The organism is Corynebacterium sp. 239_CJEI, from assembly GCF_001055995.1.
In the GTDB taxonomy this organism is placed as follows: domain Bacteria; phylum Actinomycetota; class Actinomycetes; order Mycobacteriales; family Mycobacteriaceae; genus Corynebacterium; species Corynebacterium jeikeium_D.
Map to the genome: position 1 here is coordinate 57672 of NZ_JVOW01000031.1, position 90025 is coordinate 147696.

At 59.5% G+C, this 90025-nt stretch carries 78 protein-coding genes and 1 tRNA gene (1 of these 79 running past the window's edge); 41 read left to right on the forward strand and 38 right to left on the reverse strand.

Annotated elements, in window-relative coordinates:
- Positions 1-1441: the 3' end of an arabinosyltransferase domain-containing protein gene (locus ADB08_RS08760; protein ID WP_049172482.1), read on the forward strand. 1958 nt of this gene lie to the left of the window's left edge; the window shows 1441 of its 3399 coding nt (coding positions 1959-3399); the start codon falls outside the window, past its left edge; the stop codon is at positions 1439-1441.
- Between the two features lie 40 nt (positions 1442-1481).
- A complete protein-coding gene (locus ADB08_RS08765) occupies positions 1482-2510 on the forward strand; it encodes a TIGR00730 family Rossman fold protein (protein ID WP_049172484.1) in 1029 nt (342 codons plus the stop codon).
- An 18-nt stretch (positions 2511-2528) separates the two neighbouring features.
- On the opposite strand, the gene ADB08_RS08770 is transcribed toward ADB08_RS08765, so the two are convergent.
- Positions 2529-3494 carry a glycoside hydrolase family 25 protein gene (locus ADB08_RS08770; RefSeq protein ID WP_049172485.1) on the reverse strand — a complete coding sequence of 322 codons (966 nt, stop codon included), beginning with the start codon at positions 3492-3494 and terminating at the stop codon, positions 2529-2531.
- A 106-nt stretch (positions 3495-3600) separates the two neighbouring features.
- Here ADB08_RS08770 and ADB08_RS08775 point away from each other — a divergent pair, with 106 nt between their 5' ends.
- From ADB08_RS08775 to ADB08_RS08785, 3 genes are all read left to right on the forward strand, one after another.
- Positions 3601-5634 carry a M13 family metallopeptidase gene (locus ADB08_RS08775; RefSeq protein WP_049172487.1) on the forward strand — a complete coding sequence of 678 codons (2034 nt, stop codon included), beginning with the start codon at positions 3601-3603 and terminating at the stop codon, positions 5632-5634.
- Positions 5635-5893: 259 nt separating this feature from the next.
- Positions 5894-6895, forward strand: coding sequence for a sugar-binding transcriptional regulator (locus ADB08_RS08780; RefSeq protein WP_049172610.1), 1002 nt, complete (start codon positions 5894-5896; stop codon positions 6893-6895).
- Positions 6896-7038: 143 nt separating this feature from the next.
- Positions 7039-8136 (forward strand): YihY/virulence factor BrkB family protein, encoded by a 1098-nt coding sequence (locus ADB08_RS08785; protein WP_049172490.1) that lies wholly within the window; start codon positions 7039-7041, stop codon positions 8134-8136.
- On the opposite strand, the gene ADB08_RS08790 is transcribed toward ADB08_RS08785, so the two are convergent.
- Positions 8131-9348: a NupC/NupG family nucleoside CNT transporter gene (locus ADB08_RS08790; RefSeq protein WP_048732023.1), complete on the reverse strand. Its 1218-nt coding sequence runs from the start codon at positions 9346-9348 to the stop codon at positions 8131-8133. The genes ADB08_RS08785 and ADB08_RS08790 overlap by 6 nt on opposite strands.
- A 45-nt stretch (positions 9349-9393) precedes the next feature.
- The gene (locus ADB08_RS08795) at positions 9394-9813 is read right to left on the reverse strand and encodes a cytidine deaminase (RefSeq protein ID WP_048732021.1); all 420 of its coding nucleotides are present in this window, start codon (positions 9811-9813) and stop codon (positions 9394-9396) included.
- Positions 9814-9982: 169 nt separating this feature from the next.
- Between ADB08_RS08795 and ADB08_RS08800 the strand changes: the two genes are divergently transcribed.
- The 4 genes from ADB08_RS08800 to ADB08_RS08815 all read left to right on the forward strand — a co-directional run bounded on the left by ADB08_RS08800 (position 9983) and on the right by ADB08_RS08815 (position 14895).
- On the forward strand, positions 9983-11269 hold the full coding sequence (locus ADB08_RS08800) for a thymidine phosphorylase (RefSeq protein WP_049172492.1): 1287 nt from the start codon (positions 9983-9985) through the stop codon (positions 11267-11269).
- A gap of 74 nt (positions 11270-11343) precedes the next feature.
- Positions 11344-11994, forward strand: coding sequence for a deoxyribose-phosphate aldolase (deoC, locus tag ADB08_RS08805; protein WP_049172494.1), 651 nt, complete (start codon positions 11344-11346; stop codon positions 11992-11994).
- 10 nt (positions 11995-12004) lie between these two features.
- The gene (locus tag ADB08_RS08810; protein ID WP_049172496.1) at positions 12005-13768 is read left to right on the forward strand and encodes a phospho-sugar mutase; all 1764 of its coding nucleotides are present in this window, start codon (positions 12005-12007) and stop codon (positions 13766-13768) included.
- A 446-nt stretch (positions 13769-14214) separates the two neighbouring features.
- Positions 14215-14895, forward strand: a complete 681-nt coding sequence (locus tag ADB08_RS08815) for a hypothetical protein (RefSeq protein ID WP_049172498.1) — start codon at positions 14215-14217, stop codon at positions 14893-14895.
- Between the two features lie 44 nt (positions 14896-14939).
- Here ADB08_RS08815 and ADB08_RS08820 read toward each other — a convergent pair whose 3' ends face one another.
- From ADB08_RS08820 to ADB08_RS08835, 4 genes are read right to left on the reverse strand one after another with little or no spacing between them, the layout of a single operon-like run.
- Positions 14940-15626 (reverse strand): heme oxygenase (biliverdin-producing), encoded by a 687-nt coding sequence (locus tag ADB08_RS08820; protein WP_049172500.1) that lies wholly within the window; start codon positions 15624-15626, stop codon positions 14940-14942.
- On the reverse strand, positions 15619-16443 hold the full coding sequence (locus ADB08_RS08825; protein ID WP_049172502.1) for a heme ABC transporter ATP-binding protein: 825 nt from the start codon (positions 16441-16443) through the stop codon (positions 15619-15621). Before ADB08_RS08825 ends, ADB08_RS08820 begins: the two co-directional genes overlap by 8 nt.
- Entirely contained in the window at positions 16443-17522 is a 1080-nt protein-coding gene (locus tag ADB08_RS08830) for a FecCD family ABC transporter permease (RefSeq protein WP_049172506.1), read from the reverse strand. The genes ADB08_RS08825 and ADB08_RS08830 overlap by 1 nt, the downstream gene beginning before the upstream one ends.
- 11 nt (positions 17523-17533) lie before the next feature.
- Positions 17534-18607 (reverse strand): heme/hemin ABC transporter substrate-binding protein, encoded by a 1074-nt coding sequence (locus ADB08_RS08835; RefSeq protein WP_049172507.1) that lies wholly within the window; start codon positions 18605-18607, stop codon positions 17534-17536.
- Positions 18608-18810: 203 nt separating this feature from the next.
- On the opposite strand from ADB08_RS08835, the gene ADB08_RS08840 reads away from it, so the two are divergent.
- From ADB08_RS08840 to ADB08_RS08850, 3 genes are all read left to right on the forward strand, one after another.
- Complete coding sequence (locus ADB08_RS08840) at positions 18811-19359, forward strand: neocarzinostatin apoprotein domain-containing protein (protein ID WP_049172509.1); 549 nt, start codon at positions 18811-18813, stop codon at positions 19357-19359.
- Between the two features lie 45 nt (positions 19360-19404).
- Entirely contained in the window at positions 19405-20589 is a 1185-nt protein-coding gene (locus tag ADB08_RS08845; protein ID WP_049172511.1) for an isocitrate/isopropylmalate dehydrogenase family protein, read from the forward strand.
- Positions 20590-20708: 119 nt separating this feature from the next.
- Entirely contained in the window at positions 20709-21056 is a 348-nt protein-coding gene (locus ADB08_RS08850) for a hypothetical protein (RefSeq protein ID WP_176719133.1), read from the forward strand.
- Between the two features lie 49 nt (positions 21057-21105).
- On the opposite strand, the gene ADB08_RS08855 is transcribed toward ADB08_RS08850, so the two are convergent.
- The gene (locus ADB08_RS08855) at positions 21106-21987 is read right to left on the reverse strand and encodes a VOC family protein (protein ID WP_049172516.1); all 882 of its coding nucleotides are present in this window, start codon (positions 21985-21987) and stop codon (positions 21106-21108) included.
- 3 nt (positions 21988-21990) lie between these two features.
- Complete coding sequence (locus ADB08_RS08860; RefSeq protein WP_005510922.1) at positions 21991-22284, reverse strand: RNA-binding S4 domain-containing protein; 294 nt, start codon at positions 22282-22284, stop codon at positions 21991-21993.
- Between the two features lie 163 nt (positions 22285-22447).
- Here ADB08_RS08860 and ADB08_RS08865 point away from each other — a divergent pair, with 163 nt between their 5' ends.
- Both ADB08_RS08865 and ADB08_RS08870 read left to right on the forward strand, forming a co-directional pair.
- Complete coding sequence (locus ADB08_RS08865; RefSeq protein WP_049172518.1) at positions 22448-22975, forward strand: HPP family protein; 528 nt, start codon at positions 22448-22450, stop codon at positions 22973-22975.
- 58 nt (positions 22976-23033) lie between these two features.
- Positions 23034-23729, forward strand: a complete 696-nt coding sequence (locus tag ADB08_RS08870) for a NeuD/PglB/VioB family sugar acetyltransferase (RefSeq protein WP_049172520.1) — start codon at positions 23034-23036, stop codon at positions 23727-23729.
- On the opposite strand, the gene ADB08_RS08875 is transcribed toward ADB08_RS08870, so the two are convergent.
- From ADB08_RS08875 to ADB08_RS08900, 6 genes are read right to left on the reverse strand one after another with little or no spacing between them, the layout of a single operon-like run.
- Entirely contained in the window at positions 23713-24363 is a 651-nt protein-coding gene (locus tag ADB08_RS08875; RefSeq protein WP_049172523.1) for a sugar transferase, read from the reverse strand. The genes ADB08_RS08870 and ADB08_RS08875 overlap by 17 nt on opposite strands.
- A gap of 10 nt (positions 24364-24373) precedes the next feature.
- Complete coding sequence (locus ADB08_RS08880) at positions 24374-25936, reverse strand: O-antigen ligase family protein (protein ID WP_049172525.1); 1563 nt, start codon at positions 25934-25936, stop codon at positions 24374-24376.
- Entirely contained in the window at positions 25933-27111 is a 1179-nt protein-coding gene (locus ADB08_RS08885) for a DegT/DnrJ/EryC1/StrS family aminotransferase (RefSeq protein ID WP_049172526.1), read from the reverse strand. The genes ADB08_RS08880 and ADB08_RS08885 overlap by 4 nt, the downstream gene beginning before the upstream one ends.
- The gene (locus ADB08_RS08890) at positions 27111-28301 is read right to left on the reverse strand and encodes a glycosyltransferase family 4 protein (RefSeq protein WP_049172528.1); all 1191 of its coding nucleotides are present in this window, start codon (positions 28299-28301) and stop codon (positions 27111-27113) included. Before ADB08_RS08890 ends, ADB08_RS08885 begins: the two co-directional genes overlap by 1 nt.
- A gap of 3 nt (positions 28302-28304) precedes the next feature.
- On the reverse strand, positions 28305-29549 hold the full coding sequence (locus tag ADB08_RS08895; RefSeq protein ID WP_049172530.1) for a lipopolysaccharide biosynthesis protein: 1245 nt from the start codon (positions 29547-29549) through the stop codon (positions 28305-28307).
- 9 nt (positions 29550-29558) lie between these two features.
- Positions 29559-31445, reverse strand: a complete 1887-nt coding sequence (locus ADB08_RS08900; RefSeq protein ID WP_049172533.1) for a polysaccharide biosynthesis protein — start codon at positions 31443-31445, stop codon at positions 29559-29561.
- A 366-nt stretch (positions 31446-31811) separates the two neighbouring features.
- Here ADB08_RS08900 and ADB08_RS11605 point away from each other — a divergent pair, with 366 nt between their 5' ends.
- Both ADB08_RS11605 and ADB08_RS08905 read left to right on the forward strand, forming a co-directional pair.
- A complete protein-coding gene (locus ADB08_RS11605; protein WP_161798520.1) occupies positions 31812-31964 on the forward strand; it encodes a hypothetical protein in 153 nt (50 codons plus the stop codon).
- Between the two features lie 132 nt (positions 31965-32096).
- A complete protein-coding gene (locus ADB08_RS08905; RefSeq protein WP_065421668.1) occupies positions 32097-34664 on the forward strand; it encodes a multicopper oxidase domain-containing protein in 2568 nt (855 codons plus the stop codon).
- An 8-nt stretch (positions 34665-34672) separates the two neighbouring features.
- Here the strand turns inward: ADB08_RS08905 and ADB08_RS08910 are convergent, their stop codons facing one another.
- Positions 34673-36214 carry a glutamate synthase subunit beta gene (locus ADB08_RS08910; protein WP_049172536.1) on the reverse strand — a complete coding sequence of 514 codons (1542 nt, stop codon included), beginning with the start codon at positions 36212-36214 and terminating at the stop codon, positions 34673-34675.
- The gene (gene gltB, locus ADB08_RS08915) at positions 36207-40829 is read right to left on the reverse strand and encodes a glutamate synthase large subunit (protein ID WP_049172612.1); all 4623 of its coding nucleotides are present in this window, start codon (positions 40827-40829) and stop codon (positions 36207-36209) included. Before gltB ends, ADB08_RS08910 begins: the two co-directional genes overlap by 8 nt.
- A 326-nt stretch (positions 40830-41155) precedes the next feature.
- Between gltB and ADB08_RS08920 the strand changes: the two genes are divergently transcribed.
- Positions 41156-42001: an HNH endonuclease family protein gene (locus ADB08_RS08920; protein WP_049172614.1), complete on the forward strand. Its 846-nt coding sequence runs from the start codon at positions 41156-41158 to the stop codon at positions 41999-42001.
- A gap of 539 nt (positions 42002-42540) precedes the next feature.
- Positions 42541-44238, forward strand: coding sequence for an AMP-binding protein (locus ADB08_RS08925; RefSeq protein WP_016421788.1), 1698 nt, complete (start codon positions 42541-42543; stop codon positions 44236-44238).
- A gap of 82 nt (positions 44239-44320) precedes the next feature.
- Here the strand turns inward: ADB08_RS08925 and ADB08_RS08930 are convergent, their stop codons facing one another.
- The gene (locus ADB08_RS08930; RefSeq protein WP_016421787.1) at positions 44321-45052 is read right to left on the reverse strand and encodes an SDR family oxidoreductase; all 732 of its coding nucleotides are present in this window, start codon (positions 45050-45052) and stop codon (positions 44321-44323) included.
- Between the two features lie 24 nt (positions 45053-45076).
- Complete coding sequence (locus tag ADB08_RS08935; protein ID WP_049172538.1) at positions 45077-45838, reverse strand: SDR family oxidoreductase; 762 nt, start codon at positions 45836-45838, stop codon at positions 45077-45079.
- Between the two features lie 183 nt (positions 45839-46021).
- Between ADB08_RS08935 and ADB08_RS08940 the strand changes: the two genes are divergently transcribed.
- Positions 46022-48082 (forward strand): FAD-dependent oxidoreductase, encoded by a 2061-nt coding sequence (locus ADB08_RS08940; protein ID WP_049172540.1) that lies wholly within the window; start codon positions 46022-46024, stop codon positions 48080-48082.
- 11 nt (positions 48083-48093) lie between these two features.
- Here ADB08_RS08940 and ADB08_RS08945 read toward each other — a convergent pair whose 3' ends face one another.
- From ADB08_RS08945 to ADB08_RS08960, 4 genes are all read right to left on the reverse strand, one after another.
- Positions 48094-48756: a nitroreductase family protein gene (locus tag ADB08_RS08945; protein WP_049172542.1), complete on the reverse strand. Its 663-nt coding sequence runs from the start codon at positions 48754-48756 to the stop codon at positions 48094-48096.
- Positions 48757-48759: 3 nt separating this feature from the next.
- On the reverse strand, positions 48760-49260 hold the full coding sequence (locus tag ADB08_RS08950) for a methylated-DNA--[protein]-cysteine S-methyltransferase (protein ID WP_049172545.1): 501 nt from the start codon (positions 49258-49260) through the stop codon (positions 48760-48762).
- A 12-nt stretch (positions 49261-49272) separates the two neighbouring features.
- Positions 49273-50220: an alpha/beta fold hydrolase gene (locus tag ADB08_RS08955; protein WP_049172547.1), complete on the reverse strand. Its 948-nt coding sequence runs from the start codon at positions 50218-50220 to the stop codon at positions 49273-49275.
- A 109-nt stretch (positions 50221-50329) separates the two neighbouring features.
- The gene (locus tag ADB08_RS08960) at positions 50330-51223 is read right to left on the reverse strand and encodes a cation diffusion facilitator family transporter (protein WP_049172548.1); all 894 of its coding nucleotides are present in this window, start codon (positions 51221-51223) and stop codon (positions 50330-50332) included.
- Between the two features lie 43 nt (positions 51224-51266).
- Here ADB08_RS08960 and ADB08_RS08965 point away from each other — a divergent pair, with 43 nt between their 5' ends.
- Positions 51267-53684, forward strand: a complete 2418-nt coding sequence (locus ADB08_RS08965) for an ATP-dependent RNA helicase (RefSeq protein ID WP_049172549.1) — start codon at positions 51267-51269, stop codon at positions 53682-53684.
- A gap of 12 nt (positions 53685-53696) precedes the next feature.
- On the opposite strand, the gene ADB08_RS08970 is transcribed toward ADB08_RS08965, so the two are convergent.
- The gene (locus tag ADB08_RS08970; RefSeq protein ID WP_239660052.1) at positions 53697-54863 is read right to left on the reverse strand and encodes a glycosyltransferase 87 family protein; all 1167 of its coding nucleotides are present in this window, start codon (positions 54861-54863) and stop codon (positions 53697-53699) included.
- A gap of 84 nt (positions 54864-54947) precedes the next feature.
- On the opposite strand from ADB08_RS08970, the gene ADB08_RS08975 reads away from it, so the two are divergent.
- Positions 54948-55670 (forward strand): YggS family pyridoxal phosphate-dependent enzyme, encoded by a 723-nt coding sequence (locus ADB08_RS08975; RefSeq protein WP_049172553.1) that lies wholly within the window; start codon positions 54948-54950, stop codon positions 55668-55670.
- Positions 55671-55700: 30 nt separating this feature from the next.
- A complete protein-coding gene (locus ADB08_RS08980) occupies positions 55701-56087 on the forward strand; it encodes a Rieske (2Fe-2S) protein (RefSeq protein ID WP_049172555.1) in 387 nt (128 codons plus the stop codon).
- A gap of 14 nt (positions 56088-56101) precedes the next feature.
- Here the strand turns inward: ADB08_RS08980 and ADB08_RS08985 are convergent, their stop codons facing one another.
- A complete protein-coding gene (locus ADB08_RS08985) occupies positions 56102-57316 on the reverse strand; it encodes a Fic family protein (RefSeq protein WP_065421669.1) in 1215 nt (404 codons plus the stop codon).
- A 200-nt stretch (positions 57317-57516) separates the two neighbouring features.
- Positions 57517-58725, reverse strand: a complete 1209-nt coding sequence (locus ADB08_RS08990; protein ID WP_049172559.1) for an MFS transporter — start codon at positions 58723-58725, stop codon at positions 57517-57519.
- Positions 58726-58831: 106 nt separating this feature from the next.
- On the opposite strand from ADB08_RS08990, the gene ADB08_RS08995 reads away from it, so the two are divergent.
- Positions 58832-60049, forward strand: coding sequence for a saccharopine dehydrogenase family protein (locus ADB08_RS08995; protein ID WP_049172560.1), 1218 nt, complete (start codon positions 58832-58834; stop codon positions 60047-60049).
- Positions 60046-60897 (forward strand): SDR family NAD(P)-dependent oxidoreductase, encoded by an 852-nt coding sequence (locus ADB08_RS09000; RefSeq protein WP_049172563.1) that lies wholly within the window; start codon positions 60046-60048, stop codon positions 60895-60897. The genes ADB08_RS08995 and ADB08_RS09000 overlap by 4 nt, the downstream gene beginning before the upstream one ends.
- Before the next feature lies 1 nt (position 60898).
- On the opposite strand, the gene ADB08_RS09005 is transcribed toward ADB08_RS09000, so the two are convergent.
- From ADB08_RS09005 to ADB08_RS09015, 3 genes are all read right to left on the reverse strand, one after another.
- On the reverse strand, positions 60899-61234 hold the full coding sequence (locus ADB08_RS09005) for a YciI family protein (protein ID WP_049172565.1): 336 nt from the start codon (positions 61232-61234) through the stop codon (positions 60899-60901).
- Between the two features lie 108 nt (positions 61235-61342).
- Positions 61343-61747, reverse strand: a complete 405-nt coding sequence (locus ADB08_RS09010) for a hypothetical protein (RefSeq protein WP_049172567.1) — start codon at positions 61745-61747, stop codon at positions 61343-61345.
- A 79-nt stretch (positions 61748-61826) separates the two neighbouring features.
- Complete coding sequence (locus ADB08_RS09015; protein WP_049172569.1) at positions 61827-63155, reverse strand: PepSY-associated TM helix domain-containing protein; 1329 nt, start codon at positions 63153-63155, stop codon at positions 61827-61829.
- A 145-nt stretch (positions 63156-63300) separates the two neighbouring features.
- On the opposite strand from ADB08_RS09015, the gene ADB08_RS09020 reads away from it, so the two are divergent.
- A complete protein-coding gene (locus tag ADB08_RS09020) occupies positions 63301-64338 on the forward strand; it encodes an aldo/keto reductase (protein ID WP_049172571.1) in 1038 nt (345 codons plus the stop codon).
- On the opposite strand, the gene ADB08_RS09025 is transcribed toward ADB08_RS09020, so the two are convergent.
- A complete protein-coding gene (locus ADB08_RS09025; protein ID WP_049172573.1) occupies positions 64322-65320 on the reverse strand; it encodes an LLM class oxidoreductase in 999 nt (332 codons plus the stop codon). The genes ADB08_RS09020 and ADB08_RS09025 overlap by 17 nt on opposite strands.
- Positions 65321-65374: 54 nt before the next feature.
- Here ADB08_RS09025 and ADB08_RS09030 point away from each other — a divergent pair, with 54 nt between their 5' ends.
- The gene (locus tag ADB08_RS09030) at positions 65375-66292 is read left to right on the forward strand and encodes an FAD-dependent oxidoreductase (RefSeq protein WP_049172575.1); all 918 of its coding nucleotides are present in this window, start codon (positions 65375-65377) and stop codon (positions 66290-66292) included.
- Here ADB08_RS09030 and ADB08_RS09035 read toward each other — a convergent pair.
- The gene (locus ADB08_RS09035; protein WP_049172577.1) at positions 66249-66770 is read right to left on the reverse strand and encodes a GNAT family N-acetyltransferase; all 522 of its coding nucleotides are present in this window, start codon (positions 66768-66770) and stop codon (positions 66249-66251) included. The genes ADB08_RS09030 and ADB08_RS09035 overlap by 44 nt on opposite strands.
- A gap of 296 nt (positions 66771-67066) precedes the next feature.
- Here ADB08_RS09035 and ADB08_RS09040 point away from each other — a divergent pair, with 296 nt between their 5' ends.
- Positions 67067-68296, forward strand: coding sequence for an HNH endonuclease signature motif containing protein (locus ADB08_RS09040; RefSeq protein ID WP_049172579.1), 1230 nt, complete (start codon positions 67067-67069; stop codon positions 68294-68296).
- Here ADB08_RS09040 and ADB08_RS09045 read toward each other — a convergent pair.
- On the reverse strand, positions 68293-68619 hold the full coding sequence (locus ADB08_RS09045; RefSeq protein ID WP_005511827.1) for a transglycosylase family protein: 327 nt from the start codon (positions 68617-68619) through the stop codon (positions 68293-68295). The genes ADB08_RS09040 and ADB08_RS09045 overlap by 4 nt on opposite strands.
- A 93-nt stretch (positions 68620-68712) precedes the next feature.
- On the opposite strand from ADB08_RS09045, the gene ADB08_RS09050 reads away from it, so the two are divergent.
- On the forward strand, positions 68713-69726 hold the full coding sequence (locus tag ADB08_RS09050; RefSeq protein ID WP_049172581.1) for an App1 family protein: 1014 nt from the start codon (positions 68713-68715) through the stop codon (positions 69724-69726).
- Positions 69723-70415 carry an AAA family ATPase gene (locus tag ADB08_RS09055; protein WP_049172583.1) on the forward strand — a complete coding sequence of 231 codons (693 nt, stop codon included), beginning with the start codon at positions 69723-69725 and terminating at the stop codon, positions 70413-70415. The genes ADB08_RS09050 and ADB08_RS09055 overlap by 4 nt, the downstream gene beginning before the upstream one ends.
- Here ADB08_RS09055 and ADB08_RS09060 read toward each other — a convergent pair.
- A complete protein-coding gene (locus tag ADB08_RS09060) occupies positions 70399-71781 on the reverse strand; it encodes a DHA2 family efflux MFS transporter permease subunit (protein ID WP_049172585.1) in 1383 nt (460 codons plus the stop codon). The genes ADB08_RS09055 and ADB08_RS09060 overlap by 17 nt on opposite strands.
- Before the next feature lie 59 nt (positions 71782-71840).
- On the opposite strand from ADB08_RS09060, the gene ADB08_RS09065 reads away from it, so the two are divergent.
- Positions 71841-72257, forward strand: coding sequence for an iron chaperone (locus ADB08_RS09065; RefSeq protein ID WP_049172586.1), 417 nt, complete (start codon positions 71841-71843; stop codon positions 72255-72257).
- 24 nt (positions 72258-72281) lie between these two features.
- On the opposite strand, the gene ADB08_RS09070 is transcribed toward ADB08_RS09065, so the two are convergent.
- Complete coding sequence (locus ADB08_RS09070) at positions 72282-73655, reverse strand: PLP-dependent aminotransferase family protein (protein WP_048731913.1); 1374 nt, start codon at positions 73653-73655, stop codon at positions 72282-72284.
- Here ADB08_RS09070 and ADB08_RS09075 point away from each other — a divergent pair.
- Together ADB08_RS09075 and ADB08_RS11845 are read left to right on the forward strand one after the other, a co-directional pair.
- Positions 73654-74916 carry an aminotransferase class I/II-fold pyridoxal phosphate-dependent enzyme gene (locus ADB08_RS09075; RefSeq protein ID WP_065421670.1) on the forward strand — a complete coding sequence of 421 codons (1263 nt, stop codon included), beginning with the start codon at positions 73654-73656 and terminating at the stop codon, positions 74914-74916. The genes ADB08_RS09070 and ADB08_RS09075 overlap by 2 nt on opposite strands.
- Positions 74917-75040: 124 nt before the next feature.
- A complete protein-coding gene (locus ADB08_RS11845) occupies positions 75041-75163 on the forward strand; it encodes a hypothetical protein (protein WP_255351592.1) in 123 nt (40 codons plus the stop codon).
- Positions 75164-75201: 38 nt separating this feature from the next.
- Here ADB08_RS11845 and ADB08_RS09085 read toward each other — a convergent pair whose 3' ends face one another.
- The gene (locus tag ADB08_RS09085) at positions 75202-76017 is read right to left on the reverse strand and encodes a hypothetical protein (RefSeq protein WP_049172588.1); all 816 of its coding nucleotides are present in this window, start codon (positions 76015-76017) and stop codon (positions 75202-75204) included.
- Between the two features lie 634 nt (positions 76018-76651).
- Positions 76652-76735 (reverse strand) — tRNA-Leu (locus ADB08_RS09090).
- A gap of 267 nt (positions 76736-77002) precedes the next feature.
- Here ADB08_RS09090 and ADB08_RS09095 point away from each other — a divergent pair.
- From ADB08_RS09095 to pknB, 7 genes are all read left to right on the forward strand, one after another.
- A complete protein-coding gene (locus ADB08_RS09095) occupies positions 77003-77902 on the forward strand; it encodes a DUF3662 and FHA domain-containing protein (protein ID WP_049172590.1) in 900 nt (299 codons plus the stop codon).
- 149 nt (positions 77903-78051) lie between these two features.
- The gene (locus ADB08_RS09100) at positions 78052-78513 is read left to right on the forward strand and encodes an FHA domain-containing protein FhaB/FipA (RefSeq protein WP_016421758.1); all 462 of its coding nucleotides are present in this window, start codon (positions 78052-78054) and stop codon (positions 78511-78513) included.
- Positions 78510-79844 carry a PP2C family protein-serine/threonine phosphatase gene (locus ADB08_RS09105; RefSeq protein ID WP_016421757.1) on the forward strand — a complete coding sequence of 445 codons (1335 nt, stop codon included), beginning with the start codon at positions 78510-78512 and terminating at the stop codon, positions 79842-79844. The genes ADB08_RS09100 and ADB08_RS09105 overlap by 4 nt, the downstream gene beginning before the upstream one ends.
- On the forward strand, positions 79841-81202 hold the full coding sequence (locus ADB08_RS09110) for an FtsW/RodA/SpoVE family cell cycle protein (protein WP_016421756.1): 1362 nt from the start codon (positions 79841-79843) through the stop codon (positions 81200-81202). Before ADB08_RS09105 ends, ADB08_RS09110 begins: the two co-directional genes overlap by 4 nt.
- The gene (locus tag ADB08_RS09115) at positions 81203-82639 is read left to right on the forward strand and encodes a penicillin-binding transpeptidase domain-containing protein (protein WP_049172592.1); all 1437 of its coding nucleotides are present in this window, start codon (positions 81203-81205) and stop codon (positions 82637-82639) included. It begins immediately after the preceding gene.
- 2 nt (positions 82640-82641) lie between these two features.
- Complete coding sequence (locus tag ADB08_RS09120; protein WP_049172594.1) at positions 82642-84126, forward strand: serine/threonine-protein kinase; 1485 nt, start codon at positions 82642-82644, stop codon at positions 84124-84126.
- A 53-nt stretch (positions 84127-84179) separates the two neighbouring features.
- Positions 84180-86243, forward strand: a complete 2064-nt coding sequence (gene pknB / locus ADB08_RS09125) for a Stk1 family PASTA domain-containing Ser/Thr kinase (RefSeq protein ID WP_049172595.1) — start codon at positions 84180-84182, stop codon at positions 86241-86243.
- A 3-nt stretch (positions 86244-86246) separates the two neighbouring features.
- Here pknB and ADB08_RS09130 read toward each other — a convergent pair whose 3' ends face one another.
- The gene (locus ADB08_RS09130; protein WP_048731900.1) at positions 86247-86918 is read right to left on the reverse strand and encodes an aminodeoxychorismate/anthranilate synthase component II; all 672 of its coding nucleotides are present in this window, start codon (positions 86916-86918) and stop codon (positions 86247-86249) included.
- Positions 86919-87053: 135 nt separating this feature from the next.
- On the opposite strand from ADB08_RS09130, the gene crgA reads away from it, so the two are divergent.
- The gene (crgA, locus tag ADB08_RS09135; RefSeq protein WP_005511903.1) at positions 87054-87323 is read left to right on the forward strand and encodes a cell division protein CrgA; all 270 of its coding nucleotides are present in this window, start codon (positions 87054-87056) and stop codon (positions 87321-87323) included.
- Positions 87324-88021: 698 nt separating this feature from the next.
- Here the strand turns inward: crgA and ADB08_RS09140 are convergent.
- Complete coding sequence (locus tag ADB08_RS09140; RefSeq protein WP_369707163.1) at positions 88022-88558, reverse strand: peptidylprolyl isomerase; 537 nt, start codon at positions 88556-88558, stop codon at positions 88022-88024.
- A 304-nt stretch (positions 88559-88862) separates the two neighbouring features.
- Between ADB08_RS09140 and ADB08_RS09145 the strand changes: the two genes are divergently transcribed.
- On the forward strand, positions 88863-89756 hold the full coding sequence (locus ADB08_RS09145) for a hypothetical protein (protein ID WP_049172598.1): 894 nt from the start codon (positions 88863-88865) through the stop codon (positions 89754-89756).
- The last annotated feature ends 269 nt before the right edge of the window (positions 89757-90025 follow it).

Here is a 90025-nt window from a genome sequence, read left to right on the forward strand (position 1 = left end):
GTCGTCCTACGGTGTGCCGTGGTTCGACAAGACCATTCAGTTGCGCGGCCACCAGCTGGGTTCAGCAGTATTGGCTCTGGCCTTGCTACTGCTGCTGGCTGGTGCAGTAATGAACTTCGTCCAGGAGTTCCGTACCAAGCCGAAGTCGCAGGAAAAGTCGGCACGCGTGCGCCGCATCAATGCAGTTGCATCGTCCCCGATTGCGGTGACGACACTGCTGGTGACGATGTTCATGGTGGCTTCACTGGGCAAGGGCGCAGTATCGCAGTACCCGGCCTACTCGGTCGCCGCGGGCAATATCCGCTCCTTGACTGGTCAGACATGTAATCTGGCGAGCGATGTGCTGATGGAAACCGATCCGAACGATGGCTTCCTGAATACCGTCGATGGCAAGCCGCTCGCGGAATCACTGCGCGGTGGCGGCAAGAGCCGTGGCTTCGACCCGAACGGCGTCCCATCAAACATGAAGGCCGAAGCTGTGGACACCAGCCAGAGCCAGGCAAGTACTGCCGACACTGATGATCAGTCTTCTGATCCGGAAGCCACAGTTGAGGGCGGTTCCGCGTCGGGCACCGACGGCGGTAAGCGCGCCGACAAGGGTGTCAACGGCTCGCAGGTCGAGCTGCCATTTGGCTTGAATCCGGATAAGGTGCCGGTGCTTGGCTCCTACTCCGAGGACATTCAGCGTCCGGCAAGCCTGGAAACTTCCTGGTTCCAGCTGCCTGAGATTGACGAGGACCACCCGCTACTCGTCGTATCGGCGGCCGGCCGTATCTTCCACCACGACATCAACGGTGTTGCTCAGCCGGGTCGCAAGCTGGTGGCACAGTATGGTCGCAAGGGCGGCGATGAGGACGGCTTCGAGGTCCTCTCCGAGTCGGAGCCGATTGATATCGGCCCTGCTCCGACCTGGCGTAACCTGCGCTTCCTGACCGAGGAGATCCCAGAGGGAGCCACCGCTGTGCGACTGGTCGCGGAGGACAATGACGTCTCCGAGGATCAGTGGCTGGCGCTGACCCCGCCTCGCCTGGCCGAACTGCAGTCGATGACCGATGTCATCTCACCGGAAACTGCGACTATCCCGGACTGGCCGGTTGCCTTCCAGTTCCCGTGCCAGCGTCCGTTCGACCACTACGCCGGTGTCGCGGAACTTCCGGAGTACCGCATCACTCCGGACCGTGGTCTGAAGGTCGTCGGCGCAGATGTCTGGCAGTCGGTCGATGGCGGTGGTCCGCTCGGATTCTCCGACGCTGTGAATGAGGCTACGTCCGTACCGACTTACCTCAAGAACGACTGGCGCCGCGACTGGGGTTCCGTCGAGAAGCTCTCGCCGCGTCCGAATAAGGACAAGGTCAAGCCGGATGTCGCCGAAATTGAGTATGAAGATATCACTCGCTCGGGTCTATACTCGCCCGGGAAGATGATTGTGAAGGATCCCTAGGCGAAAGAACCTCGGCGCTTCCTTCACCTAAGGAGCCCGAGTGACTGCACAAACCCGTTCCATCGTTGTCGCCGCAATGGTTGTGACTGACCCGGTGGGGCGGGTTTTGTGCGTTCGTAAGCGGGGTACGGATACGTTCATGCTGCCCGGCGGCAAGTTCGAGCCGGGTGAGTCCGTCGATAACCCGGAGGTCACCGCCGCGCGCGAGGTCTCCGAGGAGCTCGGCGTGGACATCGAGCTATCGCTGTTGCGTCCGTGGAATATCGCCCGCGCAGCCGCCGCCAACGAGGCGGGCTTCGAGGTCGTCGGCCACCATGTGCGCTATGTCGGAGAGTTCACCGACGAGTTGGCAAACGTTCAGCCCCATGCCGAGATTGAAGAGGTCCGCTGGCTCGACCCCTGGCTGCCGACCGGGAAAATCGCCCCTATGCTGGCCGAGACCACTCTGCCGAAGCTCCGCGAAGAGCTGCCGCAGCTTGCCGCTGGCCGTGAACAGCCACAGCGCGCACTGTCGTCACTAACTGTTTTCTGCGGCTCCGGCTTCGGCAACGATCCCGCCTGGCGCGTCACCGCCGAACGCCTCGGCCGGACACTCGCGAAAAATCGGGTGGAGCTCGTCTACGGTGGCGCGGCGATTGGCCTTATGGGCACGGTTGCTAACGCAGCGCTTGACGACGGCGGCAGTGTCACCGGTGTCATCCCCGAGGTCCTGGTCAAGAAGGAAATTGCCCATCCGCGGCTGACTCACCTGGAAACTGTTGCGACTATGGCCGATCGAAAGTCGCGCATGTATGAGCTCGGCGATGCTTTTGTTGCACTCCCCGGCGGTGCGGGCACACTGGAAGAGTTCTTCGAGGTGTGGACCCAGCAGCACCTGGGGATTCATGCCAAGCCAGTGGCGTTGCTGGGACCTTCGGGCTTCTGGGAGCCCCTGTTGGCGCTCCTGCGCAATGTTGTGGATGCGGGCTTTGTGCGGCCGGAGCTTCTCGATGCGCTTATCGTCGTCGACGACGTCGACAAGCTCCTGCCTGCGTTGATTGCGTGGCGTGCGGGGCGGACGAAGTTTTAGCCTACCCCCGGCACACGGCTAGTGAGCAGCAGCCAGCTGCTGCAGCTCAGCTTCGGTGCCGTTGAAGACGTCCTCGTCCACGATGGTCGGGATGCCATCGATGCGGCCGGTGGAGGAACGCTGCCAGAAGGCCATGCTCTCCCAACCGCCCGGCAGCGAGGTCGGAGCGCTGTCTTCGTAAGCGGCGAGCCACAGCGGGTAGTCGGTGAAGTCGGTCGAGTTACCCATCGGGTTCTGCCAGAACCAACGGTAGGTGTAAATCATCGGGGTTTCGCCAGTCTTTTCCTCAACGCGCTCGAGGAAGTCCTTGGTCCACTTTTGCAGCTGGGTTGGGTTGAGGCCATTGTCCAGCTCGATGTCCAGCACAGGCGGCAGTGTCTTGTCTGTGGAGATTTGTTCATCGCGCTGCTGCAGTGCTTCTACGTACTGGTCAGCCTGCGCGGTTGCGGAACGATCCGGGTGTGCCTTGTGGTAGCTGCCCACGTACAGGCCGGCCTTCGCAGCCGCGATGGAGTCCTCGAGGAAGTACTTCTGGTCACCTTCGACACCGTCGGTGGCCTTAATGAAAGCGAACTTCTGGCCGCTAGCTGCGACCTCGTCCCATTTCAGCGCGACACCACCTGGGCGCTGCCACTTGGAGACGTCCACACCGGTCGGCCCCATGTGGAAGCCGGTGCGCGCCGAGTTCGACGATGCACTGGTAGCCGAACCAGTTGAGGAACCGTTGGCACCAGAGCCCTGCGACTCCTGAACATCCGACGCAAGCGGCGCATCGGTGATGCTCGGTGATTCGGTCAAAAAGTCGAGCGACCCCTTGGAATCAGCAGCGGACGGGTTGGAGTGTGCAGATGCGTCCTGGGGTTGCGCGTCAGCCGGTGCAATAACACCCAAGGTCAGCGGCGCAACGGCCACGATACTTGCCAAAGTGGCGCGGCCCGGGCGTCGCTTCAGCACCGCGGTCGCGGAAAGTGGAAGAAATTTCATGGTTTGCACCTTACCCCCTAAACCACTTCCGCCCCATTCGTAAGCCTAAACTTATCCCACCCCTCCTGTCACAGCTTCAATCCGCCCTTGCCCCTAGACTGGCGGCATGACAAATAGCACTAACACTGAGACCCAGTCCCCAACGTCCCCATTCTCATCGACTCCCCGCCCACAGGATGACCTCTACTTGGCCACCAACGGTGAGTGGATTAGCAATCACGTCATCCCGGCTGACCGCCCCATCGATGGCGCCTTTTACAAGCTGAGGGATGAGGCGGAGGAAAACGTCCGCGAGCTCATCACCACTGCCGCCGATGCAGATCCGAATTCCCGCATCGCTCGCTTGTACAACTCTTTCATGGACGAAGCCGCTATTAATGACGCCGGCGCTGCTCCGCTCGCGCAGGATTTAGAAATGATTGCCTCCGCCGAGAACGCGCATGAGCTGGCGTTGGCACTCGGCCGCCTCGACCGCCTCGGTGTCGGTGGTGCGCTCGGGTACTGGGTAGAGAAGGATTCCGGCTCGGACCTGGATACTCTCTATCTGTTGCAGTCGGGCCTCGGCCTCCCGGATGAGGCTTACTACCGCGAGCCTGGTCACGCCGACACTCTCGCTGCCTATGAGCAGCATGTTGCCGCTATGTTGAAGCTCCTCTCCTCGCATGACGACGGCACGGGAGACCTCTCCACTGCACTTGCTGCATTCGAGTTGGTGGACCCGGCCGCTGCGGCGGCGCGCATCGTGGCTTTTGAAAAGCGCATTGCCGCTGGTCACTGGAATGTGGTCGATACTCGCGACGCACTGAAGACCTATAACAAGACGGCTATTGCTGACCTCCCCACCGGCTTCCCGGTCGCGGAATGGCTCGCGGCCACCGGTGTCAATGAAACCAACCAGACTGCCATCGACACCATCGTGGTGATGATGCCGTCGTACTTCGAGCACTTGAGCAAGCTGTGGCAGGACACTGACCTGGCAGATTTGCGCCTGTGGGCGCTGTGGCGCGTTCTCCACCAGCGTGCTGCCTACCTGTCGGATGACTTCTCTGCGGAGAGCTTTAACTTCTACGGCCGCACCTTGCAGGGTTCGACCGAGCAGCGTGCACGCTGGAAGCGTGGTGTTGCCTTTGCCGACGGGGCGGTTGGACATGACGTCGGCAAGCTGTATGTGGAAAAGCACTTCCCGCCGGAGTACAAGGAGCAGGTCCTGGAACTGGTGGACTACCTGCTGGCGGCGTACCGGGAGCGCATTTCGGAGCTGCCGTGGATGACGAAGGCGACGCAAGAGCGGGCTTTGGAGAAGCTGTCGCTGTTTAAGGCCAAGATTGGTTACCCGGAGCGCTGGCGTGACTACTCGGCGATGGAACTCGGGGATTCGCTAATGGAAAATGTTCGTGCTGCCAGCGCTTTTGCGCATGATTATGAGGTGGCGAAGCTGGGTACTCCGGCCAATCGCGATGAGTGGCATGGCACTCCACAGACGGTCAATGCCTTCTACAATCCGGTGGTCAATGACATCACGTTCCCGGCTGCGATTTTGCAGTCGCCGTTCTTCTCACCGGACGCTTCCCCGGCGGAGAACTTCGGTGGTATCGGTGCCGTTATTGGTCACGAGATTGGGCATGGTTTTGATGACCAGGGCTCGCAGTATGACGGGCACGGCAACCTCCACCAGTGGTGGACCGATGAGGATCGCGCAGCTTTTGAGAACCTGACCGCCGCACTGGTGGATCAGTACGAGGGACTGGTGCCGCAGGCTCTGCGCGAGCAGGCCGAGGAGGGCGCTGACCTGCCCGGTGTCAACGGTCGCTTCACCCTGGGCGAGAACATCGGCGACTTGGGCGGGCTCGGCATTGCCGTCGTCGCTTTCCGCCGTTTCCTCGCTGCCCGCGGTGAAGAACTTGGACTGGAGGACACCCCAGAGACCTACCGTGGCCTGTTCAAGCAGTGGGCGCTGGTCTGGCGTTCTAAGATTCGCCCGGAGTTCGCGCGTCAGCTGCTTGCGATTGACCCGCACTCACCAGCGGAGTTCCGCTGCAACGTCATTGCCAGCAACATCGATGAGTTCCATGAGGCCTTCGGCACTTCAGCGGGCGACGGCATGTGGCGTGAGCCGAATGAGCGCGTGAATATCTGGTAATTCTGCGAGAACCCAATCTGCGCTGCCTTATCCTCCGATGCTTTCCGGGCTCTCCGATGCCTTCCGCAGCCTCCGGGGACAGCAAACGCCTCACCGTTTACTACAAATGCAAAAGCTGACTTTTTGTTTTTGCAAACGTAGAACTAAAATCACAGGTGAGGCGCACGCTTTCCCGATGACCAAGTCGGGCAGGGTCCCAATCAAGCGAGGTTCCTGTTACAAGTGCGCTTACTAAGTGCTCTTGCTGGAGGAGGCCGCTGTGGACACCCGCGACATCCAAGCACTCACCGCCGTCAAGCTCTATTACGGCGAGGGGCTCACACAGTCTCAGGTTGCAACCGAACTCGGGGTTTCCCGCCCAACGGTCTCTAAACTGCTCAACCTTGGCCGTGAGCGCGGTTACGTGCGCATTGAAATCCACGACCCGCGCGAGGAAGCCTCAGAGACCGCGACGCAGATGCGGGATCGCTACCAGCTCAACGATGTGCGCCTGGCGCAACCGGCACGCGCTGGCAACGCGGTCTTGCTCCGCGAGTTGGGGCGTGTGGGCGCCGAGCTTCTCGACGAGCTGGTGGTCGACGGTACCCTTCTCGGTGTTTCGTGGGGTAAGACCATGTACTCCGTATCCACGCAACTGAAGTCCAAGGATGTCTCGGGCGTGGAAATTGTGCAGCTCAAGGGCGGAATGAGTCATTCCGATAAGTCGACGAATGACATCCGCACTATTGGCGGGTTCTGCCACGCTTTCCATGCCTATGCCCGCACATTGCCGCTGCCGGTGATTTTCGATTCGGTCGAGACCAAGCGCATCGTGGAACAGGATCGGTTCATCGCCAGCGTATTGGCGCTTGGCCGGACGGTGGACATTGCCGTTTTCACTGTCGGCGCAGTCGACCATGATTCACTGGCCTTGAACTTGGGGCAGCTGTCGGCAACCGAAAAGGACTTACTCGTGGAGCGCGCAGTGGGCGATGCCTGCTCACGCTTCTACCGCCCGGACGGTGGCATTGCGCTGCCAGAGGTCGATGCCCGCACGGTAGGTATCAGCCTCTCTGACCTGCGCCGGATCCCCACTCGGGTACTTGTGGCCGGTGGCGCACACAAGGCCGAGGCTATCGATGTGGCCCTTCGAACAAAGTTGGCCACTCACTTGGTCATTGACGATGCCACCGCCGAGCGCCTACTTTCGCTCGACTCATCGGACTCACCGGGCTCGCCAGACTCACCCACTAGCTCCACCCCTCCCTCTGCCACGGATTAGCTGTCTCGGGACGCATCAGTACAAAGAACTGACACCCGGGCCCGAGAAGCGTCTCTGCCCTCTTCGACCGATAGACTTAAGCGAGCGCAGATGTCCGCATATATGTTGCAGCCGCTGTCCGGTCGGAGAGGACGATTCTTTAGGTGTCACCAGCACAGCAGATCAAGCACACACTCCAGGCCTACGAGTCGGCGGACGCATCTTTTGCTCAGTCCGCGAAGAAGTTGCCACCCGTGGGGTGGAAAGGAGCGCTCTACGCTCTCAAGCGTGCGGGTATCGAGTTTTTCTTGGAGCTCGGTTTCGACGCCGCCGCGAAGTTGACTTACTACACGGTGCTAACCTTCGCACCCGCACTGCTTGCGATTTACTCAATTGCCACGCTGATGTTGTCCGGTTACACCGATGACCTCAACCGACTGACCGAGGATTTCATCCGCAGCTACATTCCAGCTGAGTATGCCGAACCGATTCGCAATGTCATCTCAACGATTATCGGCTCCGCCACGGGCGGTCTCGTCGCACTGACTATCGGTATTGTCTTTGCGCTGATTTCGTCGTCGGCCTACACGCGCGCATTTTCGCGCACGGGTAACTCCATCTATGGCGTATCCGAAGGCCGCACGCTTATTCGCTACCACCTGCTCATGGTCGCCATTACGCTATTGCTGCTCATTGGCACGGTGGTACTGCTCATTGCGATTGTTGTCAATGACCAGCTAGTTATCACCATCGTCGAACCGGTTGCCCGCCCGTTGGGTATTGAATCGACCACGCGACAGGTCATTGACTTCTGCATCTCCGTCTGGAGTTGGCTGCGCTGGCCGGTCATTATCGTCATGTCGATGATTCTGATTGGCTCGCTGTACTACTTCACACCGAATGTGCGCATGCGCAAATTCCGCTGGCTCAGTACCGGTTCGGCACTGGCAATTATCAGCTCGCTGGGTATTGGCAAGGCATTGCAGCTTTACCTGTTCAACTTTGCGGCTTCAAACCCCTACGGCGCCATGGGTGCCGTCATTGCTCTCATGACTGCACTTTGGGGCATTAATGTCGTCGTGGTCTTCGGCTTCAAGCTGGATGCCGAGGTTGAGAGGATGCGCCAACTGCGCGCCGGCCTGCCCGCAGAGCGATACATCCAGCTTCCACCCCGAGCTACCGCGGCCGCCGAGGGCGAGCAGAAAATCCATCAGAATCTAGAAAAGCAGGCGGCCGAATTCCGAACTGAGGAAGAGCTATAGCGCAATCACACCCACAATTGCAGCGTTGAGCAGGTTGGTGCACAGACCCGCAATCAGCGCCAGCGGACCGTTCTTGGCAATCTCACCGCGACGCTCCGGCGATAGCGCACCGAAGGAACCGATCTGAATTGCAATGGAAGACAGGTTGGCGAAGCCAGCCAGGGCGAAGGTCGCCAACATGATGGACTTCGGATCCAGCGAGTCGACGTGCTCCGAGAACGAGGTGTAGCCGACGAACTCGTTCAGAATCGTCTTCTCACCAATGAAGCTACCGACCAGCCCTGCGTTCTCCCACGGCACACCAATCAACCAGGCAATCGGCGCGAAGATTAGGCCGAACAGCCCCTCCAGTGACCAGTTTTCCTGACCGAACCAGCCGCCGATGCCGCCAATCATGGCCGACAGCATCGCAATCACAGCGATGAACGCAATCAACAGACATGCCACAACCACAGCGATACGACCGCCGGCCAACGCACCCGATCCTAGCGCGTCAATGACGTTCTTCGACTCAGTGTCGCGGACATCCTTCACCGACGCATCCAGATCGGATTCCTCCGTCTCCGGCCAGAAAGTCTTCGCAATCAGCAGCGAGCCCGGCGCGTTCATTACCGATGCCGCCAGCAGGTACTCCAACGGCGCACCGAGCAGGGAGTAACCGATCAAGGTCGATCCGGCCACCGACGCAAAACCGCCCGACATACATGCGAACAGCTCCGACTTGGTCAGTTTCGGAATATACGGCTTAACGACGAGCGGAGCCTCCGACTGCCCGAGGAAAATCACCGTGGAAGCGAAGACGGACTCCACCTTCGAGGTTCCCATAATGAACTTCAGTGCGGACCCGACATATTCAACGAAGTACTGCACTACCCGCAGGTAGTAGAGGGCGCCGAGGACCGCGCCCAGGAAGATGATCACTGGCAGCACGTTGAGCACGAAGACGAAGTTTTTACCCGTGCCGTCGAAAAGATTACCGAAGACAAACGAGGTGCCCTCATTTGTAAAGTCGATCATCTTCTCAATGGCACCGGCCACGCTCTTCAACGCCTGGAAGCCGGGTTCCCACTTCAGCACTACCAGCGCGAACACCGCTTGCAGCAGCAGGCCAACGCCGAGTGTGCGCCAGTTAATGGCTTTCCTGTTCTTTGAGATAGCAATGGCAAATCCGATGACGAGGATGATGCCCAGTAAGCCTTGCAGTCTATCCATGACTAAGGTCTTCTTTCTTGATAAAAGAGGCTGCGGTGATGATGCCTACAGGTCCTCGGGACCAAAGGCGTAAGGGAGAATTTTTTCGAAGTCGATGCTGGCCGGAGCGCCTAAACCACCATTTTCCGGGCGCTCGGATTCCACAATGACACGCTTGCACCCAAATTCGTGCAGGACCTGCCGACAGGCACCACAGGGGTGGCACGGTGCCGCCTTTCGCCCGACAATGGCACAGGCCGCAATCTTATGGTTGCCGCCGTGCTCCGCGACCATGCGGAACACGGCTGTACGCTCTGCGCAGTTGGTCAACCCATAGGACGCATTTTCCACGTTGCAGCCTGTGACCACCGTGCCGTCGTCAAGCAGAAGTGCGGCACCGACCGGAAAACCTGAATAGGGGACGTACGAGTTTTCCGTGGCTGCGTAGGCCTTAGCCAGTAGTTCTTCGTCTGAAATGTAGGACATTGTGCTCTCCCTCCCCGAGCCTGTTCGAGGTGTTTATGCAAACATACTTATGTGGGTACAAATGGAAAGTTGCCTATTGACATTTGTTCTAGTGCTGATGATAATCGGAATCAGCAGAGTTCACAAGACCAATATCGCTAAGCACGATCGCCTATAAAAGGAGCGAACAATGGCTGAAAAGTTCGATGTAGTTGACGTCATCAAGGTAAAGCGTGATGGCGGTGAGCTCAGTCCGGAAGAGATTTCCTGGGTCATTGATGCCTACACTCGCGGTGTCGTGGGCGATGAACAGATGGCGGCGCTGAACATGGCCATCTTCATCCGCGGCATGAACCGTCGCGAGATTGTGGATTGGACTCAGGCGATGATTGACTCGGGCGAGACCATGAGCTTCGCATCGCTGAGCAAGCCCACCACGGACAAGCACTCCACCGGTGGTGTCGGCGACAAGATCACACTGCCGCTGGGCCCACTGGTGTCCTCCTACGGCGTGGCCGTCCCGCAGCTGTCTGGCCGTGGCCTCGGCCACACCGGCGGCACCCTGGACAAGCTGGAATCCATTCCGGGCTGGCAGGCTGATGTTCCGAATGACCGCTTGATGCAGGTCCTGGAGGATTCCGGCGCGGTCGTCGCAGCAGCCGGTGCGGGCCTGGCACCTGCGGATAAGAAGATTTACGCGCTGCGTGACATCACCTCGACGGTGGACTGCATTCCGCTGATTGCCTCGTCGATCATGTCCAAGAAGATTGCGGAGGGCACCTCCAGCTTGGTGCTGGATGTCAAGGTCGGCTCGGGCGCCTTCATGAAGGATCTGAATCAGGCCCGCGAACTGGCCCGCACCATGGTTGACCTGGGCAACGACGCGGGCGTGAACACCCGCGCGCTGCTGACGGACATGTCCACGCCGCTGGGCCTGACCATCGGCAACGCCCTCGAGGTCCGCGAATCGGTGGAGGTTCTCGCCGGCGGCGGCCCCGCAGACGTCGTGGAGCTGACCTGTGAACTGGCCCGAAACATGCTGGAGCTGGCCGGCGTGCACGATGCCGACGTGGAGCAGGCTCTGAAGGACGGCCGCGCAATGGATTCGTGGAAGAAGATGATCCGCGCTCAGGGCGGCGATCCGGATGCCGCGTTGCCGGTGGCACCTCACACGCACGATGTGGTTGCGCAGGCCGACGGTTACCTGACCAAGCTGGATGCACTCGCTCTCGGCGTTGGTTCCTGGCGCTTGGGCGCGGGACGTGCGCGTAAGGATGATCCGGTGCAGGCCACTGCCGGTATTGAGATTTTCGCCAAGCCGGGAGACAAGGTGGTCAAGGGCCAGAAGCTGCTCACGCTGCACACTGAAACTCCGGATAAGTTCGAGCGCGCTCTCGAGTCCATCGAGCCGGGCATTGAAATCGGCGACACCGCGCCGACAGCCGAGCGCGAGATTATCCTCGATCGCGTGTCCTAGCCCGCCACCTCCCTACTTTTAAGCACCTACTTTTAAGCTCTCTCCCAAATTTCCGAAAGGACTTGATTTCTCCCATGACTTCCCGCGCTGATGTTGCCAAGATGATTGACCACACCCTACTCAAGCCAGAAGCCACCTCTGACCAGGTCAAGGCTCTTATCGCCGAGGCCGCCAAGCTCGGCACCTACTCCATCTGCATCTCCCCTTCGCAGCTCCCAGTCGAGGTGCCAGAGGGCCTGCACATCGCCACTGTCGTCGGTTTCCCCTCCGGCGCGGTAAAGGCCGAGGTCAAGGCTGCTGAAGCCGCTCGCGCTGTGGCCGATGGCGCTGAAGAAGTCGACATGGTCATCAACATCGCCTTCGCCAAGGAACACCGCTTCGACGACCTCGAGGCCGAAATCAAGACTGTTCGCGACGCCATTCCGGGCAAGATCTTGAAGGTCATCATCGAGTCGGCCGCTCTGACCGATGAGGAAATCATCGCAGCCTGCAAGGCCTCCGAGTCCGCAGGCGCAGACTTCGTCAAGACCTCCACAGGCTTCCACCCGGCCGGCGGCGCTTCCGCTCACGCCGTGAAGCTCATGCGCGAAACCGTGGGCGACCGCCTGGGCGTCAAGGCTTCTGGCGGTATCCGCGATGCCGCTGCCGCTGAGGAAATGATCGCCGCTGGCGCCTCTCGCCTGGGTCTTTCCTCCTCCGCCGCTGTCCTCGACGGTCTGAAGTAGGCGAACCCCGATGCTCTCCGAACAGCTACAAGCCACCATCACCGATTGGATCGCCCACGATCCGGACGAGGCCACCGCCGCCGAGCTCTCTTCGCTTTACGACGAAGCCAAGGCCGCCAACCCCGATGCGATTGCCGAGCTGGAAAGCCGTTTCGCCGGGCCACTCGAATTCGGCACTGCAGGTCTTCGCGGTGTCGTTGCAGCTGGTCAGTCCCGCATGAACCGTGCCACGGTCATCCGTGCCACCGCTGGCCTGGTTGCGCATCTGAAGAACATTGTGGGCGACGACTTCACCGTGGTCATTGGTTGCGATGCCCGCCACGGCTCCGCCGATTTTCACCGCGATGCCGCTGCGGTTGTCGCCGCAGCCGGTGGCAAGGCCCTGGCTCTGCCACAGCAGCTGCCCACACCGGTGACCGCCTTTGCCGTGCGCCACCTCAATGCCGATGCCGGCATCATGGTCACGGCCAGCCACAATCCACCGAAGGACAACGGCTACAAGGTTTACCTCGGTGGCCGCGCGGTGGAGTCGGATTCCCGCCGAGGCGTCCAAATCATCGCGCCCCATGACAAGCAAATTGCGGACGCCATCGCCGCTGCTCCACCGGCTGATGAGGTCCCGCGTGACTTCGATGCCGTCGAGCAGGTTGGTCCTGAACTGCTGGATGCTTATGTGAAACGGGCGGCAGCGCTCGCAACGACGTCGTCAAGCGAAGAGAAGCAAGCAGCGAAGATTGTCCTCACCCCTATGCATGGCGTCGGTGGCGAGACCATCGTGCGCACACTGAACGCGGCAGGTTTCTCGAATGTCCGCGTGGTCGAGAAGCAGTTCGCGCCGGATCCGGAGTTCCCGACGGTATCGTTCCCGAACCCGGAGGAAGCCGGGGCGCTGGATCTTGCGTTTGAGCTCGCGCGTGCCGAAGACGCGGATGTCATCATCGCGGCTGACCCGGATGCGGACCGCTGCTCAGTGGCTATTCCGGATAGCGGCGTCGACGGCGGCTGGCGACAGCTCTCCGGCGACGACATCGGTGCGTTTCTGGGTGAAGTCATCGCTGCGGATGCCGAGGCCCGTGGGATTGCGACCGTGACCAATGATGAGGGCGCAGAGTTCCCAGCCACAATGGCTAACTCGATTGTGTCCTCACGCCTGCTGAGCAAGATTGCTGCAGGTCACGGACTGAATTATCGCGCTACACTGACCGGCTTTAAGTGGATTGCTGGTGTGGACGGGCTCGTCTTCGGCTACGAGGAGGCCATTGGCTACTGCACTGACCCGGCAGTCGTTCGAGACAAGGACGGCGTATCTGCGGCGGTGCGTGTCGCCGACGCGGTGGCGCGACTGAAGGGCCAGGGTCTTGGCATCCAGGACCTTCTGGATGATGTCGCCCGTGCCCATGGTCTCTACAAGACCGCACCGTTGACCTTCCGTGTCGAGGACCGCTCGCTGATCACCAAGGGCATGGACACTCTGCGCGCCAACCCGCCTGCACAACTGGCTGGTTCGAAGGTCACGCAGGTCACGGACATGAATGATGGCCTAGACATGGTCGACGCCAAGGCCGAGAGCTATCACATCCCGCCTACCGACGGCATTCTCATCCTCACCGAGGCCAACGACCGCGTCATTGCCCGGCCTTCCGGCACGGAACCGAAGCTGAAGTGCTACCTGGAAGTCGTGCTGCCGGTCGCTTCGGCCGCGATTCCGCACGTGGCCGCGGCCGAGCGGCTCGACCAGATTAAGGCCGAGCTCAAGGAAATCCTGGGGATGTAGCGACTAAACAGCTAACCAATAGGCAGCTACCAGCTACACCTCGCAACAAACTGGGGTGCGCATGAACGAAACGGCCGAAAAATGGCCGTGGGGTTTCACGCGCGCCCCAGTTTCACATATGCAGCCCGGAGTCTTGGACCGGCTCATGAGTTACTGACTAGGTTTATGACAAAAACAAGCAGAAATTAGTGCCGAAACTGACATAAACTTAGGCAGTTTCTCGATGGTCACAACCTCATTTGAAGCTCACCACCTCATTTCGGGTCTAGCTAAACCCGTCCTTGCCGCATTTTGCGCAAGACATGCGTCTCCTAACATGCTTTACAGTTTTCCCAGTAATACAATAAAAGCCGTTAACCGTGTCCCCAGGGGATGGAACACCATTCGCTACGCGGGTTGGGCTCATCACAGGGGGAACACTTCCTCCTCGTGATTGGTCGTCCAGCATGTCGCATAACGAGTCCCCCAGCTCAGACCCCAACTACAATTCGAATCCTTCCACCGGTTCTTTCGGCCCCGTGTACCCGAACCAGGCACCTCAACCACAACCACAGCCGCAGCAGCAACCCCAGTTCGCTGCGCAGCCGGCACCAGCGTACGCTTACGCAGCCCCAACAGCGTATCCGCAGCAGAACTCAGGTACTTCCGGCGCAATGATTGCGCTCATTTCAGTGCTGGTCGTGGTGCTGCTGAGTCTGGTTGGCGCAGTTGCTTATGTCAGCCTCGGCAAAGATGACTCGGTGGCTGCTGCCGATACACAGCCAGCTGCCACCACGCAGGTCGCTGCCGATGCTTCGAGCCAGCCCAACCCACCGGTCACACAGACTGAGACCGTGGTTGTTCAAGATTCGAGTGGCTCATCCGGTAATTCGGGCTCGTCTCGCTCATCGGGCCTGGCTGGCGGCAACCTCTCCAGCGCATGGAAGGGCACGTCCTCAACGAGCGATCCGTTCGTTCGAAATGTACACAGCGCCTACGTCCGCTATCGCAATTCCACTGGTGCGGAATCCGGCACCATCACGGCCTACAGCCCAACGACTGGCCTGACCTACAACATGTGGTGCCGTCCTGCTGGCAGCAACATCAAGTGCACGGGCGGCCGTAACGCAGTGGTGTACATCGGCTAACGCATACCGCCCACCGCCACGGTCACAGCACTCCAGTCCGCGACCTACGCCACTGCGTCGTCTAGGCCGCCAGCTAGGTCGTGGAAAATGGCCCGGTTGAGACGAAATGCCTTTTTCGCCTCGTCAACCACGGCATCTTTGTCGGCATCCGAAATGCCCAGCTCAGACAGACTCTGTCGGTAGCCGTCGCGGTAGGGCTTAATTTTTCCGATCGCGGAGAAGTCATAGAATCGGGTTCCCTCCGCACCGATGCCGTAGTGCTTGGCCAGCATGGACGCAATCACCTGGCCACCAGAAAGATCGCCCAGGTAGCGAACGTAATGGTGTGCCAATGCGGCGTTGGCGTTGCCGTTGCTTTCGATTTCACGAAGCTCGGCCACGTAGTTCTTTGTCGCCTCCACTGGCGAGATCTTTTCCCGCCAGTCAGGCCCCACCAAATGTTCAAGGTCGGCCTCCAGAGCCTCCAGGCGCTCCAGCTGCGCATCGTAGACCGCGCTGACCTGCGGCGACTCCGCAGTGGACCGCACTGCCTGCTCCAACGCTTCGTAAACAAAGTAGAGCTGACCAGTTAGATCGATGGCCGCCTGCGCGTCCAGTTCACCCGCCAGCAGTCTCGACATGAAGTCGGAGTTTTCCGCTTCACTGTGGACACCCGCAGTCTCCACTTTGAGTCGCTCTGCCAAGGGCTGAGCAGCCTGCTTGTCACCTTCTTTAATCGTGTTTTCAACCATGGTTTTCTTCTTTCTCTGTGAGGTTCGGAGACTGGGGTGAGAGATTGTGGCTCGCGCGCTGAGGCACCAGCACGGGGTTGCCCGCGGAGTCCTGAAGCACTTCCACACCGATGCCGTAGACTTCGCTGACGGTCTGTGCATCCAGGGTTTCCGCAGGCGGTCCTTGCTTTACGACGCGCCCCTGCGCCACCACCACAACGTGATCGGCATACGCCGCTGCGGCGGACAAATCGTGCAGGACCACGACCACGGCTTTGCCCGCCGCCGCGCGGGCGCGCATCATTCCCATGATTTTTTCGGCATGGTGGAGGTCCAGGGCTGCAGTCGGTTCGTCGAGAAGCACGACAGGAGTGTCCTGGTAGAACACGCGCGCGCTGTGGACGCGGGCGCGCTCGCCGCCGGAGAGGGTCGGGACTTCCCGGTCAAGGAGGTGCGCGACGTCGCATTCAGTGATGACTTCCGCGAGCAGCTCTTCGTTCGGGCAGCCCCAGGGGTTGCGTCCGAAGTCGATGACTTCACGGCTGGTGAATGGCACGGACAGTTCTTGGCTCTGCACCAGGACGGCGCGGTAGCGGGCCAGGTCGGCGATGGAGAGCTCGGTAATGGAGTGCTCGCCGATCCGGACGTCGCCGCCACTGAGCTCATGGTCGCCGGAAAGCGCTGCAAGGAGTGTCGACTTTCCGGCACCATTCGGGCCGACCAGCGCGGTGACTTTTCCGGGCTCGGCGACCACGGAAATATCGTTGAGGATGCGGTGACCGTCCAGGGTGATGCTGACATTTTCGGCAGAAATACCCAGGCCAGAGTGAATTTCCATTAGTGCACCGCCCTCTTCGAACGCAGGAGCAGCCAGAAGAACAGTGGGCCACCGACAATCGAGGTGAGCATTCCCAGCGGCAGGTCCGCACCGGTGATCATGGTGCGGGCCGCGAGGTCGGCCAGCGTTGTGGCCAGCGCGCCGCCGAGGATGCATGCGGGAATCAGCGTGCGATGCGCTGGTCCCAGCAGCAGTCGTGCAGCGTGCGGCACGACCAGGCCGATGAAGACGATGATGCCGGAAAATGCCACTCCAGCCGCCACGACCAGGGACGTGCCAAAAATGATGGCGCGACGCAGCGTGACGACGTTAATACCCAGGTGGCGGGCTTGCGCTTCACCAAGACTCAGAATGTCCAGCTTGCGGTAGCTGACCCACATGGCAATCACGGCCGGAACTGTCACCAACGTAATAATGACAACCTGCGTCCAGGTGGCACTGGCAAACGAGCCCATCTGCCAGAACACAATGCGGTCGCGGGCAGCCGTGGAGGCTACGAATGTCAGGAGCGAAACCAGACCACCACAGATGGAGTTCACAGCCACACCGACCAGAATGATTCGAGCGATATCGCGGCCACCGTGCGCATTGGCGGCCACAATAGCCGTGGCTACCGCGCCACCAATAAAAGCTGAGACCGCAATGGCCCAGCTGCTGGCGAAGACACTCAACACTCCGCCGAGCACTCCGGAAAGCCCGGCGGCGGTGCCCAAAACTGTGGCGGTGGCAGCGCCGACCGCGGCGCCGGAGGAAACGCCGATGAGGCCGGGTTCGGCAAGCGGGTTGCCGAACACCGCTTGCAGCGCCACACCTGCGAGGGCGAGCCCCGCGCCAACGAGGCAGGCCAGCGCGATGCGCGGCAGTCGCACTTGCCACAGCACGGTGTCGATGGGCTCTGGCGCGTCACCGAGACCGCCATTGAACACTAGCCTCACCATTGAGCTCAGTGATTCGCCGATGGTAGCGCCGAACTGCCCCACGGAGGCCGACCAACCTATTGCCAGCACCAGCGCTAGGGCGAGTCCAATGAAAACGGCCACCTGTCTGAACGGACTAGTTTTGTTCGCGGTTGTCTGCATTGCTCAGCCAGTCACTTTCCCGCAGTCTTGTCAGCGCCATCACCAGCACCGCCACCGTAGAGAGCATCCGCAATGGCGCGAATCGCACGCGGCGACTGCGAGTCAAAGGACAGCAGCTGCGAATCGGGCACGTCCACAACGGACTCATTCTGGCCCGCCGGGGTCTGTGCGATGCCCGGGATTTCCTTCAAGCCTTCAATCCCGCCGACGGACTCCAGGCCACCAGACATAACCAGGATGGTGTCTGGAGCCGCAGCAATCAGGGACTCCGGAGTAATAGGCGTGAACGCACCCTCAATACCCACGCCCTCACCGGCATCGACACCGCCGAGACGAGTGATCAGAGAACGCCCACCAGAATCCGGTCCCGCAATCATGGCCACACCGGTTCCGCGCACATACAGGATCATCATCTTGCGGCCATCGGCCTTGGCCTGCGCGTACTCGGTCGCAGCCGCCAGCTCCTTGTCCAGGTGCTCCTTCACCGGGCGAACTTGGTCAGCCAGGCCGACTGCGCCCGCAACCTCGTCGATAAGCGTGTTGATGGTCTCGGGAGTGCGCTCGTCCGACACATGGACGACAGTGATTCCCGCCTTTTCAAACGTGTCGAAGACACGGCTGGGGCCGATCGAGCCATCGGTAATGATGAGCTCCGGCTTCAGCTTCATCACCGACTCAGCATTGACTGCATGTCCGCCAATGGTGAGGTTCGGCAAATCCTTTACCGCCGGGAAATCGGAGGTGGAGTCGCGCCCCACCAGACGGTCTCCGAGACCAAGCGCGTAGACCGCACGACTGAGTGCTCCCGCCCGGTCAAGCGTGAGAATACGCTGGTAGTCCTTGTCCGCCGCCGGTTTCGGGTCTTTCAGCAGCACTTCGGGGTTTTCCGAAGGCAGGTTCGCATGCGCGGCACCGTGAGCGGAAATGTTGTCGGCGCGCGGAACCGTCGTCACGCCAGCGCTTGACGACGATGCCCCCTCCCTCGCGGCATCATCGGAACCACAGGCGACTAGTCCTGCGACTAGGACAACACTCAGCAGTGTTCCGGCAAGACTGCGAACGCGACAGGCAGGCACGGTGAACATATTCCCCCTCTGTGAGCTGACGCTGCACGGAGATAGACGACAAAAAGAATGACTAAATAACGACTAACACTAGTAACAAAGAGCTTAAAAAGGACTTTGCTCTACTCACCCAAAGAATCTTAGGCTATCTTTTAGTTCTAGGTTAGCCTACCCTTAAATAAAGATAGTAATCTCTACAGTTTTTCGGAAGGACGTTACCTCCTATGACTACTCGTACACTCCAGCGTCGCGCGGCTTTCCTGGCTGTTCCGGCCGTCGCCGCACTTCCACTTCTCGCCGCCTGTGGCACAGATGACGCGGACGATGCCGCACAGGATGCTACCAACGCCTCGGAAACCACCAGCTCGGCTGCAGATCAAGAAACCGACGCCAGCGCCGGCGAAGTAACCATGGAGGCCGAGCCGGTCAACGACCTCTCCGAGGGCGATGTCATCTCCGTCGACCTGTCTGGTCTCGACCCCGACTACGGCTACTACGCCGCACTCTGCGCCGCCGAGAAGGCTCCAGGCAACCCCGTCCCGGACTGCACCGGTGACCGCAGTGCCGGCACCCAGTCGCAGCAGTGGATTACCAAGAAGTCCGGCGGCACCACCACCATCGCCGACGACAACACCGCACACTTCGAGCTCAGCGTTGTGCCCACCGGCGAGGCCGTGGACTGCACCCAGCAGGACTGCGTGCTGAAGCTCTTCGGTGACCACAGCGAGGGCTTCGAGGACATCACCGAGATCCCGGTTACTTTCGCTAAGTAGGCCAAACCACACACGCGCAGGCGTCGCAGTCCTAGGCTAAGAGCCATGGAAACCGACCAGCCTGCGACTGCTTTAGAAGCGGCACCGCGCCGCATCACACTCCTGCCCGGCGACGGCATCGGCCCTGAAATCACCGATGCCTGCCGAGGACTCATCGCCGATGTCTTCCCGCACTGGGAGCTGACAGAGGCACAAATTGGCTGGTCCCAGTGGTGCGCGCACGGCAATCCCGTCCCGCAGGAAACTTGGGAAACACTCGGACGCAGCGACGCCGCTCTGCTCGCGGCGATTACCTCCAAGCCCGCTCGCGAGGCTGAGGAAGAACTAGCACCGCATCTGCGCGATACCGGCCTGACCTACCGCTCCCCTGTTCTCCAGCTGCGCCAGCGCCTCGACCTCTTCGCCAACATCCGCCCGGTCACCCTGCCCGGCGCGGCTGCCGACTTCACCATCGTCCGCGAAAACACCGAGGGTCTCTACAGTCACGACTATCTCCTCCCGCCTTACGACACCCCGACCGACTCCCCGCACCACCACCTGTGGGCAGAGGTGGCGGGGGACTCGACGGTGGCTCGCGCCGTCGATAAGCGTGGCGACGTTGCGATTTCTTTGCGCGTGACGACGTCCTTTGCGTGGCACCGCCTTGCGCGACAGGCGGCCAAGTTGGCTCTCGCGCGCCAGGCGGCAAACCCCGATTCGGAGGCCACGCCGACGGTGACGGTGGCGGACAAGCCGAATATCCTGCGGGACTCTGCGCGTGTGATTCGCGGGGCAGTTGAAGAAGTGGCGGAGGAGTATTCGCAGGTCGCATTCGATTTTGCCAATGCGGATGCCGTGGCAATGCAGCTGGTGACCGACCCGGCGCGCTTTGATGTCATCATCGCGGAAAACCTCATCGGCGACATTCTCAGTGACATCGGTGCCGGTTTGATTGGCGGGCTGGGGCTGGCGGCATCGGCGAATGTTGGCGACGACTTTGCGGTTTTCGAGCCGGTGCACGGTTCGGCACCGGACATTGCCGGGCGCGGCATCGCCAACCCGGCTGCGTTTTTGCTCTCTGCGGCAATGTGCGCGGAGCACCTTGGGCATCCGACCTCGGAACTTGCGCCCGCAGCCAAGCTGCGCGAGGCCGTCTACGCCGCCAAGTGCACCGCGCCGACGCCAGACCTCGGCGGCACCGCGACTACCAGCGAGTTTGTGACTGCAGTGCGGGCGGAGCTGGGGTTGTAGGCATTGACTCGATTACGAAGCGCAATTAAAGTGGTTGCTATCAATCCCAGCCGTTGACCCTCCGCCGATAAGGAGAGCGCCGATGACTGGGATTACTCATAGGGGGAGGGCCAAGAAATATGAGTAGAAACAGATATAGTGCTGCGCGAGCTGTGCCTTTACGCGAGATCACTACAGCAGTGCTTGTTGATGGTGGCTTTTACCGCAAACGTGCGGCAACACTGTTTGGTCATAAGACCGCAGAGGATCGCGCTGATGAACTGGTCAAGTACTGCCATCGCCATATACGTGAATCGCGCGCTGGACTGTACCGAATCTTTTACTACGACTGCCCACCGTCACAGCGGGTTGTTTATCACCCATTGCTCCAGCAGCAAGTCAACCTTGGTAAAAGTGAACTTTTTACCTGGACCAATGACTTCTTCGCTGCATTGGCTAAAAAACGAAGACGATCCTTTACACGTTAACTACACCGGAAAACAGGACCCTGAGGACGACGAAGAAGAGCTCTAGCTCCTACTGGAACTGGCTGAGGTCAATGCCTTCCAGTGGGTCCGACTCGCGGATATCTTCTTCCGGTGGCAGCGGCACCTCGCAGAGCACAACTGCCGCACCACATGGATCCTGCACAGTCGCCAGCGGACCGAACTCGGTAGCCTGCGGGGCAACGAGCACGGAACCGCCCAGTTCCTCAGCCTTGGCGACAGCGGTGTCGATGTTCTCCACGCCAAGGTAGGCCAGCCAGCCAACGAAGCTCTTATCTGCCGCATCGGTCTGTGCAGCAACCGAGCTGGCTACCAAGCCAGCGAACGGCGCCCCGTCTTCCATCGCAACTGCGAAAGTGCCGTGCTCATTCTTGTTGCGCACTGCGATTTCCCAGCCAAAGAAGTTGTGGTAGAAGTCCGCGACCTGCTCAAAGGTCTCCTCCGGGCCTGCGACCAGCTCGAACCACACCGGGGTGCCGGGCTCGCCCGCTGCGATAAAGGCCTGCTCACCCGGCTGTTCCAGCAGCCCAATGAGGCCACCGGCGGGGTCGGAAACGACGGCCATCGTGGATCCGTCGACAAGCGGGGTCGGTTCCTGGAAGACCTCAGCGCCGAGCTCGCGCGCCTTCTCGACGGCACCAGCGGCGGAGCCGACATGGAAATTCACGCGCCACTGATTGACGAAGGCATCCTCAGCGTCCTTATCGGCCTCAAGCAGCACCGACACCGGCATTCCGGACAGCATGGCAACGCGGCGACCAGCGGATGCCTCGCGGGCATCCTCATGGATTGGCGCGGTATTGCGATAAGCCCACCCGAGAACGCCGCGGTAGAAGCGCTCGGTCTTACGCGGTGCGGCGGAAAGCAGATCTACGCGCAGGGGCATGCCAAATTCGGCGGGAAATGCGGGCATGAGTTACAAGTTCCTCCACTTTTCAGGATCAAAGTCATCGTCGGCGGTGGCCTCATCAAAGTAGTCATCATCGACTTCATCGGCGGTGGCCACGCGTGCCGACATACCGGCAACAGAGACGACGTCCCCTGGACGCAGCACCTTGCCACGGCGGGTGTCGACCTCACCGTTCACGCTGACCTGGCCCTCGGCAATGAGTTCCTTGGCCAGACCGCCCGTTTCCACCAGGTTTGCCAACTTCAGGAATTGCCCGAGACGGATGGACTCATCCCGGATTGCGACATCGATAGGCTCCATGCCCTTAAGTGTGTCATATCCGGTGAAAATGGTCGGGGTTGGTTCGGGTCTGGTTCGGCTTTGGAGGCTTGGGAGACCTGGGAGCCACCCCATTTAAACTTCTATTTCAATAAAAACCTCGAACCGCGACGCAGATGAGGCAGCACACCCTAACATCGTTCTCATGTCTAATTCACGGTCTCCGAAGTGGCCCCGGATCGCCAGCGAAGCGCCAACTCGCCCTCCGCTACGCCATGTTATCGCCGCCTCGGTAGCCGTGAGCCTGCCGCTGATGACCCTGGCACTCATCTCAACTTCTGTCTCTGACCTGCTATTTCTGCCTCCTATTGGCGCTGCCATGGCGCTTATTGTCGGTGCGCCCAACTTGCCTCTGGCTCAGCCACGAAATGTCGTGGTCGGACACCTCATCGGCTGCACGACTGGCATCGCAATTCTGCACATGTTGGGTTCGACCATCATTGCTGCAGCGGTTGCCGCCGGCGTCGCCTTCGCGCTCATGCTTCTTGCTCGCGCGGCGCACTCCCCTGCCACCGCTACCGCTATGGTCACTGTGCTGATGCCACACGGTCATGGGCTTGCCAACGATTTCCGCTTCATAGGCTTCATTTTCGCTTCGTCGATCATGATCGTGGTGCTTGGCATCCTCGCAAATCGACTGCGCGGCCTTCGGTATCCCACCTACTGGTGGTAGGTGAATTCGGGGTCACGCACTCCGGCTAAATACGGCTATCAGTGGGATAATGACACTCATGCCAAAGCAGTGGATTAACAACACGACGACCGAAAAGATTGTCATCGTCGGCGCTGGTGGTTTTGGCCGAAACGTGGTCAGCTTCATCAAGGACATCAACGACTACGCAGCAGCCAACGGCCTACCACCGCAGTGGGAAATCCTAGGCATTATTGATGATGGCACCCCAGATATGACCTTTTTCCACAAAATGGGCGTGCAACTCTTGGGCAAAACCGAAATCCTCGCGGACTTGCCCGAGGGGGTCTACTACACAGTCGCAATCGGCAGCGGCGCAGCTCGACGTTCGATTGCGCAACGCGCAGATACCGAAGGGCTCGTGCCTGCGACTCTGGTCCACCCAGACACCAGCATCGGCGCGCTGGTCACGCTCGGCGAGGGCACCGTCATCTGCCCCGGAGCGCGCCTGACCTGCAATATTGAGGTAGGCAAGCACGCCCAAATCAATATGAATGTCACGATTGGCCACGATGCGGTGCTGCGGGACTACTGCACAATCTTCCCGCTCAATGCCGTGTCGGGCTTTGTCACGCTTGGCGAAGCCTGCACCCTAGGCGCCAACTCCGTAATCAACCCCGGCCTCACCGTTGGCGAGGGAGCGTACATCGGATCCGGAGCCGCAGTTACTAGCGATGTCGATGACTACACCGTTGTCGCCGGTGTTCCTGCAAGTGTGATTAAGAACCTGCGCTAGCCGAGACGTCCTTCTCCGACGAACCGGTGAACTCGGTCATAGTCACTTGCCCCTCTTCCGAGATCCCTTCACGCTTGAGCACCACCAAGATCGTGTCAAGCAGAATCTTTGCATCGAGCAGTAGCGACCAATTATCCACGTACTGCACGTCGTACTCGAAACGTTCTTCCCAGGTGATGCCATTGCGGCCCGAGACCTGGGCAAGCCCCGTAATCCCCGGTGGCACCTCATGGCGGCGTGCTTGGCGCGGCGAATAGCGCTCTAGGTACTTCATGCGCAGCGGACGTGGGCCAACGAGGCTCATGTCTCCACGCAGGACGTTAAAGAGCTCCGGGAGCTCGTCCAAGCTTGTCGAACGCAGGAATTTTCCCACCTCGGTGAGGCGGGACGCATCGTCGACAAGCCCCTTTGCCGGATTGACGTGGTGCATCGTCCGAAACTTGAGGATATTAAACGGCTCACCATCCTGGCCCGGGCGTTCCTGGCGGAATAGGACTGGCTTCCCCATGGAAAGTCGCACTGCCAGCGCCGTAGCGCCCATAACTGGCGACAGCACAATCAGACCTGCTGCAGATGCCGCGATGTCGACGCCACGCTTAATTACGCGTTGCGCGCGGATGCTCGGTGAATCCATTGGTCATCTCCTACTTTTCGTTGAACATTTCGCGCAGAATATTTTCGGCACGCGCATCGACTTCCGCATTAGAACGGTTCCTGACCAGCCAACCAACCGCACCCACTGCACCGGCCGCGGCAAACGACGCTGCCGCAACGCGCAGCTTCCTGTTGTCATTCTTGTTGTCAGGCGCACTTTGCTTGACGACGGCCACCGCTGGCTCCAGCTCCGGCACAACCGGCTCCGCGGTATCGGTGACCATGACTGGTTCGGGCTCGACTGCGGGTTCTGGTTGCGGCTGCTCATCCAGCTCTGGTTCTGCCGATGCTGCGGTCTTGCGCCGTAGGCTCAGCATTGTAAATGCTGCTGCAAAGCCAAATAGCCATAGCGAACGGGAATCGTAGTAGTAGCCGGAAAAAACCTGTGCCACAAGAACCGCTAACGCCACAGCTGCGGTCAGACCAGCTTGAAGAAACTTGAATAGGTGGCGACAGGCGATTGCCAGCACAACCAGCACAATCACAAACAGGCCGATACCAATGACACCCGCTTCAGATCCGACTGTGTAGAAGATATTGTGCGGATGCTCCAGTGGACGTGAAGACCTCGGTGTCGACAGCACAACGAAGCTATGCAGGCCTCCACCAAAGATGCGGTGTTCACTCATGATTCGGAAAGCTTCATCATGGAGATAACCGCGTCCGGAATCATGTTCTTTTTCGAAGGTCAATTGGATAAAGCGCGTCTTAAAGTATTCTTCAATCTCGGTACCTGCGATGAACCGCGAGTATCCATACGCGACCGCTGCGGCGACTGCGACGTAAAAAACAGTCGCCCACTTCCAACCCCAGTGAAAAAACACAGCTATTGCGGTAAAGAGGACTACCACGGTGGTAGCAACCAGTACACCGCGGCTTCCCGACGCAACGAGACCGTAAGCAAATGGTGCAGCAAACAAGAGAACTGCCCACATGAACTTACGCCACAGCATGAAAAACACAGCTGCCGCGATGCCGTACAGCATGAAACGGGCAAAGACATTCGGTCCACCGCCGAACGCCGTCATGCGCCCGACATATTTCGGACCAGTAATGCCACCGTAGAGAAAAATAAGCGAGCAAATGGCTACTGCTAACCACAGCCATACCAGTGCCTGAGGATGCAAATAGAACAGTATTGCTGACATCGTGGCGATGAGCCCAAGCGTTATCAACGCAGTAACGACAGGAGCAACTTCGGCAGCTTCGGGGGCCCACAGTCCGGACAGCATCATCCAGAACAACCAGGCATAGAAAGCCACTAATGCCCACACGGCCATCGGCCACTGCTTTACATTGCCAGCGCCTTTCATCGCATTCAGCCAACTCTGGCGCTGCGCTTCTGGGGTGCCGATGGCTGTAAGGATTGCAACGATTACCAAAATCGGCAATGCAAGAGAGAGATTAGGAAGCGCCGAAGAGACGTCCTTCATCGTCGTGTCGCCAACGTAGAGGACACCAGCAAACATTCCCGCGGCCACCACAATAAACAGCGACTGCAGTATTGGTTTTCGCTGTTTTACAGTTTCTCCTGCTACCTCTGTAGAAGTCATCCCAGCACTTCCTTCAAAACACCTATCACCCGCGCGACGTCATCATCATCCAGCGCCGGACCACTAGGAAGAGTAATGCCACGGGAGAAAAGATTCTCAGCGGTGCCGTTGATGCTGGCTCGTGCGTCCTCGTATACCGGCTGCAGGTGCATCGGCTTCCACAGGTGACGAGCCTCAATGCTGGCCTCACCAAGTGCTGCAATCACGCTGTCCGGGGTCAGCACGCCCTTATCGACGGCCTCCTGCGGCAGCACAATTGAGGTCAGCCAGCAGTTCTCGGTGAAACGCTCGTCGGAGTCAGAGAGCAAGCGGGTACCTTTACCAGGGGCATCGTCGTCAAGCGAGGCGAGCAGATCGATGTACGCATCGCGAATCTGGCGGCGGCGAGCAATCATGCCGTCCAGACGCGAGTGCTGCGCCCGCCCCAGTGCGGCAAGGAGATTGGAAAGTCGGTAGTTGTAGCCGATTTCGGTGTGTTCGTACCAAGCGACGGGCTGACGCGCCTGGGTGGACAGGTAGCGCGCGCGAGCGATGAGATCGGCATCATCGGACAGCAGCATGCCACCGCCGGAGGTGGTCATGATTTTGTTGCCGTTGAAAGACAGCGCGGCGGCACGGCCGAAACTGCCGGCCGGCTGACCATCGACACTGGCACCGAGCGCCTCGGCGGCGTCCTCGATGAGCGCGATGCCGAGTTCTTCCAGGCGTGGCGCGAAGGCCGGGTAATCGGCGCAGCGGCCAAAGAGGTCCACAATCATCACGGCGGGAACGCTCTTGCCCTCGGTGAGCAGCTCATCGACGGTGCGGAGCAGCAGCTCAGGGTCGATGTTTCCGTCCTCTGCCGCATCGACAAACACCGGCGTAGCGCCAACGTAAGCGATGGCGTTGGTCGTGGCCGCGAAGGTCATGGTGGAAACCGGAATGTAGTCACCTTCACCGATCCCCAGCGCGAGCAGCGCCAAGTGCAGGCCAGCGGTGCCGGAAGACAGCGCGAGCGCGTGCTCAACACCGCAGCGCTTGGCAATCTCCGCTTCAAACGCGTCTACCTCGGGTCCCAACGGAGCCACCCAACCAGAGTGGAGTGCGCGAACGACAGCCTGTTCTTCTGCTTCGGTGACTGTCGCGAGCGAAAGAAAGATCCGCTCATTGGGCTTGTTAGCGTCAGCGTTAGTCATTACTTCTGCACCTTTCGGACGCGGTTGAGTACCTCGATGAGCTGGGAGTACAGGCTGTCACGAGCAAAACGCTTCTCACCCAGTTCGCGGTTTCGCTGTCCCGCTGCGCGCATCTCATCGCGGTCGGAGATGATCTCAGCGAATCGCTTGGCCGCAGTCGGAATATCGCGCGAGAGACGCCAGCCGGCATCGTGCTCGGTTGCGGCTTCCTCCAGCCAGCCACCGTGGTTGAACACCACCGGACGCGATGCGGCCATGGCATCGAAGACCTTGTTCAGGGAATTGCCCTCCAGGCAGGGGTCATCACGCAGCGGCGATAGCGCGATATCGGCGGCAGACACGTACTTGGCGACATCTTCCTTCGGCTGACGGCCGAGGAACATCGCATCGGCATCGAGGCCAGCGTTCTCAGCGCGCTGGTACAACGCATCCGAGTCGCTTCCCTGCCCCAGCAGGACAAAGCGCACATTCTCCACGCCATCACGACGCAGCTGCGCCGCCAAATCCACAAGCCACTCCAGCTGGTAGGACATGCCAAAACCACCAGCGTAGACCGCCACCACGTCATCGCCCCAGCCCTGCTCCTTACGGAAAGCTGCACGCTGCTCGACCGGGACATCAAAACGCTCAAAGTCCGACGCATTCGGAATGACAGTCACGCACTTCTTCGGAGCTACCTCTTTGACGCCATCGGCCATCGACGGCGACAGCGCCACGACCTCGCTCGATGCCGCATAAAATGCCTTCTCCAGTTGCTTGGCCAGGAAAATCGCCACCGGATTATTGAGGTAGCCCAACTTGATTGGCACCTCTGGCCACAGGTCACGGATCTCCGCCACCAACGGCGCACGCTGGGTAAACTTCGCCACAATTCCCGGAACCGCCACAGTCAGCGGAGTCGAGGACGCGTAAATCACGTCGGCAGGCACACGGGCAGCAACCGCGGAGGCGCGCACCAGGAAGTTGAAGAAACTGACGATGCGCTCGCGCTTCGACATTTCATTGCGGTACGGAATCGCTAAACGACGCACGTGGATGCCATCGACCGTTTTATCCATGGCCTCATCGCGACCACAGATCATTGTCACCTCGTGGCCTGCAGCGGCCATTCGGCGGGCAAACTCGTAGGGTCGGGAACCACCCGGCTCACCGGGGAGAACAAAGTGCTGGTGGATATAAGTGATTCGCATTGTTTAGCTTTCCTCGATTACGTCGACGGGAAGTTCTTCGTTGGTGGTTGATGGATTTTTCGGGCCTCTGCTCGGCTGCATCAACGCCACTGCGGCAACAACGGCTGCTGCAAAGTAGACAACTGCGCTGGTCCACGCGAGACCGAGGGCGTCTCCGAGAAGAATGCCAATCGGGTAACAAATGACAGCGATAACGGCGGAAATGAGCTCCACTCGGCCAATTCGACGGGGATTGTCGCTGCCGAGAATTTCACCGCACAGGTGTCGGTAGCAGCCGAGCACCACGGCCGCGATAGTCAGTGGCAGCACCAACTCCCGAGCAGGCTCAAACTCATGGCCGAATACCGGCACGATGAGGAAGTAGAGTGCCATACCACCGAGCGCACCAAGCGCGCCGTACGCTGCAGTGACTATGCCAAGGTGTCGGAGCACACGAGACGGGGTGAGTTCGCGCCCCCTCTGGTCGCTGGTGCGCTGATCGGCGACTGACTGCGCGATCCAATACAGCGGTTCCGTCGCCGTCGCCACGACTACGAAAAGACCTAACGACGCCGGCGAGGCCAGCGCCGGCAGTAAAACGCGCCCCAAGCGTGTCGTCGTCAGCGGCCCCAGCCCCGATGCGATGAATGGGGCATTTGTTCGAGCCGTCTCTACCACTCCGCCAACACGAGAATCGGTGTGTTTGCGTGACTTCGCTAGCGACCAGATTGCCAGTGGCAGTGCCGGGAAGATATAGGCCGCAGCCCACCAGCGCCAGTCTTCGACTCCGGCGACATATAGTGCAGCGCTAATCAGCAGTACTGAGCCCTGGAAGCCGACGAATACTGCGACGAAGAAGGACACTCGATGGCGGCTGATAGCCATCGCACGAACCATGGAAAATGACACGGTAACCAAGGCGACGACGCCGGCCATTGCCGTCCACGGTCCGTAGACGACTCCTGCGATGGCGCAGGCAATCAGAGCGACCACGGTCATGGCGTAACCACTCGGAATGAGACCGTGGTCGTAATCATCGCGGCGCAGCAAAAGCCGATCGGCCCCAAAGCCGACGAATGGCGCCACAATATAGGCGAACTGCAAAACGGTAGCGACCTCGCCTCGACCGGCGGGCCCCAGCACTCGCGCGGAAAGAATACTGACCACAAAGGCGACGACTGCGGCGAGCGCTGAAGCTGCCGAAATCGTCGCAACTGTTCGAACTCTTTGCGCCAGCTGCCCGGAGTTAGAGGAGCTGGTAGTTGTCACGGTGGGGAGTCATCCTAACTTTTTTGCTTTCGCACTAACGGTTGCAAGTGATTGTGCACCGGTGGGATGCGCCTCAATACTGCTTTGCGCCCCACCGTGCTCTGCAAGCCAACGACGTGCAGCATCGTGATTATGTGTGCACGGGAGAATCCGCGAATTCAGCCGTTCCGGCTCAACACGTACCTCAGTGATTAGCGGATGACGATCACCGATCTTGGGAACCTCGCGGTCATCAACCAAATCCTCGGAGATCTTCTCACCGTCACGAAGACCCGTGTAGACAATCTCTACGTCTGCGTCATGGAGCCTGATCAGGTTCTCCGCCAGCTCAGCAATCTTGACCGGCTTACCCATCTCCAGCACCAGAGTCTCACCGGATTCTGCAATAACGGTAGCCTGCAGCACCAGCTGCGATGCCTCCGGAATGGTCATGAAGTAGCGCTGAACGTCAGGATGCGTCACCGTCACCGGGCCGCCCTCTTCAATCTGACGCTGGAAAGTCGTAATGACCGAGCCGCGCGAGCCAAACACGTTACCGAAGCGGACAGATGCCCAGACACCTTCGTGAGTTTTCCCCATGTGCGCAGTCAGACGTTCCGCAGCGCGCTTGGATTCACCCAGAATCGAGGCCGGGTTCGCAGCCTTGTCCGTGGAAATATTAATAACGGTTGAAACGTTGGCCGCAGCCGCTGCATCCAGGACGTTCTGAGTTCCGATGACATTGGTTTGCACTGCTTCTGCGGGATAGCTCTCCAGCAGCGGCAGGTGCTTGAGAGCTGCAGCATGGTAGACAACATCGGGCTTGCGCTCGGTGAAGATCTGCGTCAGCATTTCCGCGTCACGGATATCAGCCAGGACGGTATCGGAGCCGTCGAGAAGCGCCGAACCCGTCAGCGACAGCTGCGTGGCATGCAAGCCGCCCTCATCGCGATCCAGCATGATCAGTTCTGCCGGCTCAAAGCGGTGAACCTGTCGGCAGATTTCGGAACCGATAGAACCTCCAGCGCCGGTGACCAGCACCTTCTTACCGCGGATTATGGAAGCGACCTTGGATTCATCCAGGTGCAGAGGCTGACGGCCAATGAGGTCGGCGATGTTAATTTCGCGCACCTGCGAGGTAGCGACAGCACCACGGTGGCGCGAGTACTCTTCCACCGGCGGCAGAATGAGCAGGCGCAGGGACGATTCCTCACAAATGTGGTTGAGGACGTTGATGCACTCAGTGGACAGTGGCTCATCAGTAGCAATGATGACCGACTGCGCCGAAGTGCGCGATGCGAGCTCACCCAGCTGATCAATTCCACGAATCACGCGGAGACCATGGATACGAGAAATATGGCTCTCGCTGCTTTCTTTGGGATCGACGATTCCAACCAGGTGGAAGCGGTTCTCACGGGAGATACCGGAATCCGTAAGACTGTTAATAAAGAACTTGGCGCGACGGCCTGCACCGAGAACAATCAAGCGATCATCCGTCTGACGGGAGCCAAAGTTGTTGGTAATCCAGCGAGCGAGAGTGCGGGTATAGATACTTGCCAAAGTTGCGACACAGCCACCGGCGAACGGAACGTACCACGCAATTTCCGGGAAGGTCTTCAGGATTTGAGCCAAGCCAGTGGCTGCGGTAGCACCGCCCATGCTGATGCTCAGCAGAACAATATCTTCAGTTCGACTGCCGGGCCATACGCGTTGTGGGTTGGTGTACTCCCCGAGCAGCAGGCCGAGCAGGACGATGACGGCCACGGCGACAGCGACAACCAAAAAATTAGTGCCTGATATTTCAGAGAAAGATACCAATTCACCGCGGACGATTCCGTTAGCGGCGGACAGCGCAATCAGCCAGGCGAGTACGTCAAATACGCACCAGGCGAGCTGCTTCCAGTCTCGGATAAACATTCTTATGCCTTTTACTGCTGGTTAAATTTTCTTACGCACAATGCGTTCCACAGGCTTGGCATACTATGCGATATGAACTACATTTACAGCCCCCTACTACAAAGGGCTACCCCATCGTTCGGGTAGCCAAAAAGCCACCTTTACCACTCATCATTCTCCCTGGTAAAACAACGTTTCACCAACTGTTTACTGAAGCTTCAATCTGTTTACATTCATCTAACTAGCTGTACAAACTAGCTTCTAACGTAACCACTTCCTGACGATTGCAATTAATGCACAATCACCTCTTTATTGAGATGTTTATTCGAGGAAGTATTTGCGTGAATACTCAAACAATCGTTTTTGACAAAAGGGTTACACTTCCCCGTGAGCACATCATCAATGCGTCGGGCACGCGCTTTCATCACCCGGAAGCCCTTCCTTGCTGCCCTGATGCTGATTCAAAACCGGATGGGTCAGACACAGAAGACCACACAGTTCTGGCAGGCCCACAAAAACGGCGAAGACCCGACCAAATAAAAGCACTCTTACATGCGCCCATATTAAATGCGCACCCAGTATGCGTATTATTGATATATGTCGTCGCACGCCACACCAGAACCCCAATCCCCCACAACCAAACCGCCTACTAAGCCTGGCAAGAAGCGCCGCATGTCCTGGCATCGCAAGGCCGGTATGCCAGTGCGCTGGTGGTTCGCCTCCATCATTGTGGCAGCACTCATTCACCCTTTCGTCACCGATGGCCGTTGGCTGTTGGTGCATCTCTTTACCCTCGGCGCCGTCACCAACTCCATCCTCATCTGGGGCCGCCACTTCACCGAAAAGCTACTGAAAATCGACGTGCCCGTTGGCAATCGGAAGATTCAGTTGGCAAATATTTACCTGCTCAACGTAGGTATTGTCGCAACGGTCGTCGGCAAGCTCGGTGACTGGTGGCCAGTGACCACCGTCGGCGCGGCGGTCATCGGCGTCGCCGTCGCATGGCATGCGATTTCCCTCGGACGCGACCTGGTAGCGAAGCGCGATCGGCCATTCGCCATCTCCGTTGCGCACTACGTCGCGTCGGCATGCCTACTGCCCATCGGCGCTGCACTCGGCGCCATCCTCGCATCTCCGAAGGGCAAAGCGCTTCACGACGACCTCCTATTGGCACACGAAGCCGTCAACCTCATTGGCTTCCTCGGGCTCGCGGCCTGCGGCACGCTCATCACCATGTTCCCAGCGCTGTGGCGAACCCAGATGTCGCCGCATTCCCGCCCGAAGCTGGCACTAGCAGTACAGCTCATAGGTATCGCAGTTACCGCGATCGGTGCACTGACCAGCTTCAACTGGATCGCCTCGGTCGGCCTTGGCATTATCACTATCGGCTGGGTCATAGCCGCCATCCCGTGGGCACACAACGTCATGACTGTCGCTAAAGACCCGCGCGACCGTCTCAGCTACCCGGCGCTGTCTGTCGCGGCCGCCATCGTATGGCTAATCGGCACACTCGCAGTCGCCACAGTCAAGGCGCTTGACGACGGCTTCGTAATCTCAACCCTCACGCTGCCGCTGGTAATCGGTTTCGGCGCTCAGTTGCTTATCGGCATGATGAGCCAACTCCTGCCCGCAACCATCGGCGGAGGTGCTGGTCCAGTCTCAGCAGGTATGAAGGAACTTGACCGTGCGGGCGCATTCCGCTGGTCGACCATCAATATTGGTCTGGCACTGTGGCTGATGCCGCTGCCTTCCTGGACCAAAGTGGCGGTCTCCGCAATGGTCTCCCTTGCCTTGGTGTCTTATCTGCCACTTGTCGGCCGTGCCGCGAAGGCTCAGATTGGTGCGTTAAGAGAGAGTCAGAAGGCACGGGCCAACAAGGAAGCAACGCGGAACCCGGTCGAACTGCACGCAACTGCACGTCGACTCGGTGCTCAAACTACCGCTGCTCTGGCTGTATTGGGCCTGGTAGTAACCGTCGGCGTTGCGCTGAGCGGTGGCGGTGGCGGTACGGGAAGCATTGAAACCACCAGCGATGTTGCGCCCACCGGAGAAACCGTCGAGGTGACGGTTACTGCCAACGATATGACCTATACCCCGAACGTTATAGAGGCGAACCCCGGCGACCGACTGGTCATCACCATGGTCAACGCTGATTCCCAGGTCCACGATCTGCGCTTGGCCACCGGCGAGGACACCGGACGTGTCGCCCCTGGCAACTCCGCCACCATTGAAGTGCCGGTTGTTCCCGGTGACATTGACGGCTGGTGCACCATTGCTGGTCACCGCCAGATGGGCATGACGCTCACGGTCAATGCAGGTGGCTCGAATCATTCACACCGCACCGGGAACAGCGGCCACTCCGACCACGCAACGCCAGGCGCACTCGGGAATGTCGGCGAACAGCCCGGTCCGGACTCCCCCACCATCAATCCAATGTTGACGCCCGCCGAGGACACCACAGTCCACCACGTCACCCTGCGAGCCAGCGAGTTCACCGGCTACGCTGCCCCTGGCGTCGAGCAGCAGCATTGGGTATTCAACGGCAAACCGCTGGGGCCAACTCTGCGCGGCAAGGTGGGCGACGAGTTCGTCGTCACGCTCATTAACGATGGCACGATGAGTCACTCCATCGACTTCCACGCGGGCATCGTTGCACCGGATGAGCCTATGCGCGACATTGCCCCTGGTGAACAGCTTGAGTACCGCTTCCGTGCCGACCGCGCGGGCATCTGGATGTACCACTGCGCAACCATGCCCATGTCCATGCACATCGCTGCCGGTATGCACGGTGCCGTCATCATCGACCCACCGAATCTCACTGATGTTGACCACGAGGTTCTTCTGGTGCAGTCGGAAAGCTACTGGGGCGAGGACGGCCCCGACGCCGACAAGACCATGGCCGAGGACCCCGATATCTACAAGTTCAACGGCTACCCCGACCAGTATCTCACCCACCCAATTCGCATTCGCGCAGGTGAGACGGTACGTTTCTGGGTACTTGCCGCCGGCCCCAACAAGGGCACGAGCTTCCATATCGTCGGCACGCAGTTCCATCGCGTGTACAAGGAGGGCGCGCTTTTGCTTGACGACGGCGTGGGCGGTGCCCAAGCCCTTGACCTCGGTGCCGCGCAGGGTGGTTATGTTGAGGCCGAATTCCCGGAGCCAGGCACGTACCGCTTTGTCGACCACCAGATGGTGCATGCCGAAATGGGGGCACGCGGCAACATAGTGGTGAACTAAACCAGGGCTTACAACTTAATTGGAGCATCCTCCGGCTCGACAGCGCGCGGCAGATTGGACTCGCCCATCAAGTACTGGTCCACAGCCTCGGCGCAGGCGCGGCCTTCGGCGATAGCCCACACAATCAAACTGGCCCCGCGGCCATTGTCACCGGCCACGAACACCGGACCGTCGAAGTTCTGCTCGATGTCGCTGCGCACGGCGAGGTAGTCGTCGTCACGCATCATCACACCGCGATCGTTGAACTGAATCCCCAGCTCATGGGGCAGACCGCCGCGCTCCGGACCGGAGAAGCCCAGCGCGATGAGAACTAGGTCGGCATCGAGTTCGAAATCCGTGTCCTCCATGGGCACGCGCTTGCCATCGATGACCTCGACCTCGTTGGCGGACAGGCCGGTCACGTGACCGTCCTCGCCGTGGAAGGAGACGGTGTTGACGTTGAAGACGCGCTTGCCCAGGGTCTCGCCGGTGACGCGAGCGTTAAGGCCGAGCGCCTCGGTAACCTCTGGCGGTTCGGAACCGGTGATGGTGTACTCACCTTCTTCGTGAGCAGTCGCCACGCGCCAGACCAGCGGGTACATCGGCCACGGAGTCGACGCCGCACGGGACTTCGGTGCACGGGGGCGAATATCGAACTGCGTGACGGACGCCGCTCCCTGGCGCAGCGCGGTACCGAAGCAGTCAATGCCGGTGTCACCGCCGCCAATGACAACGACCTTCTTGCCCTTCGCATCAATCGGCGGGGTGTCGAGCTCGCCTGCGGCAACGCGGTTGGCACCCGGCAGGTACTCCATAGCCTGGTGAATACCCTCCAAATCACGGCCATCGACAGGCAGGTCGCGGGCCAGTGACGCGCCGGTAGCTAGGACCACTGCATCGAATTCGGCCAGGTCAGCAGCCGTCGGTGAGATGTTGGTGCGGAACTCAGTGCCCTCGATTTCCATCTGCTCGAGACGACGGTCGAGGAAACGCTGCTCCATCTTGTAGTCCGGCACGCCGTAGCGCATCAGACCACCAATCTTGTCGTCGCGCTCGAAGACCGTGACATCATGCCCGGCGCGAGTCAGCTGCTGTGCTGCAGCAAGGCCCGCCGGCCCGGAGCCGATGACAGCGATGTGTTGGCCGGTGTCGAAAGTCGGCACAATCGGCTGCACCCAGCCCTCATCGAAGCCGCGTTCAACGATGGCCAGCTCGATGTTCTTAATGGTCACGGCATCATCATTGATGCCGAGCACACAACCGCCCTCACACGGTGCCGGGCACAGGCGGCCCGTCCACTCCGGGAAGTTGTTGGTGGCGTGCAAGCGCTCGAAAGCCTCGTGCCAGCGGTTCTGACGAACCAGGTCATTCCACTCCGGAATGATGTTGCCCAGCGGGCAGGCCGAGTGACAAAACGGCACACCACAGTCCATACAGCGGGTCGCCTGCTGTTGCACCTGCTCGTTGCTAGCCTCCTCATAGACCTCTTTCCAGTCCATCAGACGCAGCGGAACCGGGCGATGAGCAGGCTCTTCGCGCTGGAATTTCATGAACCCCTTCGGATCAGCCATTGGTTACTGCCTCCATGATTGCTTCGTTGATGTCAGCGTCGTTGTCCTTTGCCTTCGCGACTACGTCGAGAATTCGGGCGTAATCACGCGGCATGATTTTGATGAACTGTGCAGCCGGGAACCGAGTCTTAGAACCCGTGAGCTTGCGGTGCTTCGACAGCGTGGCCTCCAACCAGCTGATGTCCTCATCATCGAGCGGCACAATATCGACCAGCTCGGTGTTGATGTTCGCCCGCGTCGCCTCGTTATCCAGCAGGTAAGCGATACCGCCACTCATACCGGCGCCGAAGTTGTGACCGACCGGGCCCGCCACTACGACGCGGCCACCGGTCATGTACTCGCAACCGTGGTTACCGATGCCCTCGACCACGGCCGTAGCACCGGAGTTACGCACGCAGAAGCGCTCACCGACAGTGCCGCGGACGAAGATCTCACCGCTGGTGGCACCAAAACCAATGACATTGCCGGCAATGGTGTCGGTAGCCACATCCGCGGTCGGCGGGGCCGAACGTGAAGGTCGAACCACAATCTTGCCACCGCACAGGCCCTTGCCGACGAAGTCGTTGGCATCGCCCTCCAGCTTGATGGTCACACCGGCCGGCAGGAACGCACCCAGCGAGTTACCGGCGGAACCGAGCAGGTTGACGACGATGGAGTCGTCGGCAAGCCCCTGCTTACCTGCGACTTTGGTGACTTCATACCCCAGGCGCGTGCCCACGGAACGGTTCACATTGCTGATGGCGTGGTGCAGCGATACCGGTGTCGGCGCCAGCCCATTCGCGCGCGCCGTACGCAGCGCGGGCTGCGCTTCGTCGATGAGGCGCTCATCCAACGCGCCCTCAAGGCCGTGGTCCTGCGCCTTCGTGCAGTAGGAATCCTGGTCCGCAAAGAAGGGGCTTTCGGCAACGTGCAGGATTCGCTCCAGGTCAAGCTTTGCGACGCGCGGAAGGTTGTCGAGATCCTTGCGCGGACGCAGGCACTCGGCATGTCCGACCGCTTCATCGATGGTGCGGAAACCCAGCTCAGCGAGGTATTCACGGACCTGCTGGGCGATGAAGGTGAAGAAGTTGACCACGTGCTCGGCACGGCCGGTGAACTTGCTCCGCAACTTCGGATTCTGGGTGGCAATACCAACTGGACAGGTGTCCAGGTGGCAGACGCGCATCATGACGCAGCCCTCAACCACCAGCGGAGCGGTAGCAAAACCAAACTCCTCAGCACCCAGCAACATCGCGACCACGACATCACGACCGGTCTTGAGCTGGCCATCGCACTGCACGCGGATGCGGTCGCGCAGCCCGTTGAGCATCAGGGTCTGCTGGGTTTCAGCGAGCCCCAGCTCCCACGGACCGCCGGCGTGCTTGAGGCTGGTCAGTGGCGAGGCACCAGTGCCGCCATCGTGGCCGGAGATCAGCACGACGTCGGCATGCGCCTTCGAGACACCAGCGGCGACGGTACCCACGCCCTGCTCGGAGACGAGCTTGACGTGAATGCGGGCGCGCGGATTGGCGTTCTTGAGGTCGTAGATGAGCTGTGCCAGATCCTCGATTGAGTAGATGTCGTGGTGCGGTGGCGGCGAGATTAGCCCCACGCCCGGGGTGGTGATGCGGACTTCCGCGATCCACGGGTAGACCTTGTTCGGTGGCAACTGGCCACCCTCGCCGGGCTTTGCACCCTGGGCCATCTTGATCTGGATGTCGGTGCAGTTGGACAGGTAGTGGCTGGTCACACCGAAGCGGCCCGATGCGACCTGCTTGATGGCAGAGCGTTTCCAGTCGCCGTTGGCCTCCATTTCGAAACGGTCTGGGTCCTCGCCACCCTCGCCGGAGTTGGACATGGCGCCCAGGCGATTCATAGCGATGGCCAGCGTCTCATGTGCCTCCGCAGAGATGGAGCCATAGCTCATTGCGCCGGTGGAGAAACGCTTGACGATGCTCGAGACCGGTTCGACCTCATCAATGTCGATTGGCTCGCGGTCCGAGGCGAACTCGAGCATGCCGCGCAGAGTTGCCAGCTGCTTGGTCTGCTCATCAACCTTGTTGGTGTAGTCGCGGAAGACCGCGTACTGACCAGTGCGGGTCGCATGCTGCAGCGTGTAGATTGTCTCTGGGTTGAATAGGTGGTACTCGCCTTCGCGACGCCACTTGTACTCGCCGCCGAGATCCAGCTCACGGTGTGCCTGCTCTTCCGGACGCGGCAGGAATGCGCTGCGGTGACGGGCGGCAACATCTTCTGCGACCTCGTCGAGACCAATACCTTCCAGCGGAGAAACAGCGCCGGTGAAGTACTCGTCCAGGAACTCCTGCGACAGACCGACGGTGTCGGCCAGCTGAGCGCCACGGTAGGACTGCAGTGAGGCGATACCCATCTTGGACATGACCTTCAGCACGCCCTTGGAGGCAGCCTTGCAGTAGTTCGAGCAGGCCTGATCCAACGTCAGAGCTCCGAGCTGGTCCTTCATGCGCAGCTCATCGATGGTTTCGAAAGTCATGTATGGGTTAATGGCATCGGCACCAAAGCCCAGCAGCATGGCCATGTGGTGCACCTCGCGGGCGTCGCCAGCCTCAATGATGAGGCTGGCGCGCGTGCGAGTGCGCTCCTCCACCAGGTGGTGGTGAACCGCGGAGGTCAGCAGCAGCGACGGGATAGGGGCAAAGCGCTCGTTGGACTCACGGTCAGACAGCACAATCAGTCGGGCACCACGGTCGATGGCCTCAGAGACCTCACGGCGGACACGACGGATAGCGTTGCGCAGGCCGCGGCCACCGCGGGCGACCGGGTACAGACCGGAGATGACCTCGGCACGGAACTCGGAATACTCCTCGTTCTTGCCCGCCTGGCACAGGGTGACAAAGTCGTGGTTGTCCAGGATTGGATGCTCAAGCCGGATGCGACGGGCGGCATCGGCGGTGGGCTCCAGGATGTTGGTCTCTGCCCCCAGCAACGTATTCATGCTGGTGATGGACTTTTCGCGCAGCGAGTCCAACGGCGGGTTGGTCACCTGCGCGAACCGCTGCGAGAAGAAGTCGAACAGCATGCGAGGGCGGTTGGACAGTGCCGCAATCGGCGTGTCTGAGCCCATCGAACCCAGGCCCTCCGCGCCGGTGAGTGCCATCGGGCGGATGATGAGGTCAACGTCTTCTTCGGTGATGCCGAAGACGCGCTGTCGTAACACCGCGCGGGCATGCGGCATGTACTGGTAGCGCTCTCGTGGCAGGTCGGTGATGTCGACCAGGCCCTCTTTGATCCATTCCTCGTATGGACCGGTGGCGGCCAGCGTGGACTTAATCTCCTTGTCCTCAATAATGCGACCGGCCTTCATGTCCACCAGGAACATGCGCCCCGGCTGCACGCGCGTGCGCTGCACAATCTGCTCCGGCGGGATATCCAGGACACCAGCTTCGGAGGCCATCACCACCAGGCCCTCGTCGGTCACCCAGATGCGCCCCGGGCGCAGACCATTGCGATCCAGGGTGGCACCGATGACCTGGCCGTCGGTAAAGCAGATGGCAGCGGGGCCGTCCCACGGCTCCATCAGGCAGGCGTGGTACTCGTAGAACGCGCGAACCTGCGGGCTGAGGTTGTCATCGTGCTCCCAGGCCTGCGGAACCATCATCATGACCGCATGCGGGAGACTACGACCACCGAGATGCAGTAACTCCAGGGCCTCGTCGAAACGCGCAGTGTCAGAACCGTTGGGGTCGCACACCGGCAGCGCGCGGTCGATGTTGCCCAGCTTGCCAGAGCGAATCAGCGACTCGCGGGCGCGCATCCAATTTTCGTTGCCGCGCACGGTGTTGATTTCGCCATTGTGAGCGACGTAGCGGTACGGGTGTGCCAGCGGCCAGGACGGGAAAGTGTTCGTGGAAAAGCGCGAGTGCACGATGGCGAGCGCGGAAGTGACTTCCTTCTGCTGCAGGTCAAGGTAGAAATCCTTCAGCTGCGGAGTAGTCAGCATGCCCTTGTAGACGATCGTGCGGCTGGACAGCGACGGGAAATACACGGTGTCGCCACCAGAGCCCTCACCGGCACCCTGTTCACCCAGCTCTCGCTCGCAGCGCTTACGCAGGAAGAACATCTTGCGGTCGAGATCGATATCGCTGAGCTGGCGCCCCTCGTAGTTCTTCGCGGTAACGAAGAGCTGACGCAGCACCGGCATAGCCTGGCGAGCCATCTGGCCAAGCCCGTCAGCGTTAATCGGCACATCACGCCATGCCAAGATCTCGATGCCCTCTTCGGCGCAGATATCTTCAATAGCCCGGATGGCATCGAGGGTGGCCATGCGCGACTGCGGCAGGAATGCAATACCGGTGGCATAGGTGCCAGCCGGCGGCAAAATAACGCCTTCCTTGCTCAGCTCAGCACGGTAGTAGGCATCCGGAACCTGAATGAGAATGCCGGCACCGTCGCCGGTGGTCTTCTCAGCGCCGGCGGCACCGCGGTGGTCGAGGTTGACCAGTGCCTGAATGCCCTTTTCCACAATGTCATGGGTCTGGCGACCGTAAATGTCGGCAACAAAGGCCACGCCACACGCATCATGTTCGTTCGACGGGTGGTAGAGACCTTCCCTCTGAGGACCACGAGGCAATGTGGTCGCTGCTTCGGTCAGAGTCATGGCTGTCTTAGCTGTCATGGCTGTTTTCCCCTTGTAGGTGCAATGTGCCAATTGGGGGACACGGGTTATCTATATTTCCAACTGTTTTAACAATGCACTTTCATCTAGGCGTATTGCAATACGTATTTAGGGAACTAGCTATATTTACCCACCCCCGAAGGAGCTAGAACACCCTTCCCGTTCGACTAAAACCGGGCTTTTACTACCCGCTTTAACGCCATAACCCCCTAATCGAGCTACCACCCCCGCTAACTACGCACAATTGTTCGATTCTTTAGCAAACCTCCCTCCATACCCAATCCGCCCCCACCGCTATGGTTAGCTCCATGCTCGCCAACCGTCGTTTCCGCTCGCCACTGCAGGGCCTCGCCCTCCTTATCGGCGCAGCGACAATCCTCAGCGGCTGCACGGCCCCCACAGCCCCCACCCCAGAGAGCCAGTCATACAGCCCGGCACCGGCACCCGCATTTACGCCCGAGCCAGAGGAACCCGCGCCCGAGATTCCCGAAGCGCCCCACACCCCCGCCGCCCCGGACACCCCAGCGCCCGGCACATCGCCTATCGACGGCATCCGTAGCGCCCTCAACCAGCTGGAGGTAAAAGGGCGCGCACCGAAAACCGGCTATGCGCGCGATGAGTTCGGGCAACGTTGGAGCGACGACGTCTCTGCCGAGTTTGGGCACAACGGATGTGACACGCGAAACGATATTTTGAATCGTGACCTTATTAATAAGGAGTACAAACCAAATAGCCACGATTGCGTCGTGCTTTCAGGGCAATTACTGGATCCCTATACCGGCACGATGATTGAGTTCCAGCGTGGCCGCGATACCTCTTCTGCCGTTCAAATCGACCATGTCGTAGCCTTAAGCGACGCCTGGCAAAAGGGGGCACAGCAACTCCCGCCCGAGGTTCGGCAGGACTTTGCCAATGACCCCCTCAACCTCTTGGCCGTCGATGGCCCCGCCAATCAACAGAAGCGGGATAGCGATGCCGCATCCTGGGTACCCGCCAATAAGCCATTTCGCTGCCAGTATGTCGCTCGCCAGGTGGCAGTAAAACAGAAATACCACCTGTGGCTCACACAGGCGGAGTACGATGCCATCGACCGTTGGCTCTCTACCTGCACACCAGAGGATGAGCCCGCACTTGCCGCCCTAACCCTGAATTAGGGCAACTTCCTCCGGCGCTCACCGATGCCACACACCGAGGCTCAAGCCGGCGAATATGTCACCTATTTAGCTACGTGTTCGCAACCTCCGCCCCTCCTAGTCGCGAACATTTCTATTTTTCTGAAGATTCCTAGCCCCCTAATTTCTGGGGGCGACCGCCATTCAGCTACTGCCCGCCCCGTCAAACAAACCAACCGAAAACCCCTGGGTTCATAGAGTTATATACGTCAATATCAGAATTGAATTCGTTACCGTAGTGTTATCATTTCGTTATATTCACTGCTTCCTGTCGGTTTATAACTGTTTGATAACACTGTATCCTCGAGCCCGTACGCGAAAAGGTACCCGTCGTAAAGCATTGCGCACGCCGACTGCGTATTTTTTACTTTTCTTCGTGGAAACTACTTTTTGACGCGGCACAGGTTTGTTAAAGTCTGGTTGTTACAAAATCGCACTACCGTGACTGATGGTGTCAGTGTGACTAAAGAGTCGCTTGGCGCTATTAATCGCTTGTCCATCATCTTGGAGGATTCTCACCCATGGCAGCTGAAATGAAGGCTCCGGAAGTACCACTTGGGCTCCAAATCAAGGCTTTTGCCCAGTCGATTCCACCACTCCTGCGTACTGGTGCCCTGTACATGACTCCGAAGACGGCGCCGAAGATTCTCGATTACCTGCGTCGCCTGAAGTTCTCCGTCGCCAGCCTGATTTCCATGAGTGCGCTGCGCTACCCGGATCGCCTCGCCCTTGTCGACGATGACGGTGAACTCACCTATTCTCAGCTGCTTGACAACTCTCACGCCCTGGCTCGCGCCTTGATGGACCGTGGCATGACCCAGAAGTCCAGCTTCGGCGTTATCGCACGCAACGGCCGCGGCATCATCCTGCCGATGGCCATCAAGGGATTCATCGGCTCCGAAATTATGCTGATGAACATCGGCTCCGGCCCGACTCAGATTCGCGGTGTCGTTGACCAGAATAAGGCCAAGTTCCTGTTCGTCGATGACGAGTTCCTGGGCAACCTGCCAGAAGACCTCGACGATGTCACCGTCGTTATTACCTCCGTGACCAAGCCGGAGACCCGCAAGAACGCGGGCAAGAACTTCGTGTTCATGGAAGACCTCATTGAAGAAGGTCGTACATCGAACGCCAAGCTAGATCCGAAGCCGGAGCAGGGACGCATCATCATCATGTCCTCCGGCACCACCGGCATCCCGAAGGGTGTCCTGCGCAATGAGCCCAAGACACCGGCAACCGTGGGTGCAATCGCCGATCGTATTCCGTGGCGCCGCAACATGGTCATTCACCAGTCCGCATCCATGTTCCACGCCTGGGGCTGGGCAAATGTGCTGATTGGCATGGCTACCGGCTCCACCATTGTCACCATGCGTGTCTTCGACCCGAAGAAGGCTGTTGACCAGTGTGAACAGTACGGCTGTAACGGCATGATTTCCGCGGCCTTCTTCCTGCGCCAGATCAAGGATGTTCTGGATGAGGAGCCGAACCGCAAGATTGGCCCGTTCCGCTTCATTGTCTCCTCTGGTAACGCCATCCCGGGCTGGCTCGTCTCCGCGCTGACTCACCGCTTCGGTCCGGTTATCTGTAACTTCTACGGCTCCACCGAGGCCGGCCTGTGCTCCATCGCATCCGGCGCGGACCTCGCAGCCCGCCCGGACTCCGCAGGTCGCCCGGCAATTGGCGCCAAGGTTCGCATCCTGGGTGACGACGGCAAGGAAGTCGAGCCGGGTGAGGTTGGCATGATCCACACCGCTCAGGAGCTCTCCTTCATCGGTTACCTGAACAAGAAGGACAAGTTCACCACCGTCGATGGCCTGTTCCAGATTGGTGACCTCGGCCGTATCGACCAGGACGGCTACCTGTACATCTGTGGTCGCTCCGACGACATGGTGATCAAGGGCGGCGAGAACGTCTTCCCACGCGAGGTCGAAGAAATTCTGGGCCCGGTGCCGGGCATCGCCGATGTCTTCTGCCACGGCAGCAACGAAAACGACGAGATTTTCGCTGACCTGTTCCTCTACGTTGTCCGCGAGGACAATGAGGCCGGCAAGAACCTCACCGAGGACATGCTGCGCGAGTACGTCCGCGAAACTCTGGCCGAGCACTCCACTCCGGACCGCGTCTTCTTCGTCGACTCCCTGCCGCGCAACGCCATCGGCAAGGTTGTCCCGCGCGAGGTCAAGGCGATGCACGAGCGCCTGAATCTGGACGCTCAGTAAGAAGCCTGCACACGAAAGTGTGCCCACCGGCTATCCGCCTGGTGGGCACACTTTTTGCTTGTCTCAGCTACCTTTTGCGCGGCTATCCGCGCGGGCGCACCTGGATTTCATCCACGTTGGCATCCGCTCCGGTATCAACGGCCAGACGTACTGCGGCTGCGATCGATTCAGGCCGCATGAACTTCGTGCCGTCGTAACGCCAATCAGCATCATCGCGGTGCCAATTCGACTGCAGCTGAACCTGCATATCGGTATCGACGCGCCCGGGGTGCACGGAGCTGACTCGAACCGCGCCACGCTCTTCCTCGCGCAGCGCATCGGTGAAGGCCCGCAGCGCGAACTTCGACGCTGCATACGGTGAAGTACCAGCTGAAGCGCGGAATCCCGAGCCCGAGTTGATGGTTACCAGCGTGCCCTCCGCCTTGCGCAGCGCTGGCAGCAGCTGGCGTGTCAGGTCGGCGACGGCGACGACGTTGATGTCCATAATTCGCGACCAGTCCGCACGCGAAACCTCCGCCACGTCCCCATCGACGTACACGCCCGCCGAGTGCACGAGCACATCCAGCCCGCGCCCACCGAGCGCCTCCAACAGCTTTGCCACTTCCGCGTTTACGGCGTCGGTATCACCCAGATCAGCAACGAATACGCTTGCCGACGGCAACTGCGACGCCACCTTCTCGGCAGACTCAGCACTGGTAGCGCCCACAATGACATGGTGGTCACGGGAGAGATCCTTGGCGACCGCCAGGCCAATACCACGGCTTGCACCCGTGACCAGGGCAATCTTGGTGTCAGCGGCAATATCGATGCTCATGTACGGCTCCTCTATGTAGTCGGTTTACTTCTTCGGCTTCGCGCCGCCCACCTGGTCGATGGGGGTCACCTGCAGGAAGTCAATGTTGACGCGCTTCGGACGGGTGGCCGCGAACACAATGATGTCGGCAACATCATCGGCGGTCAGCGACTCAACGCCATCGTAGACCGCTGCGGCCTTGGTCTCGTCGCCGTCGAAACGCACGAGTGAGAAGTCGGTGTGGACGCGCCCCGGATCGATTTCGGTGACGCGCACGCCATCGGCAGCAACCTCTTGACGCAGGACTTCCACCAGCGCGCGCTCAGCGTGCTTGGCTGCGTTGTAACCGGCGCCGCCGGTGTAGACCTGACGGCCGGCAATTGAGCCGACGGTGAGCACAATGCCGCTGGTGGACTTCAATGCGGGCAGCAGCGCGCGGGTGACGCGCAGGGTGCCCAGCACGTTGACCTCGTACATCCAGCGCCACTTTTCCTCGACAGCGCCTTCAACCGATTCCATGCCCCAGGCGCCACCGGCGTTGTTAACCAGCACGTCGACGCGCGGTTCGGTCTTAGCCAGCGCCGCCACATCGGCGTCAGAGGTCACGTCAACCTTGTAGACCGTCGCTTCACCACCGGCAGCGCGAATCTCCTCCGCGACAGCCTCAAGCTTGTCCTCGCGGCGGGCTCCCAGCACGACGCGGAAACCTTCAGCTGCGAACTGCTTGGCAGTGGCTGCACCAATACCGGAAGAAGCACCGGTAACTACAGCTACTTTCTTGCCATTAGTTGAAGTTTCAGAGGTCATGGGGGCTTAACTCCTTGCTACATGCGTCTACTGATATTCCCGACTGTAGTCATACGACACCCTCCTGCGCCGAAGACTGCGCGTGCTTTACACCTGATGTTCCACGTGAAACGTATATAAAACTGTGCAGGAATTTTCCCGATTCACCTCATACGCAGCTGCTAAAACCGCGATACTGGTTGCATGTCTGACCAGCCTCACTTCCCACATCTTCTCTCCCCTCTCGACGTCGGTCCTCTAACTCTGCGCAATCGCATCATCATGGGCTCAATGCACTCCGGCCTGGAAGATCGCACCCGTGATATCCCCAAGCTGGCTGCCTACCTGGGTCGACGCGCCGAAGGTGGCGTGGGACTCATCGTCACCGGCGGTTATGCTCCCAACATCGAAGGTTGGCTGACTCCGGCCGGTTCGATGATGGCGTCGAAGCGCATGGCGGACAATCACCGCCGCGTTACTGACCTCGTGCACTCCCACGGCAGCCACATCGTGCTGCAGGTACTGCACGCCGGTCGTTACAGCTACAGCCCGCTGGCTCGCTCCGCCAATACCGGTCAGTCGCCGATTAGCCCGTTTAAGGCTCACCGCCTCACCGGCTTTGATGTCTCACGCACTATCGGCGCTTATGTCCGCGCCGCGAAGCTCGCAAAGCGCGCCGGTTACGACGGCATCGAGGTTATGGGTTCCGAGGGTTACCTGCTCAACCAGTTCCTGGCCGAGCGCACCAACCACCGCTCGGACAACTGGGGTGGCAGCGCCGAGGCTCGCATGCGCCTGCCCATCGAAATTGTCCGCCGCATTCGCGCCGAGGTGGGCGAGGACTTCCTACTGCAGTACCGCATTTCGCTGCTTGACCTGGTGGAAGACGGCCAGACCTGGTCCGAGACCACTGAACTCGCGCAGCGTCTGGTCGAGGCTGGCGTCGATGTCTTCAACACCGGTATCGGCTGGCACGAAGCACGCGTCCCCACCATCGTCACGTCCGTGCCGCGCGCCGCATTCACGGATCTGACGGGTCGTCTCCGTTCGCTTGTCGACGTCCCGGTGGCAGCCTCCAACCGAATCAACCGCCCCGAGGTTGCGGAGAAGATCCTCGCTGACGGCGATGCGGACCTGATTTCCATGGCCCGCCCACTGCTGGCTGACCCGGACTTCGCCATCAAGGCGGGCGATGGTCGAGCTGACCAGATCAACACCTGTATCGCCTGTAACCAGGCCTGCTTGGACCACACCTTCGCGGCCAAGCGCTCCACCTGTTTGGTCAACCCGAAGGCTGCTTACGAAACCGAGTTGGTATCCGTGCCGGTTGCGAAGGACAAGGCCAAGCGCATCGCCGTCATCGGCGCTGGTGTGGCTGGACTCGCTTTCGCGGAAGCCGCAGCTCAGCGCGGTCACCACCCAGAGATTTTCGAGGCCGCCGACCAGATTGGTGGCCAGTTCAACCTCGCCGCAAAGATTCCGGGCAAGGAGGACTACGGCGAGACGCTGAAGTACTTCTCCCGCCGTCTGGAGGTACTCGAAGTTCCGGTTCACCTAAACACGCGTGCCGACGTCGACGAGCTCAAGGCCAAGTTCGACCACGTGATTGTGGCCACGGGTGTTACCCCGCGTATCCCGGGCATTGACGGTATCGACCACGAGAAGGTCATTCGTTACGACGAACTGCTCTCGGGTGCGAAGCAGGCCGGTAACAAGGTGGCCGTCATCGGTGCTGGTGGTATCGGTGTGGACGTGTGTGAGTACCTCACGCGCAAGCCGAACCAGACCATCGAGGCCTGGAAGGACGCCTGGGGCGTCGGTGACCCTGCGGAGTTCCGCGCGGGTCTGACCAAGCCGGGCACGGTCTCTGGCGCGGCTGAGGAGTTTGAGGTCGAGCGCGAGGTGCACCTGCTGCAGCGCAAGACCTCCCGCATCGGTAAGGGCCTGGGCAAGACCACTGGTTGGGTTCACCGTGCGGAGATCAAGAAGGCCGGTGTCAAGCAGTACACCGGCGTCACCTACAACCGTATCGATGACGAGGGCCTGCACATCACCATCGATGAAAAGCAACAGGTCATCGCGGTTGACAACGTGATTGTCTGTACTGGTCAGATATCCAATCTGGACTGCCTGGGCGGCAAGGATCGCGAGAGCGTCACCGGCGATAACTCCAATGTCACCATCATCGGCGGCGCGGACGTGGCCACTGAGCTGGACGCAAAGCGTGCCATCCGCCAGGCCGTTGAGGTAGCGCTCGCGCTGTAGGGCTAGGGCTGCTACGCCTCGTAGCGGTCGGTGTAGGCGCGCTGCTCGAACTCGAAACGGCCCGGGTGAGCCGGGAACTCACCCGGGACACCGATGGCCAGCAACAGCGCTACCGCCACATCGGTGTCACCGGCACCGATAGCTTCCTTGACCTTCTGCTCACTAAAGCCCGTCATCGGGGAGCTAGCCCAACCAAAGGCGCTGGCAGTGACCATAGCGAAAGAAGCGGCAATCATGGCGTCGCGGATTGCGAACTCGCGGGAGAGACCCTTTTCCTCGCGGACCTTATGGAAGGAGGTCATCGAGGCTTCCCGCTCGGCAGCGGCAACTTCGTCCCACAGGCCAGTCGCCTTGTTGGCCTCAACCAGGCGTGGAATACCGCGCTTCCAGCCGGTCGGCTCACCAATGAAGGCGAGCAGCAGCGGCGCATTGGCAACCTGCTTCTGACCACCGGCAGCTTCCACTACCTGCTGGCGCACCTCAGGGTCCTCGATGCGCACGATAGCCCGAGACTGAATGTTAAAGGCGCTGGGAGCTTCCAGAGATAGCTCCAGGAGGCGGCGCACGTCAGCGTCGTCAAGCGGTTCGTCAGCGTAGACGCGCGTGGCACGGCGGTTGCGGATGATGTTCTCAAATTCGGTGGCGAACTGGTCGCGCGGAGAATGCGAAGTCATGCATTAAAGAATAACTGTTTGCCAACCTTCGAGTTCGAGCAGCCAGCGCTTCATTTCGCGGCCGCCGGCATAGGATCCGAAAGACCCCGCTCCCCCACTGGCGGGCACCACGCGGTGACAGGGAATCAGAATGCCCAGCGGATTGGTGGCACAGGCCGAGCCAGCAGCTCTGGCGGCACGGGGTGATCCGGCCATTTCAGCGAGCTCACCGTAGGTCACAACCTGGCCATACGGCACGTCGCGCAGTGCGGTCAGCGCACGGGCGCGGAAAGAATCCTGGGTGAATATGTCGCAGTCCAGCGGCAGCGCAAACTCGCGGCGCTGCCCGGCAAAGTACTCGCGGAACTGCTGCGCTGCCTGTTCCGCCACCGCTTGCGCTTCGGGGTCGGCGGCGCTGGGGTCGTCGTCAAGCACGGGGCCTAAGAGATTGACTTCGACGACCCCGCGAGCGGAGGTGGCGATTCCAAGCACGCCGAAAGGCGTTTCTACCTGGGAAATCGCCATAAAACCTCCTACTTAGCCCTTGTTGGCCTGGAACCAGGCCAACAGCTCGTCCCACTCCTTCTCGTGACCGGAGCGGAAGTAACCACCGTAGCCCACGCCCTTGCCGCCAGCCGGCTGAGCCTGGCGCTTTTCAATCTTTTCAGCAGAGCTCATCACATTGGTGATCAGGTCTGCCGAGGACTCCTCAGTCCAGTAATCATCCGGAACGCGGATGGACAGGAACGGCTGCGGAGCCTTGGAGAAGCGGTTAGCGAAGTCGAACTCGGAGTCGTCGAAGAAGTAGCCTTCCTTGCGAGCCCAACGAGCCCACTGACGCATGACACCGTTCGGCGGCTCAACAGCTAGACGCCACGCCGACGCCGGAATGTGGCCAGTGATGAAACCGCTGATCGGGCCGAGAATATTGAAGATGAAGAATGCGCGGACCTTTCCCGCCACGGACGGCACCTTGGAAATACGCATACCGCGGCAGTTGACCAACGCCGCTGCGTCATAGGTGCCCTCGGAGCCGGCGTAGACGATGCCGTGACCGCCAACCGCGTGGCCGACAGCGAAGTGCGGCACGTCCGGGTAGGTCTCCTTGGCCCACTCGATCACACCCGGAATATCCTTGGTGATCCAGTCCGACATCCGGATGTCTTCATTGTTCTGGTCAGTCTTCAGAGCGGACTGGTCAATTCCGCGGTAGTCATAGGTGATAACGCCGTAGCCCTTTTCTGCCACGGTCTCAGCGAAACGGTGGTAGAAACCCTGCGGCACACCGGTACCGGAGTGAACGGTGATGATGCCGTTGGGAATGTTCTCTGGGTTCTCCTTCGGGCGGAACATGGTTCCGCGCAGCAGGACGCGGTCATTTGCCGGAATAATGATGTCCTGCCGAGGGCACGGCTCCGGCAACTTCGGGCTCTTCGCGGAAAAACGGCTATCCCCAGTGGAAGTGGTTGAGGCTTCGGAGGTCATTTATGCAGTTCCTTCGAGTGGACTTAAACAGTGCATGATTTTGTATACACAATCTTAAAGTGTAAGGCTCATCACTTTCAGCGCTTTCGTGGAATTTGCCTCACTCGCGCTACAACTGCACATCCCCATAGGCGCGTTCGTCCTCAATTGGCTCCAGATGCGAGGAGATATGCACACCGGGAAAACGCTCCCGCAGCTCATCTTCCATCGCGGTAAGCACATCGTGACCGCGCTCCACGCTCCACGCGCCCGGCACCAGCACATGGAACTCAATGAACTTCTGATGCCCCGACTCGCGAGTGCGGATTTCGTGGACGTCAATGCCACGACTCCGGTCACGGTGCGAGGCCAAAATCTCATCCACCGCCACGCGGTCGTCGCCCTCCATGGCCTTGTCCATCAGGCCGTTACCGGAATCGCGCAGCAGCTTGTAGCCGGTGACCAGGATGTTTACGGCCACGGCCAGCGCGATAATCGGGTCAAGCCACCACAGGCCGGTAGCCCACACCAGCGCCACACCCGCCAGAACGCCGGCGGAGGTCCACACGTCGGTCATAAGATGCTTGCCGTCGGCGGTCAGAGCCAGGGAGTTGTGTTGGCGCCCGGCCTTAAGCAGAATCAGCGCCACCGCACCATTGATCACCGAGGCAATTACGGTCACGACGAGGCCCAGGCCAATCTGCTCAATCGGCTGCGGGTTCACCAACCGCTCGATGGAGACATAAATAATGGCCGCCGCCGCCACGAAGATCATGGCACCTTCCAGCCCGGCCGAGAAGTACTCTGCCTTGGAATGGCCGAACTCATGGTCGCGGTCCGCGGGCCGCGCGATAACCTTGAGCACAATAATTGCGAAAACTGCCGCAACCAGATTGACAATCGACTCCGTCGCGTCGGAAAGCAGGCCCACCGATCCGGTCAGAGTGTAGCCCCAAAACTTCAGCGCGATGGTGACGACCGCCGCCCCCACTGAAAGCCAACCAAAACGAGATAAGTCCTGCATATGCGGGCACTTTACCCGCCTGTCCGGAGTTACTACCAGTTCTATGAGCACCGATTTCCAGTTCAATTTGCAGAACATTTCTGCAGGCCTGCCGTTCGCGTCGCAGCTCGCCTCGCTTGCCGACGCCGTGCGCGACCACGACGTAGTAGTCCAAGCCCCACCGGGCACCGGCAAGACCACTTTGGTTCCGCCGGCAGTAGCCAACACCCTGGGCGGCCGCATTGTGGTCACGGCTCCCCGGCGTGTGGCGGTGCGCTCGGCAGCGCGGCGGTTGGCACAGCTGTCGGGCACGAAGCTCGGTGGGGAAGTTGGTTACTCGGTGCGTGGCGACACAAAAGTTTCCCGCGCCACCCGCGTGGAGTTTGTCACTCCCGGTGTGCTGCTGCGTCGACTGCTGCGCGACGGCGACGTGGATGCCAGCGCGGTGCTCATCGACGAGGTGCACGAGCGCGGCTTGGATACCGATTTAGTGCTGGCGATGGTGCGCGACTTGCGGGATATCCGCGATGACCTGCGCCTTGTCGCTATGTCGGCAACGGTGGACGCGCCGAAGTTCGCGACCCTGCTCGGTGGCTCTGCCCCGGCTCCCATCGTGGCTGCGGAGGCGGCAATCCACCCGTTGGACATCCGCTACGCGCCCTTTCCGCAGCGGCTGGATGCACGCGGTGTGACCGACGACTTCCTACAGCACGTTGCTGCACAGGCCAGCACAATCGCGGAAGAAGCCGCCGGTAATGTGCTGGTTTTCCTCCCCGGCGTCCGCGAGGTGGAACGCTGCGCGGGTTATATCGCGGATTCCTCGGAGGTGGCGGTGCTGACGCTGCACGGCCAGCAGAGCTCCGAGGAGCAGGACCGCGTGTTTCGTCGGCAAGCGGATGGTAGACGCGTAATTGTGTCCACCGCGATTGCGGAATCATCCGTGACTGTGCCGGGCGTGCGCGCCGTTGTCGACGCCTGCCTCGCGCGCGGACCGCGACTCGACATTGCGCGTGGCTTCTCCGGCCTGGTCACCAGCTCGTGTGCGCAGTCCTCCGCGAACCAGCGCGCTGGCCGAGCGGGACGTGAGGGCCCGGGCATCGTGGTGCGTTGTGTCTCCCAGTCGGAGTTCGCGTCCCTCCCAGCCTGGCCCGCGCCGGAAATCGAGGTCGCCGACCTGACACAGGCACTCCTCGACGCCGCCGCGTGGGGCACGCCTGGGATGCAGGGACTGAAGCTTCTCGACGCCCCACCACCCCACCACGCGGAGGTCGCAAACCGCATTCTGGCTGGCCTGGGCGCTGTTGATGAGGCCGGTGACATCACGGAACTCGGCCGCACCCTGGCTACCCTGCCGGTGCATCCGCGCATGGGACGCGCGCTGCTGACCGCCACGGCCATGATGCCGCAGCACGCGGACGCGGTCGCACGCGCGGTGGAGAAACTCACCGACGCCCGCGGCTTGGCCAAGCAGGTGCGCCGCATTGAGCTGGATACTGAGGCCCCCGCCAACCTGCTGCCCTCGGACATCCCCGCGCTGGTCACGGCCCTGGCCTGGCCGGATTTCATCGGGCGACGCCGCAGTGCGAACTCCGACGAATACCTCTTTACCGGCGGCACCGCTGCGGAACTCACCCGTGGTTCTGACCTGCGCGGCCACGAATGGATCGCGGCCGCCGACATCTCGCGGCTCTCCCATGGGCGCGCGCTGATTCGCGACGGCGAGGCGATTGACCTGGAAATCGCCATGCTCGCCGCCGGCCACCTCGCCCGCACGGAGACCACGGCGCGCGTCGAACAGGGCCGTGTTCGCGCCCGCGAGCGCGACCTGCTCGGCGCCATCGAACTGTCATCCCGCCAGGTCTCCCCGACGCCCGAGCAGTGCATTGCCGCCAACTCCGCCTGGCTTGCCGACGCGCTTACCGACGCCTCCCCCAGCCTCGACCGCGACACCGAGCAGCTCCGCCGCCGCATGGCCTTTCTCCACGCTCATCGCGGTGCCCCATGGCCGGATGTCTCCCCCGCAGGGCTCGCGGCTCAGGCCGAGCTCCTTTTTGCCGGCGAGCTGGACCGTCCGACCCCACCCAAGCTAGATGCCGAGCACCTCCGCCGCCTGCTGCCCTGGCCGGAGGCCTCGGACTTCGACCGGCTGGTGCCCGAACGCCTGGAGGTCCCCTCCGGTTCGAAGATTCGCCTGGAGTACCCGGAGGACCCCACGGACCCTGAGGCGCAGATTGTCCTGGCCGTGAAGTTGCAGGAGTGCTTCGGCCTGGCGGAGACCCCGCAGGTATTGGAAAAGCCGGTGACAATGCATTTGCTGTCACCGGCTCAGCGACCACTCGCGGTCACTCAGGACTTGGAAAGTTTCTGGAATGGCGCCTACGCACAGGTTCGCTCCGAGATGCGGGGCCGTTACCCCAAGCACCCGTGGCCGGAGAACCCGTGGGAGGAGCAGGCTACTGCGAGAACGAAGCGTCGTCGTTAAGCAAGCCCGTCGTTAAGCAGCTGCCTGCGCCCGCACGCGACTGGGCTTGCGCCAGAGGTAGATTGCGTAGCCCAGGCAGGTGAAGAAGAGCACGCCGCCCATGATTCCCTGCATGTTGCCGTAGAACCACTGCCCCACATTGGCAGCGTGGCCGAAGTCATTGCCCACGAACACCTTGTACGGTGCCCACCAGTTGGCAATCATGAACAGGACACCGACAATAATGTGTCCAATCTCGCGGACGAAGAGCACCAGCGGCACGAAGACCATGACGATCGACCAGTGGTGACTGACCGCATATGGCCCGGCGAAGCTGACCGCCAGCGCAGCGAAACCAAGGGCTGCGACATCATAACCATTGCGGTGGTAGATCCACGCCACGAAGGCGGCGGCGATGGCACCGATGAGGAAGAAACCGTAGATGCCAATATCGAGCGCGGTACCCTCCACCCCGGCGCGGGCGAGCAGACCACTGAACGCCTGGTTGGCCTCATAGGTCGGGGCGCCACCGCGGTTGCCGGCGAAGAACTCATCGGTCCAGAAGTAGATGGACTCCTTAAAGCGCACGGCGAAACCAATAGCGACGGTCACCAGGAACCAGCAGAAGCTCTTGGCCACGGCCGCAAAGTCACGGCGCATGAGGAACACCAGCGCATATGCCGCGGGAGTGATCTTAATTCCCGCCGCGATACCCACGCCCAGTCCACGCAGTTTCTTGGGCAAAAAGCCCAGCACATCGGAGACCACCAGCAGCGCGAGGAAGACGTTGATCTGCCCGAAGAGTACGTTGGCGCGCAGCGGGTCGAGCAGCATCACAACACCGAGCACGCAGGTAGCCATCAGCTTCGGACGCTCAGAACCGAGACGAGTGAAGACCATCCACAGCATCGCCCACACCGCTGCCAGCGTGGCGAATGTCCAGATGATCTGCAGGGTCACCGGTCCTGCCCAGGTCAGCGGGTAAAACAGCAGCGCCGCAAACGGTGGGTAGATGAAGCGGAAACCCGATCTGGTGGGAAACTCTGGTGAGTAGAGATCCTGGTCTCGTCGTAGTGCCCAGCCGGCGTCTTGGAAGACCTCGAGGTCCATCATGTAGGCAGTTGCCGCAAGATAGATGAAGTCGATGACAACGACCAGCGACACCAGCCCAAATACAATTGCCAAGATCCGTCTCTGCATGACGGAAAGCGTCGAGAGTCTGTCCATGAGCATGATTCGACACTACCGCACAGTTCTTCCTACTCAGGCCTTAGAGTGGGAGGTATGTTCGTGGAAAACTATCGCAAGGTTCGCTCCGAGATTGACGACGCTTGCCGACGAGCCGGGCGCCAGCCCTCCGAGGTCCGCCTGCTGCCCGTCAGCAAGACTGTGCCTGTCGACGCCCTGGTGGAATCCTGGCCGGAGCTCGCAGCAGCCGGCTGCGCTGGCCTAGCGGAAAACCGCGTCCAAGAAGCGGTGGCCAAGGCAGAGGCATTCCGGGAGGCCTTCGGCGACAAGGCACCACATATGGCCATCATTGGTCCGCTGCAGACGAATAAGGCTGGCCACTTGGTCAGTTGTGCCGATGAGTTTCAGGCTCTGGACCGCCCGAAGGTGGCCGGAGCACTGCAGCGTCGCTTGGCTGATTCCGAGCGCACGCTCGATGTGCTGATTCAGGTCAACGCCTCCCGCGAGCCGCAGAAGTCGGGTCTGGCACCGAGCCACGCGGCTGAGTTTGTCCGCATGTTTGGGCCCGATGGCGAATACCCGAACCTGCGCCTGCGCGGGTTTATGACCATCGCGGCCCAGAATGATCCGAATGTGCGCGAGACCTTCGCGGAGCTGCGGGAGCTGCGGGACAGTCTGCTCGGGGATTTGCCGGACGGTGTCAGCCTCGACGAACTGTCAATGGGTATGTCCGGCGACTACCACGAAGCCATCGCCGAGGGGGCGACCACCGTGCGTGTGGGACGCGCCATCTTCGGTGAGCGCTCCTATCAGAAATAAAGGTAATCAAATGAAGGTAATCTCAGTGCCATGAGTTCTGATGTCTCCCCGTGCTCCCGTCGTCGTTTCCTCCTGGGAACTGCCGCCACTGCAGCTGGCGCACTCGTAGCCGCTTGTGCACCAAAGTCTGCGGTGGAGAAGGTTGACGCTGCCGACATTCCGGTTGGCGGCGGTGTGGTGATCGGCAATTACGTCGTCACGCAGCCGGAGGAAGGCAAGTTCGCCGCTTTCTCCAGCTCCTGCCCGCACCAGAATGGTCGTATCACTGAGGTCAGCAATGGTGTGATGATTTGCCCGAACCACAACTCCCACTTTGATATTGCTACTGGTGAGGTTGTTTCTGGCCCCTCGCGTAAGCCCGCTGGTCAGGCATCGCTTTCAGCCGAAGGCACTGAGCTGATTGTGGGCCAGAAGTAGGTTCCGGAAGCAGACTAGTGTTCGGTGGGTTCAAGGCCTAGAAGGTCTACGCCAGCCGGCGCCAGCTGGAATCGCAGCGGGCGACGGCTCGTCGGCGTTGCCAGTCCTTGAGCCTCTAACTCGGCGAGATACTTTCGCGCTGTCCGCTTCTCCTTGCCGATGGTGTCGGCGACGTGTTCGAGCTTGATTCCATAATCAGGTCCGAACAACCGAACCTGTGCCAGGACAAACAGCGTCCCGATTTCGTTGTCTGTCAGTGACACGGACAGTGCCTGCTCGGGCGAGTTGGTTAGCTCAGCTACCCGCTGTTCAAGCTTCTCGCACTGGTGGGACTTCATCTGCAGCTCTTCCAGCAAATACTGCTGAGCATTCAGAATGACATCAGCCATCACCTCGACGAAGAACGTGACTTCGCCCCGGTTCATTGGGTCTTCCGTAGTGGTAAAAGCCTTGTAATACTTCGCTTTATCCTCAGCGAGTTGGCGAGAAATAGTCAGCGCTGTGGCAGGTGAGAGTGTCTCCCGCAAAGCCACTGACAGCAGAAAACGCCCCATCCGACCATTGCCGTCATAAAACGGGTGAACGAACTCGAACATGAAATGGCTTGCCAGGATTCGAATAAGCCGATTGTCCTCTGAGGAATTCACCGTTTCCAGGAACTCATTGAGAAGTTGGTGAATGGCAGCTTCACTTTCAACACCGCGATGAATCTGTCGTTGCCCATCGGTAATCGTGACCGTTGATGCTCTAAAGAGTTCACCGTCTAACTCATCCTCGCTGGCAATTTCATCGCCGAGAAGTTGATCGTACTGCTGCCGGATCCCTGTGAGCGTTGTCGGAAACTCAATCCGCTCATCGTTTGCCAGCCGGAAATAGAGCTGACTGAACTCATGAAAGCGCTTGTGCTGGGTTCCCGAAGTGTTGTCCAACGCTTCGGCGACTTCTCGCCGTGTGGAGTGGATTCCCTCAATCTCATTGGTGGCTACCACCTCGGCCAGGAGCAGACTGAAGAGATAGTGAGTCCGCGCTGCACCCGGCAGACGATTCCACAACTGTGAAATCTGCAGCTCTAGAGACAGAATCTTTTCAACCTTGGCTGCGAGATCGCTTGTAATGCAGCAAAAGAGTGGCCACTGCCCCAGCGGAAAGTGCCACTGAATCGTCGACGGGGAGTCTTTGCGTGACTGGTACTCGCTCTCCACTGCCTGTTCCGCATCGTGTGCAGACATGTGGAAGATCCTCTTAAGCGGATAGTGCTTCACGGCGAGTCTCCCCCTTCTGTTTCCAATGCTTTTTACATGATGCTTTCTACATATAGTGCCCTAAAAACGAACCCTTAATGTAAAAAATCACCGTTTTTTACATTAAGGGTTCGTTTCTTGGTGTCTAAATGTACCTTGCTGGCGATTTTCCCCCTACCGCGTTACCCTTACCGCCGCGGCTTCAACCCCGCCACAGCACACGCACCAGCGATGAAGGACAGCGCCACCAGCCACGGAATCAGCCCTGCCCACTCGAAGCGACTGAACACCATGCCGGATACCCAACCGACAATGGACGAGCCCGCGTAGTAGCTGAACAGATACATCGATGACGCCTCGGCGCGGTCGCGCTGTGCCACCAGGCCCACGCCGGACGAGGACAGCGAGTGCGCCACGAAGAACGATGCCGTGAACACGAGCACGCCCACGATCAGCGCGGACAACCACGGCAGCAGCGCCAGCCCCAGGCCCATGCACGCCGCCAGAGTCGCAATGGCGATGAGGCGACGGCGGCTCACCGTCTTCGCCCACACACCCGCGCGTGCCGACGACCACGTGCCCGACAGGTAGAGAATAAATACGAACCCTGCCAGTGCCGGGGAGAGCCCGAACTTATCGCCCAGTCGGAAGCCCAGGTAGTTGTACAGGGAGACAAACGCTCCCATAAACAGGAACGCCAGGGCGCACAGCGCCAGGATGCGCGGGTCGCGCAAATGTCGCGCAATGGCCTGCCCCTCCCCTGCAAACGACAGTTTCTTCGGCTTAAACCTGCGCTGTTGCGGCAGGAAGTACCAGGTCAGAATGGCGAAGATGAACGCCACCGTCGCCGAGACCGCAATCGCCACCCGCCAGGAGGCGAACTCCAGCACAATGGACGGAATGATACGGCCGAGCAGGCCACCGACCGTCGTGCCCGAGATATACAGCCCCATCACGCGACTGACGTGGTCGGCGTGGACTTCCTCACTGACATACGCCATAGCCACTGCGGGCACACCGGCAATGACAATGCCCTGCAACAGGCGCAGCGCAATCATCGAACCGATGCCCGGCGCGATTGACACCACGAGCCCCAGTAGCGTTGCCACAAATGCGCTGATGACGATGACGCGCCTGCGCCCAAAGCGTTCCGACAAAATGGACACCGGGATAATCGCACAGGCCAAGCCACCGGTGGTGGCGGATACCGTCAGCGCGGCGGTGGCGGGGTCGACCGATAGCTCGTCGGAAAGCGTGGGCAGTAGCGCCTGCGTTGCGTAGAGCGCTTGGAACGATGCCAGGCCAGCGAAAAGCACAGCAATAAGCGCGCGACGGAATCCGGGATCTTCTGGCCGCAGTCCTTCGATCTGTTCGGGGTTTTCGTTAGCGCTAGTCACTTGTCCTACGTTAGCCCTCCCTCCAAACCCCTCGCTGAATACACGGATTCAGAAAACCTTTTTAATTCGCCCGCGGTATCGCTTTCGTTTTATTAGTTTCGTAGGCATGACTACTTCTTCCGCACAGCCACAGAGTCGCAACCACGACCGCGAGTACGACATCGTCGTCTACGGTGCCACGGGTTTCGTGGGCCGCTTGATTGTGGACTATCTGGCTAAACACGCCGGTCAGACGAAGGTGGCGCTCGCAGGCAGGAACGCCCAGAAGCTTGCCGACGTCGCGGAGAACGCAGGCGTATCGGACTGGCCGGTCATTGTTGCGGATGCTGCCGACCAGCCGGCGGTGGCTCAGCTTGCGGCCAGTACAAAGGTGGTGCTGACCGTTGTGGGGCCGTATGCGAAGTACGGTCGCACCCTGGTGGCCGAGTGCGCCAAGGCCGGTACTCACTACGTCGACCTGTGTGGCGAGGTGCTGTTCGTCCACGACTCCATCGCGAATAACCACGAGGTGGCGCAGCAGACCGGAGCGAAGATTGTCCACTCCTGCGGCTTCGACTCGATTCCTTCCGACGTCGCTGTCCGCGAGCTCCACGAGGCGGCCCACACCAAGCTCGGTGAGACAACCCTGCTGTTCAAGCACGTCAAGGGCGGTGTCTCCGGTGGCACCATCGATTCGGTCCGCGTCCAGCTTGCACAAGCCAAGAAGGACCCCAAGCTGCGTCGCATCATCGCGGATCAGTACGCCCTGGCTGAGCCGGGTCCCGACCAGGGTAAGTTCGGCGTCGACCTGCGCCCGGCGCGCTTCCGCCGCCACTGGCGAGCGCCCTTCTTCATGTCGCCGTTCAACACCCGCATTGTTCAGCGCTCGGCGATGCTGGCGGATTACGGTGATTCCTTCCGCTACCGCGAGCTACTCAATGTCGGCCGCGGTCCGAGAGCTTTCGTGCGCGCAAATATTTTCGCGGCTGTCTCTAGGTTGGCGCTGGCGGCGATGGCGTTCGGGCCGACGGCCAAGCTCATTGATAAGAAGCTGCCGAAGCCGGGCGAGGGCCCAAGCGCTGAAGAACAGGCCGAGGGACGCTTCACCATCGAGGCCTACACCGTCGATACTTCCGGTATTCACTGGCGTTCCAAGGTGTCGCTCGAGGAAGACCCGGGGTACGCAGGCACCGCGATCATGATTTCCAGCGCCGCCCTTGCACTCGTCCACGACGATCTGCCGGACGCTACCGGCGTGCTCACTCCCACTGTCGCGCTTGGCGACGCCCTATCCCGCCGTCTCCGCGCGGGCGGCATGACCATTGAGGCGGTGCAGGCTCGATGACTGATGGCCTGACCGGTGCTTTTGCGAATCTCACCCGCGGACCGAAACTGCCGAGTGTAGGTGGCGGCCGTGCGTTAGTGACCGGCGCTTCCTCCGGCATCGGTTGGGCATGCGCGGAGGCACTGGTCAAGGACGGTTTCGAGGTCGTTGGCACGTCCCGCAGGGGCGCCGAGGCGCCGCACCCCGAGGGCGTGCAGATGGTGGCACTCGACATGTCCAGCGCCGACGACATCGCTGCTGTGGTCGCCCACGGGCCTTACGACGTCGTCGTCGCCAACGCCGGTGAGAGCCAGTCGGGCGCTTTCGAGGAGCTACCCCGCGAGGCGCTTGAGCGTCTCTTCCAAGTCAATGTTCTGGGGCAGGTGGAGCTGTTACAGCAGCTGCTGCCTGGCATGCGCGAGGCCGGTCGTGGCCGAATTGTGCTGGTTGGCTCGATGCTCGGCGGGTTGCCGCTGTCCTACCGTTCTTCCTATGTGGCGACGAAGGCCGCTATCCGCGGCTTTGGGCTTTCGTTGCGCGGTGAAGTCGCGCAGTTCGGTATTGGGGTGACGGTTGTCGAACCGGGTGCCATCAACACGGGGATTTCTACACGTCGGACGACGTATGGCGATGAGGGCTCCGTTTACGCTGCTGATGTCCACCGCATGCTGACGAAGTTGAACGCCAATGAGGAAGATGGCATTCCCGCTTCGGAGATTGCTGAGGTGGTTATGCGCGAGGTATCTGCCGAGCGACCTTTGGCTCTGGTGGCGCGGGGGTCGTCGGCAAGCGTTGCAGTGCCCTTCATGCGGCGAATCCCGACGCAAGCGATGTTGACCATCATGCGCCGGGTGCACGGGCTGCGGTGAGTTAATCGGCGATGGCGCGCATTTCGACTGCCTGCGCGCACGCCTCCGCGGCTTCGTGGGCTAGATTGATGGCCTCTTGCTCGTCTGCGACTTGGACAATCCAAAAAGCTGACGGGAACGTCATCGCGTTGTAGTACGGCAAATCGCTGTGCGAACCATCCGGCAGCACCGTCATGGCATCCTCCGGTGGAACCAGCCCGCCGGACATAACCCAGTGGCCTTCGTCCTGAAGCTTCTGATTGAAGCGTCCAATCCGTTCAAAGGCAGCGTGCATTTCCTCATCAGAGTCATACGCGTTGATATCTCTGCGGCCATGGACCGTGAAAAAGTACTGCACACCAAGCTCCTGAGTTTCGTTTTGCTAAGTGTAACAGATTGCGCGGGGCTGGAACCGGGAATTTGTGGGAATTTTAGAGCTTTGGCTGAGCGTTTTTGCGGCCAGGGCCTAGTTTTCCTGCCGCGCAGCGGCGGCTCGCTGTGCCCTGATCTCCGCTACCTGCTGCTTGCGGGTATTGAAGCCCATGCGCCACGGGGCGGCTAGACCTGACTCGGGGGCATGCGGGTTATCGCGCCAAGATTTGCCCTCGTTGTAGGCCTGCGCGCCCTCACGGTATGCGGCGGATTGCTCAGTAAAGGTTGGGTACGGCTGTTCGGTGGCTTGCCTGGTCTGCGCACCGACCGATTTCATTCTCGCGCGCAGTTCCTTGATTTTGCTCTTCACCCTTTCGTTATGCTGTTCCTGCTGCTCGGTGATCTCAGCGAGTGCCTGCTGCTCGGTGATGGGGTCGCACCAGTCTTCCTGACCGTCGTCTTTGTAGATACTGCCGCTGTGATCCCAATACCTTGTCATGCGTTTACCCTCCTGAGTGTTTTTTATGGGTCTTACCACGCCGTTAGGTACAGGGAACCCGAAGGCGACAGAACCTACACTAACCTCTCCGCAGCTTCCGCCAGGCCCAATCCACAATCACGAAGCCAACGAGAGTCACACCAAACAGTGGTGCAACCACCGAGTAGGCAATCAGCAATGCCACAACAGCCGCCGCAACACCCGGGCGAATGTCCCGCCAACGCGTCGGCGCCGGGAGCCTGCCAGGGCGGCCACCTCGACCGCGCCCAAACCACATGGCGTACCCGCGCACAATCATCGCCAACAAAGCGACACCGATCAGTGCCAGAACCAGCTGATTCACCCACCCGAACAGGATGCCCATGTGCGCGTTAATCAGCCATTCGGTCAGCTTCGCCGGCAGCGGCCAGTCCGCAAAATGAATCCGATCAACCATCGCTCCGGTCGAGCCGTCAACGGTGACGGTCTCAATGCCCATCCGCCATTCCTCGCGGGCTTCCTTGGCCATCCACACCGTGCCAGCTTCCGGTGGTGTCAGTTCGACTTTCCCGGACAGGCCCTCGGCACGTGCGAGGTTCATAACATTATCTGCCTCTGACCAGTCGTAATTCGCTGGTGCAGTCGCAGTCATGGCTGGCTTTGGCGCGTACCAGTCCATCGTCTCGCGCAGCTTTGCGATGCCCGTTCCAGCCACCCACGACCACGTCAGGCCGGTGACGGTCAGGAATAAAAGTCCGACGCTAATCGCCACGCCGACATTCGCGTGACGACGCATATGATGCGCCCTCTTACTTGTTCCCTGTGTCCGCTTGCGACGCGAACGGTCCCACCAGAGCCAGAGGCCACCAATGGCCAGTGCGCCCATCCAGGATGCTGCCGTCTCCGAGTAGAGGCGACCAAAGTTGCTATCAATCCAGAGTCTGCGGTGCCCTTCCGAGATCCACGCCCGCAGTGGCAGCGCCGCCGAGGAACCGTATTGCACCAGGTCACCCTTGATGCTCAGGTCGCCTGGGTCAACGAACACCGCATGCCGGTAGGACTCCGACTTCAGCTGCTCGTCATTGAACATCACTCGCGTTGTCTGCCCCGGCTTTTCCGGGACCTGCACCGCGGTCACCGGCAGGTCAGGGTGCACGCGCTGCGCGACCTCAACCTGCTTTTCCAGCGGTTGTGCGGGAAGGCTTGATGTTGCAGTTAGTTCTTCGTGGTAAACCACCTTTTCTATGCTCGGGGCGAGGGCATACGCCACGCCTGTGATGGCTGCAATAACAAGTAGTGGCGCAACGAGGATGCCTGCAACGACATGGATTCGGTGCAGTAATGCTCGTGGCCCACCATTTTTCTGAGTCTGTGCGACGGGGTTTGCGGCTGGCGTTCCAGCGGCATCGCCTGTGGCTATTGAAGTCATGCCTTATTAGTCGGACGAACTGCCCCAGTTGTTCCCCAGCAAGCTCACTTTTATTACTTCCAGGGGTAGCCATTCGGCCACGCGCCTCGTTGTCGGCCACCTTGTGCACAACTACTCGTCGTAAAGCCCGCGTACCCTCGAATACATGGCTTATCCAGACGTGTACCGCGCCGATGACAACCGCTATGAGACGATGCCGTACAACCGCTCCGGCGGCACGGGGCTGAAGCTTCCAGCCATTACGCTGGGACTTTGGCATAACTTTGGTGATGACCGGCCGCTGGAAACGCAGCGTGAGATTCTGCGCACCGCGTTCGACCACGGCGTCACACACTTCGACCTCGCCAACAATTACGGCCCACCGCAGGGCTCTGCGGAGGCGAATTTCGGTCGCATCATGGCCAAGGATTTCGCTCCCTACCGTGATGAAATGATTATTTCCTCCAAGGCCGGTTGGTACATGCAGGATGGCCCCTACGGCTTCGGCGGCTCGCGGAAGTACCTCGTGGCCAGCTGCGATGCCTCGCTGAAGCGCATGGGGCTGGACTACGTGGACATTTTCTACCACCACCGCCCCGACCCGGATACGCCTATCGAGGAAACCGTCGCCGCCCTCGACTTCCTCGTCCGCTCGGGTCGCGCGCTCTACGTCGGCGTGAGCTCCTACTCCCCTGAGCTCACTCGCCGCGCGCAGAAAATCGCCCGTGAGCTGGGCACACCGCTGACCATTCACCAGCCGAGCTACTCCATGTTCAACCGCTGGATCGAGGACGAGCTGCTGGCAACCTGCGCCGATGAAGGCATGGGCGTCATCGCCTTTTCCGCGCTTGCGCAGGGGCTTCTCACCGACCGCTACTTGGATGGCGTGCCGGAGTCCTCGCGTCTCGGGGCGCACAAGATGAACTCGGGGTTCCTCAACGACGACACGCTCACCGCCATCCGCGAGCTCAACGCCATTGCTTCACGACGAGGCCAGTCCCTGGCACAGATGGCCATCTCGTGGGTGCTCCGCCGTGACGAAGTGACCTCAGCCCTGATCGGTGCATCCTCGGTGAAGCAGCTGAAGAACAGCCTCGGCGCCCTGGACGCTGCACCGTTTAGCGATGAAGAACTCGCGGAAATCGACAAGTGGGCTGTCGACCGCGGGATTAATCAGTGGCAGGGCGCTACGGAGTCTGTGTAGGGAGCTCATCGAGCGCCGGCAGCACATACTCGATCAGCTCATCAATCTGTTCTTCCGCATCCCGCTTCGAGGTGCGGAAGTTGATGCTGACGTGATTGATGCCGAGCTGTCGCTGGGATTGCAGCAGTTCAATGAGCTTGTTGCGACCAAGGCGGTACCCGAAGTGGCCGCCCTGCGCGGGGGCGTCGGGATCTTCATGCAGGTCAATCCACAGTGATTCCAGGAATGGTTTGAACACGTCCTCACCGCACTCCTGAGCCACAGCCTCCTGCCAGTTGGCGATGTTTTTCTTCTGCATCTCCAGGCCCTTGTGGTACATGAACCACCCGTCGGTATGCGCGGCCTTCCACTCCAGGCTCTGCTGACAGGAGCCAGTGGCCAACAGCGGAACTCGGCGTGCCAGTGGCTTGGGCACCACATCGGATCCGCCCATCTTGCCCTCGGACCAGCGGATGGGCCGGTAGCTAGTACTGAGGGCCTTTTCATAGACCTCGATATGCTCGCGGAAGCGCTCACCGCGCTTGCCTTTGTCCTGGTTAAAGGCGGGGAACTCCTCGGGTCGGTCACCGGTGGCAACGCCAAAGAGGAAACGGCCGTCGGAAAGCCTGTCCAGTGTGGCAGCGCGCTTGGCCATCACCAGCGGATGCTGGAAGGGCACGACGACTGCACCGGTGCCGAGCGCGATATCGGTGGTGTGTGCGGCGATGTAGCTGAGGTACATCCAGGGGTCGTAGACCTGGCCGACGTCGCCAAATGTTTCCACGCGCAGCGGGATGTCGCGTGCCCAGACCGCCGCGATGCCTGCGCGTTCGACTTTCTGAATCAGCCGAATCTGGTTGCTCAGCGCGTCCCTGGGCTCGGCTTCGGCGTCCTGCTCGATGGGCAGACTCAGCCCTACCGTGAGTCGGCCCGGCGCGAATGTGCGCTGGTAACCGGGTAGTTCGTCGATAGGCTTGTCCGAAAGATCAAACAGCGAGCTCATGGTGCTCCACGGTAGTACAGCTCGAGGTGCGGCACTCGTCGTTAAGCTGGGAGCATGCTTGAGGATGTCATCATCGTCGGTGGCGGCCAAGCTGCCCTCGCTACCGCCTATTACTTGCACAAACGCGGCATTGATCCGCTCATTCTGGACAATCAGCCCGCTCCCGGCGGCTCCTGGCGCAATGTCTGGCCCTCACTGACGCTCTTTTCCACCCCGGACTTTTCCAACCTTCCGGGCATCCAGATGCCCGATTATGACGGTTTCCCGCCCGCTTCCCACGTGATTGACTACCTCAGCTCCTACGAAAAGCGCTACGAACTGCGCGTCCAGCGCCCGGTCACCGTCACGCACGTCTCCCATGACGGCACCTTCCAGCTCACCAGCGATGCCGGCGACTTCGAATCCCGACAGCTCATCGCCGCCACCGGCAACCGGCCCTTCGTCCCGTATTACCCCGGCACGACCTCCGCGAAACAGTGGCATTCGGCCAACTACCCAGGTCCCGAGCCATTCGAAGGCTCCCGCGTTGCCGTTGTCGGCGCGGCGAACTCCGGCGCCCAAATAGCCTCTGAACTGGTGCTTTCCGGCATCGACACCACCTGGTTCACCCGCCACGAACCACGCTGGATGCCCGACGACGTCGACGGCCGCGTCCTGTTCAAACGCTACCGCCAGGGCGCCACCGACAGCATTGGCGACATCGTTGCCCTACCGCCCGTCCGCAAAGCCCGCGACTCCGGCGCACTCACCTGGACACCCATGTTTTCTTCGCTTGACGACGTCCACGCGGACCACCTCATCTGGTGCACCGGTTTCCGCCCAGCGCTCGACCCTTTCCGCAGCATCGACTCTGACCTCATCGAGTTCGTCGGCTACGGCGACTGGGTTGGCCCCGGTGCCGCCACGATCATGGGTGTTGGCCCCTTTGCTAAGCGCGCGGCCGAGCGGGTGGCTGCCCGTCTGTCAGCATGACCTGCATCAACAGCATGTCCAACCATCGCCCGTTCTTCGTCCCCACCTGCGGCAGTAGCCCAACACGCTGGAAGCCGTACTTTTTGTGCAGCGCAATCGACCCCTCGTTGCTGCCTTCAATCGCCGCAACCAAGACATGCTTTCCCGCCTCGCGAGCAGCATCGATGGTCGCGCTTAACAGTGCGCCTCCAATTCCCCTGCCTTGAAAGTTCGGATGCACGTAGATGGAGTTTTCCACCGTGTACTGAAACCCGTCGAAGTCACGGAAATCGCTAAAGGTGGCATATCCAGCGACTTCGTCGTCAAGCGTGGCGACGAAAACCGGGTAGCCCTTGTCCCAGTGCGCCTCCATCCATGCGATGCGAGTCTCCGCACTGACCGTGTCATCGTTCCAGATGGCGACGGTGTTGATTACGGCTTCGTTGTAGATCTCCGCGATTGCCGCGGCGTCCTCCCGCGTTGCCTGTCGGATGATCATGGTTTTGCTCCCCGCTGTCTGCGCTGTTTCTGTGCTGTTTTCTACAGCTCCGCTTTTATGAAAGCGAGATTACCAAGCTTTCGTTTTCGAACGGGTGTTTTATTTGTATTTTGGTACGCCACCCCGCGAACAACCCACAAACACCCAGGTAAAATGTGCTTTTATAGTCGGCTAACCATCTTCGAAAACTCCTCAAAATTCTCTTTCATTTCTCTTTACAAGTCAGAAAAGCGTCTGTAAGATAGCAAGTAAGTTCGAAAGAAAACCGACAACCATTGGAGCACCAGGGGGATCCAATGAAGTCCGAACAAGTACCCGAACCATATTGGGCTCATGAAAATCCTGAAGATGAGCTCTCAGCACTCGCGCGGGCTACCAACCGCGCTCAACTTGAGTTAATTGAAGCCTGCTGCCCTGCAGGTGATGATGACGTTGAAAACCATGCCGCTCGCATCAGCGTTCGGTTGGGAATCACTCGCAGTGAGGCACTACGTATCTGTGACATTGGCCTGTTGCTGGAGAAAATGCCACAGTTGGCGGAATATGCCCGGGAAAGCTGCGCACTGTCCATGCGGCAACTCGGCATCATTGCACATGGCGTGGTCGGCATCGAGCCTGATCAAATACCCGATGCAGAGAAGAAGATTCTGGCATTGGTTACGCCACGGAAGCGTCGTCAAGCAATGATTGGTCCTCGCACTCTCACCACCAAAATTGGTGATATTGCTGCGGACTTGGATGACCGTGCTCGCGCCGACGGCACAATTCCCACCATCACCGACACGGAATCGGTGACTCTCGTGGAACGTCCCGACAGCTACTCCCAAATCATTCTCACCCTGCGGCCGGACCGCGCCTATTTTGCCATGTGCGCAATTGAAACGGTCTTCCGCGCGAATGAGGAAATGACGCAGGCGGATGCATTTGTGGAACTCATCCACCAGCGCACCAATGCGGAAGTTGTGCTCAATGTTTTCCGCGAGCCCCACAGTGATGATGCCTGGCTGGACGGTGCCGGCTGGCTAGGCGCGCTGGTCACGGAGGAGTGGATGCAAAAAGTGACGCATGTCCGCCTCTCAGCAGACAGCGCCACCAATGGTTACCGTCCAACTCCAGCGCAGGTCGCCCGCGTCCACGGTCGCGATGGAACATGTCGCTTCCCCGGCTGCGAAGTCCCAGCGTACAAGTGCGATATTGACCATATCGCGCCGTACAACCAGGAAGACCCCGAAGCCGGTGGCCCCACCGACACACAGAATCTGCACTGCCTATGCAGGAAGCACCACAACCTGAAAACCCACAAGCTCTGGGATATCACCGCTTATGAGGACGGCTCAGAGGTGTGGTCCTCTGCCGACGGTATTACCGCGGCGACCGTCCCGGCCGGACCATTAGCCGGGTTCGGGCGACAGACATTTGACAAACGCGCTACCCAGAAGACGAAAGCACGCCATGACCACTACATGAAGTGGTGGCTGTCATTCGCGGCTGTGCCAGATCTGGTCTTTGATGATGGGGAGGATTAACCCAGCGGGCCACCGCAGTTCGGCCATGCGCCAGCACCCTGGGAGGCAAGCACGCGCTCGCCAATCTCAATCTGCTGCTCCTTAGTGGCCTGGTCAGCTGTCGGTGCGTACTGGTCACCGCCGTGGCCACTCCAGGTCTGCTGCGAGAACTGCAGTCCGCCGTAGTAGCCGTTACCGGTATTGGTCTGCCAATTTCCGCCGGACTCACATGCCGCAACCTGATCCCAGGCGCTGACTGATGCAGCGTTAGCGGCGGCGGTCGGGGCAGCAATCATGCCTGCTGCCACAGCGGCGGATGCGATGAACTTACCGGAAAAACGCATAAAAAGAGAACACTCCTAAAGGGTTGACTTTTCTCTTGGGCGACCAACCTACGCGCACCCTCCCCCGTCCTGTCAACCCGTATCCTGGAAAGCATGTCCGTGGCAGATGTCGTCCGCAAGACCGAGAGAAGGATCAACGCGCTGGCCGCCAAGCGTTCCAAAAACGCTGGTTGGGAACCGGAAATCATCGGTTTCACCGGGTACGGAAATGCAGAGCGCGTGCGCGTATTCGGCCGTGTCCTCCTGAAGGATCCGGCCAAAAAACGAGACGAAGAACGAAACAAAAAACGCGGATTTTGGCAGTTCTTTACCGTCGAACTCGCGGACTTTCCCGTCACCATCACTGCCGGCGACCGCACGGTGGAAACCACCACGGATAGCAACGGCTATATCGAGGTACTAATCAGGAATCACGGCCTCGAACCCGGCTGGCACGAAATTACCATCAACGACACTCCTGCAGAGGTCCTCATCCTCTCCCCGGAGACCAAATACGGCATCGTCTCCGATATTGATGACACCGTGTTGGTCACCATGCTGCCGCGCGCCCTCATCGCCGCCTACAACTCCTGGGTCAAGGAGACAGACGAGCGCAAGGCCGTCGCTGGCTTCAGCGAGTTTTATGCGCAGCTTCGCCGTCGTTACGCGAGCAAAACCGACGAGGACACGGACGTCCCCGTCATCTATCTCTCCACCGGAGCGTGGAACACCTTCAGCACCCTAAAAAAGTTCCTGCACCGCAACAACCTGCCGAAGGGCCCACTGCTTCTCACCGATTGGGGGCCAACGCCCACCGGCCTGTTCCGCTCGGGCAAGGAACACAAGAAGGTGCGACTTCGCGACCTGTTTATTGACTTCCCCGAAATCAACTGGATTCTCGTCTGCGATGATGGCCAGTACGACCCGCTCATCTACGGCACGGCCGCGGCGGAGCATCCGGACAAGGTCGCGGCAATCGCAATCCGCAACCTCACTCCCAGCGAGCACGTGCTCTCTCACGGCACGGCGGTGCCAATTGAAAAGTTGGAGAACAAGGAGGTCCCGTTCATCGAGGGCGCCGACGGCTATGAACTGCTCAAACAGATTGACCAGCTGCCGCAACCATGATCTATCTCCGTCATGCCCGTATTCACGATGATGCCGAGCTCCCGGCGTACGTCGTAAAGCTCGCGCTGCCCTTCCCCATGACCTTCACCACGCCGATTACCATCCTGACCGGCGAAAACGGCAAGGGAAAGTCGACGGTGCTGGAGGCGTTGGCATCGGCGATGGGGGTCGATACAGACGGCGGCTCGCGATACAAGACGCAAGAGCGCACCTCCCCGGTCCCACTGGCGCTGACCAGGCGCAATCCCCCGGATACGTTTTTCTTTCGCGGCGACGCGCACCTGAACCTCGCGCGCTATTACGAGTCGCTTGGGCAGCTACCAGGTGGCAGAGAAATGGCAGACCTCACCCAGATGAGCCACGGCCAATCCATCATGACGCTGGCCGAACGCCGCTTCAGCGCCGAATCACTGATCTTCCTCGACGAACCCGAGGCCGGACTGTCGGTCCTACGCCAACTGGAGCTCCTCGGCCGCCTCGGCGCGCTCGCGGAAGCCGGCGCACAGATCATCATGGCGACGCATTCCCCCATCCTGCTCGCCGCACCGGAAGCAACAATCATTTCGCTTGACGACGCCGACACCACCCACTTCGAAGACACCCTCGCGGTACGGGCAACCAGGGATTTCCTAGCCGATCCCGTCGGCATCGCGGACTACATGGTGGAGCGTTTTACTTCGGATTCTTAAGCCCCAGCGCCGCCACGACACCCACGGCCGACAGTGCCACCGGCAACCACATCGCGTCACTCATGGCGGTGGTGAAGTCGCCACGGTTGCTGCTGAGCGCCGCCGCCATGACGGTGGCAATCAGTGCGCTACCCAGCACACTGCCAATCTGGCGGATGGTGTTGTACACACCGGAGGCGGCACCGGCGAGGGACGGGTCGATGTTGCGAGTAGCAGCCGTCGACAGCGTGCCCCAAATAAACGCGTTTGCCACACCGAATGCGGCGCCCGGCAGTAGCAGCCACAGCACGGAGAGGTCCTCGTGGATGAGGTAGTGGAACCCGAGCATGCCCACCAGCGAGGACCCAAAACCGATCAGCGCGAACTCGCGGAACTTCAGCCGGTCCAGCATTCGCCCAGTCCATGGCGCCATGACACCGGAAATGAGCGCCTGCGGCACGAGCAGTAGTGAGGCCTGGATGGTCGATAGGTCGCGGGCATTCTGGGCGAAGAGGATGATCGGGAAACCAACCGCGACCACCAGCGCGCCCATCACGGCAATGGCCAGCGAGGAGATGGTGAAGTTGCGATCCTTAAAAAGGGACAGCGGCATCAGCGGTTCGGCCGTGGTCTTGGCCTCCCACAGGGTGAACAGGGCCAGGACCACCACGCCACCGGCAATCAGTGCCCAGATCCAACCGGACCAGCCGGCACTCTCCCCCTCCTGAATGCCGAAGACCAGCAGGAACATACCAATCGCGCTGAGTACAACACCGAGATAATCAATCTTGTTGCGGTGCGTCTCAAAGGTCGGCAGATAGCGGAACGCAAAAACGAGCCCGATCAGCCCAATCGGCACATTAATGAGGAAAATCCAGCGCCAACTCAGCAGCTCAATCAACACGCCACCGGCCAGCGGCCCCGTCAGCGAGGCAATTCCGGCCGCCGCACCCCACAGGCCCATCGCCGCACCGCGATGCGCCGGCGGAAACATCTGCGTAATCAGCGCCATCGTCTGCGGCGTCAGCAGCGCGGCCCCCAGTCCCTGCACCACGCGGGCAATGATCAGCATGCTTAACGACGGCGCCAACCCACACGCCAGCGACGCCAACACGAAGATAACCAGGCCCGCTACATAGGTGTGCTTGACTCCCCAGAGGTCACCGAGCCTGCCAGTAATGAGCAACGGCACGGCATAGGCCAGCAGATAACCACTGGTCACCCACATGACCTGGTTGAGCTCACCGCCCAGTTCATGCTGGATGGTGTTGATACCAACGGTGACAATGGTGGCGTCGACCAGGATCATGAAGAAGCCGAGTAACACGGTCCATAGCGCTGGCCACGCCTTTTTGGGATCAAACTGAGTATTCAAATCTGTAGCCACTCGGAGTTATGTTAGTTGATGGCTCGGGTGTTAGTTGATGGCACAGTAAAATCCAGGCTATGGCTGTTCAGCATATGACCGATGAAACCATCGCCGAGTTCTTCGCCAATCACCTCTCGCGGGTAGATGATGACACGCAGCGCGCTGTCGCTCTCGAGGTGTTGGAATGGGTTCATGAAAAGTACCCGGAACTCGGCGTTCGCATTGCCTGGAATCAGCCGATGTTCACGCTCGATGGCACTTTTATCATCGGTTTTTCCTACGCCAAGAAACACATGGCGATTGCCCCGGAACGCGCTGGTATTGAAAAGTTCTCCGACGACTTCGATGCCCGCGGCCTCTCCTACGGAAAAATGATGGTCCGTTTCCCCTGGCCAAAGGATGGCAAGGCCGAGTCCATGCCGCTGGACCTGCTGGCCAAAATGATTGAGTTCAACATCGAGGACAAGCGCGGGATGACCAAGTTTTGGCGGTAGGAATGTCTCCGTCGAATTTAGTGGCTAGCCCGAAACCACGCTGTCCAGAATCATCGCAGCATCAACAAATCTCTCGGGATGGGGACCCGCGAAGTTCAGGCGTAAATACGGGCCGATTTCCTCGGAGGGAAACCAGTCCCGTCCTGGCGCAACTATCAGTCCCCGTCCTTCGCAACGTTCGGCAACCTCTTGGGGGTCTGTGCCATCGGGAAGCCTGCACCACAAGTTGAGTCCTCCTTGAGGCACGTGTGGAGTTTCCACCGACGGCGCATATCTGGATAAAGCTTCAAGCAAATCATTTCGTCGCTGTCGCAGTGCGACCTGCATATTTTTGAGGTGCGTCGCGTACGCACTTTGCTTGACGACGTCCAGCGCCACGGCCTGCAAAATTCCACTGGTGTACAACGCTTCGGCTGAAACTTCTGCGAGTATCCGCTGAAGAACCGGCCCCTTGGCAATTACTGCCCCTACCCGAACTGCAGGCGAAATCACCTTTGTCAGCGATCGCAGATAGATGACATGCCCTTCGGCATCATCCGCCGCTATCGGAACATCAGGTGCGTCGAATGCGAAATCATGTGCCCAATCGTCCTCAATGAGGAAAGCGTTGAACGCTCTTATGATTTCAATAATTGTTTTACGACGAGCTGTCGACCACCGTTTCCCATGAGGGTTACCGAACGTGGGTTGACCATAAAAAGCTCGTGCAGAACTCGTTCGTAGCAGCCTCTCCAAACTCTCGGGGATTGGCCCCTCATCATCACTTTCCACTGGTAGTAGAGAAATCCCAGCCTGCCGAGCAGCCAGGATTGCACCCCAATATGAAGGCGACTCAATGATGAGTTCCTTCGGTGAAATGGCACGAAAAATGGCACCGAGCCCGCTCTGTGTGCCCGGAACAATAACCACATCGCGCTCATTTGCCCGTACCAGTTGCGAAGCAAACCACTGCCGCAGTTCTGCCATCCCCCGCACCGGTGCTCGTCGATAGGCATCGTACGATTTACTGACTCTGGTAAGCGCTCTTCGTACCAAGTTCGTTGGCAGCAGAGATTCATCCGGATAACCGGAATGCAGACTGATTGCCTCATCAGTGGAAGCTCTCTGGGTGGCGGCCAGAACCCTTCCGGTATTGGGCTGAGGTCCCAGCGCTCCGACTTGCCAGCTAAAGTCCGCCCGTGGGAGTTGTTGGCGATGCCTGACGAATACCCCCACGCCGACTCGCACTTCTACCAGTCCGCGGGTAGCCAGTTCGTGGATAGCGTTTCGCACTGTCACCGGGCTAACCGAATACGACCGTGTGATTTCACGGCTGGATGGCAGCTTTTCTCCGGCTTTGTGTTGCGCAATCCACGTTTCCAGCTCGCCGACCAACATAGACGTGCTACTGTTAACCATGAATATACATAGTAGCGCTATCGTATCGAAGCGCGCAGTGCTATCCTGCCCAATCCATTTTTCGCATCACCTCGACAATGTTCTCTATGACCTGCGCGGACCAATTCAGGACAAGGCCGACGAGCTACAGCGCCAGGGCGTAAAGGTCATTCCCCTCAATGTCGGAAATCCTGCCCCATTCGGCTTCCGGCCATCTGCAGAGGTACTTTCCGCTACGCACCGTGGCCTCGAGGAAACTTCTGGATACTCAAATTCCCTCGGCCTGAGCGACACCCGTCAGACTGTCGTGGACTACTACTCGCAGAATGAGGACTTCCCCGCCCTCGATAGCAATCACGTTCTTGTCGGAAATGGTGTCTCGGAGCTGGTAAACCTATGTCTACAAGCTCTCATCAACGACGGTGATGAGATCCTCATCCCCTCACCCGACTATCCACTCTGGACCGCATCCACCACCCTCGCCGGCGGAGTCCCCGTGCACTATTCCTGCCTAGAAGAAAATAATTGGCAGCCAGACGTCGATGCCATACGCGAGTCCATCACAGCCAAAACTCGGGCGATTGTCATCATCAATCCAAACAATCCCACAGGCGCCATCTACTCACCGGAGACTCTCTCCCAGATTGCCCAGCTCGCACGTGAGCACAATCTAGTGCTGCTTTCCGACGAAATCTACGACCGCATTGTGTACCCTGGAGCCTCGTTCACTCCAACAGCTTGCCTAGCGCAGGATGTCCCCTGCTTAACGTTCTCCGGCCTTTCCAAGACGCATCGCTTGGCCGGATTGAGAGCTGGATGGGTGACTGCAACTGGATTTCGCGAACAGGACACCCTGTTTAAAGGAATTCGACTACTGGCCTCAATGCGGATGTGCGCCTCAATTCCAGCCCAGCACGCGATTGCTGCCGTGCTGGGCAAAGAACACAGCATCGACAATTTAGTACGACCCGGTGGCCGCCTCTTCGAACAAAAAGTTGCTGCCACTACAGCACTCAGCAAGATTCCCGGAATCTCGTTCATCGAGCCGCAAGGGGCGCTGTACATTTTCATTCGACTAGACGGCAATATTTACGAAATTGATAAGGATGAGGACTTCGTTCTCTCGTTTCTGGAAGCAGAACACATTCACATCGTCCAAGGCAGCGCTTTCAATGTGAAAGGCGGGACATATGTCCGGATTACTTTTCTTCCTGAGGTCGAGACAATTGAACATTTCGCCGCTCGCTTCGCAGCTCACCTGGAGAAGTACGCTAAGCGCTAGCCCCTAACTACATCGCTAAATCCGCCAGGGCATCCTCATCAATAAAGGCCGTCCATCTTCGACCCGCGCAGGTATTGAAAAGTTCTCCGACGAGTTCGATGACCGCGGCCTCTCCTACGGAAAAATGATGGTCCGCTTCCCCTGGCCAAAGGATGGCAAGGCCGAGTCCATGCCGCTGGACCTGCTGGCCAAAATGATTGAGTTCAACATCGAGGACAAGCGCGGGATGACCAAGTTCTGGCGGTAGGTCGGGGTTGATTACCAGCCCTGGAAGCTGCCAAGCACTTAATGAGCATTCCTTTCCTCAGCGAGATCACGCAGGAATGTGTCTTTGTCGTCGCAGTAAATCTCAATCGAGGAAACCATCATTGGTCCCTTGTAAAGATCTTCTGCCACGACCTGCGAATCGACTTCTAACTTGACGTTCACTTCGCTCAAAACAGGCACCCTGAGATTGCCGTGCTCGTCAATTGCTACGTCCCCTCCTTCACCTGCCGTTACGGAGCTCGCATGACGTAAGTGTGACCACGGAATTTCGCAAATAAGCCTTCGCCCATTTCGCAGTACGAGTCCTTGCGGTGTCATTAGATGTGGATGATCCCGAACAGTTACGTAAAATCCAGATAAAAGAACTACGGCATAAACACTAATTACCAGCAATAAATATCGCCAAAACGCATTAGAAATAGCAAAATGCACTATGCTTATTTCTGCAACGCTCAGCGCCAGTATCATAAAAACAACAGTTCGAAGGTTTCTATATGCTGTGAAGGATCTGACTTCACTGTCGACATTTCTCTGAGGCTTAAAAAAGGTGAAAGCAGCTAGCAGCGAACCAACTTCCGAAACGAGTAACGCTAGTATTTTTCGAGGTACGCCAAATTTCTTTGACGTCTCGGACAGCGAAGAAGCCCATGACCTGCCATTTCTGAGATAGTCTTGCCACATACCTCCAAACAGTAAGAGAAAAGCCGCAACCACCACGGCAAGTGGTAACAGGAATACCCAACCCGGCAAACCAGATACCACATTCATAAGAAGGAAAAGAACTCCTTCAAAAATAATTGCGGCACCCAGCATTGCTCTAAATACAATTTTCATGTTTGCCTTCCGACTATGAATTGGCAGGTTTTCCTCGGAAGAAGATTACTCACCAAACGGGCTCTCTCTTAATACTTCTTACACATTCTTGAGTTGCCTTTTCACGATATGAACAGGTACCAAATGGTCGTTAAAATATGGCCGTAAGCCAAGCTCATGACTGAACACCGCTATATCAATGCCCCAGATGGGGGCCGACTGCCCTCATGCACATCTCAAAACTATTCAAGTTTTCTTCTACTTTCAATACAAAATGAGTTGTGAGATTTCTACATTTCTTCTCGTGAGCCGTTGCAATGCTAGCTGGCCGACGCATCCGACGACTTATGGCCACGCTATTCACCTATCGATGCGCTACAGCGTGTCCACAAGTGAATAGCGCATCGACAAGTGAGAGAGCCTGGCCCACAGCGTGCGCATAAGTGCCGAAAAACCATCGATAAGTCAGGAGAATCCATCGACAAGTCCCCGAAACCTGGCCATAAGTGCCGGACAGGGTTAAAGGAGAGTTAAAGGACAAGCCAACAACCTCAGCTCAGCATCTGCCTCTGCTTCAACCCAAGCCCCACCCCAAACCCCAACCCTAGAAACAAAAAATCCTCGGAAGCTTTTACACTTCCGAGGATCTTCGCTGTGGGCGAAGGGGGACTTGAACCCCCACGTCCGTAAAGGACACTGGCACCTGAAGCCAGCGCGTCTGCCATTCCGCCACTCGCCCGTGGGAACGAATAGAACTATAACACCCCGCGCTAATACACCACCAAATCCCCAGGCCAGCGCACGTTTTCCACCACTTTTCAGCACTTAGCAATAGCAACTTCCCCCCCACAACCGTCGTCACTATTTGATAAACCTCAGCAGTTCCTAGCCCTTAACTGAAGGTGTAGGGCTCTATACTGTTGCTTAAGTATCGATAATTTTTGTGCACATTTTTTTCACGTAACCCGCCGCGGTTTGGCGGGAGAAGGCGAATTTCTTTAGTCAGATGGATTTCCTAGGACGCATCCGCAAGCTCGATAGCTCGCTTCAGCGCGGGCTCGACAACAGCTTTGCGCGCGTGTTCGGCGGCAAGGTTGTCCCGAATGAGTTAGAAGAATGCCTGAAGCAGGAAATTGAAGACTTCCTGATGCAGGACGCCAACGGTCAGTACTTGGCACCCAATGATTTCCGCATTGGCATCAGCGCTGCCGACTACAAGAACCTTTCTGCGTCCGAGCCCAACCTGCCGAATCAGTTGGCTGACCGCATGACACGCTACTGCCGTAACAACGGCTGGGGCTTCACCGGTTCCATTAGCGTCCACCTGCAGGCAGTGGAGTCTCTCCACACCGGCCAGTTGAAGACGGCCAGCACTTTCACCGAGGACACCGTGGGCACCTCGGAGTTCGTCCCATTCGACGACAGTGCAGATGATGCCAACACTGACGCAGCCCCGTCGCAAAGCGATGATGAACCCCAAGCTGCAGAGACCTCTGCCGCCTACCACCCGCAGCCTGAAGCTGAGCAGTTCCCCACCGCTTCCCGCCCCATCCCCGCGGTCGACCCAGAGGCTGCAACTGAGCTGAGCAGCGCGACCGTGGGCGAAGACCAGTCCCAGGAAAAGACCGTCACCCTGCTGTTGCAGGACGGCTCCTCGCGCGTATTTGAGGTGCGCCATGGTTCGAACATCATCGGCCGCGGCACCGCTTCCGACTTCCGCCTCCCGGATACTGGTGTTTCCCGCCAGCATGCCGAGATCACGTGGGATGGCCAGGACGCTGTGCTCGTCGATTTGCATTCGACCAACGGCACCATTGTCAATGGCGAACCCATTGAGAACTGGCTGCTGGCTGACGGCGACGAAATCTCGCTGGGGCATTCTGTTCTCGAAGTTCAGATCCGCTAGTTAAATCCGCTGATTCAGATCCGCTAAGTAGTGAGGTTCACCAGGTTCACATGCCACTGCCCTAGGTTTGCCGACACATTCCTGGAATAATTACGTCCGTGTGTTCGGTTTGCGGACCCACCAGCTCTACATAAGGAGGTTCCTCGGACGTGGAAGCTATCGTTTTTCTGCTTTCGCGCATCGGCGTGCTGGTCGTCCTGTGGTTTTTCATTTGGATGACGCTTCGCACCCTGCGTACAGAAACAACAGGCTCGGCTCCGCTGCGCCCACTTCGGCAGGCCAGCAGTGCTCCGGCCAAGCGTTTCCAGCGCTCGCAGACTCCACATCAGCTCCTTGTCACCTCCGGGCCGCTGGCGGGTTCGCGCATGAACCTAAACAACCAACGCGACATCACTATTGGCCGTTCAGAGTCGAATGCCTTCGTCCTCAACGATGACTTCGCCTCGGGCCAGCACGCTCGCGTCATCAACCGCGACGGCATCTGGTACCTGGAAGACCTGGACTCCCGCAATGGCACATTCCTCAATGGCCAGCGCGTGGAACAGCCGGAACGCCTGGCTTCGGGTATGGAATTTCGTATTGGCCGTACAACTTTGAGGTTGCAACCATGAGTCTTGCTCTGAATTACACGGCCCGCTCTGACCGCGGCCTCATCCGACAGAACAACGAGGACTCCGCCTATGCGGGTTCGCGTCTGCTCGCGCTTGCCGACGGCATGGGTGGCCACGCCGCCGGAGAAATCGCATCTCAGCTGATGATTGCGGCCGTCTCTCGGCTGGACAATGATCAGCCCGGCCCCGATTTGCTCGAGTCCCTGCGCAGCGCCTGCATGGAGGGCAATAACTCCATCGCGGATGAAATTGAGCAGAACCCCTCTACGCAAGGCATGGGCACTACGCTGACTGCTCTGCTTTTCGACGGTACCCGCCTGGGCATGTGCCATGTCGGTGACTCGCGTGGCTATCTGCTGCGCGACGGGGAGCTCATCCGCATTACCCGGGATGACACCTATGTGCAGTCCCTGGTGGATGAGGGCAATCTCACCGAAGAAGAAGCGGCAATTCACCCTCAGCGCTCACTGATTTTGAAGGCTCTCACCGGTCGCCCGGTGGAGCCTACTTTGTCTTATCGCGATGTTCACGAGGGCGATCGCTACCTGCTGTGCTCGGATGGTCTATCCGATCCAGTGTCCGCGGACACCATCAAGGATGTGCTCTCGGAGGGCACTCCGGACGAGGCCGCTACCAAGCTCATTGACTACGCGTTGAAGTCCGGTGGTCCGGATAACATCACCGTGGTGGTTGCCGATGTTGTCGATTCGTCGGCACGCACGCCTTACGAGCCCGCCCTGGCCGGTGCCCTACAGAGTGCGGAGGAGGAACTCCCCCGCCCCAATACGTCAGCGGGACGCGCGGCGGCACTCCGCCCGCGGAAGTCGCAGGAAATTGCAGTGACTTCGGCGCCGGAGAAGAAAGCTTCCAAGGGCAAGTGGCTAGTTATTTCTGTGGTGCTGGTGCTGGTGGCCGGGTTGGTCGGCCTTGGTATTTGGGGCTGGCAGAAGAAGGAGTCGATGTACCATCTCGCGGTGGTCGACGGGCAGGTGCAGCTGATGCACGGCGTGCCCGGCAGTTTGCTGGGCTTCGATCTGCAAGAGCCACATCAGTTCATCTGTTTGACCGATGACAATAAAGTTCAGCTTCCTCCGGCTGGGACGCCGAAGGAGAAGGTCGACTGCCACATCATGACGCCGGAAGATCTCTCACCGGCGGCACGCAATTCGCTGGAAGGTCTGCCGGCTGATTCCTACGACGGTGTCAGCGACCAGATTGGCCGTTTGGCGGAGTCGGCACTGCCGGTATGTCTGTCCGTTTCCGACGATGACAAGAAGGATGAAAAGCTGGGCTCGAAGCCAGGAGTCAACTGTAGGCAGGTGCGAAAATGAGTGAAACTACCACGAAGCGACAGCTTCGGATGAAGGAAATGCTCCTGCTGCTGCTGTCGGCAGGATTGTTGCTTTTGGCACTAATTTCACTGGAACTGGCTCAGGGCAACTCTCTGACCGCAGATGTCTTTTACATCATTGGCGGATTCTTTGTGATCTTTGCAGTGGCGCATATCGCGCTGACCTTTGTGGCACCCAACGCCGATCAGGTGATGCTGCCGGTTGCGGCCACGCTCAACGCCTTGGGGCTGGTGATGATTCACCGCCTCGACCTGGCCAATGACACCTCGTTGGTGCGCAACCAGATCATGTGGACCGTACTCAGTGTCGCACTGTTTATCGGCGTGATTGTCCTGCTGCGCAACCACCACTCGCTGTCGCAGTACTCGTATCTGCTGGGTCTCGGCGGCTTGATTCTGTTGGCGCTACCGCTGGTGTGGCCGTCGTCGATTAATGCTGATGCCCGCATCTGGATTTCCATCGGCCCGTTCTCCATGCAGCCGGGTGAGTTTGCCAAGGTCATGCTGCTGATCTTCTTTGCTCAGCTGCTGGTGAATAAGCGCTCGCTGTTCAATGTGGCGGGCAAGCGTTTCCTGGGCATTGATTTCCCGCGTGTTCGCGACCTGGGTCCGATTCTGCTGATCTGGGGCATCGCTACCGTCATCATGGCTCTGCAGAATGACTTTGGCCCGGCGCTGGTGCTCTTCGGCACTGTGCTGGCAATGCTCTACGCTGCCACCGGTCGCGGTTCCTGGCTGATCATCGGCATGGTGCTGGTGACCGTCGGCGTTGTCGGTGTCTACATGGTTTCGGACAAGATTCAGGCGCGAGTCACGCATTTCCTGGATCCGTTGGGCTCCTACGACGAGGGCGGCTACCAGCTCTCCCAGGGTCTGTTCGGCATGAGCTGGGGTGGCATCGGTGGCACCGGTCTGGGCCAGGGCTACCCACAGAACATTCCGGTGGCACACTCTGACTTCATCCTCTCGGCCTTTGGTGAGGAGCTCGGTTTTACCGGCCTGAGTGCCATCATCCTGCTGTTCGCGATTCTGATTTCCCGCGGTATTTCGGCGAGCTTGGCGGTACGTGATTCCTTTGGCAAGCTGCTGGCGGCCGGTGTCGCATTCTCGATGGCCATTCAGCTGTTCGTGGTTGCAGCCGGTGTTTCCAAGCTGATGCCGCTGACCGGTCTGACTACTCCGTTCATGTCAGCCGGTGGTTCCTCACTGCTGGCCAGCTACATCATGTTGGCCATCGTGTTGCGCGTCTCTGACGAGGCCAACCGCCCCTGGGGTATTCCAAGCAACCCTTCGGGCCTCAACGACAATGCCACCGCATCTCAGGAGGTGAACCAGTAGATGAATAAAACCATTCGCCAAATCTTTGTTGTCGTTCTCGGACTCTTCGTTCTTCTACTGGCGAACCTGACCTACATCCAGGGCTTCCAGCAGGATAAGTACGCCCACAATCCGCTGAATAGCCGCCAGTTCCTGGAGGAAAAGTCCAAACCTCGCGGCCAAATCACCACTGACGGCGACATTCTGGCCCACTCGGTCAAGGGCGAGAGCGGCTTCTATGACCGCAGCTACGACACCGACCCGGAGGCATATGCCGCGGTGGTCGGATACCTGTCGGACATCTACGGCTCCGCCGGTATCGAACGCTCTCAGAACGAGATCTTGAACGGCAGCGACCCTTCGCTGTTTACCTCCCGCGCCCTCGACATGGTCACGGGCAAGGAACCCTCTGGGGCCTCCACGGAGCTGACGCTGTTGCCGAACGCTCAGCGGACTGCGTACCAACAACTCGCTGAACGCGGCTACGTCGGCTCCGCCGTCGCCATTCGCCCATCGACGGGTGAAATTCTCGCGATGGCCTCCACACCGTCGTTCAACCCGAATGACATCGCCGCCGGCGACGAGAGTACCTGGCAGTCCCTCAATAACAATGAGGGCGCACCGCTGCTCAACCACGCCACTCAGCGTCCGCTGCCGCCGGGTTCCACTTTCAAGGTGTTGACCACGGTCACGGCACTGGAGCAAGGCGCTTCCCCGGACACCTCAGTCACTGGCGCACCGCAGATTACGCTGCCGGATACCACCACTACGTTGGAGAACTACGGTGGCTCGACCTGTGGTGGGGCTACTACAACTCTCCGCCAGGCTTTCGCGCAGTCCTGTAATACGGCATTCGCTGAGCTCGGTATGCAGTACGGGGCCGATGCGCTCAAGGACGTCGCTAAGCGATTCGGCATCGGTGAGACCCACGATGACGCGGGCCTGCCGATTCAGCCCTCCGCTGTCGGTGATATTCCGGATCAGTCCTCGCTGGGTCAGACCTCCATTGGTCAGCGCGACGTGTCCTTCACGCCGCTGGACAACGCCATCATCGCCGCCACGATTGCCAACGGCGGCGTGCGCATGGAACCCCAGATCATCAAATCGGTGCGCGGTGCCGACCTCTCCGAAATCAAGTCCTTTAAGCCGATTGAAGCCGGCGAGGCGATTTCGCCGGAGGTCGCGGAGACCGTAACTGAGCTGATGCGCGGCTCCGAGTCGCACTCGGGCGGTAACGGTTCGCGTATTGCCTCCAAGACCGGTACCGCCGAACACGGTGCTGTCCGCGGCGAGTACGCGCCGCACGTCTGGTACATCGCCTTCGCGCCGGACTCCGATGTCGCCGTGGCTGTCGTCGTGGAAAACGGTGGCGGCCAGGGCCAGGGCGCTACCGGCGCCTCCGTTGCTGCCCCGATTGGCCGTGCACTCATTAACGCGGTCGAACAGGCGGGTCGATAAGCATGGATGCCCACCAAGTTCAAGACATCGTTGGCGACCGATATCACGTCCGCCGTCTGCTCGGCCGTGGCGGCATGTCCACCGTCTGGCTTGCCGACGACGCCACCAGCGGCGAACTGGTTGCAATCAAACTTCTGAACCAGGAGTACTCGGACAACTACGAGTTCCGGCAGCGTTTCCAGAACGAAGCCGCCGCTGCGCGCAGCGTCAACAGCCCAAACGTGGTGAAGATTGTCACCTACGAGGAAGGCGACATCGGCAGCCACGGCGCGTGTTACATCGTCATGGAGTACATCCGTGGCGAATCTCTGTCGCAGGTGCTGCAGCGGCGTCGCACCCTGCCAGAGCACCTGATGCTCGACGTTCTGGAGCAGACTGCACACGGCCTGTCGGCAATTCACGCTGCGAACCTTGTCCACCGCGACATTAAGCCGGGCAACCTCCTGGTGACGCCGGAGGGCACCGTGAAGATTACCGACTTTGGCATTGCCAAAGCCGCTGAAGCGGTGCCTCTGACGCGTACCGGCATGGTCGTCGGTACCGCGCAGTATGTCTCACCGGAGCAGGCGCAGGGCAAACAGGTGAGTCCGGCGACTGACATCTACTCGCTTGGCTGTGTCGCCTACGAAATGGTGGCCGGCGCCCGGCCCTTCCAGGGCGACTCCACCGTCGCGGTTGCCGTGGCACACATCAACGAGGCTCCGCCTGCGTTGGCGCCGACGGTCAATCCGCATATCCGCGAACTTATCGGCATTATGCTGCGCAAGGATCCGCAGCGTCGCTATGCCGATGGCCGTGAGCTGGCACAGGCTGTTTTGCGAGTGCGCGCGGGGCACCGCCCACCGCAGCCGCGTGGTGTGACCCCAACGGTGCACCGTCAATCCAACGCTGCCAACCCGGCGACCACCGAACTCGGTGCCATGACGCGACCGCCCATGCCGGTGTCGCAGCCACCGCAGCAACCGCAGCGACCACCGCAGCAACCCGCCCGACAGCGTAAGCCGGCAAAGAAACGCAGTGGCTGCGGTTGTGGCTGCGGCAGCATTGTGCTGTTGGTGCTGCTAGTGTTGCTGGCCGGTGCTATCGCAGTCGTCTATTCGCTGTCGACTACCGGTTCACTGCCAACCATTCCGAACTTGGAGCAGTACATTCCGAACCAGTCACAGCAGCAAACCCCAGAGGAAAACACCGACCCCAACGACGGTTCTGGTTACGGTTGGTCGGGAGACAATTCCGGTAACTGGGGAAATAACGACGGCGGCAACTCTGGGGAAAACTACGGCGGCAACAATGACGGTGCCTCTGACAGCTCCACTGAGCAGGACACCAGCGAGACCGCTCCGGATACGTCCGAACCGACTCAGGATTCGGGCAACGACAATGGCAACGACAATGGCAACGACTCCAGTGACGGCGTTCTGCCCGGTATTCAGTTGCCCCTGGGAAATGACTCCGGTAATACCTTGGGGACTCCAGATGCACAGTAATATTCAGGTACAAGATGTTTTGGTGGAAATCCTTCCGAAGGGACTGACGAACAATGTCTGGCAATGACGATCTCCTCTCCGGCCGTTATCGGCTCGGCGAGCTCATTGGCGTTGGCGGCATGTCCGATGTCTACCGCGCTGAAGATACTGTTCTCGGTCGCTCTGTCGCGGTCAAGATGATGAGGGCCGACCTTGCCAGGGATGAGAACTTCCTCGCAAGGTTCCGTCGTGAAGCGAAAAACTCAGCGCTGCTGAATCACCCGTCGATCGTGTCGGTGTACGACACCGGCGAGACGGATAGCCCGATGGGGCGCGTGCCTTTCATTGTCATGGAGCTGATTCAGGGCGAGACCCTGCGTGATCTTGTTCGTCGTGAGGGGCGGCTCGACCCGAAGAAAGCCGCATCGATCATGGCATCGGTGTGTGATGCGCTGACGGCATCCCACCATGCGGGCATTATTCACCGCGACATCAAGCCAGCGAACATCATGCTGACCAACACCGGCAAGGTGAAGGTGATGGACTTCGGCATCGCTCGCGCGCTCGGTGATTCCACCACGATGACGCAGACTGCGGCGGTGCTGGGTACCGCGCAATACCTCTCGCCGGAGCAGGCGCGCGGTAAGACCGCCGACGCCCGTTCCGATATCTACGCTGTCGGCTGCGTACTTTTCGAGGCCGTCACGGGCGCCCCGCCATTCACCGGTGAAACCCCTCTTTCTGTCGCTTACCAGCACGTTCAGGACCAGCCGCCGCGGCCTTCAGGGAAGCTCAACACCGACCCGAACACGGCTCAGGCCCTCGACGCGGTGTTGTTGACCGCGATGGCCAAGGATCCGATGGAGCGCTACGACTCTGCAGAGGACTTCGCCCAGGATTTGCGTCGTCTTGCACGCGGCGAGGATCCGTTGGCGCTGGCGCACCACGGCGCGCATGACGACGACGCGAAGACCACCGAATTCCTTCCGGCAACTCCGTCGGATGCTGAGACCCGGGTGACCCCTGCGCAGCAGGCAACTCCGGCCGCTGTCCCTGCTCCGGCTCCGGCTCCGGAACCGGAGAGAGTGGCTGCCCAGCCGGAAGCCCCTGCTCAGATCGCTAACACTGACGAGCCTGAGAAAAAGAAGGGTGGCGCAGGAAAGACTGTCGCACTGGCGGCTGCTGCGCTGGTCGCTCTCGGCGGTGTCGGCTACGGCGCCTACCAGCTTTTCAACTCGTCCACCGAGGTCGAGACCGTCGCCATTCCGCAGGTCGAGGGCCTAAATGTCAATGAGGCAACGCAGGTTCTCGAGCAGGCTGGTTTCGTGGTCAACCGCGTCGACGAGCCGAACCCAGATGTGCCCCGAGACACGGTGATTGCCACCGAACCGGGTGTCGGATCGGGGTTGCCGCAGGGATCTCGTATCAAGCTGCGCGTATCTTCGGGCCCAGAGTTGACCAATGTGCCGGATGTACGCGACAAACAGGCAGAGGAAGCTCGCCGCCTGCTCGAGGAGGCGGGGCTTGTCGTCAATCCGAAGCTGCAAGAGGAACCGAGTGAGGACGTTCCGCGCGGCAATGTCATCGAGCAGTCTCCAGCTGCCGGTTCTCAGGTGTCGAAGGGAACCCGCGTAACTTTGACTGTCTCCTCCGGTATCGAGACCAAGACTGTTCCGGATGTCACTGGTCAGAGGTTGGATTCCGCCCGCACGACCCTCGAATCCGCTGGTTTCGTTGTCGAGGTGGTGGAGGTTGACTCCACTGAGGAACAGGGAACCGTTGTTGAGGTTCCCCAGAAGGGCACGGAGCTCACCGTCGGAACGACTGTCGAGCTGCACGTTTCGCGCGGCAACCAAATTAAGATGCCACGAGTTGAGGGCCAGACTCGCAGTGATGCGGAGAAGGCACTCACCAATGCCGGCTTCGAGGGAACTATCCGCACCGAGGAAGTCACCACGCTGGATCTGTCCAAGGTCGACCACGTGGAGAAGGCCAACCCGTCAGCCGGCTCCAAGCTCAACAAGGACGGCGAGGTCACCCTGCGCGTCTACCGGCTGGGGGTTGCCCCGGAGAGCTCTTCAGAGGAACGGCCTGCTCCGGAACCTCCCATAAGGCTGCCGGATCTGCTGCCTAACTAGCGGCTAGTGTGCCAGCACGTCTGAGAAGGCGCGCTGGTACACGGCCTGCTGCTCTTCCAACTCCGCCAGGAGTTCCTCGGTGTACTCACCGCCGGCCAGCCGCAGCCAATTGACCAGCATGCGGTGCCCGTACTGGGTGAGTACCGACTCCGGGTGGTACTGCACGCCGTGAATCGGCAGGTCGCGGTGGCGCATCGCCATCAGCATGCCCGAATCCGTGAATGCCGTGGCAATGAGTTCCTCCGGCAGTGTCTTCGGATCCACCGTCAACGAGTGGTAGCGCGTGGCAATAAAAGGACTGGGCACATCGGCCAGAACACCCGTGCCGTCATGAGTGACCGGGGAGGTCTTGCCGTGCAACAGCTCGTCGGCACGCACGACCTGCGCACCAAAGACCTCACCAATCGCCTGGTGACCCAAGCACACACCCAACACCGGTGTCGGCTCGTCCTGCCTGCTCACCGCGCGAATAATGTCCTCTGTCCACCCCGCATTAGACGGCTCACCGGGACCGGGCGACAGTAGGATTGCATCAAATTGCTTTACGACGTCGTCAACATCGCGGAGACGCGCATCATCATTGCGCCAGACAGTAACCGTTTCGCCGAGCTGGCCTATGTACTGGACCAGATTGAATACGAAGCTGTCATAGTTATCGACGACGAGAATCTGCATAACTGGGAATTCTACTGCCTGCGAACTTCACTGGTAAGTTCGGATGCAAAGTTTACAATTATGCATATACCGCGGGAGTGTAGATACCGCGCTGATCGCAACCTGCTGACCACAACCTAAGGAGTTTAAAGCGCTATGCCTAAGGCAAAGATCGAAAGCACTAATTCACCACAATCCGGTGGCTCCTCCGTCAGCCGTACCCCGGTCAAAATCAACAGCACTCAGACGCCGGTGTGGTACAAGGTGCTGATGTTCGGGTTCATGCTGATTGGTTTGGGCTGGCTGCTGGTCAACTACATCGCGGGTCCGCATATTCCGTTCATGGTGACTTTGAACGCATGGAACTACGTCATCGGCTTTGGTCTTTTCATTGTTGGTCTGCTGATGACTATGGGTTGGCGTTAGTCAGCTCTAATACATCGCACCCCCTCAGGCGCATCCACTTTTGGATGCGCCTTTTTTTCATACCTAAAAACCCAGGTCAATTCACCCCCGTCAGTACACCCGTTTCCCACACGTTTTTCGACGAATGAGGATTTCCCTCCTACTGATCGCGCAAAAAAGTTATCCACAGAAACCTGTGTAACAATCATGTAATTTGTGGATAACTGTGGAGAGATTTCGTCCCAAATTTCTCACGGGTTACGTGACAGAAACCGTAAAGCATGACAACTTTGGTTCTATCCCCTGTGTCCACAGTATCCACAGCCTGTGGATAACTCTGTGAACAAGTAACATAGTTGCAAGTCAAGTTGTGCGTAACTCCAATATTCTGCGGAGTTCGACCACTTTCGAACGCTGGTTCGTAAATTACAAGAATGGAATTATCCACACATGTGCACAAGTCTGTGGACAACTGTGAATTGTTGTAATTTGTGAAAATTGGAACCCGTAACGTGCTTCTTGGCCCGTGTTCACCTAGGTGAACAGTGGAGTATTTTTTCCACAGGGCTGTGGACATGTGGAGAATCAACACGATGTGCTACTACCCCCACTACCCCTAAACACAACATTGAAGTTACGGGCCGTCGTAAAGCGAAAATGGGCATGAAAAAACCCGCCCGGAACAACCGGACGGGTTAAAGAGCGTAGAAGCTAGCGGATTACTTCTCGATGTCGATGGAGGTAATCACGACCGGCTCCAGCGGGCGATCCCAGTGATCGGTAGCCACACGAGCGATCTCGTCGACAACCTTCTTCGAGGCATCATCAGCGACCTCACCGAAGATGGTGTGAGCGCCATTGAGGTGCGGGGTCGGAACAACGGTGATGAAGAACTGGGAACCGTTGGTACCACGGCCGCCGCGCTTGCCGGCGTTTGCCATAGCGAGCAGGTACGGACGATCGAACTGGAGCTCCGGGTGAATCTCATCGTCGAACATGTAGCCCGGGCCGCCGGTGCCGGTGCCCAGCGGGTCACCACCCTGAATCATGAATCCAGCGATGATGCGGTGGAAGATGGCCTCATCGTAGAACGGGCCGGACTCGGTGCCAGAGGCGTTCTGCCCCTTGTACTCCTTGGTGCCTTCTGCCAGGCCGATGAAGTTGTCGACGGTATTCGGCGCGTGGTTGCCGAACAGGTCAATCACGATATCGCCATGGTTGGTGTGCACAGTTGCAGTAGCAGTCTTAATAGTCACGTTCCTTAGGATACCGACCTTGGTGGCCAATTGCTCCTACTGGTGAGTTTCTCCGTGGCAGAAACCAGCGAAAATGTTTCTCAAGATAAGGAAAAGAGTTCTTCGTTGACCCCCATGGAGGCCAAATAGTGCCTAAGCTGGAATGTGAGCCTGCTGCAAATATTTCGGCGCTAGGCCTAACTGGGCCCTAGCTCTTGGACTTAGAAGCATCTTGGTCTCAGAGGCACTGGCGCCGCAGCAGTATTAATCATTGATTGAGAATTAAAGGCGATGCCTGTTGGCGACGCACTAATAAAGGAGAGTCATGAACCCCAACGCAATCTCGCTGGCTGTCAAGGGACTGAAGTCCGCTTACGACAGCTACTCGGATTACCGGGACAAGAAGGCTGCAGAGCTCTACGACACGATGCAGGAGGCTAAGAAGGTGGCAGCTGCACAGAACGAGGCAGCAAAGGACGCAGCAACCAATTGGGCGGAAGACGTTAAGGAAAAGGTTTCCGACGCCCGCGATCAGCTCGCTGAGCAGGCCGAAGAACTGACCGGCAAGGTTGAGAAGAAGTCCAAGGAGACCAAGAAGCAGGCTAAGAAGGCTGCGAAGCAGGCCGAGAAGGACGCTAAGCGCAAGGGCAAGAAGACCCGTTGCAAGGCTCGCTGCGAGGCTAAGAAGGCTGAAAAGAAGGCCAAGAAGGCTCGCAAGGACCTCGAGGTGCGTACCCAGAAGGCTATCGACAAGGTAACCGGTAAGGAAGAGCAGCGCGCCAAGAACGGTCGCATCGCAACCGCTTCCCTGGTCTTCGCTGTTGTTGCAGCAATCGTCGGTGTCATCGTTTGGAAGCTGCGCAAGGACGACAAGCTCCCGGTTGACCCAGCTCCGTACCAGCAGAAGGCCCAGGAAGTTAAGCACAAGGTCGAAGAGAAGGCCGCAGAGGTCAAGGAGACCGTTGAAGAGAAGGCTTCTGAGGCTAAGGACAAGGCTGAAGAGGTAAAGGGCAAGGCAGCCGACAAGGCCGACGAGGCCAAGGACAAGGCTGCTAAGGCCAAGGAGACCACTGAGGAGAAGGCCGCAGAGGCTTCCAAGCAGGCTCAAATCAAGGTCGACGAGGTCAAGACCGAGAAGAAGAACGCTGACGACGCTAAGAAGATCTCTTCCAAGCCGTCCAAGCCGGCTCCGAAGCCGGGTCAGGCTCGCAAGAAGTAAATAGGCGGCTAGATAGCCAAAAGCCTTTTCACGCCCGATTGTTCTGTGCAGTTGATGCGCAGGCGGTCGGGCGTTTTTTGGTTAAGCAGCAAACCTGACAACTTCAGAAAGACGGGCTGCAAATGTGAAACTGTGCGAGTTTATGACACTTTCAAGCCGGTAGGTTCAGGCCATTTTTGTCATAAACGCAGTCAGTAACTCGGCGTTCTTGCGGGTTAAGTAAAGAAAAGTGTGTCCGCATGCCACCATAACCCCAGACCACACACCAC

What these genes read in the sequence shown, in the direction of transcription:
- ADB08_RS08985 (WP_065421669.1), bottom strand. Translation starts at nt 57,316, where the DNA reads ATGTCTGCACACGATGCGGAACAGGCAGTGGAGAGCGAGTACCAGTCA.
- ADB08_RS08800 (WP_049172492.1), top strand. Translation starts at nt 9,983, where the DNA reads ATGGCTGAAAAGTTCGATGTAGTTGACGTCATCAAGGTAAAGCGTGAT.
- ADB08_RS09085 (WP_049172588.1), bottom strand. Translation starts at nt 76,017, where the DNA reads ATGAAAATTGTATTTAGAGCAATGCTGGGTGCCGCAATTATTTTTGAA.
- ADB08_RS08815 (WP_049172498.1), top strand. Translation starts at nt 14,215, where the DNA reads ATGTCGCATAACGAGTCCCCCAGCTCAGACCCCAACTACAATTCGAAT.
- ADB08_RS09145 (WP_049172598.1), top strand. Translation starts at nt 88,863, where the DNA reads ATGAACCCCAACGCAATCTCGCTGGCTGTCAAGGGACTGAAGTCCGCT.
- ADB08_RS08970 (WP_239660052.1), bottom strand. Translation starts at nt 54,863, where the DNA reads ATGCAGAGACGGATCTTGGCAATTGTATTTGGGCTGGTGTCGCTGGTC.
- ADB08_RS08995 (WP_049172560.1), top strand. Translation starts at nt 58,832, where the DNA reads ATGACTACTTCTTCCGCACAGCCACAGAGTCGCAACCACGACCGCGAG.
- ADB08_RS09070 (WP_048731913.1), bottom strand. Translation starts at nt 73,655, where the DNA reads ATGGTTAACAGTAGCACGTCTATGTTGGTCGGCGAGCTGGAAACGTGG.
- ADB08_RS09020 (WP_049172571.1), top strand. Translation starts at nt 63,301, where the DNA reads ATGGCTTATCCAGACGTGTACCGCGCCGATGACAACCGCTATGAGACG.
- ADB08_RS09050 (WP_049172581.1), top strand. Translation starts at nt 68,713, where the DNA reads ATGTCCGTGGCAGATGTCGTCCGCAAGACCGAGAGAAGGATCAACGCG.
- pknB (WP_049172595.1), top strand. Translation starts at nt 84,180, where the DNA reads ATGTCTGGCAATGACGATCTCCTCTCCGGCCGTTATCGGCTCGGCGAG.
- ADB08_RS08810 (WP_049172496.1), top strand. Translation starts at nt 12,005, where the DNA reads ATGCTCTCCGAACAGCTACAAGCCACCATCACCGATTGGATCGCCCAC.
- ADB08_RS09030 (WP_049172575.1), top strand. Translation starts at nt 65,375, where the DNA reads ATGCTTGAGGATGTCATCATCGTCGGTGGCGGCCAAGCTGCCCTCGCT.
- ADB08_RS09095 (WP_049172590.1), top strand. Translation starts at nt 77,003, where the DNA reads ATGGATTTCCTAGGACGCATCCGCAAGCTCGATAGCTCGCTTCAGCGC.
- ADB08_RS08955 (WP_049172547.1), bottom strand. Translation starts at nt 50,220, where the DNA reads ATGACCTCCGAAGCCTCAACCACTTCCACTGGGGATAGCCGTTTTTCC.
- ADB08_RS09075 (WP_065421670.1), top strand. Translation starts at nt 73,654, where the DNA reads ATGAATATACATAGTAGCGCTATCGTATCGAAGCGCGCAGTGCTATCC.
- ADB08_RS09120 (WP_049172594.1), top strand. Translation starts at nt 82,642, where the DNA reads ATGGATGCCCACCAAGTTCAAGACATCGTTGGCGACCGATATCACGTC.
- ADB08_RS08775 (WP_049172487.1), top strand. Translation starts at nt 3,601, where the DNA reads ATGACAAATAGCACTAACACTGAGACCCAGTCCCCAACGTCCCCATTC.
- ADB08_RS08925 (WP_016421788.1), top strand. Translation starts at nt 42,541, where the DNA reads ATGGCAGCTGAAATGAAGGCTCCGGAAGTACCACTTGGGCTCCAAATC.
- ADB08_RS09015 (WP_049172569.1), bottom strand. Translation starts at nt 63,155, where the DNA reads ATGACTTCAATAGCCACAGGCGATGCCGCTGGAACGCCAGCCGCAAAC.
- ADB08_RS08865 (WP_049172518.1), top strand. Translation starts at nt 22,448, where the DNA reads ATGTCTAATTCACGGTCTCCGAAGTGGCCCCGGATCGCCAGCGAAGCG.
- ADB08_RS08840 (WP_049172509.1), top strand. Translation starts at nt 18,811, where the DNA reads ATGACTACTCGTACACTCCAGCGTCGCGCGGCTTTCCTGGCTGTTCCG.
- ADB08_RS09035 (WP_049172577.1), bottom strand. Translation starts at nt 66,770, where the DNA reads ATGATCATCCGACAGGCAACGCGGGAGGACGCCGCGGCAATCGCGGAG.
- ADB08_RS09040 (WP_049172579.1), top strand. Translation starts at nt 67,067, where the DNA reads ATGAAGTCCGAACAAGTACCCGAACCATATTGGGCTCATGAAAATCCT.
- ADB08_RS09065 (WP_049172586.1), top strand. Translation starts at nt 71,841, where the DNA reads ATGGCTGTTCAGCATATGACCGATGAAACCATCGCCGAGTTCTTCGCC.
- gltB (WP_049172612.1), bottom strand. Translation starts at nt 40,829, where the DNA reads ATGACTCTGACCGAAGCAGCGACCACATTGCCTCGTGGTCCTCAGAGG.
- ADB08_RS08965 (WP_049172549.1), top strand. Translation starts at nt 51,267, where the DNA reads ATGAGCACCGATTTCCAGTTCAATTTGCAGAACATTTCTGCAGGCCTG.
- ADB08_RS08885 (WP_049172526.1), bottom strand. Translation starts at nt 27,111, where the DNA reads ATGACTAACGCTGACGCTAACAAGCCCAATGAGCGGATCTTTCTTTCG.
- ADB08_RS08905 (WP_065421668.1), top strand. Translation starts at nt 32,097, where the DNA reads ATGTCCTGGCATCGCAAGGCCGGTATGCCAGTGCGCTGGTGGTTCGCC.
- ADB08_RS09000 (WP_049172563.1), top strand. Translation starts at nt 60,046, where the DNA reads ATGACTGATGGCCTGACCGGTGCTTTTGCGAATCTCACCCGCGGACCG.
- ADB08_RS08910 (WP_049172536.1), bottom strand. Translation starts at nt 36,214, where the DNA reads ATGGCTGATCCGAAGGGGTTCATGAAATTCCAGCGCGAAGAGCCTGCT.
- ADB08_RS08820 (WP_049172500.1), bottom strand. Translation starts at nt 15,626, where the DNA reads ATGGTTGAAAACACGATTAAAGAAGGTGACAAGCAGGCTGCTCAGCCC.
- ADB08_RS08795 (WP_048732021.1), bottom strand. Translation starts at nt 9,813, where the DNA reads ATGTCCTACATTTCAGACGAAGAACTACTGGCTAAGGCCTACGCAGCC.
- deoC (WP_049172494.1), top strand. Translation starts at nt 11,344, where the DNA reads ATGACTTCCCGCGCTGATGTTGCCAAGATGATTGACCACACCCTACTC.
- ADB08_RS08920 (WP_049172614.1), top strand. Translation starts at nt 41,156, where the DNA reads ATGCTCGCCAACCGTCGTTTCCGCTCGCCACTGCAGGGCCTCGCCCTC.
- ADB08_RS09010 (WP_049172567.1), bottom strand. Translation starts at nt 61,747, where the DNA reads ATGACAAGGTATTGGGATCACAGCGGCAGTATCTACAAAGACGACGGT.
- ADB08_RS08830 (WP_049172506.1), bottom strand. Translation starts at nt 17,522, where the DNA reads ATGCAGACAACCGCGAACAAAACTAGTCCGTTCAGACAGGTGGCCGTT.
- ADB08_RS08900 (WP_049172533.1), bottom strand. Translation starts at nt 31,445, where the DNA reads ATGTTTATCCGAGACTGGAAGCAGCTCGCCTGGTGCGTATTTGACGTA.
- ADB08_RS08770 (WP_049172485.1), bottom strand. Translation starts at nt 3,494, where the DNA reads ATGAAATTTCTTCCACTTTCCGCGACCGCGGTGCTGAAGCGACGCCCG.
- ADB08_RS08880 (WP_049172525.1), bottom strand. Translation starts at nt 25,936, where the DNA reads ATGACTTCTACAGAGGTAGCAGGAGAAACTGTAAAACAGCGAAAACCA.
- ADB08_RS08975 (WP_049172553.1), top strand. Translation starts at nt 54,948, where the DNA reads ATGTTCGTGGAAAACTATCGCAAGGTTCGCTCCGAGATTGACGACGCT.
- ADB08_RS09130 (WP_048731900.1), bottom strand. Translation starts at nt 86,918, where the DNA reads ATGCAGATTCTCGTCGTCGATAACTATGACAGCTTCGTATTCAATCTG.
- ADB08_RS08930 (WP_016421787.1), bottom strand. Translation starts at nt 45,052, where the DNA reads ATGAGCATCGATATTGCCGCTGACACCAAGATTGCCCTGGTCACGGGT.
- ADB08_RS08835 (WP_049172507.1), bottom strand. Translation starts at nt 18,607, where the DNA reads ATGTTCACCGTGCCTGCCTGTCGCGTTCGCAGTCTTGCCGGAACACTG.
- ADB08_RS09110 (WP_016421756.1), top strand. Translation starts at nt 79,841, where the DNA reads ATGAGTGAAACTACCACGAAGCGACAGCTTCGGATGAAGGAAATGCTC.
- ADB08_RS08860 (WP_005510922.1), bottom strand. Translation starts at nt 22,284, where the DNA reads ATGGAGCCTATCGATGTCGCAATCCGGGATGAGTCCATCCGTCTCGGG.
- ADB08_RS08945 (WP_049172542.1), bottom strand. Translation starts at nt 48,756, where the DNA reads ATGACTTCGCATTCTCCGCGCGACCAGTTCGCCACCGAATTTGAGAAC.
- ADB08_RS09115 (WP_049172592.1), top strand. Translation starts at nt 81,203, where the DNA reads ATGAATAAAACCATTCGCCAAATCTTTGTTGTCGTTCTCGGACTCTTC.
- ADB08_RS08980 (WP_049172555.1), top strand. Translation starts at nt 55,701, where the DNA reads ATGAGTTCTGATGTCTCCCCGTGCTCCCGTCGTCGTTTCCTCCTGGGA.
- crgA (WP_005511903.1), top strand. Translation starts at nt 87,054, where the DNA reads ATGCCTAAGGCAAAGATCGAAAGCACTAATTCACCACAATCCGGTGGC.
- ADB08_RS08855 (WP_049172516.1), bottom strand. Translation starts at nt 21,987, where the DNA reads ATGCCCGCATTTCCCGCCGAATTTGGCATGCCCCTGCGCGTAGATCTG.
- ADB08_RS08890 (WP_049172528.1), bottom strand. Translation starts at nt 28,301, where the DNA reads ATGCGAATCACTTATATCCACCAGCACTTTGTTCTCCCCGGTGAGCCG.
- ADB08_RS09045 (WP_005511827.1), bottom strand. Translation starts at nt 68,619, where the DNA reads ATGCGTTTTTCCGGTAAGTTCATCGCATCCGCCGCTGTGGCAGCAGGC.
- ADB08_RS09025 (WP_049172573.1), bottom strand. Translation starts at nt 65,320, where the DNA reads ATGAGCTCGCTGTTTGATCTTTCGGACAAGCCTATCGACGAACTACCC.
- ADB08_RS08845 (WP_049172511.1), top strand. Translation starts at nt 19,405, where the DNA reads ATGGAAACCGACCAGCCTGCGACTGCTTTAGAAGCGGCACCGCGCCGC.
- ADB08_RS08940 (WP_049172540.1), top strand. Translation starts at nt 46,022, where the DNA reads ATGTCTGACCAGCCTCACTTCCCACATCTTCTCTCCCCTCTCGACGTC.
- ADB08_RS08950 (WP_049172545.1), bottom strand. Translation starts at nt 49,260, where the DNA reads ATGGCGATTTCCCAGGTAGAAACGCCTTTCGGCGTGCTTGGAATCGCC.
- ADB08_RS09105 (WP_016421757.1), top strand. Translation starts at nt 78,510, where the DNA reads ATGAGTCTTGCTCTGAATTACACGGCCCGCTCTGACCGCGGCCTCATC.
- ADB08_RS08960 (WP_049172548.1), bottom strand. Translation starts at nt 51,223, where the DNA reads ATGCAGGACTTATCTCGTTTTGGTTGGCTTTCAGTGGGGGCGGCGGTC.
- ADB08_RS08875 (WP_049172523.1), bottom strand. Translation starts at nt 24,363, where the DNA reads ATGGATTCACCGAGCATCCGCGCGCAACGCGTAATTAAGCGTGGCGTC.
- ADB08_RS11845 (WP_255351592.1), top strand. Translation starts at nt 75,041, where the DNA reads ATGATGGTCCGCTTCCCCTGGCCAAAGGATGGCAAGGCCGAGTCCATG.
- ADB08_RS08870 (WP_049172520.1), top strand. Translation starts at nt 23,034, where the DNA reads ATGCCAAAGCAGTGGATTAACAACACGACGACCGAAAAGATTGTCATC.
- ADB08_RS08935 (WP_049172538.1), bottom strand. Translation starts at nt 45,838, where the DNA reads ATGACCTCTGAAACTTCAACTAATGGCAAGAAAGTAGCTGTAGTTACC.
- ADB08_RS08850 (WP_176719133.1), top strand. Translation starts at nt 20,709, where the DNA reads ATGAGTAGAAACAGATATAGTGCTGCGCGAGCTGTGCCTTTACGCGAG.
- ADB08_RS09055 (WP_049172583.1), top strand. Translation starts at nt 69,723, where the DNA reads ATGATCTATCTCCGTCATGCCCGTATTCACGATGATGCCGAGCTCCCG.
- ADB08_RS08825 (WP_049172502.1), bottom strand. Translation starts at nt 16,443, where the DNA reads ATGGAAATTCACTCTGGCCTGGGTATTTCTGCCGAAAATGTCAGCATC.
- ADB08_RS08790 (WP_048732023.1), bottom strand. Translation starts at nt 9,348, where the DNA reads ATGGATAGACTGCAAGGCTTACTGGGCATCATCCTCGTCATCGGATTT.